The sequence below is a fragment of the Bacillus proteolyticus genome, assembly GCF_001884065.1.
Taxonomy (GTDB): domain Bacteria; phylum Bacillota; class Bacilli; order Bacillales; family Bacillaceae_G; genus Bacillus_A; species Bacillus_A proteolyticus.
This window is the reverse complement of sequence record NZ_MACH01000138.1, coordinates 1-115,343: the sequence shown is the minus strand read 5'-3', so window position 1 is coordinate 115,343 and position 115,343 is coordinate 1. Positions and strand designations below refer to the sequence as shown.

At 36.7% G+C, this 115,343-nt stretch carries 118 protein-coding genes, 2 pseudogenes and 4 other annotated features (1 of these 124 running past the window's edge); of the genes and pseudogenes, 99 read left to right on the top strand and 21 right to left on the bottom strand.

The window, feature by feature from the left end; genetic code table 11:
- The 11 genes from secDF to BAQ49_RS24835 form a co-directional block, all read left to right on the top strand.
- Positions 1-1,864, top strand: the 3' portion of a protein-coding gene (secDF, locus tag BAQ49_RS24885; protein WP_071747443.1) for a protein translocase subunit SecDF. Its footprint begins 401 nt before the window's first position; the window shows 1,864 of its 2,265 coding nt (coding positions 402-2,265); the start codon falls outside the window, past its left edge; its stop codon occupies positions 1,862-1,864.
- 306 nt (positions 1,865-2,170) lie between these two features.
- Positions 2,171-3,064, top strand: coding sequence for a cation diffusion facilitator family transporter (locus BAQ49_RS24880; protein ID WP_071747442.1), 894 nt, complete (start codon positions 2,171-2,173; stop codon positions 3,062-3,064).
- Positions 3,065-3,165: 101 nt separating this feature from the next.
- Positions 3,166-5,487 (top strand): single-stranded-DNA-specific exonuclease RecJ, encoded by a 2,322-nt coding sequence (gene recJ, locus BAQ49_RS24875; RefSeq protein WP_071747441.1) that lies wholly within the window; start codon positions 3,166-3,168, stop codon positions 5,485-5,487.
- Positions 5,488-5,552: 65 nt separating this feature from the next.
- On the top strand, positions 5,553-6,065 hold the full coding sequence (locus BAQ49_RS24870; RefSeq protein WP_000346217.1) for an adenine phosphoribosyltransferase: 513 nt from the start codon (positions 5,553-5,555) through the stop codon (positions 6,063-6,065).
- Positions 6,066-6,275: 210 nt separating this feature from the next.
- A complete protein-coding gene (relA, locus tag BAQ49_RS24865; protein ID WP_071747440.1) occupies positions 6,276-8,459 on the top strand; it encodes a GTP diphosphokinase in 2,184 nt (727 codons plus the stop codon).
- 17 nt (positions 8,460-8,476) lie between these two features.
- Positions 8,477-8,917, top strand: a complete 441-nt coding sequence (locus BAQ49_RS24860) for a D-tyrosyl-tRNA(Tyr) deacylase (protein WP_001266956.1) — start codon at positions 8,477-8,479, stop codon at positions 8,915-8,917.
- A 212-nt stretch (positions 8,918-9,129) separates the two neighbouring features.
- A complete protein-coding gene (locus tag BAQ49_RS24855) occupies positions 9,130-9,462 on the top strand; it encodes a YrdB family protein (RefSeq protein WP_071747439.1) in 333 nt (110 codons plus the stop codon).
- An 82-nt stretch (positions 9,463-9,544) separates the two neighbouring features.
- Positions 9,545-9,721, top strand: coding sequence for a hypothetical protein (locus tag BAQ49_RS33140; protein ID WP_048531368.1), 177 nt, complete (start codon positions 9,545-9,547; stop codon positions 9,719-9,721).
- A gap of 54 nt (positions 9,722-9,775) precedes the next feature.
- Positions 9,776-10,006, top strand: a binding site (T-box leader).
- Between the two features lie 69 nt (positions 10,007-10,075).
- On the top strand, positions 10,076-11,347 hold the full coding sequence (hisS, locus tag BAQ49_RS24845; RefSeq protein ID WP_071747438.1) for a histidine--tRNA ligase: 1,272 nt from the start codon (positions 10,076-10,078) through the stop codon (positions 11,345-11,347).
- A gap of 12 nt (positions 11,348-11,359) precedes the next feature.
- The gene (gene aspS, locus BAQ49_RS24840; RefSeq protein WP_071747437.1) at positions 11,360-13,135 is read left to right on the top strand and encodes an aspartate--tRNA ligase; all 1,776 of its coding nucleotides are present in this window, start codon (positions 11,360-11,362) and stop codon (positions 13,133-13,135) included.
- Between the two features lie 211 nt (positions 13,136-13,346).
- Positions 13,347-14,114, top strand: coding sequence for a tRNA threonylcarbamoyladenosine dehydratase (locus BAQ49_RS24835; protein WP_000903182.1), 768 nt, complete (start codon positions 13,347-13,349; stop codon positions 14,112-14,114).
- Between the two features lie 460 nt (positions 14,115-14,574).
- On the opposite strand, the gene BAQ49_RS24825 is transcribed toward BAQ49_RS24835, so the two are convergent.
- Together BAQ49_RS24825 and BAQ49_RS24820 are read right to left on the bottom strand one after the other, a co-directional pair.
- A complete protein-coding gene (locus BAQ49_RS24825) occupies positions 14,575-15,216 on the bottom strand; it encodes an RsfA family transcriptional regulator (protein WP_071747435.1) in 642 nt (213 codons plus the stop codon).
- A gap of 37 nt (positions 15,217-15,253) precedes the next feature.
- Positions 15,254-16,540, bottom strand: coding sequence for a replication-associated recombination protein A (locus BAQ49_RS24820; RefSeq protein ID WP_071747434.1), 1,287 nt, complete (start codon positions 16,538-16,540; stop codon positions 15,254-15,256).
- Between the two features lie 292 nt (positions 16,541-16,832).
- On the opposite strand from BAQ49_RS24820, the gene cymR reads away from it, so the two are divergent.
- The 7 genes from cymR to BAQ49_RS24785 all read left to right on the top strand — a co-directional run bounded on the left by cymR (position 16,833) and on the right by BAQ49_RS24785 (position 23,238).
- Positions 16,833-17,249, top strand: a complete 417-nt coding sequence (gene cymR / locus BAQ49_RS24815) for a cysteine metabolism transcriptional regulator CymR (protein WP_000704116.1) — start codon at positions 16,833-16,835, stop codon at positions 17,247-17,249.
- Between the two features lie 35 nt (positions 17,250-17,284).
- Positions 17,285-18,430, top strand: coding sequence for a cysteine desulfurase family protein (locus BAQ49_RS24810; protein ID WP_071747433.1), 1,146 nt, complete (start codon positions 17,285-17,287; stop codon positions 18,428-18,430).
- Between the two features lie 16 nt (positions 18,431-18,446).
- Complete coding sequence (gene mnmA, locus BAQ49_RS24805) at positions 18,447-19,562, top strand: tRNA 2-thiouridine(34) synthase MnmA (RefSeq protein ID WP_071747432.1); 1,116 nt, start codon at positions 18,447-18,449, stop codon at positions 19,560-19,562.
- Positions 19,563-19,671: 109 nt separating this feature from the next.
- Positions 19,672-20,331: a tetratricopeptide repeat protein gene (locus tag BAQ49_RS24800; RefSeq protein WP_071747431.1), complete on the top strand. Its 660-nt coding sequence runs from the start codon at positions 19,672-19,674 to the stop codon at positions 20,329-20,331.
- A gap of 107 nt (positions 20,332-20,438) precedes the next feature.
- The gene (gene recD2, locus BAQ49_RS24795) at positions 20,439-22,775 is read left to right on the top strand and encodes an SF1B family DNA helicase RecD2 (protein WP_071747430.1); all 2,337 of its coding nucleotides are present in this window, start codon (positions 20,439-20,441) and stop codon (positions 22,773-22,775) included.
- A gap of 127 nt (positions 22,776-22,902) precedes the next feature.
- Entirely contained in the window at positions 22,903-23,091 is a 189-nt protein-coding gene (locus BAQ49_RS24790; RefSeq protein WP_000469281.1) for a YrzR-like zinc ribbon domain, read from the top strand.
- Between the two features lie 18 nt (positions 23,092-23,109).
- A complete protein-coding gene (locus BAQ49_RS24785; protein WP_001053553.1) occupies positions 23,110-23,238 on the top strand; it encodes a YrzQ family protein in 129 nt (42 codons plus the stop codon).
- A gap of 35 nt (positions 23,239-23,273) precedes the next feature.
- Here the strand turns inward: BAQ49_RS24785 and BAQ49_RS24780 are convergent, their stop codons facing one another.
- Positions 23,274-23,486, bottom strand: a complete 213-nt coding sequence (locus BAQ49_RS24780; RefSeq protein ID WP_071747429.1) for a hypothetical protein — start codon at positions 23,484-23,486, stop codon at positions 23,274-23,276.
- Between the two features lie 176 nt (positions 23,487-23,662).
- Between BAQ49_RS24780 and BAQ49_RS24775 the strand changes: the two genes are divergently transcribed.
- Positions 23,663-24,730, top strand: a complete 1,068-nt coding sequence (locus tag BAQ49_RS24775) for an AI-2E family transporter (protein WP_071747428.1) — start codon at positions 23,663-23,665, stop codon at positions 24,728-24,730.
- Positions 24,731-24,772: 42 nt separating this feature from the next.
- Here the strand turns inward: BAQ49_RS24775 and BAQ49_RS24770 are convergent, their stop codons facing one another.
- A complete protein-coding gene (locus BAQ49_RS24770) occupies positions 24,773-25,117 on the bottom strand; it encodes a PH domain-containing protein (protein WP_071747427.1) in 345 nt (114 codons plus the stop codon).
- Between the two features lie 238 nt (positions 25,118-25,355).
- Positions 25,356-25,574 (top strand) — a binding site (T-box leader).
- A 40-nt stretch (positions 25,575-25,614) separates the two neighbouring features.
- Between BAQ49_RS24770 and alaS the strand changes: the two genes are divergently transcribed.
- The 12 genes from alaS (at position 25,615) to BAQ49_RS24710 (ending at position 37,715) form a co-directional block, all read left to right on the top strand.
- The gene (alaS, locus tag BAQ49_RS24765) at positions 25,615-28,257 is read left to right on the top strand and encodes an alanine--tRNA ligase (protein WP_071747426.1); all 2,643 of its coding nucleotides are present in this window, start codon (positions 25,615-25,617) and stop codon (positions 28,255-28,257) included.
- 78 nt (positions 28,258-28,335) lie between these two features.
- Positions 28,336-28,602, top strand: a complete 267-nt coding sequence (locus tag BAQ49_RS24760) for an IreB family regulatory phosphoprotein (protein ID WP_000348591.1) — start codon at positions 28,336-28,338, stop codon at positions 28,600-28,602.
- Positions 28,603-28,605: 3 nt separating this feature from the next.
- Positions 28,606-29,019: a Holliday junction resolvase RuvX gene (gene ruvX, locus BAQ49_RS24755; protein WP_071747425.1), complete on the top strand. Its 414-nt coding sequence runs from the start codon at positions 28,606-28,608 to the stop codon at positions 29,017-29,019.
- Positions 29,020-29,031: 12 nt separating this feature from the next.
- A complete protein-coding gene (locus BAQ49_RS24750) occupies positions 29,032-29,310 on the top strand; it encodes a DUF1292 domain-containing protein (protein WP_000392249.1) in 279 nt (92 codons plus the stop codon).
- A gap of 218 nt (positions 29,311-29,528) precedes the next feature.
- Positions 29,529-30,599, top strand: a complete 1,071-nt coding sequence (gene mltG, locus BAQ49_RS24745) for an endolytic transglycosylase MltG (protein ID WP_071747424.1) — start codon at positions 29,529-29,531, stop codon at positions 30,597-30,599.
- 215 nt (positions 30,600-30,814) lie between these two features.
- Positions 30,815-31,456 (top strand): O-methyltransferase, encoded by a 642-nt coding sequence (locus tag BAQ49_RS24740; protein ID WP_071747423.1) that lies wholly within the window; start codon positions 30,815-30,817, stop codon positions 31,454-31,456.
- A 7-nt stretch (positions 31,457-31,463) separates the two neighbouring features.
- The gene (locus BAQ49_RS24735; RefSeq protein WP_071747422.1) at positions 31,464-32,393 is read left to right on the top strand and encodes a peptidase U32 family protein; all 930 of its coding nucleotides are present in this window, start codon (positions 31,464-31,466) and stop codon (positions 32,391-32,393) included.
- Between the two features lie 18 nt (positions 32,394-32,411).
- Positions 32,412-33,692 carry a peptidase U32 family protein gene (locus BAQ49_RS24730; protein WP_071747421.1) on the top strand — a complete coding sequence of 427 codons (1,281 nt, stop codon included), beginning with the start codon at positions 32,412-32,414 and terminating at the stop codon, positions 33,690-33,692.
- A 17-nt stretch (positions 33,693-33,709) separates the two neighbouring features.
- Entirely contained in the window at positions 33,710-34,348 is a 639-nt protein-coding gene (gene udk / locus BAQ49_RS24725) for a uridine kinase (protein WP_071747420.1), read from the top strand.
- A 279-nt stretch (positions 34,349-34,627) separates the two neighbouring features.
- Positions 34,628-35,104, top strand: a complete 477-nt coding sequence (gene greA / locus BAQ49_RS24720) for a transcription elongation factor GreA (protein WP_000179964.1) — start codon at positions 34,628-34,630, stop codon at positions 35,102-35,104.
- 92 nt (positions 35,105-35,196) lie between these two features.
- Positions 35,197-36,951 carry a peptidoglycan D,D-transpeptidase FtsI family protein gene (locus BAQ49_RS24715; RefSeq protein ID WP_071747419.1) on the top strand — a complete coding sequence of 585 codons (1,755 nt, stop codon included), beginning with the start codon at positions 35,197-35,199 and terminating at the stop codon, positions 36,949-36,951.
- Between the two features lie 116 nt (positions 36,952-37,067).
- Positions 37,068-37,715: a YrrS family protein gene (locus BAQ49_RS24710; RefSeq protein ID WP_071747418.1), complete on the top strand. Its 648-nt coding sequence runs from the start codon at positions 37,068-37,070 to the stop codon at positions 37,713-37,715.
- Positions 37,716-37,749: 34 nt separating this feature from the next.
- On the opposite strand, the gene BAQ49_RS24705 is transcribed toward BAQ49_RS24710, so the two are convergent.
- Complete coding sequence (locus tag BAQ49_RS24705; RefSeq protein WP_000010984.1) at positions 37,750-37,965, bottom strand: YrzA family protein; 216 nt, start codon at positions 37,963-37,965, stop codon at positions 37,750-37,752.
- A gap of 136 nt (positions 37,966-38,101) precedes the next feature.
- On the opposite strand from BAQ49_RS24705, the gene BAQ49_RS24700 reads away from it, so the two are divergent.
- The 13 genes from BAQ49_RS24700 (at position 38,102) to BAQ49_RS24635 (ending at position 49,947) form a co-directional block, all read left to right on the top strand.
- Positions 38,102-38,740 (top strand): class I SAM-dependent DNA methyltransferase, encoded by a 639-nt coding sequence (locus BAQ49_RS24700; protein ID WP_071747417.1) that lies wholly within the window; start codon positions 38,102-38,104, stop codon positions 38,738-38,740.
- Between the two features lie 14 nt (positions 38,741-38,754).
- Positions 38,755-39,450, top strand: coding sequence for a 5'-methylthioadenosine/S-adenosylhomocysteine nucleosidase (gene mtnN / locus BAQ49_RS24695; protein WP_001217032.1), 696 nt, complete (start codon positions 38,755-38,757; stop codon positions 39,448-39,450).
- 82 nt (positions 39,451-39,532) lie between these two features.
- Positions 39,533-40,456: an O-acetylserine dependent cystathionine beta-synthase gene (locus BAQ49_RS24690; RefSeq protein ID WP_071747416.1), complete on the top strand. Its 924-nt coding sequence runs from the start codon at positions 39,533-39,535 to the stop codon at positions 40,454-40,456.
- Between the two features lie 3 nt (positions 40,457-40,459).
- A complete protein-coding gene (locus BAQ49_RS24685; RefSeq protein WP_001201926.1) occupies positions 40,460-41,593 on the top strand; it encodes a bifunctional cystathionine gamma-lyase/homocysteine desulfhydrase in 1,134 nt (377 codons plus the stop codon).
- 259 nt (positions 41,594-41,852) lie between these two features.
- Positions 41,853-44,456 (top strand): bifunctional acetaldehyde-CoA/alcohol dehydrogenase, encoded by a 2,604-nt coding sequence (adhE, locus tag BAQ49_RS24680; RefSeq protein ID WP_071747415.1) that lies wholly within the window; start codon positions 41,853-41,855, stop codon positions 44,454-44,456.
- A 126-nt stretch (positions 44,457-44,582) separates the two neighbouring features.
- Positions 44,583-44,819: a YrhC family protein gene (locus tag BAQ49_RS24675; RefSeq protein ID WP_071747414.1), complete on the top strand. Its 237-nt coding sequence runs from the start codon at positions 44,583-44,585 to the stop codon at positions 44,817-44,819.
- 148 nt (positions 44,820-44,967) lie between these two features.
- A complete protein-coding gene (locus tag BAQ49_RS24665; protein ID WP_071747413.1) occupies positions 44,968-45,915 on the top strand; it encodes a helical backbone metal receptor in 948 nt (315 codons plus the stop codon).
- Between the two features lie 5 nt (positions 45,916-45,920).
- Positions 45,921-46,949 (top strand): FecCD family ABC transporter permease, encoded by a 1,029-nt coding sequence (locus tag BAQ49_RS24660; protein WP_071747457.1) that lies wholly within the window; start codon positions 45,921-45,923, stop codon positions 46,947-46,949.
- Positions 46,936-47,754, top strand: a complete 819-nt coding sequence (locus tag BAQ49_RS24655; RefSeq protein WP_071747412.1) for an ABC transporter ATP-binding protein — start codon at positions 46,936-46,938, stop codon at positions 47,752-47,754. Before BAQ49_RS24660 ends, BAQ49_RS24655 begins: the two co-directional genes overlap by 14 nt.
- Complete coding sequence (locus BAQ49_RS24650; protein ID WP_071747411.1) at positions 47,721-48,116, top strand: ankyrin repeat domain-containing protein; 396 nt, start codon at positions 47,721-47,723, stop codon at positions 48,114-48,116. Before BAQ49_RS24655 ends, BAQ49_RS24650 begins: the two co-directional genes overlap by 34 nt.
- A gap of 304 nt (positions 48,117-48,420) precedes the next feature.
- On the top strand, positions 48,421-48,927 hold the full coding sequence (locus tag BAQ49_RS24645) for a GNAT family N-acetyltransferase (protein ID WP_000469117.1): 507 nt from the start codon (positions 48,421-48,423) through the stop codon (positions 48,925-48,927).
- 71 nt (positions 48,928-48,998) lie between these two features.
- Positions 48,999-49,457, top strand: coding sequence for a GNAT family N-acetyltransferase (locus tag BAQ49_RS24640; RefSeq protein WP_071747410.1), 459 nt, complete (start codon positions 48,999-49,001; stop codon positions 49,455-49,457).
- Between the two features lie 112 nt (positions 49,458-49,569).
- Positions 49,570-49,947, top strand: a complete 378-nt coding sequence (locus tag BAQ49_RS24635; protein ID WP_071747409.1) for a hotdog family protein — start codon at positions 49,570-49,572, stop codon at positions 49,945-49,947.
- A gap of 40 nt (positions 49,948-49,987) precedes the next feature.
- On the opposite strand, the gene BAQ49_RS24630 is transcribed toward BAQ49_RS24635, so the two are convergent.
- A complete protein-coding gene (locus BAQ49_RS24630) occupies positions 49,988-50,533 on the bottom strand; it encodes a helix-turn-helix domain-containing protein (RefSeq protein WP_071747408.1) in 546 nt (181 codons plus the stop codon).
- Between the two features lie 157 nt (positions 50,534-50,690).
- Here BAQ49_RS24630 and BAQ49_RS24625 point away from each other — a divergent pair, with 157 nt between their 5' ends.
- Both BAQ49_RS24625 and BAQ49_RS24620 read left to right on the top strand, forming a co-directional pair.
- Positions 50,691-51,095: a DoxX family protein gene (locus BAQ49_RS24625; protein WP_001071557.1), complete on the top strand. Its 405-nt coding sequence runs from the start codon at positions 50,691-50,693 to the stop codon at positions 51,093-51,095.
- Positions 51,096-51,115: 20 nt separating this feature from the next.
- On the top strand, positions 51,116-51,973 hold the full coding sequence (locus BAQ49_RS24620; protein WP_071747407.1) for a VOC family protein: 858 nt from the start codon (positions 51,116-51,118) through the stop codon (positions 51,971-51,973).
- A 14-nt stretch (positions 51,974-51,987) separates the two neighbouring features.
- Here the strand turns inward: BAQ49_RS24620 and BAQ49_RS24615 are convergent, their stop codons facing one another.
- From BAQ49_RS24615 to BAQ49_RS24600, 3 genes are all read right to left on the bottom strand, one after another.
- Complete coding sequence (locus BAQ49_RS24615; protein WP_071747406.1) at positions 51,988-52,302, bottom strand: 4a-hydroxytetrahydrobiopterin dehydratase; 315 nt, start codon at positions 52,300-52,302, stop codon at positions 51,988-51,990.
- The gene (locus BAQ49_RS24610; protein ID WP_071747405.1) at positions 52,283-54,037 is read right to left on the bottom strand and encodes an aromatic amino acid hydroxylase; all 1,755 of its coding nucleotides are present in this window, start codon (positions 54,035-54,037) and stop codon (positions 52,283-52,285) included. The genes BAQ49_RS24615 and BAQ49_RS24610 overlap by 20 nt, the downstream gene beginning before the upstream one ends.
- Before the next feature lie 161 nt (positions 54,038-54,198).
- Positions 54,199-54,426, bottom strand: a binding site (T-box leader).
- 51 nt (positions 54,427-54,477) lie between these two features.
- Positions 54,478-54,707: a binding site (T-box leader), on the bottom strand.
- Positions 54,708-54,776: 69 nt separating this feature from the next.
- Positions 54,777-57,524, bottom strand: coding sequence for a S8 family serine peptidase (locus BAQ49_RS24600; protein WP_071747403.1), 2,748 nt, complete (start codon positions 57,522-57,524; stop codon positions 54,777-54,779).
- Positions 57,525-57,754: 230 nt separating this feature from the next.
- On the opposite strand from BAQ49_RS24600, the gene BAQ49_RS24595 reads away from it, so the two are divergent.
- The gene (locus tag BAQ49_RS24595) at positions 57,755-58,993 is read left to right on the top strand and encodes a TolB family protein (RefSeq protein ID WP_071747402.1); all 1,239 of its coding nucleotides are present in this window, start codon (positions 57,755-57,757) and stop codon (positions 58,991-58,993) included.
- A 42-nt stretch (positions 58,994-59,035) separates the two neighbouring features.
- Here BAQ49_RS24595 and BAQ49_RS24590 read toward each other — a convergent pair whose 3' ends face one another.
- Entirely contained in the window at positions 59,036-59,158 is a 123-nt protein-coding gene (locus BAQ49_RS24590) for a DUF4023 domain-containing protein (protein ID WP_071747401.1), read from the bottom strand.
- Between the two features lie 72 nt (positions 59,159-59,230).
- A complete protein-coding gene (locus BAQ49_RS24585) occupies positions 59,231-59,569 on the bottom strand; it encodes a phosphoglycerate mutase (RefSeq protein ID WP_071747400.1) in 339 nt (112 codons plus the stop codon).
- 177 nt (positions 59,570-59,746) lie between these two features.
- On the opposite strand from BAQ49_RS24585, the gene BAQ49_RS24580 reads away from it, so the two are divergent.
- From BAQ49_RS24580 to BAQ49_RS24570, 3 genes and pseudogenes are all read left to right on the top strand, one after another.
- Positions 59,747-60,322: a phosphoglycerate mutase family protein gene (locus BAQ49_RS24580; RefSeq protein WP_071747399.1), complete on the top strand. Its 576-nt coding sequence runs from the start codon at positions 59,747-59,749 to the stop codon at positions 60,320-60,322.
- A 6-nt stretch (positions 60,323-60,328) separates the two neighbouring features.
- Positions 60,329-60,715, top strand: a pseudogene (locus BAQ49_RS24575) (hypothetical protein); the annotation flags it as partial.
- Between the two features lie 216 nt (positions 60,716-60,931).
- Positions 60,932-61,432, top strand: coding sequence for a DoxX family protein (locus BAQ49_RS24570; protein ID WP_000586624.1), 501 nt, complete (start codon positions 60,932-60,934; stop codon positions 61,430-61,432).
- Positions 61,433-61,468: 36 nt separating this feature from the next.
- Here the strand turns inward: BAQ49_RS24570 and BAQ49_RS24565 are convergent, their stop codons facing one another.
- Both BAQ49_RS24565 and BAQ49_RS24560 read right to left on the bottom strand, forming a co-directional pair.
- Complete coding sequence (locus BAQ49_RS24565; RefSeq protein ID WP_071747397.1) at positions 61,469-62,353, bottom strand: alpha/beta fold hydrolase; 885 nt, start codon at positions 62,351-62,353, stop codon at positions 61,469-61,471.
- Positions 62,354-62,368: 15 nt separating this feature from the next.
- Complete coding sequence (locus BAQ49_RS24560) at positions 62,369-63,208, bottom strand: GNAT family N-acetyltransferase (RefSeq protein WP_083596082.1); 840 nt, start codon at positions 63,206-63,208, stop codon at positions 62,369-62,371.
- 269 nt (positions 63,209-63,477) lie between these two features.
- Here BAQ49_RS24560 and BAQ49_RS24555 point away from each other — a divergent pair, with 269 nt between their 5' ends.
- Positions 63,478-64,863 (top strand): alkaline phosphatase, encoded by a 1,386-nt coding sequence (locus tag BAQ49_RS24555; RefSeq protein ID WP_071747396.1) that lies wholly within the window; start codon positions 63,478-63,480, stop codon positions 64,861-64,863.
- Between the two features lie 54 nt (positions 64,864-64,917).
- On the top strand, positions 64,918-65,382 hold the full coding sequence (locus BAQ49_RS24550; protein WP_071747395.1) for a hypothetical protein: 465 nt from the start codon (positions 64,918-64,920) through the stop codon (positions 65,380-65,382).
- A 26-nt stretch (positions 65,383-65,408) separates the two neighbouring features.
- Here BAQ49_RS24550 and BAQ49_RS24545 read toward each other — a convergent pair whose 3' ends face one another.
- The gene (locus tag BAQ49_RS24545; RefSeq protein ID WP_000456231.1) at positions 65,409-66,059 is read right to left on the bottom strand and encodes a GTP pyrophosphokinase; all 651 of its coding nucleotides are present in this window, start codon (positions 66,057-66,059) and stop codon (positions 65,409-65,411) included.
- Between the two features lie 307 nt (positions 66,060-66,366).
- Between BAQ49_RS24545 and BAQ49_RS24540 the strand changes: the two genes are divergently transcribed.
- Positions 66,367-67,863, top strand: coding sequence for a YcdB/YcdC domain-containing protein (locus tag BAQ49_RS24540; RefSeq protein ID WP_071747394.1), 1,497 nt, complete (start codon positions 66,367-66,369; stop codon positions 67,861-67,863).
- A gap of 88 nt (positions 67,864-67,951) precedes the next feature.
- On the opposite strand, the gene BAQ49_RS24535 is transcribed toward BAQ49_RS24540, so the two are convergent.
- Complete coding sequence (locus BAQ49_RS24535) at positions 67,952-68,494, bottom strand: hypothetical protein (protein ID WP_071747393.1); 543 nt, start codon at positions 68,492-68,494, stop codon at positions 67,952-67,954.
- Positions 68,495-68,678: 184 nt separating this feature from the next.
- Between BAQ49_RS24535 and sigK the strand changes: the two genes are divergently transcribed.
- On the top strand, positions 68,679-69,392 hold the full coding sequence (sigK, locus tag BAQ49_RS24530; RefSeq protein ID WP_000051382.1) for an RNA polymerase sporulation sigma factor SigK: 714 nt from the start codon (positions 68,679-68,681) through the stop codon (positions 69,390-69,392).
- Between the two features lie 290 nt (positions 69,393-69,682).
- Entirely contained in the window at positions 69,683-70,471 is a 789-nt protein-coding gene (locus BAQ49_RS24525; RefSeq protein ID WP_071747392.1) for a phosphatidylserine decarboxylase, read from the top strand.
- 152 nt (positions 70,472-70,623) lie between these two features.
- On the opposite strand, the gene sda is transcribed toward BAQ49_RS24525, so the two are convergent.
- Positions 70,624-70,779 (bottom strand): sporulation histidine kinase inhibitor Sda, encoded by a 156-nt coding sequence (gene sda / locus BAQ49_RS24520; protein ID WP_000850094.1) that lies wholly within the window; start codon positions 70,777-70,779, stop codon positions 70,624-70,626.
- Between the two features lie 246 nt (positions 70,780-71,025).
- Between sda and BAQ49_RS24515 the strand changes: the two genes are divergently transcribed.
- The 8 genes from BAQ49_RS24515 (at position 71,026) to BAQ49_RS24480 (ending at position 76,158) form a co-directional block, all read left to right on the top strand.
- Positions 71,026-71,538 (top strand): YqeG family HAD IIIA-type phosphatase, encoded by a 513-nt coding sequence (locus BAQ49_RS24515; RefSeq protein WP_000765303.1) that lies wholly within the window; start codon positions 71,026-71,028, stop codon positions 71,536-71,538.
- Between the two features lie 3 nt (positions 71,539-71,541).
- Positions 71,542-72,648 carry a ribosome biogenesis GTPase YqeH gene (gene yqeH, locus BAQ49_RS24510; protein ID WP_071747391.1) on the top strand — a complete coding sequence of 369 codons (1,107 nt, stop codon included), beginning with the start codon at positions 71,542-71,544 and terminating at the stop codon, positions 72,646-72,648.
- Between the two features lie 15 nt (positions 72,649-72,663).
- Positions 72,664-73,497, top strand: a complete 834-nt coding sequence (gene aroE, locus BAQ49_RS24505) for a shikimate dehydrogenase (RefSeq protein ID WP_071747390.1) — start codon at positions 72,664-72,666, stop codon at positions 73,495-73,497.
- A gap of 4 nt (positions 73,498-73,501) precedes the next feature.
- The gene (gene yhbY, locus BAQ49_RS24500) at positions 73,502-73,795 is read left to right on the top strand and encodes a ribosome assembly RNA-binding protein YhbY (protein ID WP_000955223.1); all 294 of its coding nucleotides are present in this window, start codon (positions 73,502-73,504) and stop codon (positions 73,793-73,795) included.
- A gap of 135 nt (positions 73,796-73,930) precedes the next feature.
- The gene (locus BAQ49_RS24495; RefSeq protein ID WP_071747389.1) at positions 73,931-74,500 is read left to right on the top strand and encodes a nicotinate-nucleotide adenylyltransferase; all 570 of its coding nucleotides are present in this window, start codon (positions 73,931-73,933) and stop codon (positions 74,498-74,500) included.
- Positions 74,490-75,059 (top strand): bis(5'-nucleosyl)-tetraphosphatase (symmetrical) YqeK, encoded by a 570-nt coding sequence (gene yqeK, locus BAQ49_RS24490; RefSeq protein WP_071747388.1) that lies wholly within the window; start codon positions 74,490-74,492, stop codon positions 75,057-75,059. The genes BAQ49_RS24495 and yqeK overlap by 11 nt, the downstream gene beginning before the upstream one ends.
- Positions 75,056-75,412, top strand: coding sequence for a ribosome silencing factor (gene rsfS / locus BAQ49_RS24485; RefSeq protein ID WP_000653209.1), 357 nt, complete (start codon positions 75,056-75,058; stop codon positions 75,410-75,412). The genes yqeK and rsfS overlap by 4 nt, the downstream gene beginning before the upstream one ends.
- On the top strand, positions 75,409-76,158 hold the full coding sequence (locus tag BAQ49_RS24480; RefSeq protein ID WP_071747387.1) for a class I SAM-dependent methyltransferase: 750 nt from the start codon (positions 75,409-75,411) through the stop codon (positions 76,156-76,158). The genes rsfS and BAQ49_RS24480 overlap by 4 nt, the downstream gene beginning before the upstream one ends.
- Positions 76,159-76,329: 171 nt before the next feature.
- On the opposite strand, the gene comER is transcribed toward BAQ49_RS24480, so the two are convergent.
- Entirely contained in the window at positions 76,330-77,157 is an 828-nt protein-coding gene (gene comER, locus BAQ49_RS24475; protein ID WP_071747386.1) for a late competence protein ComER, read from the bottom strand.
- Positions 77,158-77,234: 77 nt separating this feature from the next.
- Between comER and BAQ49_RS24470 the strand changes: the two genes are divergently transcribed.
- The 3 genes from BAQ49_RS24470 (at position 77,235) to BAQ49_RS24460 (ending at position 80,790) form a co-directional block, all read left to right on the top strand.
- Positions 77,235-77,834 (top strand): helix-hairpin-helix domain-containing protein, encoded by a 600-nt coding sequence (locus tag BAQ49_RS24470; protein ID WP_071747385.1) that lies wholly within the window; start codon positions 77,235-77,237, stop codon positions 77,832-77,834.
- Positions 77,835-77,896: 62 nt separating this feature from the next.
- Positions 77,897-78,454, top strand: coding sequence for a ComE operon protein 2 (locus BAQ49_RS24465; RefSeq protein ID WP_071747384.1), 558 nt, complete (start codon positions 77,897-77,899; stop codon positions 78,452-78,454).
- A 14-nt stretch (positions 78,455-78,468) separates the two neighbouring features.
- Positions 78,469-80,790 (top strand): DNA internalization-related competence protein ComEC/Rec2, encoded by a 2,322-nt coding sequence (locus BAQ49_RS24460; RefSeq protein ID WP_071747383.1) that lies wholly within the window; start codon positions 78,469-78,471, stop codon positions 80,788-80,790.
- A 29-nt stretch (positions 80,791-80,819) separates the two neighbouring features.
- Here BAQ49_RS24460 and BAQ49_RS24455 read toward each other — a convergent pair whose 3' ends face one another.
- On the bottom strand, positions 80,820-80,954 hold the full coding sequence (locus tag BAQ49_RS24455) for a YqzM family protein (RefSeq protein WP_001058627.1): 135 nt from the start codon (positions 80,952-80,954) through the stop codon (positions 80,820-80,822).
- A 346-nt stretch (positions 80,955-81,300) separates the two neighbouring features.
- Between BAQ49_RS24455 and holA the strand changes: the two genes are divergently transcribed.
- Positions 81,301-82,311 carry a DNA polymerase III subunit delta gene (gene holA, locus BAQ49_RS24450; RefSeq protein ID WP_071747382.1) on the top strand — a complete coding sequence of 337 codons (1,011 nt, stop codon included), beginning with the start codon at positions 81,301-81,303 and terminating at the stop codon, positions 82,309-82,311.
- Positions 82,312-82,394: 83 nt separating this feature from the next.
- Here holA and rpsT read toward each other — a convergent pair whose 3' ends face one another.
- Entirely contained in the window at positions 82,395-82,652 is a 258-nt protein-coding gene (gene rpsT / locus BAQ49_RS24445; protein WP_001274011.1) for a 30S ribosomal protein S20, read from the bottom strand.
- A 180-nt stretch (positions 82,653-82,832) separates the two neighbouring features.
- On the opposite strand from rpsT, the gene gpr reads away from it, so the two are divergent.
- The 32 genes and pseudogenes from gpr to BAQ49_RS24280 all read left to right on the top strand — a co-directional run bounded on the left by gpr (position 82,833) and on the right by BAQ49_RS24280 (position 113,931).
- Complete coding sequence (gene gpr, locus BAQ49_RS24440) at positions 82,833-83,936, top strand: GPR endopeptidase (protein ID WP_071747381.1); 1,104 nt, start codon at positions 82,833-82,835, stop codon at positions 83,934-83,936.
- On the top strand, positions 83,933-84,298 hold the full coding sequence (locus BAQ49_RS24435) for a DUF3679 domain-containing protein (RefSeq protein WP_083596081.1): 366 nt from the start codon (positions 83,933-83,935) through the stop codon (positions 84,296-84,298). The genes gpr and BAQ49_RS24435 overlap by 4 nt, the downstream gene beginning before the upstream one ends.
- 210 nt (positions 84,299-84,508) lie before the next feature.
- A complete protein-coding gene (lepA, locus tag BAQ49_RS24430) occupies positions 84,509-86,332 on the top strand; it encodes an elongation factor 4 (protein WP_071747380.1) in 1,824 nt (607 codons plus the stop codon).
- 134 nt (positions 86,333-86,466) lie between these two features.
- Positions 86,467-86,841, top strand: a complete 375-nt coding sequence (locus tag BAQ49_RS24425; protein WP_071747379.1) for a winged helix-turn-helix transcriptional regulator — start codon at positions 86,467-86,469, stop codon at positions 86,839-86,841.
- A gap of 51 nt (positions 86,842-86,892) precedes the next feature.
- On the top strand, positions 86,893-88,032 hold the full coding sequence (hemW, locus tag BAQ49_RS24420; protein WP_071747378.1) for a radical SAM family heme chaperone HemW: 1,140 nt from the start codon (positions 86,893-86,895) through the stop codon (positions 88,030-88,032).
- A gap of 133 nt (positions 88,033-88,165) precedes the next feature.
- Positions 88,166-89,182: a heat-inducible transcriptional repressor HrcA gene (hrcA, locus tag BAQ49_RS24415; RefSeq protein ID WP_071747377.1), complete on the top strand. Its 1,017-nt coding sequence runs from the start codon at positions 88,166-88,168 to the stop codon at positions 89,180-89,182.
- Between the two features lie 114 nt (positions 89,183-89,296).
- Positions 89,297-89,863: a nucleotide exchange factor GrpE gene (grpE, locus tag BAQ49_RS24410; protein WP_071747376.1), complete on the top strand. Its 567-nt coding sequence runs from the start codon at positions 89,297-89,299 to the stop codon at positions 89,861-89,863.
- Positions 89,864-89,889: 26 nt separating this feature from the next.
- On the top strand, positions 89,890-91,725 hold the full coding sequence (gene dnaK, locus BAQ49_RS24405) for a chaperone protein DnaK (protein WP_071747375.1): 1,836 nt from the start codon (positions 89,890-89,892) through the stop codon (positions 91,723-91,725).
- Positions 91,726-91,918: 193 nt separating this feature from the next.
- Entirely contained in the window at positions 91,919-93,022 is a 1,104-nt protein-coding gene (gene dnaJ, locus BAQ49_RS24400) for a molecular chaperone DnaJ (protein ID WP_071747374.1), read from the top strand.
- 28 nt (positions 93,023-93,050) lie between these two features.
- Complete coding sequence (prmA, locus tag BAQ49_RS24395; protein ID WP_071747373.1) at positions 93,051-93,989, top strand: 50S ribosomal protein L11 methyltransferase; 939 nt, start codon at positions 93,051-93,053, stop codon at positions 93,987-93,989.
- A gap of 146 nt (positions 93,990-94,135) precedes the next feature.
- Positions 94,136-94,885: a 16S rRNA (uracil(1498)-N(3))-methyltransferase gene (locus tag BAQ49_RS24390; protein ID WP_071747372.1), complete on the top strand. Its 750-nt coding sequence runs from the start codon at positions 94,136-94,138 to the stop codon at positions 94,883-94,885.
- 6 nt (positions 94,886-94,891) lie between these two features.
- A complete protein-coding gene (gene mtaB / locus BAQ49_RS24385) occupies positions 94,892-96,244 on the top strand; it encodes a tRNA (N(6)-L-threonylcarbamoyladenosine(37)-C(2))-methylthiotransferase MtaB (RefSeq protein WP_071747371.1) in 1,353 nt (450 codons plus the stop codon).
- Positions 96,245-96,640: 396 nt separating this feature from the next.
- Positions 96,641-96,814, top strand: a complete 174-nt coding sequence (gene rpsU, locus BAQ49_RS24375) for a 30S ribosomal protein S21 (protein ID WP_000048061.1) — start codon at positions 96,641-96,643, stop codon at positions 96,812-96,814.
- Between the two features lie 15 nt (positions 96,815-96,829).
- Positions 96,830-97,273 (top strand): GatB/YqeY domain-containing protein, encoded by a 444-nt coding sequence (locus BAQ49_RS24370; protein WP_000054578.1) that lies wholly within the window; start codon positions 96,830-96,832, stop codon positions 97,271-97,273.
- A gap of 107 nt (positions 97,274-97,380) precedes the next feature.
- Positions 97,381-97,674 carry a sporulation protein YqfC gene (yqfC, locus tag BAQ49_RS24365; protein ID WP_000732268.1) on the top strand — a complete coding sequence of 98 codons (294 nt, stop codon included), beginning with the start codon at positions 97,381-97,383 and terminating at the stop codon, positions 97,672-97,674.
- A 278-nt stretch (positions 97,675-97,952) separates the two neighbouring features.
- A complete protein-coding gene (gene yqfD / locus BAQ49_RS24360; RefSeq protein ID WP_071747369.1) occupies positions 97,953-99,152 on the top strand; it encodes a sporulation protein YqfD in 1,200 nt (399 codons plus the stop codon).
- A gap of 3 nt (positions 99,153-99,155) precedes the next feature.
- A complete protein-coding gene (locus tag BAQ49_RS24355) occupies positions 99,156-100,115 on the top strand; it encodes a PhoH family protein (RefSeq protein ID WP_071747368.1) in 960 nt (319 codons plus the stop codon).
- Positions 100,116-100,310: 195 nt separating this feature from the next.
- Positions 100,311-102,455, top strand: a complete 2,145-nt coding sequence (locus BAQ49_RS24350) for an HD family phosphohydrolase (protein WP_071747367.1) — start codon at positions 100,311-100,313, stop codon at positions 102,453-102,455.
- A complete protein-coding gene (gene ybeY / locus BAQ49_RS24345; protein WP_000054678.1) occupies positions 102,452-102,922 on the top strand; it encodes an rRNA maturation RNase YbeY in 471 nt (156 codons plus the stop codon). The genes BAQ49_RS24350 and ybeY overlap by 4 nt, the downstream gene beginning before the upstream one ends.
- Positions 102,919-103,272: a diacylglycerol kinase family protein gene (locus BAQ49_RS24340; RefSeq protein WP_071747366.1), complete on the top strand. Its 354-nt coding sequence runs from the start codon at positions 102,919-102,921 to the stop codon at positions 103,270-103,272. Before ybeY ends, BAQ49_RS24340 begins: the two co-directional genes overlap by 4 nt.
- Before the next feature lie 98 nt (positions 103,273-103,370).
- A complete protein-coding gene (locus tag BAQ49_RS24335; protein ID WP_071747365.1) occupies positions 103,371-103,769 on the top strand; it encodes a cytidine deaminase in 399 nt (132 codons plus the stop codon).
- Positions 103,762-104,667 carry a GTPase Era gene (gene era, locus BAQ49_RS24330; protein WP_071747364.1) on the top strand — a complete coding sequence of 302 codons (906 nt, stop codon included), beginning with the start codon at positions 103,762-103,764 and terminating at the stop codon, positions 104,665-104,667. Before BAQ49_RS24335 ends, era begins: the two co-directional genes overlap by 8 nt.
- A gap of 172 nt (positions 104,668-104,839) precedes the next feature.
- Complete coding sequence (locus BAQ49_RS24325; protein ID WP_000883924.1) at positions 104,840-104,983, top strand: YqzL family protein; 144 nt, start codon at positions 104,840-104,842, stop codon at positions 104,981-104,983.
- 33 nt (positions 104,984-105,016) lie between these two features.
- Positions 105,017-105,763 (top strand): DNA repair protein RecO, encoded by a 747-nt coding sequence (recO, locus tag BAQ49_RS24320; RefSeq protein WP_071747363.1) that lies wholly within the window; start codon positions 105,017-105,019, stop codon positions 105,761-105,763.
- A 107-nt stretch (positions 105,764-105,870) separates the two neighbouring features.
- A complete protein-coding gene (gene ccpN, locus BAQ49_RS24315) occupies positions 105,871-106,503 on the top strand; it encodes a transcriptional regulator CcpN (RefSeq protein ID WP_083596090.1) in 633 nt (210 codons plus the stop codon).
- Between the two features lie 29 nt (positions 106,504-106,532).
- Entirely contained in the window at positions 106,533-107,345 is an 813-nt protein-coding gene (locus BAQ49_RS24310; RefSeq protein WP_071747361.1) for a pyruvate, water dikinase regulatory protein, read from the top strand.
- 547 nt (positions 107,346-107,892) lie between these two features.
- Positions 107,893-108,099 (top strand): annotated as a pseudogene (locus tag BAQ49_RS33770) (DUF188 domain-containing protein); the annotation flags it as partial.
- A gap of 113 nt (positions 108,100-108,212) precedes the next feature.
- Positions 108,213-110,009, top strand: a complete 1,797-nt coding sequence (gene dnaG, locus BAQ49_RS24300; protein ID WP_071747360.1) for a DNA primase — start codon at positions 108,213-108,215, stop codon at positions 110,007-110,009.
- Between the two features lie 59 nt (positions 110,010-110,068).
- Entirely contained in the window at positions 110,069-111,196 is a 1,128-nt protein-coding gene (gene rpoD / locus BAQ49_RS24295; RefSeq protein ID WP_000764066.1) for an RNA polymerase sigma factor RpoD, read from the top strand.
- A gap of 385 nt (positions 111,197-111,581) precedes the next feature.
- Positions 111,582-111,938: a cytochrome c550 gene (cccA, locus tag BAQ49_RS24290; RefSeq protein WP_000828145.1), complete on the top strand. Its 357-nt coding sequence runs from the start codon at positions 111,582-111,584 to the stop codon at positions 111,936-111,938.
- 167 nt (positions 111,939-112,105) lie between these two features.
- On the top strand, positions 112,106-112,813 hold the full coding sequence (locus tag BAQ49_RS24285) for a tRNA (adenine(22)-N(1))-methyltransferase (protein WP_071747359.1): 708 nt from the start codon (positions 112,106-112,108) through the stop codon (positions 112,811-112,813).
- Entirely contained in the window at positions 112,810-113,931 is a 1,122-nt protein-coding gene (locus BAQ49_RS24280; protein WP_071747358.1) for a Nif3-like dinuclear metal center hexameric protein, read from the top strand. Before BAQ49_RS24285 ends, BAQ49_RS24280 begins: the two co-directional genes overlap by 4 nt.
- Before the next feature lie 40 nt (positions 113,932-113,971).
- Here BAQ49_RS24280 and BAQ49_RS24275 read toward each other — a convergent pair whose 3' ends face one another.
- On the bottom strand, positions 113,972-114,922 hold the full coding sequence (locus BAQ49_RS24275) for a 4-hydroxy-3-methylbut-2-enyl diphosphate reductase (RefSeq protein WP_071747357.1): 951 nt from the start codon (positions 114,920-114,922) through the stop codon (positions 113,972-113,974).
- Positions 114,923-115,011: 89 nt separating this feature from the next.
- On the bottom strand, positions 115,012-115,343 hold a 332-nt coding region (vrrA, locus tag BAQ49_RS24270), incomplete at its 5' end, for a VrrA/YqfQ family protein (protein WP_071747356.1).

The following is a 115,343-nucleotide window of genomic DNA, read 5'->3' as shown; positions in this document are numbered from 1 at the left end:
CGGAGCAAAGCAAACATTTGATGAGCAAGGCCGTGCAAGCGTAGGTCTTACACTAAAAAGCGCTGACAAATTCCGTGAAGTAACTGAAAAAATTTCAAAAATGCCACCACCAACGAATTTAATGGTAATTTGGCTTGATTTTGAAGAAGGAAAAGATTCGTATAAAGCAGAGTCTGCAAAACCGAATCCGAAGTTTTTATCAGCAGCAACAGTAAACCAAGTATTTAACCAAGCTGAAGTATCTATCGTAGGTGGAAACTTTACAGTGGAAAGCGCGAAAGAACTTTCATCTTTATTAAATGCAGGTGCACTTCCTGTTGATTTAAAAGAAATGTATTCAACATCTGTTGGAGCGAAATTTGGGCAACAAGCATTAGAGCAAACGATTTTCGCTAGTGCGATTGGTATTGCTATAATCTTCTTATTTATGCTTGTATTCTACCGTTTACCAGGACTTGTAGCGGTTATTATGTTAGGGTTATACATTTTCGTTACATTGCTTGTCTTTAACTGGATGCATGCGGTTCTTACGTTGCCAGGTATTGCAGCGTTAGTGCTCGGGGTAGGTATCGCAGTTGATGCGAATATTATTACGTATGAGAGACTGAAAGAAGAGCTGAAAATTGGTAAGTCGATGATGTCAGCATTTCGTGCTGGTAACCATCGTTCATTAGCGACAATTTTAGATGCGAACATTACAACACTTGCAGCAGCTGGTGTATTATTCGTTTATGGTAATAGCTCTGTAAAAGGATTCGCAACAAGTTTAATTGTTAGTATTTTAGTCGGTTTCATTACGAACGTATTCGGTACGCGTTTCTTACTAGGTTTACTTGTAAAGAGCCGTTACTTCGATAAAAAACCATCTTACTTTGGTGTTAAGGAAAAGGATATTATTCCATTAACAAAAGGTGTAGTACATCCACCGACAAGATTTGATCGTATTAATTTCGTAAATATCGGTCATAAATTCCTTATCTTCTCGATGGTAGTTGTAATTGCAGGTGCAATTATACTACCAATTTTCAAACTGAATCTTGGGATTGACTTTGCAAGTGGTACACGTATCGACTTGCAATCTAAACAAGCACTTACTGTGTCAGATGTTCATAAAGATTTGGAAGAATTGAAAATTGATGTGAAGGAAGAAGATATTGTACCGACTGGGGACGACAATAAAGGTTTCGCCGTTCGTACATTAGGAGTTTTATCAAAAGATGAAATTGCGAAAGCAAAAACATTCTTCCATGATAAATATGGTACAGAGCCAAACGTAAGTACAGTTTCACCAACAATCGGTAAAGAAATCGCACGAAATGCATTTATCGCAGTATTAATTGCTTCGGTAGTTATTATCTTATACGTAAGTATTCGATTCCGATTTACGTATGCATTATCTGCAGTACTTGCATTACTACATGACGCATTCGTTATGGTTGTTATGTTTAGTCTTTTCCAGATAGAAGTAGACTTAACGTTTATCGCTGCGGTATTAACGATTATCGGTTATTCTATTAATGACTCAATTGTTACCTTTGATAGAAACCGTGAATTATACAAACAGAAAAAACGAGTTCGCGATATAAAAGACCTAGAAGAAATCGTAAATGCAAGTATTCGTCAAACGCTTGGACGTTCGATTAACACCGTATTAACAGTGTTATTCCCGGTAATTGCGTTACTTATCTTCGGTAGCGAGTCACTACGTAACTTCTCGTTTGCTTTACTTGTTGGATTAATCGTAGGTACGTATTCTTCTGTTTTCGTTGCCTCTCAAATTTGGTTACTACTTGAAAACCGTCGTTTGAAAAAGGGGAAAAACAAGAAGAAGGTTGAGAAAGTAGAATCTGAACCGCAAGTATAAAAAAGGTGATGTCTCTTTATGAGGCATCTCTTTTTTCGTTTGTGGATACAATAAGGTAGCGACTTTTGAAAGAAGAAAGTGGAAGAAAGTGGTAAGGTTATCGCTGTTTTTGTTAAAATAAAGTGACACTTTAATAAGTGGGGGTTTTGTTCATCCCCACTTATTATTAGCCCTCACTAATCGGACTTTTACGGGCAGCACGACTCCCACCTAACTCCTCTTATTTGCCGGATTTTGAGGTGGGGGGCTTACTGCCCACAAATAGCGGGATAAAAAGATAGGTTAAGAAAAGAAGGGATTTTAATTATGGAAAAAGATGAACGTTTTAAACAGGCCGAGTTTGGTGCTATTGTCGGAATCGTTGGTAATATTATATTAGCGATTATAAAAGCGGTAATCGGTTATATTGGAAACAGTAAGGCGCTATTGGCGGATGCTGTGCATTCTGGGTCAGATGTAATTGGTTCGTTAGCTGTACTTTTTGGATTACGAGCAGCGAAGCAGCCGCCTGATGAAGATCATCCGTACGGTCATGGCAAAGCGGAATCGATTTCAGCGATTATTGTTGCGGTATTATTATTTATTGTTGGACTAGAGATAGCGATTTCGTCTATAAAAGCTTTTTCACAAGAACTAGAACCGCCGAAGGGAATTACAATTTTTGCTGTCATTTTTTCTATTGTCGTGAAAGAAGGAATGTTTCAATATAAATTCCGATTAGGGAAAAGGATAAATAGTGATGCAATTATTGCAAATGCATATGAGCACCGTTCGGATGTGTTTTCCTCAATTGCAGCTTTAATCGGCATTTGTGCAGCTATCATCGGTGGTAAATTAGGTTTAGATTGGCTTGTATATGCCGATCCGATTGCAGGATTATTTGTTTCAATTCTTGTTGCGAAAATGGCGTGGAGTATTGGGGCAGAAGCGATTCATGCAACGCTTGATCATGTTCTTCATGAGGAAGATGTTATTCCGCTTAGAGAAGCAGTACTTCAAATAGATGGTGTGAAAAAAATCGGTTCTTTATATGCGAGGGAGCATGGTCATTACGTTATTGTTGATATTAAAGTTTCTGTAGATCCATACATTACTGTAGAAGAAGGGCACCGCATTGGAAAGCATGTGAAAGAAACGCTTATGAAACAAGATAACGTACAAAATGTTTTTGTACATATAAATCCGTATTCACCAAATTAAATAGCATTAATATTTTAGTATATGGATATTGCATCGTAGCTTGCATCATATTGTCACCCCTTAATCTGTCTTGTATAATGGATAGGTTAAGGGGTGATTTCGTGTTACAACCGAAGACGCGTTGGAAAGAAAAAGAATATAGTGAAGAGCGAGTGAGTGAATTAGCAAGTAAATTGCAATTATCACCTCTTGTTGTTTCGTTATTCCTCGGTAGAGGATTAGATACAGAAGATAAGATTTTAGATTTTTTAAATACAGAAAATCAAGAATTTCACGATCCATTTTTATTAGAAGGAATGGATAGAACGGTAGAACGTGTAAATAAGGCGATTCAAAATGGAGAGCAAATATTAATATTTGGTGATTACGATGCGGACGGAGTAAGTAGTACGACTGTCTTATATCTTGCGCTTCAAGAATTAGGTGCAGAGGTAGAATTTTATATTCCAAACCGTTTTACAGAAGGGTATGGACCAAACGAAGAAGCGTTTCGTTGGGCGCATAGCGCTGGGTTCTCGCTAATTATTACCGTAGATACTGGTATTGCAGCGGTACATGAAGCGAAGGTAGCGAAGGACCTTGGAATAGATCTTATTATTACAGATCACCATGAGCCACCGCCAGAATTACCAGAAGCACTTGCAATTATTCATCCGAAATTAGAAGGCGGTGTTTATCCGTTTCACTATTTAGCGGGTGTTGGTGTTGCGTTTAAAGTTGCACATGCACTTTTAGGGCGCGTTCCAGAACATTTATTGGAAATCGCAGTAATCGGTACAGTAGCTGATTTAGTATCGCTACATGGTGAAAACAGGTTGTTAGTACAGCGCGGGCTTAAACATATGCGTATGACAAGAAATATTGGTTTGAAAGCTTTATTTAAAGTTGCTAACGTTTCGCAAAGTGAAATTACAGAAGAAAGTATTGGCTTCTCAATTGCACCGCGTATTAATGCGGTGGGACGTTTAGAAGATGCAACACCTGCTGTTCATTTATTATTATCAGACGATCCAGAAGAAGCGAAAGAGCTTGCTGAAGAAATTGATGAGCTGAACAAACTTCGAAAAGATATTGTAAAGCAAATTACAGAAGAAGCTATCGCCGAAGTTGAAAATAATTTTCCGCCTGAAGAAAATAAAGTGTTAGTACTAGCGAAAGAAGGTTGGAATCCAGGTGTAATTGGGATTGTTGCTTCTAAATTGGTTGAACGTTTTTATCGTCCAACGATTGTATTGTGCATTGATCCTATAAAAGAAACGGCAAAGGGTTCAGCGCGTAGTATTGCAGGGTTTGATTTATTTGCTAACTTGTCTGATTGTAGAGAGTTATTGCCACACTTCGGAGGACACCCGATGGCAGCCGGAATGACGCTACATATGAATGATGTAGATGAATTAAGACGTAGGTTAAATGGGCAAGCTGATGTGATTTTAACTGAGGAAGATTTTATTCCAATTACAGCAGTTGATGCTTTTTGTAAGGTGGAGGATGTAACTCTTGCTGCAATTGAGGATATGCAAAAGTTAGCGCCATTTGGTGTTGGAAATCCGAAACCACGTATTGCGGTGAAAGATGCTGAATTAGAAAGTATTCGTGCAATCGGATCAGATGGTTCACATTTGAAAATGGCACTTCGTGACGGACAGGCAACACTGGATACAATTGGATTCGGATTTGGTGCGTATGCAAAAGAAATTTCTCCAGTTGCGAAAGTTTCTGTAATAGGAGAGGCATCCATTAATGAATGGAATAATTTTAAGAAGCCACAATTAATGGTACAAGATATTGCTGTAGAGGCATGGCAATTATTTGATTGGCGTAGTATGCGTAATGTGGAAGCGAATTTAGCAGAACTTCCGAAAGAAAAAATAACAATGGTGTATTTTTCTGAAGAGGTATTGAATAAGTTTTCTTTAGAAGACTATAAAGAACATCTTGTGCATGCATCAGAGGTAACTCATTTAGATGATCAATACATCGTTTTGCTCGATTTGCCAAAAGGAACAGATGAATTGCATGATTTATTTAAAGTAGGATTCCCATCTAGAATCTACACGTTATTTTATCAAGAGAACAATCATCTATTTAGTACAGTCCCAACGAGGGAACATTTTAAATGGTATTATTCTTTCTTAAATCAAAAATCACCATTTTCTTTAAGACAATATGGGGAACAACTATGTCGCCATAAAGGTTGGTCAAAAGATACAGTAAATTTCATGACACAGGTGTTTTTTGAGCTAGAATTTGTTACAATAAAAGACGGTGTCATTTTTATGGCCGAACAAAAACAAAAGCGTGATTTAATTGAATCGAACACATATCGTGAGAAAATGAGCCACTTACAATTAGAAAAAGAATTGGTTTATAGCACATATCAGCAACTATATACATGGTTTGAAACGATTCGTAATCATAAATAAGTAGAACAGTTAGGGTAAAGGATTTGTATCTACAAACCTTTTATATCTGAGGAGGATTCAGAAATATGGATTTCAAGCAACATATCGCAATTGTACCGGATTATCCGAAAGAAGGTATTGTGTTTAAAGACATTACACCTTTAATGAACGACGGTAAAGCATACAAAGCAGCAACAGATGCAATCGTTGAGTATGCAAAAGAAAGAGATATCGATGTTGTAGTAGGACCAGAAGCTCGTGGTTTTATTATCGGTTGCCCAGTTTCTTATGCATTAGAAGTAGGATTTGCGCCAGTTCGTAAATTAGGAAAATTACCACGTGAAGTAATTACAGTTGACTACGGCAAAGAATATGGTACAGATGTTTTAACAATCCATAAAGATGCAATTAAACCAGGTCAACGTGTATTAATTACTGATGATCTATTAGCTACAGGTGGAACAATTGAAGCAACAATTAAGCTAGTTGAAGAACTTGGCGGAGTTGTAGCAGGGATTGCATTCTTAGTAGAGCTTACTTACTTAGATGGTCGTAAAATGTTAGATGGTTACGATGTATTAGTATTAGAAAAATACTAATCACTATATAGGTAAAACTACGGTGATAAAAAGTACCCGTGAATCTCTTGGAGAGGAGCGGGTACTTTTGTATAATTGAACAAAAAAATAAGGTGAAATGTCAGTAAAATCTTTTCCTTTTCACAATTCACAATCATTGGGTTATAATGATAGAATATAATTTATTCTATTTAATAAATACAAAGTCAATTTTCAATAAAAGGTGATTCGATGGCAAATGAGCAAGTACTAACAGCTGAACAGGTACTCGAGAAAGCAAGTCAATATTTAGCGGATGAAGATATTGAGCTAGTGGCACGTGCTTATGAATATGCACGCGATGCACATAGCGAGCAATATAGAAAATCGGGTGAACCATATATTATTCACCCAATTCAAGTTGCAGGTATTTTAGTTGATTTACACATGGATCCAGCTACAGTATCGGCAGGTTTCTTGCATGATGTAGTGGAAGATACAGAGATTACATTAGAAGATATTGAACGAGAATTTAATAAAGAAATCGCTATGCTTGTCGATGGTGTTACAAAGCTCGGAAAGATTAAATATAAATCTCATGAGCAGCAACAAGCAGAAAACCATCGCAAAATGTTTATCGCAATGGCTCAAGATATTCGAGTTATTTTAATTAAACTAGCTGATCGTCTTCATAACATGCGTACATTGAAACATTTGCCTCAAGAGAAGCAGCGTCGCATTGCGAATGAAACGTTAGAAATCTTTGCACCTTTAGCACATAGACTCGGAATTAGTACTATTAAATGGGAGTTAGAGGATACGTCACTTCGCTATTTAAATCCGCAACAATATTATCGTATTGTAAATTTAATGAAGCGTAAACGTGCAGAGCGTGAAGAATATTTAGATGAAGTAATGACTGGCATTCGCGAGAAATTAAAAGAGGTTTCAATTCAACCTGAGATTTCTGGAAGACCAAAACATATTTACAGTATTTATCGTAAAATGGCATTGCAAAATAAACAATTCAATGAAATTTACGATTTACTAGCTGTACGTGTCGTTGTGAATAGTATTAAAGATTGCTATGCGGTGCTTGGAATTATTCATACATGCTGGAAACCAATGCCAGGTCGTTTTAAAGATTATATTGCAATGCCGAAAGCAAATTTATATCAATCTCTTCATACGACTGTAATTGGACCAAAAGGTGATCCGCTAGAAGTACAAATTCGTACGAAAGAAATGCATGAGATTGCAGAATTCGGAATCGCGGCACACTGGGCGTATAAAGAAGGAAAAACAGCAGAAACAACAGGTACATTAGAGAAGAAACTAACTTGGTTCCGTCAAATATTAGAATGGCAAAATGAAGCTTCTAATGCAGAAGAATTTATGGAGTCATTAAAAATTGATTTATTCTCTGACATGGTATTCGTCTTTACACCAAAAGGCGATGTAATGGAATTACCACTTGGCTCTGTTCCAATTGATTTTTCGTATCGTGTCCATTCGGAAATTGGAAACAAGACAATTGGTGCAAAAGTAAATGGAAAAATGGTAACCCTTGATTATAAATTAAAAACGGGTGACATCATTGAAATTTTAACATCGAAACATTCGTATGGCCCAAGCCAAGATTGGGTGAAACTTGCTCAAACATCTCATGCGAAAAATAAAATACGTCAATTCTTTAAGAAACAGCGTAGAGACGAAAATATTGAAAAAGGCCGTGAACTTGTTGAAAAAGAAGTACGTGGTCTAGAGTATGAGATGAAAGAAGTGTTAGCTCCTGACAATTTAAAACGTGTTGCTGAGAAGTTTAACTTTGCAAATGAAGAAGATATGTTTGCAGCAGTTGGATATAACGGAATTACAGCGGCGCAAATTGTTACGCGACTAACGGACAAGTTCCGTAAACAACGTGAAGAAGAAGACATCGTTGAAGTTAAAGAAGTTCGTAAACCGATGAAAATTCGAAAATGGGATTCTGGTGTAAAGGTAAGCGGTGCTGATAATTTACTAATTCGTTTATCAAAATGCTGTAACCCAGTTCCGGGTGATGATATCGTTGGGTATATTACGAAAGGCCGAGGTGTATCGATTCATCGTCGTGATTGTGTCAATGTGCATACAGAAGAAGCTGTAGAGCGTTTACTAGAAGTAGAGTGGGAAGGTAGCCCTGAAAAAGAAATTGAATACAATGTTGATATTGAAATTTCAGGCTATGATCGCCGTGGTTTATTGAATGAAGTATTGCAAGCTGTTACAGAAACGAAAACGTATATCTCAGCTGTTTCTGGTAGAAGTGATCGTAATAAGATGGCAACGATTAACATGTCGATTTCTATTCGAAACTTACAGCACTTGAAAAAAGTAGTAGAGCGCATTAAACGTGTTCCAGAAATTTATGCAGTACGACGCATGATGCATTAATAGGGAGTGTAGAAAAGATGAGAGTTGTTTTACAACGATCAAAGGAAGCGTCTGTCACAGTAGATGGTGAGATTGTAGGACAAATTCCATTCGGCTTAACATTACTAGTGGGCATTACGCATGAAGATACAGAAAAAGATGCAACTTATATTGCAGAAAAAATTGCAAACCTACGCATTTTTGAAGATGAGAGCGGAAAGATGAACCACTCTGTACTTGATGTAGAAGGACAAGTTCTATCTATTTCGCAATTTACATTATACGGAGATTGCCGTAAAGGAAGACGTCCAAACTTTATGGATGCTGCGAAACCTGACTATGCAGAGCGTTTATATGATTTCTTTAACGAAGAGGTTCGTAAACAAGGATTACATGTAGAAACAGGGAAGTTCGGAGCAATGATGGACGTTTCTTTAATCAATGATGGTCCGGTGACCTTAATTGTGGAAAGTAAATAGCATTGTTAAAAAAGAGAGGGTTATATGACCCTCTCTTTTTTATACATTATTGTATGTTTTGTTCATTTATCCTGCTATTTGTGGGCTGCCCGTAAAGGTCCGATTGGTGAAGGCTAATAATCAGTGGGAGATGGACAAAACCCCCATTGATTAAAATTTCACTTTAACATAGGATGATTGTGAAGGGGAATAAAAGAAAAAGAAGGTGTAGCATGCTTCAAGAATTCAATATAGCTTTGCGTTTTATGCTAGAGTTATGTGTTCTTGGGATTGTTGGGTACTGGGGGTTTCGAATAGGAGAAATACCTGTTGTGAAAATTATACTGGCTATTATTCTTCCGATTGTTGTTGCGGTCATATGGGGGTTATTTGGAGCTCCACACGCAGAGTGGGAAGTGCGTGGTATATTGCATGTATTGTTAGAAATTAGCGTTTTTGGAGTAGGGGTTGCAGCGTTATATCATTTAAAGCACCCTTTACTTGCGAGTGGATTGGCTACTGTTATTATTGTTAATCGCATTCTTATGTTTATTTGGAATCAATAGCTGTTTCGGCTATGTATAACTATCTCATCAATATGGAACAATAACAAGTAAAACATCCATATTGAATGTGAGGGATATACGTATGCGTATGAATGAAAAAGGGCATTCTGTTACAAATGGTGCAAATCAACTGTTTAACGTGAGTTTTCATGATTTTATTTCAAAAGAACAAAACAATACATCCATGGAGCTTGCTTCTGAGTTCGGAATTTCTCTTCAAGATGTAAAGCGTCTAAAGAAGCAGATTGAACGTTCTTAGAGCACTTGACAATCCTACTCAACAAACGTATAGTAATTTTATATTTACATATGAATATAACCGTTGATAGAGAAGAGTAAATGAGACACACATGGAAAGAGAAGAAATGTCCTAGGCTGAAAACATTTCTACATGATGACTGATTGAATGACACTCTGTAGGTTTCAACTTGAAAGGCTTATACGCTTAGTAGAGATGAACGCACATTTAAGCGTTATTAAAAAAGTGGAAGCATACGTGCTTCAATTAGGGTGGCACCACGGGTATAATACTCTCGTCCCTACTGTTTAAACAGTAGAGGCGGGAGTTTTTTTATTTTTATTAAGATTAAAACAATTTGAGGAGGAACTGAATATGTCTATTCAAATCCCACGCGGAACGCAAGATATTCTTCCAGGTAGTGTAGAGTTATGGCAATATATCGAAGGGCAAGCACGCGAAATTTGCCGTCGTTACAATTATAAAGAAATTCGCACACCAATTTTTGAACACACTGAGCTATTTTTACGCGGTGTTGGTGATACGACAGATATCGTACAAAAAGAAATGTACTCATTCCAAGATCGTGGAGAGCGCAGTTTAACATTACGTCCAGAAGGTACTGCACCTGTTGTACGTTCTTACGTTGAAAATAAAATGTTCGGTGATGCAACACAACCAACGAAATTATACTATATCGGTCAAATGTTCCGTTACGAAAGACCACAAGCAGGTCGCTATCGTCAATTCGTACAATTCGGTATTGAAGCAATTGGTAGTAATGACCCTGCAATTGATGCAGAAGTAATTGCACTTGCTGTAGAGTTTTACCGCGGCATGGGCTTAAAAAATATTAAAGTTGTATTAAACAGCTTAGGTGATGCAGCAAGCCGTCAAGCGCACCGCGATGCGTTAATTGCTCATTTTGAGCCACGTATCGGTGAGTTCTGTTCTGACTGTCAATCTCGCTTAGAAAAGAACCCTCTTCGTATTTTAGACTGTAAGAAGGACCGTAACCATGAATTAATGGGAACAGCACCATCTATTACAGAATACTTAAACGAAGATTCAGCAGTATACTACGACAAAGTTCAAGAACTATTAACGATGATGGATGTTCCATTTGAAAAAGATCCGAACTTAGTACGTGGTTTAGACTACTATCAACACACTGTTTTTGAAATTATGAGTGAGGCAGAAGGTTTCGGTGCTATCACTACATTAAGCGGTGGTGGTCGTTATAACGGACTTGTACAAGAAATCGGTGGACCAGAAATGCCAGGTATCGGTTTTGCGATGAGTATTGAACGTTTAATTATGGCGCTGAAAGCTGAAAACATTGAATTACCAATTGAACATAGTATTGATTGTTACGTTGTAGCACTTGGTGAAAAAGCGAAAGACCACGCTGCGAAAGTTGCGTTTGATCTTCGTAAAGCTGGATTGTCAGTTGAAAAAGATTATTTAGATCGCAAAATGAAAGCACAATTTAAATCAGCGGATCGTTTAAATGCGAAATACGTAGCTGTATTAGGGGAAGATGAGCTAGATAAAGGCATCATTAACTTGAAAGATATGGCGACAGGCGGACAAGAAGAAGTAGCGTTAGATGTATTCGCTTCATACGTAGCAGAGAAATTAATATAGGGGGAACTTACAGTGGCTGAAAGAACACATGCATGTGGAAAAGTAACGGTAGAAGCTGTTGGACAAACAGTTCAATTAAAAGGTTGGGTACAAAAACGTCGTGACTTAGGTGGATTAATCTTTATCGACTTACGTGACCGTACAGGTATCGTACAAGTTGTATTTAACCCAGAAACATCAAAAGAAGCGCTAGAAGTAGCAGAAACAATTCGTAGCGAATACGTATTACACGTAGAAGGTACAGTTGTTGAACGTGGCGAAGGTGCAATTAATGACAATATGGCAACTGGTCGTATTGAAGTACAAGCAACGAAAGTAAACGTATTAAATGCAGCGAAAACAACGCCAATTATTATTTCTGATGACACGGATGCATCAGAAGATGTGCGTTTAAAATATCGTTACTTAGACTTACGTCGTCCTGTAATGTTCAACACATTTAAAATGCGTCACGACGTAACAAAAACAATTCGTAACTTCTTAGATACAGAAGAATTCTTAGAAGTTGAAACACCAATTTTAACGAAGAGCACACCAGAAGGAGCTCGTGACTATTTAGTACCAAGTCGTGTGCATGATGGTGAATTCTATGCATTACCGCAGTCTCCGCAGTTATTTAAACAGCTTCTTATGGTCGGCGGATTTGAGCGTTACTATCAAGTAGCACGTTGTTTCCGTGACGAAGATTTACGTGCGGATCGTCAACCAGAATTTACACAAATCGATATCGAGGCATCATTCTTAACACAAGATGAAATTTTAGAAATGATGGAGCGTATGATGACGAAAGTCATGAAAGATGCGAAAGGTGTAGAAGTTAGTGCACCATTCCCTCGTATGAAATATGCTGATGCAATGGCTCGCTATGGTTCTGATAAGCCAGATACACGCTTTGAAATGGAACTAACAGACCTATCTGAATTTGCAGCAGGTTGTGGTTTCAAAGTATTTACAAGTGCTGTAGAAAACGGCGGACAAGTAAAAGCAATTAATGCAAAAGGTGCTGCGAGCAAATACTCTCGTAAAGACATCGATGCATTAACTGAATTTGTAAAAGTATATGGTGCAAAAGGTCTAGCTTGGCTGAAAGTTGAAGAAGACGGCCTAAAAGGACCGATTGCAAAGTTCTTCGGTGAAGAAGATGCAAACGTGTTAATGAGTACATTAGAAGCTAATGCTGGCGACTTATTACTATTCGTAGCAGATAAGAAGAGCGTTGTGGCAGATAGCTTAGGTGCACTTCGTTTACGCTTAGGTAAAGAGCTTGAGTTAATTGACGAAAGTAAATTTAACTTCCTATGGGTAACGGATTGGCCACTTCTTGAGTACGATGAAGATGCAGATCGTTACTTCGCAGCTCACCACCCATTCACAATGCCATTCCGTGAAGATGTTGAGCTATTAGAAACAGCACCAGAAAAAGCACGCGCACAAGCATATGACCTTGTATTAAACGGTTATGAACTTGGTGGTGGATCACTTCGTATTTACGAGCGTGACGTACAAGAAAAAATGTTCAAAGCACTTGGATTCTCACAAGAAGAAGCACAAGAGCAATTCGGATTCTTATTAGAAGCATTCGAATACGGTACACCACCACACGGCGGAATTGCATTAGGTTTAGACCGTCTTGTTATGTTACTTGCAGGTCGTACGAACCTTCGTGATACAATTGCATTCCCGAAAACAGCAAGCGCAAGCTGCTTATTAACAGAAGCTCCAAGCCCAGTTGCAGAAGCACAGCTTGAAGAACTGAACTTGAAGTTGAACGTGAAAGAAGAGAAGTAAGAGAAGTAAAAATAGGGTCTAGATGGTTATACTAATACCATCTAGACTTTTTTAATGGATGATTGAGAGAAGAAGTGAAAGCACAGTTTACACTATGTTTTCCTTCTTGAAATATGTATTTTTAGGAATTCTATAACTTTTTCTATACAAATAGTCGGAAAAACGCTAGAATACATGGTAGACCATTTTTGTAATAGGAGTGTAGAGCTGAATGTTACATCAATTTTCACGTAATGAATTAGCCTTTGGAAAAGAAGGCCTTGAAATATTAAAAAATAGTACAGTCGGTATTTTAGGAATTGGCGGCGTAGGGTCATTTTCGGCAGAAGCGTTAGCACGTTCTGGCGTAGGACGTCTTGTATTAGTTGATAAAGATGTTGTAGATATTACAAACGTAAACCGTCAAATTCACGCTTTAGTATCTACTGTAGGGCGTTCAAAAGTAGAATTAATGAAAGAGCGTATTGCAGACATCAATCCAGAGTGTGAAGTAATTGGATTAGAGATGTTTTATACAGATGAAACATATGAAGAGTTCTTCAAACACGGCTTGGATTTCGTAGTGGATGCATCTGATACGATTACGTTTAAAATTCATTTAATTAAACAATGTTTACGTCGTAAAATTAAAATTATCTCATGTATGGGTGCTGCAAATAAAATGGACCCAACTCGTTTCCGTATTGCGGACATCTCTAAAACACATACAGACCCAATTGCGAAAGTAATTCGTACGAAGCTTCGTAAAGAGGGTATTAAAAAAGGTGTAAAAGTTGTCTTTTCTGACGAAAATCCAATCGTAATTCGTGAAGAAGTACGTAAAGAAATCGTACCAGACGAAAATGCAAAAATTCGTAAAGCGAAATTACCACCTTCTTCAAATGCGTTCGTACCATCTGTGGCAGGCTTAATTATGGCAAGTCACGTTGTACGTGAGCGTATTAAAAACGTAGAAGTGAAGCGTGTAGGGCAAGAATAAAAGGAAAGCATATATTCATTTCGGATATATGCTTTTTTATGTTTTAAAGAATTGTTGATATTTGCAATACTAATAATTCAAATGTAAGTAATCCTAATAAATAATAATCGTATTTGTCTGATTTGTAGGCGGAGGTCTTTTTTAAACTATGAATTGTAAAAAGACCTAACGCTAGGACTAGAACACCGAGTGTTATTTTGAATACTATTAATGAAATAGCAACCATCTCCCTTCAAGTGTATATATAGACAATAACATTTAAGTGAAAAATATCCAATTTTTTACTTAAATGTTATTGTCAATCTTTGTCGTTAAATCGATATTCCTTGTCGAATCGTTGATATATTTTAAGTTGTGATAGATATATTCGAAAAACCGTTAATATAATTTCATTTACTGTTGAATTGTGAATCAAAAAAAACAGGGATGTCACTTAGTCAAAAAGTGACATCCCTGTTTTTTAATTCTCTGCGGAATATATAATATCTAAGTTTCCGTTTTGATCAGTCTTGAAGATTGGAGCAATCTGTTCCTCGTGCTCTTCAACTGAAACAAGTTTTCGAGCACGGTCCATAATTCTAACAAGCATTGCGTAATCTTCTTCGATTGCTTGTTGTTTTTTTGTGAGTACCGCTAATTTTGCTTCAAGTTCATTATTCGTTTTTTGTAGGGAAGTGAGCTGATCTTGTAATACACCATTTTCAGTTTGCAACTTTGCGATTGAAGGGTTACTATGTTCCATGTTTTGCAAAAATGAGATGACATTTTGCATTGTAAGTTCCTGTTTACTTGGCGTAATATCTTCTGAAAACTCAGCGTCGATTACGAGCTGCCGAGTTTGTGTAAACTGCTCTTTTTCTATTTTAGCTTCAGAACGTTTTAATTCTTTACGTTGTTTTTTTGCAATCTGCACCGCATCTTCGTAATTCGGTCTGACTTCAGCGTTCCATCTAAATCCACAAGCTGCAGAAGTACGGTTTAATGTATCGCCAACTTCATCGAACGCTTTTATTTGTGTACTTCCGCTGCGAATATGTCGTAAAACAGTTTCTGCTAAAAGGAGATCGTCTTCTCTTGTCCATGCATCTTGACGTGTTTTCATAAGCGAAGCCTCCGTAATGGTGACGTTTTCGTTTATGTTACCCTTTATTTTTCGTTTTATTCGAACTTTGTAATCTTTCATAAACAGTAGAAAGTGCTTGTTCAAATTTCCCTGTCGTTTTCGGTTTATAATATTGCTTGTTTTTTATTTTATCAGGCAAGTATTGTTGTTGTACCCAGCCATTTGGATGGTCGTGTGGATATAAGTATCCAATGCCTCTTCCGAGTGATTCGGCACCTTTATAGTGACTATCTTTTAAATGACTTGGAATATCACCTGTTTGACCGTTACGTAAATCGTGTAATGCGGCATCAAGTGCTTTATAAGCTGAATTTGATTTTGGTGATAGGCAAAGCTCGATAACCGCATTTGCAAGTGGTATACGTGCCTCTGGGAATCCAACTCGTTCAGCCGATTCAATTGCGGCTAGTGTACGCGGTCCAGCTTGTGGGCTAGCAAGTCCAATATCTTCATAAGCCATAATAAGAAGGCGTCTACCAATACTTTGTAAATCACCTGCTTCAATAAGGCGTGCTAAATAATGGAGCGCTGCATTTACATCACTTCCGCGCACTGATTTTTGAAATGCTGATAATACGTCATAATGAGCATCTCCGCCTTTGTCGTGAACGAAGCTTTTTTTTTGTAGGCATTCTTCTGCAATCTCGAGTGTGATTTCAGCCGCTCGATCGTCTGTAGTGAAGCTAGATAATACAGCAAGTTCAAGTGCGTTATAAGCGGAACGCATATCACCACCAGAGGCGTTTGCAAAGTGGTGCATTGCTTCATCTGTTACCGTTACAGTATATTCCCCAAGTCCTTTTTCTTTATCTTCTAAAGCTCTTTTTAACCCAATTAAAATATCATCTTCTGTTAGTGCGTGTAATTCGAAAATTTGACACCTGCTTCGAATAGCGGAGTTTATCGCATGAAACGGATTGCTTGTCGTTGCACCAATTAAAGTAAGAAGTCCACTTTCTAAATGAGGTAATAAAAAGTCTTGCTTTGCTTTATCTAGACGGTGAACTTCATCTAAAATTAAAACGAGGTGTCGATGCATCTTCGCTTCTTGTACGACAACTTCCATATCTTTTTTATTGTGAGTAACAGCGTTTAATAGGCGAAACGGGGTTCCGGTACTTCCTGCAATTGCACTAGCAATCGATGTTTTTCCTGTGCCTGGAGGACCGTATAAAATCATAGATTGAAAATGATTCGCTTGGACCATTCGCCATAAAATCTTTCCTTCACCAACTAAATGTTGTTGTCCGATAATTTCTTGAATATTTGTAGGGCGCATTCGATGTGCGAGTGGTTGTTTCATTTTGACCTTCTCCCTTAATGTATAATCTCACTCTATCGTATCATTTTTTTTTAATGAAATTTGAAATAAGATGTTGCTTTGTGGGAAAAATGAATATGAATATTTTCATTTTTCTTTCAATTATAATAATTCCCGAGTTTTTCAATGTGATTTTATGTTATCATTTTGATACACAAGTTGAAATTTCTTATAATACTATATTATGCTATAATTTCATAGGATTTTAAATTGTGTTCTTTTATAAATAAGATATAACCAATAGAAGTGAAAATTTGAAATGAGGTGCAAATAGATGAAGATTTCAACGAAAGGCCGCTACGGCTTAACAATTATGATCGACCTTGCAAAAAAGTTTGGTGAAGGTCCAATTTCATTAAAATCAATCGCGCAGGCACATGACTTATCTGAACATTACTTAGAGCAATTAATTTCACCACTTCGTAACGCTCGTCTTGTAAAGAGTACGCGCGGTGCATATGGTGGATATGTATTATCTGATCAGCCAGCCAATATTACCGCTGGAGATGTAATCCGTGTATTAGAGGGGCCAATTAGTGTTGTAGAAATGATCGAAGAAGAAGAACCAGCACAACGCCAATTATGGATGCGTGTTCGTGACGCGGTGCAAGAAGTATTAGATAGTACAACTTTAGAAGATTTAGTACGTTATGAGGAAGAAAATCACGGGGGCTATATGTTTTACATTTAATTCCTTGTGAAACGATTTGGAAAGAAGGAGATTTAATGGAACGCATTTACTTAGATCATGCTGCGACATCTCCGACTCACCCAGAAGTGGTCGAAAAGATGATTCCATATATGACAGAAACATTCGGAAACCCGTCTAGCATTCACTTTTATGGTCGTCAAACGCGCCATGCGGTAGATGAGGCGAGACGCGCGTGTGCACGTAGCATTCACGCAAATCCGAATGAAATTATATTTACGAGCGGTGGTACAGAAGCTGATAATTTAGCGCTTATAGGTGTAGCACGCGCGAATCGTCATAAAGGAAACCACATTATAACGACGCAAATGGAACACCATGCGATTTTGCATACGTGTGAATTGTTAGAGCGTGAAGGGTTTGTAGTAACATATGTACCTGTTGATGAAACAGGGCGTGTTCAAGTTTCTGATATACAAAAGGCGTTAACGGAAGAGACAATTCTCGTATCTGTTATGTTTGGGAATAATGAAGTAGGGACAATGCAACCAATCGCGGAAATAGGAAAGCTGCTGAAGGAGCATCAAGCTTATTTCCATACAGATGCGGTACAAGCTTACGGTTTAGTAGAAATTGATGTGAAAGAGTTTGGTATTGATTTATTATCCATTTCAGCTCACAAAATTAATGGGCCAAAAGGTGTAGGGTTCCTATACGCAGGTGCAAATGTGAAATTTGAACCGTTATTAATAGGTGGAGAGCAAGAAAGAAAACGCCGTGCTGGTACGGAAAATGTACCTAGTATTGCTGGGCTTCAGCATGCAATTCTTATAGCTGAAAAAACTCGTGAGCAAAAAAATGCCCAATATGAAGAGTTTAAAGATATAATGGTATCTGTCTTCAAAAATGAAGACATTACTTTCGAGGTAAACGGAAACTTGGAATATCGCTTACCACACGTGTTGAATATAAGTTTTACAGGAATGAACATTGAACCGTTCCTTGTGAACTTAGACTTAGCTGGCATTGCAGTATCAAGTGGTTCTGCTTGTACAGCGGGTTCGATTGATCCATCACATGTATTAGTGGCGATGTTCGGAAAAGATTCCGATCAAATACGTTCATCCGTACGCTTTAGTTTCGGACTTGGAAATACGAAAGAGCAAATTGAAAAAGCGGCGTACGAAACAGTGAAAATCGTGAAGCGATTAACACAAAATTAGCATGGGAGGTGACATGATGAACAAACTACCTCACGAAACACGCGTTGTCATCGGGATGTCCGGTGGCGTCGATTCATCTGTAGCAGCTCTTTTATTAAAAGAGCAAGGTTACGATGTAATCGGAATTTTTATGAAAAACTGGGATGATACAGATGAGAATGGTGTCTGCACAGCAACTGAAGATTACAATGATGTAATTGAAGTGTGTAACCAAATCGGTATTCCGTATTATGCAGTAAACTTTGAAAAACAATACTGGGATAAAGTATTTACGTACTTTTTAGATGAGTACCGAGCTGGTCGTACACCAAATCCAGATGTAATGTGTAACAAAGAAATTAAATTCAAAGCCTTTTTAGAGCATGCAATTGCGCTTGGTGCTGATTATGTAGCGACAGGCCATTATGCACGTGTTGCTTATATGGACGGCGAATATAAAATGCTTCGCGGCGTTGATGACAATAAAGACCAAACGTACTTCTTAAATCAATTAAGCCAAGAGCAATTATCAAAAACAATGTTCCCATTAGGTGAATTAAAGAAACCGCAAATTCGTGAAATGGCGACAGCAGCTGGTTTAGCGACAGCCGCGAAGAAAGATAGTACGGGTATTTGCTTCATCGGTGAGCGTAACTTTAAAGATTTCTTAAGTAACTATTTACCAGCACAACCAGGTGTAATGCAAACATTATCTGGTGAAGTGAAAGGAAAACATGACGGTTTAATGTACTATACAATTGGACAACGTCATGGCCTTGGTATTGGTGGTAACGGTGATCCTTGGTTCGCTGTTGGGAAAAACTTAAAAGACAACATTTTATATGTTGATCAAGGATTCCATAACGAACTTTTATATGGTGATGAAGTTATTGCTACGAATGTAGGATGGGTAAGTAACAAGGCAAAAGAAACAGAATTTACATGCACAGCGAAATTCCGTTATCGTCAAGCAGACAATAAAGTAACGGTTCAGATCGTTGATGAAAATACAGTGCGTATTCTTTGTGATGAGCCAATTCGTGCGATTACACCAGGACAAGCAGTTGTTTTCTATGATGGAGATGAGTGCTTAGGCGGTGCTACAATCGATGAAGTATACCGTAGTGGTAAGAAATTAGATTATTTAGGATAAACGAGAAGCCTCTGCCGATTAGCGGTTAGAGGTTTCTTTTACATAAAGCGAATTTTCGTTCGCTTGGAAAATACATTCTTTGTTATAATTTGTTGTAGAGGTGAAGGACATGTCAAACAAACTTGAAACAGGTATTCAATATATGCAAGAAGGAAACTGGGAAGAAGCAGCTAAAAATTTTACGGAAGCAATCGAAGAAAATCCGAAAGATTCGCTAGGATACATTAACTTTGCGAATTTATTAGATGTATTAGGTGATAGTGAGCGAGCAATTTTATTTTACAAACGTGCATTAGAATTAGATGATAAATCTGCGGCTGCCTATTATGGCTTAGGAAATGTATATTACGGCCAAGAGCAATTTGCAGAGGCAAAGGCTGTATTTGAACAAGCAATGCAAGCTGGATTACAATCAGCTGATGTAACGTTTATGTTAGGTATCACACACGTGCAACTTGGAAATGATCGTCTTGCACTGCCATTTTTACAAAGAGCAACTGAATTAGATGAAAGTGATGTAGAAGCTGTTTTCCAATGCGGACTTTGCTTCGCACGACTAGAACATATTCAAGAGGCAAAACCTTATTTTGAAAAGGTATTAGAAATGGATGAAGAGCATGCAGATGCGTATTATAATTTAGGTGTTGCGTACGTATTTGAAGAAAATAATGAGAAAGCTCTTGCTTTATTTAAGAAAGCAACTGAAATTCAGCCAGATCACTTTTTAGCTGGTAATGGCGTTCGTTTATTAGAGCAAGAAGCTGAATAAAGTGAAATTATAGTTTAATGCGCAGTTACCCCTCATCTAAAGAGTATGAAAGAGGTGGGGGATGTACTGCTCATTAAAGTGAAAAGAACTCGGAAAGGAGAGGAAAGATGGGAAATCAACATGCAATGGATTTGTTTGAGGAAGAGAAAAAATTTATAAAAGCGCAAGTTCTTCATACCATTTTCCACAACGAAGAAAACCTCTATTCCGTTGTTAGTATGAAAATCATTGAAACAAATGAAACATACGACGAAAAAAAAGTGATGATAAATGGTCATTTTCCCCGTATGCATGAAGATGAAGTGTTTACATTAACAGGTCATTTTAAAGATCATCCAAAGTATGGGAAACAATATTTAGTTGAAACGTTTAAGAAAGAATTGCCGCAAACAAAAGCAGGTATGGTGCAATATTTAGCGAGTGATTTATTTAAAGGAATCGGAAAGCGTACAGCCGAAAAAATTGTGGACCATCTCGGGGAACATGCTATTTCTAAAATTATGGATGACCCTGAGGCGTTAAATGGTGTTGTTAATAAACAAAAAGCGCAAGAAATATATGAGACGATTGTTGAGCATCAAGGATTAGAGAAAGTAATGAGCTTTTTAAATGGTTACGGTTTTGGAACGAAACTTTCCATTAAGATTTACCAGCAATATAAAGAAATGACATTAGAAGTGATTCGTAAAAATCCATATCAACTTATTGAAGAAGTGGACGGGATTGGTTTTGGACGAGCAGATGATATAGGACGTGCGCTAGGGATATCGGGTAATCACGATGACCGTGTACGTGCGGGATGTTTTTACACATTAGAGAATGTTTCACTGCAACTCGGTCATGTTTATATGGGAAAAGATCAACTTGTAAGAGAAACGATGTCACTTTTAAATAATCAAGAAGGAAGAGTGACGGAAGAAGACATTATAGGTTGCGTTGAAATGATGCAAAGTGAAGGGAAAGTCATCATAGAAGAAGAACGAGTGTATTTAGCATCGTTGTTCTACTCTGAAAAAGGTGTTGTAAAGTCTATTCGTAGGCTTATGAATCAAGAAGAAACACCTTCATTCCCTGAAGCTGAAGTGTTAAAGACGTTAGGTGAAATTGAAGAGCAGCTGAATGTCCAATATGCACCATTTCAGCAAGAAGCAATTCAAACGGCACTTCATAAACCGATGATGTTATTAACAGGTGGACCAGGAACAGGGAAAACAACTGTTATTAAAGGAATTGTAGAAATGTATGCATCGCTGCATGGACTATCGTTAAATCCGAATGAATATAGTGATGATAATCCATTTCCGATATTATTAACGGCTCCAACAGGAAGAGCTGCGAAGCGAATGAGTGAATCAACAGGACTTCCGGCTTGCACAATTCATCGTTTGCTTGGCTGGACGCCAGAAGGTTCTTTCCAGCGCAATGAAACCGATCCGGTTCAAGGGAAGTTACTCATTATTGATGAGTTTTCGATGGTTGATATTTGGCTTGCAAATCAACTATTTAAGTCACTGCCAACGAACATCCAAGTAATCGTTGTAGGTGATGAAGACCAATTACCATCAGTAGGACCTGGACAAGTGTTGAAAGATTTATTAAATGCAGGTGCCATCCCAACGGTAAAACTCACAGAAATTTATCGTCAGGCAGAAGGTTCGTCTGTTATTCAGCTTGCCCATGCGATAAAAGACGGGACGCTTCCGCCAGATTTAGCGCAAAATAAAAAAGATCGTTCATTTATTAGCTGTGCAGGGGCTCAAATTGTTGAGGTTGTGAAAAAGGTTTGTGAAAATGCTAAGACAAAAGGCTTTAGTGCCAGAGATGTACAAGTATTGGCACCTATGTACCGCGGACCAGCAGGTATTAATGTACTGAATGAAGCGTTGCAACAAGTATTTAATCCGAAAAGGGAAAAGAGTAAAGAAATTGCTTACGGTGATGTTGTATACCGAAGAGGCGATAAAGTACTGCAACTTGTCAATCAGCCAGAAAGCCAAGTGTTTAATGGTGATATTGGAGAAATTGTTTCGGTGTTTTATGCGAAAGAAAATGTCGAGCAACAGGACATGATTATCGTTTCATTTGATGGAATTGAAGTAACGTATACAAAGCCGGATTTAAATCAAATTACTCATGCATATTGCTGCTCGATTCATAAATCACAAGGTAGTGAATTTCCAATAGTTATTATGCCGATTGTAAAGAGCTATTACCGTATGTTACGTCGTAATTTAATTTACACGGGCATTACAAGGAGTAAGAAATTCCTTATTATTTGTGGGGAGGAAGCGGCTTTTCAATCCGGTGTAAATCGCCTTGATGATGCAATGCGTCAAACGACTTTAGCTGGTCGCTTGCAAGAATCACAAGGAGAGGTGCAGATGGTAACGGTTAATGGCGAGGAAATGGACGTGGAAAACATTTCACCGTATGATTTCATGTAACAAGGTGAAATTATATAGTGAAACTTTCAAACGTATAACGTTGAAAGGCTCCAGCAATGTATAAATGAATGCGGTTTGGACATAATGGCGAATAGAATCTGGGAGACTGTAAGGAGATGAAAGCCATATGTTTATTTGTCCAAATTGCAAAGGGAAAGACATCGGAAAAATAGGTGTCAACCAATTTTATTGCTGGAATTGTTATATCGAATTATCGGTTTCAAAGGGGAAAATCCATACGCATCAAGTAGAGGAAGATGGTTCATTAAGCTCTCTTGATGATTTATTTGATGAGAACGAAAGAACGATCGGATAACGAAAAGGGGGATTTACTTTGAATCTACGCAATTCATTAATCGCATTAGGTGTTGGAGCTGCAGCATATCAATATGCTCGCAAGCAAGATGTATTTTCAAAACGCAATATGAAAAAAGCACGTAAGATGATTAAATCTTATTTATAAACGTAAAAAACTCCCTTCATGATAAGGGAGTTTTTTTATGCACTCGTATGCAAATATAAAAGTCCAATTTCAGAGAAGAGATAAGATAGGCCGTAGCACCCAACGCCAAGCATTCCATAATGCCATAATTGCTTCGCCCGTTCTTTTCGCGAGGAACGAATAAAGAAACCTTTCCAAATACCAAACCCAATACAAATCCATTCAAGAATCATAAAAAGTGCTGATAATACGAGCATCAACAAAATCATAATGAGACCTCCTGATTATATTGTTTCATGTTGCATTCTCAGGGGTGGTTGTCCTTATTATGTTAAATATATGTCCGTCTTTAAAAAACAGTATGGTCTGTATAAAAAGATTTTAAAACTTTTGCACATAACCTAACCTATTTATTTTCAAAATAAAGGTGGAGGAGGTTTTTCGTGTGAAGAATCTTAAAATCATTTGGATATATCGTTTAGGATTATTGTTACTCATTTTTCTTTGTTTGCTTGTCTTTTTAAAAATTAAGCCATTATGGGCACCGATTATTTTTGTATTTAAAGTGGCAATTACACCATTTCTTATCGCGTGTTTCATTGCGTACTTATTGCATCCTTTAATTGAAAAAATACATAAAGAAGGAATGCCTCGCACGCTTGCCATTTTGCTCATTTACGTACTTTTCTTCGGCGGAATTGGTTATGGGATTTATAAAGGAACGCCCGTTGTTATTAAGCAGTTGCAAGAAATTAATGAACAATTTCCACAGTTTACAAAAATGTATGATTCTTGGATGGATGGGGTCACAGAACAAACGGCGAATTTCCCGTCGTTTATTCATGAAAAGGTGAAACAAATTTTTGGTGGTGTAGAAACGAAGATTCAAGCACTTTTAAATAAAGTGATGAGTACAGCTCGTGGTGTACTCGATTCGTTACTCATTATTTTCTTAATCCCGTTCATTGTATTTTACATATTAAAAGATTACGGTGAGTTTTATCATATCTTTTGGAAACTAGTCCCGAGTAAATGGCGTAGTACGGGTCAAATGCTTGCGAAAGAAATTGATAAGTCACTCGGAAGTTATATTCGAGGACAGTTATTTGTTTGTTTAGTATTAGGGGGAGTATCTGTTCTTTCTTTTTGGTTTATCGGTATGAAATATCCATTATTACTCGGCATTATTATTGGGGTAACGGATATAATCCCGTACTTTGGTCCTATTTTAGGGGCGATTCCGACGTTGATGATTGCAGCAACGGTATCAACGAGTTTACTCATTAAGGCAGGGATTACAATTGCTATTTTGCAATTTTTGGAAAGTAACATTTTATCACCTTACATCGTCGGTAAGTCACTCCGTATGCACCCTGTTATTATTATGCTTGCATTACTAGTTGGAGGAGAGATAGCAGGGATTGTGGGGTTGCTAGTATCGGTTCCAATTTTAGCAGTTATTCGTACAGTAATTGTTCACGTGAGACCCCTTTGGAAAAGAGAAGATGTTTAAAATGAAGCCCTCTATTTAAAAAATAGAGGGCTAATTATATATTTATTTAGAAATCTGCTTGTGTATCTTTTGAATGAGGGAGCTCACATCATTTGTTTGAATATGTTTTATTCTTTTCCATTCCGTATCATACATAAATACAATTTGATTGCTGAAAAGACGCTTCTGTTCTTTTAGATTAGAAATGTTTGCGAAAGAGTACTCTTCAAATATTGGGTTCTGACTTACATCTGGTCCATAAAAGAATAGCCTTTTGTTCGTTAAAATCAATAGGCCTGGCCTTGCGACGGAACGATAAATAAATATGTCTAATGAACATGCTGCGTAAAAAAGGATTTTTTCGTCGGTAGCTAACATTGCTTTAGCTTGATTCAATAAAGTTGTCATTGTAATCGCTCCTTTATTGTTAATAATTTAATTATAACAAATAATGTAATATCTAGAAATTTGTATAGGGGTATTTTTTATGAAGAGATTCCTATTTAGTAGTAAATGCATAATATATCGAAAGGCTGTTAAAAATGAATAGTAGAATAATTATGGTTAATAAGCAATTGACACAATATAAATGATTATCTACATTGACAAACTTAAGAGAATTCTATTATATTTAGTCATATAATACATTAAATCAATGACGGAACAAGTACGTTACTGTCCATTTGTAGAGAGAAGCTTCCACTGGCTGAAAGAAGCTTTAAATGAAGGGTAACAGAAAGCTAATCCTGAGAGCAGCTAATCACTGCCGTCTTGCCACGTTACGGCACCATGAGGTGATGAATTGATTGTTATAATAGTCAATTCATAATTAGGGTGGTATCGCGAGTTAACTCTCGTCCCTTTTATAGGGACGGGAGTTTTTTATATTTAAGGAGGAAAATACAATGAAACAACTAACAGGCGCACAAATTCGTCAAATGTTTTTAGACTTTTTCCAAGAAAAAGGACATGCAGTAGAACCTAGTGCATCACTAGTTCCACATGAAGATCCATCTCTTCTATGGATTAACAGTGGTGTAGCAACATTAAAAAAATATTTTGATGGACGCGTAATCCCGCAAAATCCACGTATTACAAATGCTCAAAAATCAATTCGTACAAACGATATTGAAAACGTAGGGAAAACAGCTCGTCACCATACATTCTTTGAAATGTTGGGGAACTTCTCAATCGGTGATTACTTCAAAGAAGAAGCAATTACTTGGGCTTGGGAATTCTTAACGAGCGACAAATGGATCGGATTCGATAAAGAATTACTATCAGTTACAATCCATCCAGAAGATGAAGAAGCATTCACAATTTGGAATGAGAAAATGGGTGTTCCAAAAGAGCGCATCATCCGCTTAGAAGAAAACTTCTGGGATATCGGTGAAGGACCAAGTGGACCGAATACAGAGATTTTCTATGATCGCGGGGAAGCTTACGGTAATGACTTTAGTGACCCAGAATTATATCCAGGCGGAGAAAATGAGCGTTACTTAGAAGTATGGAACCTTGTATTCTCTCAATTTAACCATAATCCAGACGGTTCATATACGCCACTTCCTAAGAAAAACATCGATACAGGGATGGGTCTAGAGCGTATGACATCTATCGTTCAAGATGTGCCTACGAACTTTGATACAGACCTATTTATGCCAATGATTGGTGCAACAGAATCAATTTCTGGTGAGAAGTATCGTAATGGCGACTTAGAAAAAGATATGGCGTTTAAAGTAATTGCTGACCATATTCGTACAGTAACATTCGCTGTTGGTGACGGTGCTCTTCCATCTAACGAAGGCCGTGGTTATGTATTACGTCGTTTATTACGCCGCGCTGTTCGTTATTCTAAGAAATTAAACATCAACCGTCCATTCATGTTTGAATTAGTACCGGTTGTTGGAGAAGTAATGAAAGACTTCTATCCAGAAGTACTTGAAAAGCAAGATTTCATTGCAAAAGTTGTGAAAAATGAAGAAGAGCGTTTCCATGAAACACTTCATGATGGTGAATCAATTTTAGCTGAAGTCATTGCAAAAGCGAAAGAAGAAAAAACAACTGTTATTTCTGGCGTAGATGCGTTCCGTCTATACGACACATACGGTTTCCCAATTGAATTAACAGAAGAATATGCAGAAGAAGCTGGTATGACAGTTGATCATAAAGGTTTTGAAGCTGAAATGGAAAAACAACGTGAGCGTGCACGTGCTGCTCGTCAAGATGTTGATTCTATGCAAGTTCAAGGCGGTGTACTTGGTGAAGTTAAAGTAGCAAGCGAATTCGTTGGCTACGGTACAGTTGCAACAGAAAGTAACGTTGTAGCACTTGTGAAAAATGGTGAGTATACAGATAGCTTGCAAGCTGGTGAAGAAGGACAGTTAATGCTTGATGTAACGCCATTCTACGCTGAGAGCGGTGGACAAATTGCTGACCGTGGTTATCTTCTTGCTGACGGTGTGAAAGTTCTTGTAAAAGACGTACAAAAAGCACCAAACGGTCAAAACTTACACAAAGTAGTTGTAGAAGAAGGTACGTTAACGAAAGATGCGGCTGTGAAAGCTGTTATTGATACGAAGAATCGTAGTAGCGTTGTGAAAAACCATACAGCAACTCACTTACTGCACCAAGCATTAAAAGACGTACTTGGAATGCATGTTAACCAAGCTGGTTCTCTTGTAACTTCTGAACGTTTACGCTTTGACTTCTCTCACTTCGGCCAAGTACAAGCTGATGAATTAGAAAAAATTGAGCGTATCGTAAACGAAAAAATTTGGGAAAGTATTGATGTTGAGATTTCTCAAAAAGCAATTGAAGAAGCGAAAGAAATGGGTGCAATGGCATTATTCGGTGAAAAATACGGAGATGTGGTACGTGTTGTACAAGTTGGCGGTTATAGCTTAGAGCTTTGCGGTGGTTGTCACGTTGATAACACAGCTTCTATCGGTATTTTCAAAATCGTTGCTGAGTCTGGTATCGGTGCAGGAACTCGTCGTATTGAGGCGGTAACTGGTAAGTCTGCATACGAATTAATGAACGATCAAGTAGGTTTATTAAAAGAAGCGGCAGGAAAAATGAAAACAAATTCGAAAGATATTTTAACAAGAGTTGATGGTTTATTTGCTGAAGTAAAACAACTTCAAAAAGAAAACGAATCTCTTGCTGCGAAATTAAGCAATATCGAAGCTGGAAACTTAACTGATTCAGTAATGACAGTTGATGGCGTGAACGTATTAGCGGCGAAAGTAAATGTTGCAGATATGAACAACTTACGTACAATGATGGATGATCTAAAAAATAAATTAGAGTCTGCAGTTGTTGTATTAGCGTCTGTAAATGATGACAAAGTAAACATTTTAGCTGGCGTAACGAAAGATTTAATTAGCCAAGGCTACCATGCAGGTAAGCTTGTGAAAGAAGTGGCTTCTCGTTGTGGTGGTGGCGGTGGTGGCCGTCCTGATATGGCTCAAGCAGGCGGTAAAAACCCAGCTCAAGTTGAGGAAGCTTTAGCGTTTGTACAAGAGTACGTTAAATCTGTTTCAAAATAAAGAGATAGTAGTGTACAATGGTAGGGAGAGGAGAAGTTCTTCTCCCTATACTTACTACTTACAAGTGAGGTGCTTGAAATGGACGGTTTTGATAAAACAATGAAGTTTAGCATTCAAGATGAAAAACAGAGTGTCCATGTAAATGATGTACTTTTAACTGTGTATGATGCACTTCAAGAAAAAGGCTATAATCCGATTAACCAAATCGTCGGTTATTTATTAAGTGGAGACCCAGCATACATACCTCGCCATAAAGATGCACGAAGCATCGTTCGCAAGCTTGAACGTGATGAGATAATTGAAGAGCTTGTGAAGTCTTACTTGAAACATCATCGTGAGGAGTAGTTTATGCGGATATTAGGTTTAGATGTAGGTACAAAAACAGTCGGAGTTGCAATGAGCGACGAAATGGGCTGGACAGCACAAGGGCTGGAAACAATCAGGATTAACGAAGAACGAGGCCACTTTGGTTTTGACCGTATTTCTGAGTTAGTAAAACAGTATGGTGTGGACAAAATAGTAGTAGGTTTACCTAAAAATATGAATGGTACAATTGGTCCGCGTGGTGAAGCGTGCCAGCAATTTGCAGAAAACCTACGAGAGCTGTTACAATTAGACGTTGTAATGTGGGACGAGCGTTTGTCGACGATGGCAGCGGAACGTCTGCTCATTTCAGCTGATGTAAGCCGTAAGAAGCGAAAGCAAGTAATCGATAAGATGGCTGCAGTCGTAATCTTACAAGGATTTTTAGATAGTAAATAAGAGGTGACCAAAATGGAAGAAAATCAAATTACAATTGTAGACGAAAAAGGTAACGAACATTTATGTGAGATTGTTTTCACTTTTGATGCTGAAAAATTTGGCAAAAAATCATACGTAGTCTTCTCTCCAATCGGTGAAGTAGACGAAGATGGAGACCAAATTTATGATGCAATGGCTTATGAGCAAAATGAAGAAGAGGGCGGAACTTTACTTCCAATCGAATCTGAAGAAGAGTGGGAAATGGTACAAGAAATGTTCAACACTCTTGCTGATGAGCAAGAAGCAGAATAATAAGTATTGAGAAGATGGACGATATATAGTCCATCTTTTTTTATATGTAAAATGAAAGATTTTTTGTCGAAACTGTGTAATCCTTTGTAGTATAATGAGACGGATTGTAGAAAAATAAAATATCTGTAAAAAAATGATAGGTAAGTTTATTGTGATTTTTCATTGTGTTGTATAGAAAGATGTACATATGGCCTACAATTGAATAAGGAGGAAGAGTTTTGATAGAGAATCAAGTGAAAAAGAAGCGTAGACGCATTTTTTTATTTTCGATTATTGCACTGCTTTTAGTTTGTGGTTCAGTCTATGCATATATTTCATCGGCTTTAGGACCGGTTGATAGCGAGAATAAAAAAGAAATTGAAGTAGAGATTCCAAAAGGATCATCTACAAGTAAAATTGGTGAAATTTTAGAAGAAAAAGGTGCTGTGAAAAGCGGTACAGTTTTTAGCTTTTATACGAAGGTTAAGTCAAAAAGCTTACAAGCAGGTACATATTTATTAAATCCTTCGATGAGTACAAATGACATCATTGAACAAATGTCATCTGGTAATGTACATCGTCCAGCGCTATATAAAGTGACGATTAAAGAAGGGGCGCAAGTAACTGAAATTGCAGAAGTGATTGCGGCAGAATTAAAGTGGAATAAAGATGATGTTGTACGTCAATTAAACGATAAAGCATTTGTTCAAAAAATGCAGCAAAAGTATCCGAAGTTATTGACTGATAAAATTTTTGATAGCAATATTAAATATCCATTAGAAGGCTATCTATATCCAGCGACGTATTCTTTCTATAAAAAAGATACGACGTTAGAAGAAATCGTAATTCCAATGCTTGAGAAAACGAATGCCATTATTGTTCAAAACGAGGCAAAAATGAAAGCGAAAAACTGGGATGTTCATCAGCTTTTAACATTGTCTTCACTTATTGAAGAAGAGGCAACGGGCTTTACAGATCGTCAAAAGATCGCTAGTGTTTTCTATAATCGTTTAGCAAAAGGTATGCCACTTCAAACAGATCCGACAGTGTTATACGCGCTTGGAAAGCATAAACAACGCGTATTATATGAGGATTTAAAAGTAAACTCACCGTACAATACGTATGTTGTGAAAGGATTGCCAGTTGGGCCGATCGCAAATTCTGGTAAACATTCAGTGGAAGCTGCGTTAGAACCTGCGCAAACAGATTATTATTATTTCTTAGCTGCACCAAGTGGTGAAGTGTACTATGCGAAAACATTAGAAGAGCATAATGCATTAAAGCAAAAATACATTACGAAAAAACAGTGAAATGGGGAGGGATAGCGAAAAAGGTCGCACATCCCTCTTTTTTGTGGTAAAATATATCGGGTTAAAAACTGGCAGAAGAATCGTTTTTAATATCAAAACGGGACGTACAAGCTAAGGGTGAAGCTGGCTTGTATTTTTATTGCATTCTATGTGTGAAAAGACAAAGATTGACGCGTCATAGAGGCACTTCTCCATGTAAATAAGGAGGACCAATTATGGAGGATGCAGTTAACGAGTACCTATTATCATTTATTGATCCAAAAGATAAATTAATTCTTGAAATGGAAGAGTATGCAACAGAAAACCATGTGCCGATTATGGATCGACTTGGAATGGAATTTATGCTGCAATTTTTACGTTTAATTGGACCGAAAAGCATTTTAGAACTTGGAACAGCAATCGGTTATTCTAGTATTCGTATGATGGAAGCTATTCCGAATTCGCGTATTGTGACAGTAGAGCGCAATCGTGAACGATATGAAAAGGCACTTGAATATATAGAACGTTCCCCAGTAACAAATCGCGTTTCTGTTATTTATGGTGATGCTTTAGAAACGGGTGAACAAGTGAAAGAACATGGAACATTTGACGTTATTTTTATTGATGCAGCAAAAGGACAGTATCGTCGCTTTTTTGACTTATATGAACCGTTATTAAATCCTGGTGGCGTAATTATTTCAGATAATGTTATGTACCATGGTCTTGTAACGACAAAAGAGAAAATTGAAAACAGACGTACGCGTGGTTTAATCCGTCGTATTAAGACGTACAATGAGTGGCTTATGAACCATGAAGGATATGATACAACGATTTTCCCGATTGGTGATGGAGTAGCTGTTAGTAAAAAGAGAGGGTGACCAAGGTATGAAGAAACCTGAATTGTTAGTAACGCCAAGAGCGGTGGCGGATATCGAACCTCTTGCGAAAGCAGGAGCAGATGCGGTAATGATCGGTGAGCAAAAGTTTGGTTTACGTTTAGCAGGGGAGTTTTCACGTGAAGATGTAAAACAAGCTGCGAAGATTGCACATGAAAATGGTGTGAAAGTATACGTAGCCATGAATGCTATGTTCCACAACGATAAAGTAGAAGAATTAACAGAATACGTTTCATTTTTAAACGAAGTGAATGTAGATGCAATTGTTTTTGGAGATCCAGCGGTATTAATGGCTGTTCGTGAAGTAGCGCCAAATATGCAGTTGCACTGGAATACAGAAACGACAGCAACAAACTGGTTCACTTGTAATTACTGGGGACAAAGAGGGGCGAAGCGTGCTGTATTAGCTCGTGAGCTTAGCTTAGATGAAATTGTTGATTTAAAAGAAAATGCTGAAGTGGAACTAGAAGTACAAATTCACGGTATGACTTGTATGTTCCAATCGAAGCGTTCATTAGTAGGAAACTACTTTGAGTATCAAGGACGTAATCTTGACATTGAAAAGAAAAAATATGAAGAGAATATGTTCTTATATGACCCAGAGCGTAACAATAAATATCCAATTTATGAAGATGAAAATGGTACTCACATTATGAGTCCGAACGATATTTGTTTCATCGATGAATTAGAGGAACTAATCGAAGCTGAAGTTGACAGCTTAAAAATCGACGGTGTACTAAAAAGCTCTGAATACATTATTGAAGTAACGAAGAAATATCGTAAAGCAATTGATTTATGTGTAGAAGATCGTGATGCGTATTATGATGTGAAAGATGATTTATATAAAGAGATAGAAGAAATGCAACCAGTAAATCGTCCGTTAGATACAGGATTCTTCTTTAAAGAGACGGTTTACTAAACGAGGAGGGTGTAGGAAATGACTGTACAAGAAATTTCACGAGTGATCGATGGCAAACGCGTTATTGTGAAGAAACCTGAACTGTTAATCCCTGCGGGTAACTTAGAAAAATTAAAAGTAGCTATCCATTATGGGGCAGATGCTGTATATTTAGGTGGACAAGAATTTGGTCTTCGTTCGAATGCAGGTAACTTTACGCTGGAAGACATGGCAGAAGGCGTTGAATTTGCAAAGAAATATGGAGCGAAAATATATGTAACAACAAATATTTTTGCACATAATGAAAATATGGACGGGCTAGAGGAATATTTAAGAGGGATTGAAAAAGCTGGCGTAACGGGAATTATCGTTGCTGATCCGCTTATTATTGAGACATGTAAACGTGTAGCACCTTCTGTTGAGGTGCATTTAAGTACACAACAATCGCTATCCAACTGGAAAGCAGCACAGTATTGGAAAGAAGAAGGTTTACATCGTCTTGTATTAGCTCGTGAGGCAAGCTATGAAGAGATGAAAGAAATTAAAGACAAAGTGGATATTGAAATTGAAGCATTCGTCCATGGTGCAATGTGTATCGCATATTCAGGAAGATGTACATTAAGTAACCATATGACAGCGCGTGACTCTAATCGTGGTGGTTGTTGTCAATCTTGTCGCTGGGACTATGATTTAGTTCAAACGGTATCACAACATAAAGATGCAAAAGAGCTTCCTTTATTCCAAGAAGAAGATGCTCACTTTGCGATGAGTCCAAAAGATTTAAATTTAATTTTATCAATTCCGAAAATGATTGAAATTGGAATTGATAGCTTAAAAGTTGAAGGACGTATGAAATCTATCCATTACGTAGCGACTGTAGCAACTGTATATCGTAAAGTAATTGATGCGTATTGTGCGGATCCGGATAACTTTGAGTTTAAACAAGAGTGGTTAGATGAGCTTGATAAATGTGCAAATCGTGACACAGCTCCTGCATTCTTTGAAGGGGTTCCAGGACATCAAGAGCAAATGTTTGGAAATCATAGTAAGAAAACAACGTATGATTTTGCTGGTTTAGTGTTAGATTATAATGAAGAAACGGGCATCGTAACGCTTGAGCAACGTAATCACTTCAAACCAGGACATGAAGTGGAGTTCTTTGGACCAGAAATAGAAAACTTTACGCAGACGGTGGAGAAAATTTGGGATGAGGATGGAAACGAATTAGATGCAGCGAGACATCCGTTGCAAATCGTGAAATTCAAAGTGGATCAACCAGTGTATGTGAATAATATGATGCGCAAAAACATACTTCAATAAGAAAGAGTGGTAGTCGAATGGGGACGAATAAGCCTGTTGTAATTGGAATCGCTGGTGGTTCAGGATCAGGAAAAACAAGTGTAACGAAAGCGATTTTTGACCATTTTAAAGGTCATTCCATTTTAATCTTGGAGCAAGATTATTATTACAAAGATCAAAGCCATTTACCAATGGAAGAGCGTTTAAAAACAAATTATGATCATCCGCTTGCGTTTGATAATGATCTGTTAATTGAACATTTGAAGCAGTTGCTTGCATATGAGCAAATTGATAAGCCTGTATATGACTATACATTGCATACGCGTTCAGAAGAAATTATTCCAGTTGAGCCGAAAGATGTAATCATTTTAGAAGGAATTCTTATTTTAGAAGACCCACGTCTTTGTGAGTTAATGGACATTAAGCTATTCGTTGATACAGATGCGGATCTTCGTATCCTGCGCCGCATGCAGCGTGATATTAAAGAGCGCGGTCGTACGATGGATTCAGTTATTGATCAATATGTAACTGTTGTACGTCCAATGCACAATCAATTTATTGAGCCTTCTAAGAAATTTGCGGATATTATTATCCCTGAAGGTGGACAAAACCATGTTGCAATTGATATTATGGTGACAAAAATTGCAACAATTCTTGAACAAAAAGTAAATTTGTAATAGCATAGTAAAAGATATACGATAGGAAGGGATTTTTTCCCTTCCTATCGAATACAATGAAACATGCAACCTCATCTATATATAGGTGAGGGCATATTTATATCAACTTTCCATACATATCTTCTTTATATAAAGAAGAATTGGGAATACGGGGTTGTATGTGACAACTCCGCTAGTACAGGCGTGCTAGAAACCTCCGCTATACATATAAGTGGGGGAGTTTTCATATGGAACTCCTCTTTTTTTTCGGGGGATTGGTATATAAAAGGAGTGGAAAATATGGCAACAGAAAAAACATACCCAATGACGCAAGAGGGTAAGCAAAAATTAGAGAACGAACTTGAGGATTTAAAAACGGTAAAACGTAAAGAGGTTGTAGAGCGCATTAAGATTGCACGTAGCTTCGGAGATCTTTCTGAGAACTCTGAGTACGATGCAGCGAAAGATGAGCAAGCGTTCGTAGAAGGACGTATTACACAATTAGAAAACATGATTCGTAACGCAGTTATCATCACAGATAACGGTGAAGAATCTACAGTTGTTACATTAGGTAAAACAGTAACATTTAAAGAGTTACCAGGTGGAGATGAAGAATCTTACACAATCGTAGGTAGCGCAGAAGCAGATCCATTTGAAGGAAGAATTTCTAATGATTCTCCAATTGCAAAAAGCTTATTAGGTAAGCAAATTGGTGAGAAGGTAGCAATTCAAACACCGGGCGGAGAAATGCAAGTAGAGATTATCTCTGTAAAATAACGTAAAAATCACTCGTGTAAAAACGGGTGATTTTTTTATTTGTATAAAAGATGAAACACCTCGTCTAAACTACATGAGACGAGGTGTTTTTTATGAAAATAAAACGGAGAATTACAGTTGTTTTAATTTGTTTTATGAGTGTAATGTTTTTACTACTTTGTCGCTTAATCCAAATACAGATTTTAGATACGGAATCATTTACTGACCAAAATATCAATTTAATTGAAAAAAGTGTTACGCAACGAACGCAATCACTTACAGTAGATAATGGAAGAGGGCACTTTACAGATCGAAATGGTAAGGAAATCGGTGAAGAGAAATATCCAGTTCTAATTATTTTTCCATTTTTACAAATAAAAAATGACATGTTAGAGAAAATTTCGCATATCATTGGTTTGTCGAGACAAGAGATAAGACTGCAAATGAAAAGTAAGAATAAAGCATTTATATTACAAAGGGGGAATATCCCATTTCAATTAACGGTTGAGCAGATGGAGAAGGTAAATCAGTTAGATACTTTAGGTATTTTAGCAGTAGAAGTTCGATTGAAGCAAACGGGAGAGGCAAATCATTTAATTGGTGATGTGGGAGAGAATGAACAGGAATTTCAAAAACGCTATGGAGAAATGAAAAAACTTTCGGAACAAACGCCAATTGGTATTTCCGGATTGCAACAATCATTTGATGAATTTTTACTTACTGATGGAGAGGCAAAAGTACTATATCAAGTGGATCGGCAAGGAGAGCCGATTTTCGGGAAACAGGCAAAATACACTTCACCAGGAAATCCATTTTATCCAGTTACTATTCAAACAACGCTACATAAAACGTTGCAACGGCAAGCTGAAAAGATTATAAATGAAAACGGAATAAAAAAAGGTGGGTTAGTATTACTAGACATAAAAAATAGTGAAGTTTTAGCAATGGTAAGTAAGCCATCTTTACAGATGAATGATAGGAGCGCATACAAAGCAACACTTGAAAATCAAATGTTAACTCCTCATTTTCCTGGATCTGTTTTTAAAACAGTAGTTGCAGCGGCGGTAATTGATCAAAATTTGGTGCGATTTAACCGTGTATTTAACTGTAATACGGATTTATACGGTGAAAATCTTCCACAAGTTATGATGGGGTCATTAAACTTTAAGGAAAGCTTTGCTAGAAGCTGTAATCGGACGTTTGCCCTATTAGGTAATGAACTAATACAAAAGGATAGAGAAGTGTTAGAGACGTATATAGAGGCCCTAGGGGCAAGTAAGACGGTTGGTTGGAAAGGTTCAGTATTTCATACACCAGAATTTGAACAATTGCCAGAAGAAAAGAATGCTGTTATTTGGAGAAGTGAAGAAAATAAAGTTAGTAGAAAAGCCATTGCTCAAACGATGATTGGACAAAAAGATGTACGCGTGTCGCCTCTAGCTATAGCGAATATGATGGCGACAATTGCTAGAGATGGAGAGAAGTTGGAAGTGAAAGCTGTAAAAAAAATAGTATATAAAAATGGAACTGACTTTTTTACATTTGAAAATCATAAATTAACTGGGAAACAGCTTTCTTATGAAACGGTGAAAAAACTACAAGAGTTATTAAGAGGTGTTGTAACGACGGAGAAAGGAACGGGAACAGTGTTCCGTTCGTTACCACTAAACGTTGCCGGAAAATCTGGAACGGCACAAACAGGAAAAGGAGAAAAGGTGAATCGCTGGTTTGCAGGTTATTTTCCATATGAAAACCCAAGGTATGCTTTAGTTGTAGTTGATATAGAAACAGATAGTAACAAAAATGTAGTTACACCCGTTTTTACAGAAATGGTAGAAGTAATTCATAGATTAGAAAATGAAAAGTAATCTTGCAATTATTTATGAAATGTTTTCATTTCGTGAAAATATTATTGTAAATGTTCAACCTTTATAGATTTAATGTTACAATAGCAAGTATGAAAAACTGCATGGAGGTTTGAAGAATGGCAGGAGGATCTAGATTTCAACAGAAACAACAAAAACGTCGTCAAAACGGTGTTTTAAATATTGCAATTGCTATTGTATTAATAGCAGTAGCTATTGTAGCATATCAATTGTTTGTTCCTGACACAAAAGAGCAAGCGGCTTCTAGTGATAAAAAAGTAGCTCAGCAAACAACAAAAGAGAATAAAGCTGAGAAAGCTAAAGGCAAAGAAGAGACGAAGAAGAACGAGCAAGAGAAGGCAGAGGCTAAGAAGAAGGAAGAAGAGAAGCAAAAGGCTGAAGAAGAACAGAAAAAAGCTGAAGAAGAAGCGAAAGCTAACGAGAAAGTACCAGCTGAAAAAACACAGCCAAAGGCAACTGACGCTTATACGAAATCTTCTTGGAAGCCAGTAGGTACAGAGCAAGGTGCAACACCTGCGATGACGTTTAAAAAAGGTACAGCAGATTGGAATGAGATGAATCAAGCAATTTCAGCTGCAATTGACGTTCCAGTAGAGCAATTAGTTATTCATAGAATCGGAAATAACGGTAAGAATAAAGCTTACGGTAACGTACAAGATAAACAATCAGGTAAAAAGTATTATGTGAATATTGATTGGGTAGACAATGAAGGCTGGAAACCAGTACTTGTTCAAACTCTAAACTAAAAAAGAGAAGCTCTTATGAGCTTCTCTTTTTTAGTTAGCGTAATTTTTTTAATTTAAAATGAACAACCGCGCTATAATATGGTCTTTTGCTTTCCGGATCCATAACCATTTGATGCGAGATGTGATGAACTTCAAGCATAAGTGCTTTATTATTATCGATTTGTTCACTAATTTTTCGTTCTAAAGAAGCTAAGTCTCCCGCTTCAAAAAACTCTACTTTATCTTCTAACATTTCAAAGGTAAATGACACGAAGACGACCCCTCTCCTATGTAATCACCTATAGTGTAACAAAGAAAAGAAGGAAATACCATGTGCATTTCAATTGACATTTTTGGAAAGAGGGCATATTATACTGATAAAACCGATAAGAAAAAGGGGAATTTTTATGGGAACAGAATTTAATGGTTTATTTGATGAATGGGCTCATACGTACGACTCATTTGTACAAGGCGAAGATATACAATATAAAGAAGTTTTCGCCCATTATGAGGACATTTTAGAGGATGTAGTTAACAAGTCATTTGGCAACGTATTAGAATTTGGTGTTGGTACTGGCAATTTAACAAATAAATTATTACTTGCTGGTCGCACAGTTTACGGTATAGAACCGTCACGCGAAATGCGTACTATTGCAAAAGAGAAATTACCAAAAGAATTTTCAATTACAGAGGGTGATTTTCTTTCATTTGAAGTCCCAAATTCAATCGATACTATTGTGAGCACTTACGCATTTCATCATTTAATAGATGAAGAAAAAGACGTAGCAATTGCGAAGTATAGTCAATTGCTAAACAAAGGTGGTAAAATAGTGTTTGCTGATACGATATTTGCAGATCAAGATGCATATGATAAAACTGTCGAAGTAGCAAAAGAAAGAGGTTTTCATCAGCTAGCAAACGATTTGCAAACAGAATACTATACACGTATTCCTATCATGCAATCTATTTTTGAAAACAATGGCTTCCATGTAACGTTCACGAGATTAAATCATTTCGTTTGGGTAATGGAGGCAACTAAGCGATAGAAAGAGGGATTAGATTGAGAATTGCTGTAATTGGAGCAATGGAAGAAGAAGTACGTATTTTACGTGACAAACTAGAACAAGCAGAAACAGAAACTGTTGCAGGTTGTGAATTTACGAAAGGGCTATTAGCAGGACATGAAGTAATCTTGTTAAAGTCTGGTATTGGTAAAGTAAACGCAGCGATGTCAACGACGATTTTATTAGAAAGATATAAGCCTGAAAAAGTAATTAATACTGGTTCAGCTGGTGGATTCCATCACTCTTTAAATGTTGGAGATGTGGTTATTTCAACAGAAGTTCGTCACCATGACGTAGATGTAACAGCATTTAACTATGAATATGGTCAAGTGCCAGGAATGCCGCCTGGATTTAAAGCTGATGACGCATTAGTTGCATTAGCTGAGAAATGTATGCAGGCAGAAGAAAATATTCAAGTTGTAAAAGGTATGATTGCAACAGGCGATTCATTTATGAGTGATCCGAACCGCGTTGCGGCAATTCGTGATAAATTTGAAGATCTTTATGCAGTAGAAATGGAAGCAGCAGCTGTTGCACAAGTATGCCACCAATATGAAGTTCCGTTTGTTATTATTCGTGCACTTTCTGATATTGCTGGTAAAGAATCAAATGTTTCATTTGATCAATTTTTAGATCAAGCAGCTCTTCATTCTACAAACTTTATCGTAAAAGTACTAGAAGAGTTAAAGTAATGTAACAAAAAGGCAACTGTCTCATATAAAGAAAATACATACAGTTGCCTTTTCTTTATTGGCAAATAAGGGGGAGAACACGATGAATGTATATCGTGGCGTTCATGAATTGATTGGTCATACACCAATTGTAGAAATTACTCGTTTTTCACTTCCAGAAGGAGTCCGTTTATTTGCAAAGCTTGAATTTTACAACCCAGGCGGAAGCGTTAAGGATCGTTTAGGAAGAGAATTAATCGAAGATGCGTTAGAAAAAGGGCTTGTTACCCAGGGCGGAACAATTATTGAACCGACGGCTGGAAATACTGGCATTGGACTGGCACTTGCAGCGTTAGAACATGATTTACGCGTTATTGTTTGTGTACCAGAGAAATTTAGTATTGAGAAACAAGAATTAATGAAAGCGCTAGGTGCAACGGTCGTGCATACACCGACTGAGCAAGGAATGACCGGCGCAATTGCAAAAGCAAAAGAGTTAGTAAATGAAATACCGAATTCATACTCTCCAAGTCAGTTTGCGAATGAAGCAAATCCGCGTGCTTATTTCAAAACATTAGGTCCTGAACTTTGGGATGCATTGAATGGAGAGATTAACATATTTGTTGCAGGGGCAGGGACTGGCGGTACGTTTATGGGAACTGCATCTTATTTGAAAGAGAAAAATATTGATATTAAAGCGGTTATTGTAGAACCAGAAGGCTCTATTTTAAATGGCGGTAAAGCTGGTTCACATGAAACAGAAGGTATTGGTCTTGAATTCATTCCACCATTTTTAAAAACATCTTATTTTGATGAAATTCATACGATTTCTGATCGACATGCATTTTTACGAGTGAAAGAATTAGCGCAAAAAGAAGGACTTCTCGTTGGAAGCTCTTCAGGAGCAGCATTTCATGCGAGCTTACTTGAGGCAGAGAAAGCAACACCAGGTACAAATATTGTAACGATTTTTCCTGATAGTAGTGAGCGCTATTTAAGCAAAGACATATACAAAGGATGGGAATAAAAAATGAGAGCAAAGACAAAGTTAATTCATGGTATTCGCATAGGAGAACCTTCAACTGGATCTGTAAACGTACCGATCTATCAAACAAGTACGTACAAACAAGAAGCAGTTGGTAAGCATCAAGGATATGAATATTCACGTACAGGCAACCCGACACGTGCAGCTTTAGAAGAAATGATTGCTGTATTAGAAAATGGTCATGCTGGATTTGCATTTGGCTCAGGAATGGCTGCTATTACAGCGACAATTATGTTGTTCTCAAAAGGTGATCATGTCATTTTAACAGATGATGTTTATGGCGGAACGTACCGTGTTATTACGAAAGTATTAAACCGCTTCGGTATTGAGCATACATTTGTAGATACAACAAACCTAGAGGAAGTTGTAGAAGCAATTCGCCCAAATACGAAAGCAATTTATGTAGAAACACCAACAAATCCATTACTAAAAATTACTGATATTAAGAAAATATCTACTCTTGCTAAAGAAAACGATTTATTAACAATTATTGATAACACATTCATGACGCCATATTGGCAGTCGCCAATCTCTTTAGGAGCAGACATTGTACTTCATAGTGCAACGAAATATTTAGGAGGTCATAGTGACGTAGTTGCAGGCCTAGTCGTTGTAAATAGCCCACAACTAGCAGAAGACCTTCATTTCGTGCAAAACTCAACAGGAGGTATTCTTGGACCACAAGATAGCTTCCTACTACTTCGCGGTCTAAAAACGTTAGGAATTCGTATGGAAGAGCATGAAATAAATTCACGCGCAATTGCTGAGTTTTTAAATAACCATCCAAAAGTAAATAAAGTATATTATCCAGGTCTTGAATCACATCAAAATCACGAATTAGCAACAGAACAGGCGAATGGATTTGGTGCAATCATCTCATTTGATGTAGATAGTGAGGAAACGTTAAATAGAGTACTTGAGAAGTTACAGTACTTCACACTTGCTGAAAGTTTAGGAGCAGTAGAAAGTTTAATTTCTATCCCGTCTCAAATGACACATGCATCAATCCCAGCAGATCGCCGTAAAGAATTAGGAATTACAGATACATTAATTCGAATCTCTGTTGGTATTGAAGATGGAGAAGATTTAATTGAAGATTTGGCACAAGCGTTAGCATAGTAAAAATGCACTGCTAATATAGAGCAGTGCATTTTATTATATTAATTTGTGAAATATTTCACAAATTAGACATACACAAATGAAATGATTTCATGTATATTGAATTCATGAAATGTTATTCACGAACAAACTTGTGAAATGTTTCACAAACAATGGGATTCATGTAGGACGGTAACTCTATTTTTTTTCGCTAATCGGGACTTATTATGACCTATAGGGACTTATAAAGACCGTGATAACAGAATAGGAGGAAATTTACATGGTAGTCAAAGAGAAAGTTGTAAATGAAATGCAAGAGGTAAAAGAGATGATTGATACGTTAGTGAAGAGCGGTCAACAAGCTTTACAAGCATTAGAAAGTTTTACACAAGAGCAAATTGACAACATTGTTCATAAAATGGCGCTTGCGGGTGTCGATCAACATATGCCGCTTGCGAAGTTGGCTGTTGAAGAAACGGGCCGTGGTGTATATGAAGATAAATGCATTAAAAATATTTTTGCCACTGAATATATTTGGCATAGTATAAAGAAAGATAAAACGGTAGGAATTATTCATGAAGATCCTCATGAAGAAGTAATAGAAATTGCAGAACCTGTCGGTGTAGTAGCTGGGGTAACGCCAGTAACTAACCCAACGTCGACAACAATGTTTAAAGCGTTAATCGCGATAAAAACGAGAAATCCAATTATTTTCGCATTTCATCCTTCTGCACAAAACTGTTCCATTGCAGCGGCGAAAACAGTATATGATGCAGCAGTGAAGGCCGGTGCACCAAAGCACTGTATTCAATGGATTGAAAGACCTTCTGTGGAGGCAACGAAACAATTAATGAACCATGAAGGTGTTGCACTCGTTCTAGCGACTGGAGGAGCTGGTATGGTGAAATCAGCTTATTCTACTGGCAAACCCGCGCTAGGTGTAGGCCCTGGTAATGTACCATGTTATATAGAGAAGTCGGCACATGTAAAACGCGCTGTTAATGATTTAATTTTATCGAAAACATTTGATAACGGTATGATTTGTGCATCGGAACAAGCTATCATTGTAGACAAGGAAATCTATGATGATGTTAAAACAGAAATGATTGCAAATAATTGTTACTTTGTAACAGAAGAAGAGAGAAAAAAATTAGAAAAGCTTGTTATTAATGAAAATACATGTGCAGTAAATAGTGATATTGTTGGGAAATCTACGCAGTATATTGCTGAATTAGTAGGAATTACTGTACCTGAACATACAAAAATGCTTGTAGCTGAAATTAAAGGTATCGGGGCATCATATCCACTATCTCGTGAGAAGCTAAGCCCAGTGTTAGCTTGTGTAAAGGCAAATTCATTAGAAGAAGGATTTACATATTGCGAAGAAATGTTAGACCTTGGTGGCCTAGGGCATTCAGCGGTTATCCATTCTACAAATAAAGAAGTACAAAAACAATTTGGGTTACGTATGAAAGCCTGCCGTCTCATTGTAAATGCACCTTCATCACAAGGTGGAATTGGTGATATATATAATGGATTTATTCCATCACTTACGCTTGGTTGTGGCTCCTACGGGAAAAACTCAGTTTCTCAAAATGTAACAGCTACTCATTTATTAAATATAAAAAGGTTGGCAAATAGAAAAAAGAATATGCAGTGGTTCAAATTACCACCCAAAATTTATTTTGAAAAACATGCGACAGCATATTTAGCAAACATGCCTAACATTTCCCGCGCATTTATTGTGACGGATCCAGGGATGGTTGAGCACGGTTATGTAGATACAGTTACGCACTATTTACGTAAGCATGCAAATGATGTGAAAGTTGAAGTTTTCTTTGAAGTTGAGCCAGATCCATCAGATGAAACTGTATTTAAAGGTGCGGACATGATGAAAAGCTTTAAGCCTGATGTAATTATCGCACTTGGTGGCGGTTCAGCTATGGATGCGGCAAAAGGGATGTGGCTCTTCTATGAGCACCCAGAAACAACATTCTATGGCATTAAACAGAAATTTTTAGATATAAGAAAACGTACATGTAAATATCCGGAATTAGGAAATAAAGCGCAGTTTGTTGCCATTCCAACAACATCAGGAACAGGGTCAGAAGTGACACCATTTGCAGTTATTACAGATAAGAAAAATAATATAAAGTATCCACTCGCGGATTATGAATTAACGCCAGATGTAGCAATTGTTGATCCGCAATTTGTAATGACAGTACCACCACATGTAACAGCAGACACTGGTATGGACGTATTAACGCATGCAATCGAGGCGTATGTGTCTGTTTTGGCAAATGACTATACAGATGGATTAGCATTAAAAGCAATTGATCTCGTATTTAAATATTTACCGAGAGCATATAAAGATGGAAATGATGAAGAAGCACGAGAAAAAATGCATAATGCTTCCGCAATCGCAGGGATGGCATTTGCAAATGCTTTCCTAGGTATTAATCACAGTTTAGCGCATAAAATTGGACCAGAATTCCATATTCCGCACGGGCGTGCGAATGCAATTCTTATGCCGCATGTAGTCCGCTATAATGCTATTAAGCCAAGAAAACACGCATTGTTCCCAAAATATGAGCACTTTGTGGCTGATGAACGCTATGCACATATTGCGAGAATGCTCGGGATTCCAGCAAGTTCAGCGGCGGAAGGTGTGGAATCACTCGTCCAAGCAATTATTGAGCTTGGAAAAAGTTTAAATATAAATATGAGTATTGCAGGACAAGGAGTTGCTAAAGACCAATTTGAAGGGGTTGTTGGATTATTAGCAGAAAGAGCTTTTGAAGATCAATGTACAACAGCTAATCCAAAATTACCGCTCATTTCAGAGCTGAAAGAAATCTATATGGAAGCATATAAAGGCGTATAATAGATAAAAAAGAGCCGCGAGTAAGCGGCTCTTTTTTACTTTGGAAAACATCTCCCAGATTGGTTCTATTTACTTGTCTTTAAGCTTGATAGAATGTGATAAAGTGAGGATGGGAGTGATAAGCAGATGAAAGAATTACAAGAAAAAATAGCAGATTATACCCGGTTTGCACAAGTACTTTTAGCTATAAGTACATTTTTAATGATCGGTTTATTAATTCCAAGTGGAATAAAAAGTATGGTACAGTCTTTTGCTATGATGGGAAGTATTATTGTATTTTTAGTTCTTGCTTTTTTCTTCTTTAAGCGTGTTAGAACGATGCGTGACCAATTAGAGGAGAGCGAATATGAAGAAAATTGTTAAATAGGGCGCTACGAAAAGAAGAAATCTTTTTGTAGCGTTTTTTTGTTTTTTGTAGAAAATGTATGCGTTTCATGTTGACAATGATAATCCTTATCAATTAAAGTAGAATAGTAGTCAATGATTATCATTATCAATTAGAGGTGGAAGAATGAAAAAATCTATTACGCTGTTCACAGCAATCTTATCTATTTTTTTCTTGTTAATAGGTTGCAGTGCAAGGGAAAACGAAAAAGCATCTGCAACAAAAACAGAAAAAGGAACAGACAAAATCGAAATTACCGATCTCTCAAACAGAAAGGTAACATTCAATAAAGTTCCTGAAAGTTTTGCTACGTTGAGTATGGGAGACATGGATATTATTCATGCTTTAGGTGGAAAAATAGTAGGTCGTCCTGATACAAAATTAACTCTCCCAGAGGAATTAAAGAAAGCGCAAGTAATCGGGAATGCACATCAACCGAATTTTGAGCAAATTGCTAGTTTAAAACCGGATGTACTTGTTGCTAACAATGGATTCCAAAAGAACATTCCAACGGTTGAAGGACAAGGAACAAAAGTAATCATTTCTTCAGCCAATTCTGTAAAAGATATTCAAAAGAGTATTGAAATGTATGGAACAGTGATGAAGAAAGAAGATAAAGCAAAAGAATTTAATCAAAAAATTAATGATCAAATGAAGAAATATGAGAAAAAGAGTGACGTTAAAGCATTACTAGTGTATGGAGCACCAGGCACTTATTTAGCAGCGTTACCAACATCTCTGTCAGGTGATATTTTAGAAAAAACGGGCGGTAAAAATATTGCAGCTGGTTTTCCAGAAATGAAAGAATATCCGCAATATGCACAGCTAAGTGTAGAACGCATTATTGAGGCGAACCCAGATGTAATTTATTTAATTACACATGGAGATCCAAATAGTGTGAAAAAAGCATTTGAAGGCGAAATGATGAAAAATGAAGCGTGGAAAAATTTAGATGCAGTCAAACAAAATCGTGTTGTTATTTTGCCACCAAATTTATTTGGATCAAATCCTGGAACAAAAGTAACAGAAGCAATGGACTTTATGTATAAAAGTATACAAGATGTAAGGAAATGATGAGTATGGAGAGTAGTGAAGCAGTAAGAGAAAAGGAACATCCCTTTGCGAAAAAAAGATGGGTAACAGCAGTTATTTTAGTTGTATTAACGATTCTAGGTCTTTTTTATGGTCTTTTCGCAGGAAGTTTATCCTTTTCTTTAGGAGACATTCTAACAGGGATACAAGATGAAGATTCGACAGTTCATCGAATTGTATGGGATCTTCGTATACCGAGAGTGCTTGTGGGGTTTATAGTAGGAACGTGTTTAGCTACATCTGGAGCATTACTGCAAGGGGTTATGAGAAACCCTCTTGCAGACCCTGGTATTATCGGGGTTTCATCCGGAGCAGGTCTTGTAGCAATTGTAATTATGATTCTATTCCCTCAGCATATGGCTTTTTTACCGCTAGGAGCATTTTTAGGTGCTTTCATAACAGCGATGGTTATTTACGCTTTATCATGGCAAAAAGGGGCACCGCCTTCAAGAATCGTCTTAGTAGGTGTATCAATCAATGCATTAATTGGTGCAGCAACGTCAGCATTAATGTTACTACATAGTGATAAAGTACAATCTGTATTACCGTGGTTAGCTGGTGGTATTGGTGGTGTAAGTTGGGCGCATTTAAACATGATTATTTATTATGCAATATTCGCTATTATATTGGCTTTCTTTGGCATTAAGCATATTCGAGTATTAATGCTAGGAGATGAAATGGCGAAATTATTAGGGCATAACGTGGAGAGAAGTCGGTTTTATTTAATAGTAGTAAGTACATTATTAGCTGGAATTGCGGTTAGTGTTTCTGGACTTATTGGATTTGTCGGTCTTGTTGTACCACATATGTTACGTTTATTAGTTGGAAATGACTATAAATATTTACTGCCATTATCCTGCCTTGGCGGAGGGATATTACTTGTTTTCGCGGATGCGATAGCTCGAAGTTGGTTCGATCCAATCGAATTGCCTGTTGGTATTTTATTGTCCTTCTTGGGCGGTCCGTTCTTCTTATATTTAATTCATAGAGGAGGAAAACAACGTGATTTCCGTTAACAAAGTGTTTTACGCACATTCTGAAAGATTTCAAATGCAAAATATGAATGTACATATTAAAGCTGGAGAAATCGTTAGTTTAATCGGTCCGAATGGGTCGGGGAAGTCTACTTTGCTTCGTTTAATAGCAAGGCTACTTAAACAAAGCGAAGGAGATATCATTTTAGATGGGGAAAATATTCATACGATGAAGAGTGTGGATGTAGCGAAGCAATTAGCGATGTTACCACAAATGCATGATCATCAATTAGATTTAACAGTGAAAGAGTTAATACAGTTCGGAAGAGGTCCTCATAAATCATGGAGTAGTCGCTTGAATAAAGAAGATGAAGAAATTGTTGATTGGGCATTGTCTGTTACAAATCTTGAAGGGTATGAATATCGTCTTTTACAGTCTTTGTCAGGAGGAGAAAGACAACGTGCTTGGATTGCGATGACGCTAGCACAACGTACAAATGTCTTATTATTAGATGAACCAACAACCTTTTTGGATATCGTTCACCAGTTGGAAGTAATGGAACTTGTGAAACGATTAAAAGAGGAGTTTGGTATGACAATTATAATGGTTTTACATGACATTAACCAAGCGGCTCAATATAGTGATCGTTTACTCGTATTAAAGCAAGGCAAGATTCAGTATGACGGTGTACCAGAAGAAGTATTATGTCAACAAATGTTTCAACATGTATTTGGCATAGAAGTAGATATTTTTCAAGGAAGCGACAAGCCATTTTTTACACCGAAACGAATTTCTAAAAAAGGAGCAGAGCGATGCAAACAGAAGAATGTATTACCACTGAATTAGTAAGAGAATTTGTTATGGCAGCTCATGGAGATCTAGAAAGGGTACAGGAGCTTTTGTTCGAATCACCAAGCTTACTTCATGCTTCTTATAATTGGGGCGGTTCAGATTGGGAAAGTGCTTTAGGAGCAGCAGCACATGTGGGGCGTAAAGATATTGCTCTTTATTTACTAGAAAAGGGTGCTCGGATGGATGTTTTTGCAGCAGCTATGCTTGGAGAGTTAGAAGTTGTACAAGCTATTTTAGTAGCACAACCAGAAGCATTACGTGCATCTGGCCCACATAGTATTTCCCTTCTTCAACATGCTCGAATGGGTGGAGAAAAAGCAGAGCGTGTATTTAAGTACTTAACGGTGCTCTCTTAATCACCGTAAAAGTTCTTATGTGCGGTAAACTTTTCATTTTAATATAATTGGAAAGTTTACCGCCCGTTAGAACGGGATAAGTATCTAGTATATTTGAAAATCCTACACCCCCCCTCAATTGTAGTTTTCTTTTTGCTAGTTATGATATGGATGCAGTAGACACTCTTTTGTCTACTGCTTTTTTTTGATATAATACACCTTTATAAGACTGAATTTTCTTTCTTTTGCGAATTAGTAAACATTTATATAGTTTGAAATATATTGATATGTAATAAGGTTCAAAATGATGGGAGTGAGTTAAAAAGTGTTCCATACAGATCGCTTACAATTTCGTAAATACACAAGGGATGATTTATCGTTTTATGCGTCTTTATGGGGGAATGAGAAGGTAATGCGCTATATTGGAAATGGGACGTTAAAAACATATATGCAATGCAAAAAAAGTTTGGAGGAATGGGTGCTTCCGAATTATAAAAATGGTCTAGGTTTATTTGTAATGATTGAAAAAGAGACGGGAATACGAATTGGTCATGCAGGGCTTGTCAAACAGAAGGTAGATGGAAAAGAGGAAATTGAGATTGGCTATTGGCTACTTCCTAAGTACTGGGGGAAAGGGTATGCGAAAGAGGCTGCGGCGGCATTTCGAGACTATGGTTTTCAAGCATTACAAATGAATAAATTAATTTCACTTATTAATCCGAACCACCCAGCTTCAATATTTGTAGCTAGAAAAACAGGACTTAGCTATGAAAAAACAACTGCATTTCATGGGATTGATGTCTTAGTTTATTCTATTAAGAGAGTTGGATGAAAAAGTTCACTTTTTTAAAGGTGAAATATACTTTTTGAAGAATGGTATATAAAAATAAAAGGAGGGATTACATGTATATTTATCATAATGGACTAATTATTCGTGAAGGAACGAATGGAGTGCCAGCATATGCAGTTAAAACATTATTTGAAGATGCTGGTTGGAGTAATGATAATATCCCTTCTTGGCAAATTGAAAAATTTTCGATAGCATTTGAAAATTCAACATGGGCTTTCACAATTTGGGATGAAGAAGAGATGGTCGCGATGGTTAGAGTAATTTCTGATCAAATCATGGTTGCTAACATAGTAAATTTAGTTGTGAAGTGTGAGTATAGAGGGAAAGGATTAGGTAAGAAACTGGTAGCTCTTTGTTTGCAAAAGCTTCCTCATGGTGATTGGTTTGCACATACAGCCGCTAACAATTTTGATTTTTATAGAAGTTGTGGTTTTGAAGTAAGAGAGTTATCAAGAAATGGGACATGTGCGTACTACGGGTATCAAGTAGCAAAAAAGGATGGGCACCGATAAACTTATAAGGTAGTGAAGAAAAAGGATTGCTATTTTAATTAATATAAACTGAATTGAGACTCATTTTATGATAAAATGAAAGAAAATTCAGTTTATTGAATGGGGGATAAAAATGAATGTAAAAGTTGGGGATGTATTTAAATATGAAAGAAGATTTACCGAGGAAGAAGTTTTCGAATTTGCCAATATTACAGGTGATAAAGGTAGGCATCATATGGAATATGATGAGAATGGAAGGTTAATGGTTCATGGTTTATTGACGGCTAGTATTGGGACGAAAGTAGGCGAAGAGTTACATTACATAGCAAGGGAATTAGTAAGCGAATTTATTAGGCCAGTTTTTACAGGGGATACGATTACTTGTGAATTAACTTTAACAAATATTGAACAAATGGAAGGGTATAAAAAAGTTTCAATTGAGTCAGTATATCGTAATCAACATGAAAAGACCGTACTAGTTGGGACAAGTTATGGAATTATAAGGGGATAAAAAAGAAGCCTGTTACGAAACAGGCTTCTTTTTTTATCAATTAGTAAACGCGTTTTCGATTTTCCGCATGACTAGAGATAAGTAATAACGCGGACTCTTCACCTATATTACGAACAATATGAGGAACGCATGCATTCCAGGAGAAAGAATCGCCTTCTTCTACAATTGCAATGTCTTCACCATGTTGAACTTCTAGTTTTCCGCGTAATACAAGATGACACTCTTCACCTTCATGAGCATTTGGTGAGTTTTCTTTTGGAAACCCAGCAGGAATTTCTACGAGATTTAGGCGAAGGCCACCTTGCTCCGCGACATGCTCAATTCTTTGTTCATCTTTTCCATAAACACTGTATTTACGTTTTTCTTTTTTTACAATTTTTAAACGATCCTTTTGTTCTAACAATAAATAGGGAAGGGGAATATTTAAAAAATTAGAGATCGTTTCTAAAGTTGAGATAGATGGTGATGTTTTATTGTTTTCAACTTGACTCATAAAGCCTTTAGAAAGACCTGTTCCTTCACAGATTTGGGCGATCGTAATACCTCTACGTTGACGAATTTCACGAATTGCAGAACCGATATTCATAAAATCATGCTCCTTTTTTGTAAACAACTATTTGTATCATAGCAAAAAAAATATATTTTTTCTCATGAAAAATGAATTGACGAATAAAAATAATTAGTGTATGTTTTGTAATGTGAATAAAAGTTTTGTATAAGAAAACTATAAAGGAGAGAAAGAAATGAATCAACATATTGGTAACTTAATTATTCGTATCGTGTTAGGGGTAACGTTCTTTATGCACGGTTTAACAAAATTCCAATCAGGAATTGACAATATTGCAGGGTGGTTTACAAGCATTGGTTTACCAGGAGGACTTGCATACGGTGTAGCAACAGTTGAATTAGTTGGAGGTCTATTGTTAATTCTAGGTTTAGGTGTAAGATATATTGGCTTATTATTTGCACTTGTTATGGTTGGAGCGATTGTGAAAGTAAAATGGTCAGCAGGCCTGTTAGGAGACGGGAAAAATCCTGGGTTTGAGTTAGAACTTGCATTATTAGCGATGGGTGCATACTTATTTGTTGCGAAGGCTGATGGTTTTGTAGATAATTTCTTAAAAGAGAAAATGTCAAAGAAGAACTAAATGAAATGGGGGCTAACAAGATGAGTTTTCAACTTCATCCCGACACAACACTTGATGTTGTTCATTTATACGTATCAAATATAAAGAAATCACTAGAGTTTTATACTGAAGTATTGCGTATGAAGGTACTGGAAGAAAAAAGTACAATAGTTACGTTTGGTAATGAGGAAAATGAGCCACTTCTCATCATAGAAGAAAAGGAAGACGCTCTTCCGAAGCAAAGAGGTCGAACTGGTTTATATCACTACGCAATTTTATTACCAAACAGACAAGACTTAGCAAATATTCTTCGTCATTTTGTTGAGAGAGTACACCCATTACATGGTGGGGCTGACCATTACTTTAGTGAAGCTCTTTATTTAGCTGATCCAGATGGAAACGGGATTGAAATTTATCATGATCGCCAAAAAGAAGTTTGGCATGATGAAAATGGAGAGCTACCATTTGTTAGTAACCCGTTAGATGGCGAAGGATTATTACAGCAAGGCAGTACATGGAATGGATTCCCAGCTGGTACTGTGATGGGACATATTCATTTACATGTAGCTGACTTAGAAGAAGCGAAACGTTTCTATGTGGATGGTCTTGGTTTTGAAGTAACAATCCCAGCTCGTAATGGTGCGCTATTCGTATCGGCAGGTGGCTATCATCACCATATCGGTTTAAATACGTGGCAAGGTGAAGGAATACCACCGCAAATGCCAAATTCCGTTGGGTTGAAATATTTCACAATTGTACTAGCAGAGGAAAAACAAAAAGAGCAAGTATGTGAAAGCTTAAAAAATATTGGCAAGATTGCTACGTACAAAGATGGAATATTACAGGTCGAGGATCCATTTGGACATTGTATTCATTTCAAAATTAAAGGAGAAGCCTAAGAAGGCTTCTCTTTTTACTTTCTTATAATTGCTTTTTCATTTTGTAAAAATAGTTCATCAAATTGCTTCGCAAGCTCAAAATCTAGTTTCGTTAAACCTTTTGCATTCCAAGATGACAAAGTAATAATGACTGCTTTATACTGGATAAGGATAAATGGATGGTGATTATGTTCTTCTGATAGTTTGGCGGCTTCAGAGACAAATTCGACTCCTTTTAAGTAGTCGGAAAACATATATTTTCGTTCAATCCATTTTTCATCTTTTATCATCCATTTATCTACCTTCAATAATTCCTCTTGAACTTCTTCCTCAGTTAATCGTAGCATCATTTTTCACATCCTTTACAGAAAGTAGTGCAAGACCATTGTTAATAAGACGTGTTACAGCTTCGTCAGTTGTGAAAGTAGAAAGTTGTTGTAATAATGCTGATGATGTTTCATACCCTTTGTTATGCTCTAAAAGCAATTCTAATATTTCAAGGCGGAGCAGCCATTCTTTCGCATAAAATTTACTTAATACTTCTTGAATTGCTACTAATTGCTCGATATGCGCGTCGTGTAAAATACCTTCATTTCGAATATCGCGAACTGTTTGATACATACGTTCAAGTTCATTCAGTACAAGTGGAGCAGGAATTTCTTGAACTTCTTCATTCATTGGGAAAAATGCTGCAGCATCTGCGGCACCTGGGAATACGGAAGTAATTGTTGAACCAACAGCCATATCAAATGCGCCCCATGAAGCATCAAATAGTAAACGATCTTTATAAGTAACTGTACAATCTATAAACGAGATAAGGGCAATTTTATTATCATTCTTTACAATGTTAGTTACTGTTCCTTTTACATGAATGTCACTTGCAAAAGTAAAATCTGCACCGTTTCCAATTGTAATACCTAAAGATTGTAACTGTTCTTCTTTGCAATTTTCTAATGCAATGTCTCCATCTAGTAATCCGACCGGTGTCCCGAATCCATCACTATGTACAGATGTAGAATGATTTGCCAACTGTTTATTATGCATTGCTAATGCAGTTGGAGAGCTTGTTCTCATGTAAATGACTTCACCAGCATCATTTTTAATTGTCTCTGTAAATGTACCTGTAATTTGTAATCCGCTACTTAGCTCAGTTGTAGCATGATTTTCGGAGCGGATTGCTTTTTCTAATCCTTCTGTGCCACCTGTTTTAAACGCCATCGTTGTAGAGAACTGCTCAAGTGCCTCAGTCAACTCTTCAAATGATTCACAAACAAATAGCTGTGGCTGCATTTTTGTTACGTCATAAGTTGTCCCAGTGCAAGCTTCGATGGAAAAAGGAACTTTTTCCACAGCATCTGTTAAACAATGCTTACTTTCACCGACAGAGGAAAGGAGACCAGCACCGTATATTTTCGGATCATTTATATTACCAATTAAGCCGTATTCCACTGTCCACCAAAAAAGACGTGAAATTTGCTCAGCTTCTGATAAGCCAGAAACGAGTTTTTGTTTTTCGATTACAGCATTTTCAGCAGCTGTAACTTCATCAGGAGTAGAAGTAGGGCTCTCTTTTACAATCGTTAATGTACGAACAGCTTCAAATGCATCATGCTCTTCTTTTGTAGAGAAAGCTTTCGCACCAATTTGTCCAAAGCGTTTCACATATTTTGCATATGTACGATCAAGCAAAATTGGAGCGTGGCCTGCAGCTTCATGAACGATGTCAGGAGCCGGTGTATACTCAATATTTTCTACTTTACGAATATCTGTTGCAATTGGTAATAATCCATGACCTTGAAAATCAAAGAATGCTACGCCGGGAATGAGTCCGTCAATCGTTACGGCTCCCCAGCCGCTTGGTGCTAAACAATCATTCATTTCTTCTACTTTTGGAATCGCATCTATATTAATACCAGATGATTGTAGTCCATTCACATAGGCTGGATGAGCAACATCTTTTAAGAAATTATGGTTTTGTCTCATAATGTAACGCCAAACAGCGTGATTCACCGGCGTGTATTGATCATAATGTTGTGTGGATACGAATGGTTTTAAATGCGATGGGATTTCTGTTTTCTTTGTCATTTAGACATCCTCCTTGTTTTCTATAAAATTGAATATGGGTTTCGTATAGCTTATACCACCCCCTTTCAAATTGTAAGCGCTTATAAAATTTTATCATAAGATTCGGAATTATTTAACATTTGTTTCTTTGAGAAATAGAAAAAGCCCCTATCGGAACATCCGATAGGGGCGAAAGAATCGCGGTACCACCCTATTTGTAAGTGAAAATACACTTACATCTCAATTCATGATAACGGAAAAACTCCGTCTTTTCCTTCATGCATAAAAGCACTACGAAAAAGAAGCTCCAGAATTGTAATTCGTACTTATATATGTGCTAATTTCCACCGACCATTAGCTCTCTGCAACAGGGATATAATATACTACTGCGATTCTTTCAATGCGTATATATGAAGTTGTATAAAAGGGAAGGACGCAAAAAAGCCCCTATCGGAAAATCCGATAGGGACGATAAAAATCGCGGTACCACCCTAATTGTAAACAGAAAAATTGTTTACCACTCACTTTAAGATAACGGAAAACTCCGTCTTTCTCTTCATGCATTATGTGCACTACGGGAAAGAAGCTCCAGAATTGTAATTCACGCTTGTATGTGTACTGATTCGCACCAACCATCAGTTCTCTGAGACAGGGATATAAGTCGCTACTAGTATTCCTTCAAAGCTGATATATAATTTGTTCAACTAAACTATGTTTCGTATTATAAAACTATGTTTAAAAGCTTGTCAACAAAAAAATATTACTTTATTTCCAAATCAACGTTTAAATTGGTTGTATTTCCTGCTGCATCAGTTGCTACGATGTGAATTGTGTTTTTTCCTTCTTGTAATTGGCTACGATCGAAATAAATGCCGTAATTTTTCTCCCAAGAATTTAGGAATGCACTTTCCCATACACCATTTCCGTTAATTTCATATTGCATTCTCACTGGAATACCAGGTGCTATCCAACCAGATTCTGTCATCCAATCTAGTAGGATATCATCCACTTTTCCTGTAATTACAAGGTTTTCTTGGTCAACTTCGTATGTTAACTTAGGTGCAGTTCGGTCGATAAACACAGCTCCTGCTTGCTTTGTTTCTCCGCCAGAGTTAGAAGCAACAGCTTCGATTTGGTATAAGCCATCAGATAGAGGGGATCCATCAGTTTTTGTACCATTCCATTTGAAAGATTTATAACCAGGTGTTTCGTTTTTACCTTGATACACCATACCTTGATATGTCACACGGTCTTTCGTAATTAAATTAGCATGAAACGCTATATCCTCAACTGGCGTAACTAAATAGTAATTGATTAGGTTATCATCTAGTATTTTGTCATTATTTGGACTGAAAGTAGAATTAACGATTTCAAGGCCGTCAATACGCTTGTATTCTTTTGGATCGATGCTAAATGTAAATGGAATACGCATTTCTTCAGTCTTTCCTTGTTCTTTTACATATAGATTTCCTGTATATACGCCTTGTGGTAAGGAGCTATCAACAGTAATAGTAAAAGGCTTTTCGATGTTACTATTAGGTTTCATACTAATCGAAGAAGGGAAAGAAGTCTGGATTTTTGTTTTTGTATCTAGTAATTCAATACGAGTTGAAAAGTTTTTCTTTTTATTAGAAAGATTTTGTAACGTAATATTTTGTGTTAGTTTCACTTTGCCGCTATTAGGTTTAATAAGACCGAAACTTACGTTATTCGGTTTCACTAATGCATCTGTTTGGACTGCTTTTGGAATGTTAATTAAACCAGATCCTTGTGCCATAACAGGATATGTATTTTCATTGACATCCTTTAATGTTTTTGCAGTATTGGCAAGAGCAGATTTCAATTGTTCTGTCGTCCAATCCGGATGCATTTGACGCAGTAAGGCAACGGCTCCCGCTACTTGTGGCGCAGCCATACTTGTTCCGTTGTGAGATTCATAGCCGCCTCTTGGTACAGTACTAGTAATTTGTACTCCAGGTGCAACAATATCAGGCTTTATAAGCCAACTTCCTTGTGATGGCCCTCTTGAACTAAATTGACCAATTAGCTCCGTCTGGCTTGGTTGCCCAATTTTTATATTTTTTTTACGCTTTGTAATTAAATTCTTCAACTCTTCACCATTCGTATTTGATAGCTGCATAACTGGAAGAGCTAAATCTTCGCGTACGAAATATTCTGGCATAATATTAATTTCTTTTTCGTTAGAAATTAATAGCACGCCGAGAGCGCCAGCTTGTTTCGCTTGTTCTGCTTTTACTAATGTGCTCGAAGTTCCTTGTAAAACAAGGGCGAACTTACCTTTTACATCTTGTTTAGCATAATCACTTGAATTACCGTAGCCAACATATACAAGCTGAGCATCGTTGCCTACTTGGAAATTAGCTTTTGATAACGGTAATCCTTGATAAGATTTATTGGAACCAGCTACTTGGAATGTTGGAAATGGAATAGAAACAGTGGATGCTCCAACAGAGATGACACTACTTGCGTTACCAGGAGCATCAACAGACCAAGGTTTTGGTCCATCATTTCCATTTGAGACGACCGCAGTAACACCAAGTTTTGCTGCACGCTCTAGCGTCATTGTTACAGGTTGATCAGGTACATTCAAATCTTGACCGAGAGATAGATTTAAAACATCGGCACCATCTTGAATAGCGCGCTCAATACCTTGAAGAATATCTTCGGTCGTACCAGTACCACCATCATTCATGACACGGTAAGCTAATATAGAAGCATTAGGAGCAATTCCCTTTATTTTTCCGTTACCAGCAATAATTCCAGCAACATGGGTACCGTGGACGTTTCCATCCATCGGATCATTATCTTCATCGACTGTATCATAGCCACCAATATAATTTGCTTGTAAATCAGGATGGGTATAGTCTACACCTGAATCGATAATAGCTACTTTCATACCTTTTCCATCAAGCGGTTTGCCAGATGGATCTTTTAAATTCCATGCTTCAGGTGCACCAATTGTCGGTCCGCCGATATTTGGTGCTTCTTCGTTAGTAGCGCTTTTTGATGTTTCATGTAACTTATATGTTAAGTTCGGATAAATTGCCTTTACTTCAGGTAAAGAAGCTAAAGCAGCAATTTGATCTCCTGGGATAGAAATAGAGAATCCAGAAAATAACGTACTATATGTTTCTTTTATCGTTGCCTTCGGTGCTTTTTCTTTAATTTTTTTTGTTGTATCCTCTTGTGCCTTTTTTAGTTGTGCATGGTATGATTGCACATTGCTATTTTTTAGATCCGGAGCATGCTGAATATTACTTTGTGAAGCGAGTGGAGCATGTTGCAATTCTACAATGACTGAAATTTCTTTTGATGTTTTTGTTTCAACATTTTGCGCGATTTTGTTTTCGCCCCATTGTTCAATATTCGCTTTTAACTGTGGACTAAATTGCTTCTCTTTTTGTAGTGACTCAGCATGGGCGCTTAAAGCTCCAAAACTCGAAAAGACGAGCGCCATACTTAATAGTGTGGATGTAGTTTTTTTCATTGAAACTCCCTCTAATAAAAAGTGCCAATATTTAGAAAAGTTATCTTACATTTTTATTGTTAAATATAAAAACGAATGTTGGCTAAACTATATTTTCGACATAATTCATACCAATCCTCTTTGAATTGAAAATTTCTTGGGAAATTTTTTGGGATTATGTCGAATGGATAAAATTTGCATATAGTAAGCCGAATATGAGGAATGCTAAAGATGGAAAATGGGGGTGCTATATGAAAAGGTTTATAGTAAGTGTAATCATGATTTTGTTCCTTTTTTTCTGTTCCAGTTCGATTAAAGACGCAGAAAGCAATGAAGTGAAAGTTGCCTTTATTCGTAATCATAATCTATGGATTAAAGTCGGTGAGAAAGAAAAACAAATTACAAAAGGAGAGTACATAACAGGGCCGAAATGGTCACATAATGGAGAATGGCTTGCATATGCAAAAGGAAAGAAGCGAAATCATTTTGAACTGTATCGGCTGAAAGATGGAAAGAAAGTTACACCATCTCAATCAGAAGCATCGAATTATCAATGGTCACCAACAGAGAATATAATTGCATTTATATTTACAGGTACATTAAATACATTTGATGCAGAAAAAAAGATTGCCGATTTTGAAAATGTAGCCAATGGTGTAGGGGATTATGCTTGGTACCCAGACGGACAGAGATTTTTGGTTTCCTCTGAAGCGTACTTGCTTCCAACAGGGTGGACAGGTGCTCAGTTATATGAAATACAAAAGGATGCAAATATGAATCCTCATAAGATGAAACATTTATATGCACTACCGAATGAGCATGATGACTTTTTAGCATTAGTTGGAAGTGGATTTAAGTGGTCGCCAGATCAAAAGTGGATTTCGTTTTTGGCAGTACCAACAGCTTCTTTATCAGCGGATAGTAATACACTTTGCTTAATTCGATCAGACGGCAGTCGTTTTAAAACAGTAGATCCAATGTTATTAAACACACAATGGTTCAAATGGGCGCCATCCAAAAATATATTAGCCTATATTGAAGGAAGTGGGAGAGTTGCATTAGAGAATAAACATTTAAAAGTAAAAGAACTACCGGCATTACAGCAGAACACATTTACTCCAAAAGGATATGTTGATTGGGATTTCACATGGAAGAATGATAATGTAATTATCATTTCAAGGGTAAAGGAAGCAGATTTATCTGTACCTCTAGAAAAAAGACCACTACCATCTTTATATGAGGTAAATAGTATAAACGATGAACAACATCAAATTACAAAGCCACCTAATAGCCAAGGTGATTATAATCCTATTTTTATTAAGAAGAGTAACCAATTAATGTGGCTCCGTTCGAATCGTAAGAAAGCTGATGTATGGCTTGCTCATAGCGATGGGAAATATGAAAAGAAGTGGATTGAAAATATAGATGTGCCAGAGTGGTATTATGAGAAATGGAATTGGGAAGATGTCCTTTCGGTTAAAGACGAGTAAAAAACCTGCCTAAAATATAATTTTTAGGCAGGTTTTTTAATGTTATTTATGTGTTTTATTTGGCTTTTTTTTCGAAGGGTTTCCGTTCCCTTGGCGCTTTCTATTTTGTTCATCTTTTGCTTGTTTTTCATGTAATGTATCCAAAAAGTCATTTGAGTTACTCATTTTTATATCGCTCCTTTTTTTATTACGTCCTAGTTACTATAACCATTTAGGAGGATAATCATGATATAAAAGTTAAGCGCTTAGTTTTCTTTGGTAGTATAAGTAAAATAGTCCATACGTAATGAATAACATAAGTAAAATTTGTAACTCTACATTTTCTTTAAAAATAGTTGCGACAGGATCTGGTAAATAAGGTGATGTATCGCTCGTTTCTAAACCTAACCATTTGTTTAAGAGGTTCATGATACAAAATATGAAAACACCGGACCAGCTTGCGATAATTGCTTTTTGCTTAATTTTCGTTTTACGTTCATCATCTGTAATCCAAGGATTAGCAGTTTTATCACTAATAAAAAAGCCATTTATGTATCCCCATATGATTATTCCGAGAAAGATGATAATCCATTTCATATTTATATTCCTCCCCTTATTGTAAAAAGTGTTTTACATATATATGTGTAAAATTATAATATTTTCCAAATATTGATGTCAAACACTTTTTACATTCTGCTTTTTAAAATAGCAGGAGTAAAGAAAAAAATAGGGAAGAAATATGTGAGACCATTTTCTAGTGAGAGGAAGAGGAGAATGAAACTTGTCTTTGTTCGGCATGGTGAAGGTGAGCATACGAAAAATTTATCATTAAGTTTACAAGCGGTGAATCCGTCATTGACGGGTGTGGGAAAGAAGCAGGCAAAATTGCTTCAGCGCGATGTACCATTACAAGAAAAGGATATATTAATCGTTAGTCCTACACTTCGAACTTTACAAACTGCGACAATATGGAGTGAGGAAGTTGCTTGTCAAAAAATTGTTCATCCATATGTATCCCCGCGTATTTTTCCTTATCGGGAATCCGCCAAAACATTGCCATGCGATCAATTGTTAGATCGAAAGATAATGAAAAATTTTTTTCCACATTTTTCATTAGAAGAAAGTACAAATGAATTGTTATGGAATGAGGGAGTCAATATCATCTTGGAGAAGGAGTTTCCGCAAATAGTAGATGAATTTCTGCACTGGTGCTATCAGTTAAAAGCAGAAAAAATTTGTATCGTTTCACATGATGGAACAATTACAGCGTATAGGCAATATTTACAGAAAGTCGCTTTAACTAGAGCTGATTTTTTGAAAGAAACGGGTATGTATGAAATTGACTTATAGGGTAGGGAATTTGTAATGGAAGACTTAGGGGGAAATGTATACGACTTAAACGAGCAGAGGGTATACTTTGGCGTAGCAGAAATTAAGTAATATGCAAAATTGCATATTACACATATTGTAAATGATTGGTATAAGTTTGGAGAGTTGAAGCTAGTAGAATCGATTTTACAGAATGATGCCAAATCGTATGTTAGCTCGATAGATTATGTAGGTGGAAATGTAGTACTTATGTTTACAATACGCTTATTTTACAGGCTTATTTCCCATGACAAAACGTTAGGAGAAGCTGTTCGAGAAGCGAGATTAATCGATGAGAAGACATGTACATTTCGAGTATATAAACAATATGAAACGCATTTGTTCTATATTCGAATGAATACATTTCACATTTAACTCACATTTTTTTTACATTTTCTTCAATGAAAATGATTATCACTTGTGGTATGATATGTTCAAGTTTTTGCGGGTAATAAAAGTTACTATATATATGTTAGTATTTAATGTTTTTTATGCATGTCACAAATTATTCATAATTAACATTTCAAAAGTAAGTAACTAATGTTATTATATTATCTGTAACTGACTTAATTACAACTTTAGGAGGAAGATATGATTATTCAATTTTTAAGAGAAAACAAAGCAGTTTCTTTTGTATTAGCGATAGTTCGAGTGTATCTTGGTTACACATGGGTAATGGCTGGAATCGGTAAACTACAAGGAAAAGGATTCGATGCAACTGGTTATTTACAAGGTGCAATTGAAAAATCTAAAGGAGCACAACCAGCTGTTCAATCTTGGTGGGCATCATTCTTACAAGATTTTGCAATTCCAAACGTTGATTTATTTAATACACTTGTGACGTGGGGAGAAATTTTAGTAGGAATTGGTTTAATTGTAGGCTGTTTAACAAAAACAGCGGTCTTTTTCGGTCTTTTAATGAACTTTTCCTATATGTTTAGTGGGTCAATTGGTGTGAACCCTGAGATGGTTATTTTATCGATGTTCGTTCTTGTTTCTGGTATGAATGCTGGGAAAATTGGAGTTGATGGCTTCATTATTCCAAAAGTACTAGGATCAAAAACTCAAAAACGCCAAAAGCAAGCTGCTTAATATATGAAAACGGGTATCTCAACATGAGATACCCGTTTATTTTTCAGCACTTATAGGATTTTTCTTGAAGAAATCTTTTACATATCCTACAAATTCTTGTGGCTCTTGACGAAATGGTGCGTGATAACCTTTTTCGATAATATGGAAAGTACTATTTTTTAAGAATTGATGATAAGTTTCTCCTTCTTTCCAAGAAACGCTACTATCATTTCTTCCCCATATAATTAAAGTTGGTTGTTTGATTTCATTTGCATTGATTTGAAGACGTCTAGGCCATAATTTCATTTTATTATAATGTTCTTCATCATTACGCTTGAATTTAACTTTGCCCTCATCATAATCTGCAATAGAAGAAACGGCACTTAAATCAGTCGACAACTTTGGTTTTGGTGAACCTTGTTTATTAACGAGCGTATGAGGGCCGCCTGTAGCATCAGTTAAAATAAGGTGGGTAACCGCTTCAGGGTATAAATATGTTAAATTAAGAGAAATTTCTCCCCCCATCGAATGTCCCAGTATTGCGAATGAGTCATATCCTAGTTTTTTCATTAGCTTATAATACAAATTTGCATGAGTTGGGAAAGAATAATAAAAATCCATCGGCTTAGAGGAACGTCCGAATCCTAAGGCGTCAACAGAAATAATCGTATGATCTTTTGCTAAATCTGAGTAAATCTTTTGAAAACCATCGGATGATCCTCCAAATCCATGGATCATAAGTAAAGGTGGTTTTTTATCACCAATCTTTTTAAAGTAAATCGTTTGACCATCTATCTCTACCATTTTTTCCTCAGTAGCTAGTTTCGCTGTAAGTGTATTTTTAACTTGTTTTACTTGTTCTACTGGCTTTTCTGCTGCACTACATCCTACTAATAGTGTAAGAGTAAGACAACCTACCATAAAATAGCTAAATCGCTTCAATTAGGTGTCCCCTTTCTAACATAACGCTGCATCTATCATAGCAAATAGCATATTACGATTTCCAGGAAGTTGATCCCCATTTTTTATCATAAGAGGTGAAAGAAGTGTTTCATGGAAATTTGCCGTTTGAAGAAATTGGCGGAATATGAATTGTGAATGTGGGACATCAATGCGTATCGTCCCATTCCACGAGTTACAAATTATTTCTAATAACTGAATAGCGTCCTTCTCTTTTTTTGAAATAAGAGGGGTAATACAAAGTAAATCTCCTTTTTGTATGCATAAAGCAAAGGCATCTATTTGATTATCCCGTTCTATTTTAAATGAGTAAATTGCTCTTGATAGTAGTGATAAATAAAGCTTAGAACGATGTGCACCAGTCGCAGTTTGATCAAGAGAAATTAGAGATTGAACATCCGTTTGCTGAATTTGTTTTATAGGGACAAAATTTGTATTTTTGTAAGTAGCTTGTTTTTCGAAACGATGAATTGTTGTTATTGATTGAAATCCATAAGATTCATATAAGGGTTCGCCAGCTTTTGTTGCAATGAGCGTAATAGGGAGCGATGGATGAGTTACTTTTAAGCTATTGTTTAACAAAATACGGCCAATTCCTTTTCTTTGAAAATCAGGATGCACGATTAACATACCGATAGAAGAAAATCCAGGGGCAAATGAAAAGACCCCGCCCGCTGCAATAAGTTTATTCTCATGTACATAGCCAAAAACTGTACCAATGGAAAGGTACATATGGAATTGCTCTTTCATAAAACTCGCATGCTGTAACCACCCAACTGATTCGCAAAGAGAGAGTAAGGCTGGAATGAAAGATTCGTCTAGTTTTACTGTTTTCATAAAGTTCACCATATTTCTATTTAAATTTGAAAAAATAAGAATAATATTACGAAATGTAAAATAATAGGTTCGTATTAAAAGGAATCCAACATGTTTATATTTTTCTTTGTAAAGGGAAGTATCGTTAATACGAAAAGACAAACTTATACAAATTATAACTGGAATTTACATAAGTTAACAAAAAATTTACATTTAACTCATTTTCTCTTAACAGTCTTCTATTAAATTTGATAGTGGGAAATGAATAACCTAATTAGGGGGACAAGACAGTGAAAAAGTTTGTGAAAAAAGCATGGCCATTTGCAGTTGTGGCGTCGTTAGCAGTTACTTCGGTAGCGACATGGAATTTTACGCGTTCTAGTGAGGTTAATGCGGATGAGAATGGAAACAATGCAAAGATTAAAAATGTCATCGTATTAATTGGGGATGGTATGGGACCTTCATATATGACAGCACATCGCTATATGAAAGATAATCCAAAAACATTTGAGATGGAATCTACAGAATTTGATAAGCATCTTGTAGGAACACAAAAAACATATCCAGAAGATGAACATGAAAATATTACAGACTCTGCATCGGCAGCTACTGCGATGTCAGCAGGTATAAAAACATATAACGCAGCTATTGCAGTAGATAATGATAAAGCTGAAGTGAAGACAGTATTGGAGCAAGCGAAAGAAAAAGGGAAGTCAACGGGATTAGTTGCGACTTCTGAAATTACACATGCAACACCAGCTGCATTCGGTGCACATGATATTAGCCGTAAAAATATGGATGCAATTGCAAATGATTACTTTGATGAAAAAATTAAAGGTAAGCATAAAATAGATGTTATGCTTGGCGGTGGAGTAAATAACTTTGTTAGAAAAGACCGCAATCTTACAGAAGAGTTTAAGAAGTCTGGTTATAGTTATGTAACAGATCGTAATCAACTATTAAATGATAAAAGCGATCAAGTTCTTGGCTTATTTGCACCAGGTGGTTTAGATAAAATGATTGATCGTAATGATAAAACACCTTCATTAGAAGAGATGACAAATGCAGCAATTGAGCGCTTGAACAAAAATAAAAATGGTTTCTTCTTAATGGTCGAAGGTAGTCAAATTGATTGGGCTGGACATGATAATGATATTGTCGGTGCAATGAGTGAAATGGAAGACTTCGAAAAAGCGTTTAAAGCAGCAATTGAGTTTGCGAAAAAAGATAAGAATACCTTAGTTGTTGCAACTGCAGACCATGCTACTGGAGGATTATCTTTAGGTGCGAATGGTGAGTATAACTTTAAAGTAGATCCGATTAAAGCTGCGAAACGTACGCCAGACTTTATGGCAAATGAGATTGCAAAAGGTGCAAATGTAGAAGAAACATTGAAAAAGTATATTGATTTACAGTTAACACCAGAAGAAATTAAAGCTGTAAATGATATCGCTCCATCAAAAGATGTAACAAAGATTGATAATGCAATTGAAGATATCTTCAATAAGCGTTCGGTTACTGGCTGGACAACGGGTGGACATACAGGTGAAGATGTAAACGTATATGCATTCGGACCAGGTAAATACTTATTCTCTGGGGTTCAAGAGAATACAAACATAGCGAAACGTGTCTTTGACATCGTTGGCGGCGGCGATCCGAATAAAGGAAGACGCTAATTATAAATGAAAGTGAGGCGAAATGCCTCACTTTTCTTTTTAGGAGATGGAAAGATGAGGATTTTTTTAGGGAAAGTAAGATTCCTTTTAGTATTTGTATTATTGCTAGTTGGATGTCAATCTCAAGAGAATAATATAGAACAAAAATCTGCTAAAAAAACTGAGGAAAAGGTACATATAACGAAAGAAGAAGAGAAATCCATTCAAGATGTTATTGAGGCATTTGTACGGACGACGAATGAAAAAAATCTTGCTGAACATATGGAGTTATTTTCAAAGAAGATGCCTAGTGCTGAAGACTTAAAAACACAAAAGGAAGCAGCGTTTCAAAAGGGAAATAAGAAAATTGAATTAGGGCATATGAATATGAAAGCTCTTAAAGAGGGACTTGTTATCGTTGAAACAGAGGAAAAAGAAGTAGACGGGGGAGTTACTTTGCAGAAGAAAGTACAGTATGCACTTGGAAAAGAAGAGGAAGGCTGGAAAATTGAAGAGGTTCGTACGATAGAAAAGAAATAAAAAAGGTTCTCGTAGAGAGAACCTTTTTAAAGTGGTAATAAAATTTGATTTGAACATGCTTCAATATCATCAATATCTTGACGGATGGTCGCCATTTTATTATCGAGATCTTCAGCTTTCATAGCCGCATCATGTAGTTCATCTCTCAAATAATCAGGTATGTTTCCTTCATATTTGTAGTAAAGTTTATGTTCTAAACTTGCCCAAAAGTCCATGGCAAGTGTACGTAATTGAATTTCTGCAAAGACATCTTTCGTACCAGAATTTAGTGACAATGGATATTTTATTATCATGTGTAAACTTTTATAGCCATTTCCTTTTGGATTAGCAATATAATCTTTTACTTCTACAATTTCCATGTCTCCACGATTTTCAATAACCTCTTTTAAATGGTAAATATCTTCTACAAAGCAACATGTAATACGGATGCCAATAATATCTTGTAATTGTGTTTGAGCATTTTCAACTGTTGGTGATAAGTTTTTACGCTCAAGCTTTCTAATGATACTTTCGGGTTGTTTAAGTCTTGTTTTTATATGTTCAAACGGGTTGTAGTCTTCTAAAAATTGAGCTTCCCGGTTCATAATTTCAAATTTAGTTTTTAACTCTTCTAAAGCGAATGTATAAGGTAATACAAAAGCTTTCCAGTAGTTAACTGTTGATTGGTTATATTCCATTTATATACACACCTTTTCTTATTTACAAGTGAAGTTGTTATTATACTAAACACCAAATCATGTAGGCGCAAGCAGCAAATGATGAAATCATAAAGCGATATTTAGTTTTCATATTTTCAACTCCTTTCAAATGAAATTTTATATATTAATAAACGCAGTTGTTAGTAAGTTCACTATGTACAATTCCAATAGTAATAGATTCATGTGAAATTCGTATGAACTAATTGTTTCAGTTTTTTGTCTTTTTTTTAATGAGTTTTGGTTTTGTTTGTTATAATTACCTTAAATTGTAATTAAAGGAGAAGGTATAGTGAATCAAAAAGATAAAGAAAGAAAAGAGCAAGTGGCTCATATTATTAACATTCCAGATGATTATAGGCTTGTTGTAGATGATCAAGAAGGTGTGGGTGACCCATATCATCTATTATGGTGGGAGCATAAAGAGGATGAGGAGAGAACGGTACAAATTACGTTGAATAGACATACTGGTAGTTTAATTGAATTTAGGATAGAGGATGACAATTCTTTTTCGAGCGGTAAGGAAGCGATAGAGGAGAATAAAGCAAGAGAAATTGCAAATGTATTTATAAAGAAATATGTGAAAGAAAGATTAGAAAGTTATACATATGTGAAGGTCAAGGACGACAGGCGTGGCTGGAAAGAAATAAATTATATGCAAGAAGTGAATGGGTATCCATTGCCGAATACGGGGTGTGTTGTGCGTGTTCATCCTTCAGGTAATGTTGTGAATTTCCATTATAATGGACAAAAAGCGATAGAGAAAAAACCGTTATGGCCAAGTGAAATTGTTGAGGAGAATATCGTTTTAGAAAATTTGAAAGCTAGACAAGATATGAGACTTGTATTTGTAGATTTAACATACTCCTCATGTAAATATGAAAATGGGGAAGAAGTAAAAGGGTACCATCTTGTATATGAACCAGAGCCTAGTCATGCGTTTATTGATGCAAGTACAGGTAAAGATTTATATGGGCCAGGCCATTATAAATTACCTTCTACAGTACTTATTGATAAACCGCTAAAGAGTAGTCCAAAAAAAGATGTGCTTGATTTATTTGATTGGGACAAGGAGAAATTTGTAAAATCAGATGGAAAAGTAGATGAGGATGAAGTCCGGATAAAATTTGTATTAAAAGAAGAATTACAAAAAGAAATAGAAGAGAAGGATCCATATTCAATGGATGAGTTCTATAAAAAACACGTTCCAATGCTGAAGCATGATGAATTTGTTGTAATTACTCTAGATAAAGAAACAAATCAATTGCTTTCTTTTTTTATGTGGAAGGATGAGAAAAAAAGAAGAACAATCTTATCAAGAGAGCAATGTTTAAGCAAAGCACTTCAATTTTTAGAGCATACTATCCCAGATGCGACAAAGTATATTCAGCTTTGGGATGATTATGAAGAGGAAGAGGGGATAGAGAGGTTTTCCTTTTCAATGTATGTAAATGACATTCATGTAGAGCAGAAATATATTATGATCAACATCAATGCAGAAAATGGTGCAGTGATGCACTACTCTGGAGAGTCTAGCAAATTTATAAAAGAATTACTTACATATGAAACAACACCAAAAGTAACAAAAGAAAACGCGTTACAAATATATATAGATGCCATCCGAGTCAAATTAAAATGGCATATAGATGTTGATGCAGAGGAAACGAAATACGAACTACTGTATAAACAAACGACGGATGAAAATCATAAAGCCCCCTTCGACTGTATTCGAGAAATTCGTTATATTGATGCGCATACTGGGGAGAAAATTTGGAGTGAATATTAGTAAAAGCCAATCGATATGTTTCGATTGGCTTTACTATGTTCATAGAATAATGTATCCCGCATAAAGTGGCAGTAAAAGTTCCACTTTATTAATTGCCGTTAAGTGGTTGAAGAATACCATCTTGAGCTTTCGACCACTCATATAAATTCCCATCTGATCCTACTGCGAAATTTACAGCACGTTGATGTTCACCGTCACCACGTGTGTATAAAACGTCATATAGCTTAATACCATTTACTGTGCCGATTAGTTGGTCTTCCCCAGAGCCGTAATGAATTTCAGCTGATCGAGCTCCCATTCTTTTCTCGAGAACTCTCACAGCATCTTCACTTGTGAATTTAATAGTATCAGTTTGTTTAGTTGGTTGTTTAGCTGGTTGTTGATCTTTCTGTGTGTTTTTAGATTCTGTTTCAGTTTTTGTATTGTTTTTAGCTGTTTCGTTATTTTCGGTTTTTTTGTTGTTTTCAGTAGTTGTGTTGTTCTCAGTTTTTGTGCTGTCTGTTGATGCTGCAGTATCTTGTTTAGTAGTTTCAGTTTTTGTGGGCGAAGTTTGTTGTCCGCAAGCTGACAGTAAGAAAAAAGATAGTGTGAGTACTACAAGGTTTCTTATTTGTGAAGTAAAGTATCGCATGAAAACAACTCTTTCAAAATTTTGGAACTTAAAATATTGTAATACATTGGAAAAAATATTCAAGGTATGAAAGACTTATTTCGTTCAAAAAGCTAAGGATTCCATATTTATGTCGTACAGACACAAACAACCCTACGCCCACATACACATAATAAAGACCACTATTTTGGCGGAGGTGAAAGGTTTGAGTCTATTCGCCGCAATTGGATATATGGTTCGAGAGGTGTTTGTCTTTGTTTCTTATGTGAAGAATAATGCGTTCCCGCAGCCGTTATCATCAGATGATGAGAGAAAGTACTTAGAGTTAATGGAGCAAGGTGATGCTCAAGCGAGAAATCTTTTAATTGAACATAATTTACGGCTTGTAGCTCATATCGTTAAGAAATTTGAAAACACCGGTGAAGATGCAGAAGATTTAATTTCAATTGGTACAATTGGGCTCATTAAAGCGATCGAGAGTTATTCTGCAGGGAAAGGAACTAAGCTTGCGACGTATGCAGCACGCTGTATCGAAAATGAAATTTTGATGCATTTACGTGTGCTAAAGAAGACGAAAAAAGATGTTTCACTTCATGATCCAATCGGGCAAGATAAAGAGGGGAATGAAATATCGCTTATTGATATATTAAAATCAGAGTCTGAAGATGTAATTGATATGATTCAGCTTAGTATGGAGTTAGAAAAGATTAAAGAGTATATAGATATTTTAGACGAACGAGAAAAGGAAGTTATCGTGAAGCGTTTTGGACTTGGGCTTGATAAGGAAAAAACGCAGCGGGAGATTGCTAAGGCACTTGGTATTTCCAGAAGCTACGTATCAAGAATTGAAAAGCGCGCTTTAATGAAAATGTTCCATGAATTTGTAAGGGCAGAGAAAGAGAAGAAAGCGAAAGAATAGAGTATAGGAAAGGCAACCGTATTTCAAAAGCGGCTGCCTTTTCTTCTGTAAAAAGGAAAGAAAACGAGCTACTCTAAGAAGAAATACATGTTCACTGTTGAAAATGGCGGGTTCTATCTGTAATATTAGAAGGTGCTAAACAATTTAAGAATAAAAATTATACTTAGTTTTCTTCATGTATAAAGAGACGGCTCCATGCTATATGTGGGAATAAGAACCAATTCTACATATGATATAGAGAGAAAAGAAGGAGAAACTAAAGTTATAGACTGGTTAGGAGGTTTCGTAATTTGCGACGTACATTATATCGACTTATGATCGAACTTACAAATGGTCGTTTTACTTCTTATATATTACGTAAATTTGCACAATCGCGTTTGAGCTCTATCATTATTCCATCGTATGCGAAAGTTTTTCAAATTAATCAAGATGAGATGGAAAAGGGTTTGAAGGAATATCAAACATTGCATGATTTATTTACGCGTAGGCTAAAAGAAGGAAAGCGTAGTATTGATGCAGATGCATCGAGTATCGTTAGTCCTGTTGATGGTGTTTTTGCTGATCAAGGTCCTATTGAGGATACAAAAACATTCGATATAAAAGGAAAGCGTTATTCAATTGTGGATATGCTAGGTAATGAAGAGCGTGCAAAGCGATATGCAGGCGGTACATACATGGTAATTTATTTGAGTCCAAGTCATTATCATCGTATTCATAGTCCGCTCTCTGGATCTGTCACTGAAAGATTTGTACTTGGCAGAAAATCATATCCGGTAAATGCAGCGGGTATGGAGTATGGAAAAGAACCATTGTCAAAAAATTATCGCTCTGTTACAGAAGTAAATAGTGAAGGTGAACATATGGCGCTTGTAAAAGTAGGTGCTATGTTTGTTAATAGTATTGAGCTCCTTCATGAAAGAAGTACTGTTCAAAAAGGTGAAGAGATGGCATACTTTACATTTGGTTCAACAGTTGTTTTATTATTTGAAAAAGATATGATTGAAGCAGTGCAGGAATTGACAAGTGGACAAGAGCTGCGTCTGGGTGAAAAAATTGCAACACGATTATCTCATAAGTAAAGAAAAGATTTTATAATATACTTATGAAGCTCTAATTAAGAAATATGGACAAAGATGCTTAATGAAGAAATCCCCTAGATGGGAGTACTTGTTTATTCGAGAGCCATCGCAGGATGGCTCTTTTTACAGGTCAACCAGCAATCTATATGTACTCAAGAAGATTTGACGAGCTTGTCCTCTAACGAGCGTCGAATAATTTCTTGTTTTATAAGTAAAATGAAGTCGGGATTTAATTTTAGTTCTTTTGCTTTATAATAAGACTCAGTGAGTAACTCAGTAGATAACTGTTCCATATGTTTTGTTTTCAAGGTGAGTCACCTCCTAATAATATAAGGATTGATTCGTTGTTGCATTTAATGTACCAAAAAAATATGACAGTCACAAACAAGAGGTTATCCACATACCTCAGTGGATAAAATGTGTATAGATTGTTAGTAAATTCTAAATCAACTGAAAAATTAATGTGGAAAGTGTGTACAAGTTTATCCACAGGTTATCTATCGAAAAATGTTGTCGAAAAATTTTATGAAAAATCCTCAAAGAGGTGAAAGAAATTGAAGTTATTTTTACCAAATGAATATGTGAAAAATGTATATCATGTTCAACCAGAAGATTTGAAAAAGCGTGGAATTAAAGGAGTTATCACTGATTTAGATAACACTTTGATTGAATGGGATCGTCCAAACGCAACACCACAGCTTGAAGAGTGGTTTTTGAAAATGAAAGAAAATGATATTCAAGTAACGGTCGTTTCAAATAATAACGAGCAACGCGTTAAAGACTTCGCTGACCCATTAGGTATTCCGTTTATTCATAGCGCGCGTAAACCGTTTGTTCGTGCCTTTAAGCGCGCAATAAACGAAATGCACCTGCAACCAGATGAAGTTGTAGTAATTGGAGATCAGTTACTAACGGATGTGCTCGGTGGGAATCGTGTGGGACTTCATACAATTTTAGTTGTACCAGTAGCGCAAACAGACGGATTGGTAACACGCTTTAATCGAAAAATTGAACGAAGAATTATGAGAAACATGAAGAAAAAAGGCTTAATTAATTGGGAGGAATAAAGTTTGACTGAAACAATTAAATGTATTGGTTGCGGTGTAGAAATTCAAACAGAAAATAAAAATGAAGTAGGATACGCTCCTGCATCATCTTTAGAAAAGGAACAAGTAATTTGCCAACGCTGTTTTCGATTGAAACATTATAACGAAATTCAAGATGTATCTTTAACAGATGATGATTTCCTTCGTATTTTGAACGGAATTGGACAATCAGACGCATTAGTGGTTAAAATCGTAGATATTTTCGATTTCAATGGTAGCTGGTTACCAGGCTTACATCGTTTTGTAGGGAATAATAAAGTGTTACTTGTTGGGAATAAGGCTGACTTAATTCCAAAGTCAGTTAAGCATGATAAAGTAAAACATTGGATGCGCTATAGTGCAAAGCAACTTGGTTTAAAACCAGAAGATGTCTTTTTAATCAGTGCAGCTAAAGGGCAAGGAATCACTGAACTTGCGGATGCAATTGAGTATTACCGCGAAGGTAAAGATGTTTATGTTGTTGGATGTACGAATGTTGGTAAATCAACATTTATTAATCGTATGATTAAAGAGTTTAGTGATGAGACTGAGAATGTAATTACAACATCACATTTCCCAGGAACAACACTTGATTTAATTGATATTCCATTAGACGAAGAATCTTCTTTATTTGATACGCCAGGGATTATTAACCATCATCAAATGGCACATTATGTTGGGAAACAAAGCTTAAAGCTTATTACACCGACTACAGAAGTTAAGCCAATGGTATTCCAATTAAATGAAGAACAAACATTATTCTTTGGTGGATTAGCACGATTTGATTATGTAAGTGGGGGCCGCCGTGCATTCACTTGTCATTTCTCAAACCGTTTAACAATCCATCGTACAAAGCTTGAAAAGGCTGATGAATTGTACGAAAGACACGCTGGAGAATTATTGAATCCACCGACACCAGAAGAATTAGAAAATATGCCTGAGTTTGTGAAATATGAATTTAATATTCGTGAGCCAAAAACAGACGTTGTATTCTCTGGATTAGGATGGGTTACTGTGAATGAATCAGGAGCAAAAGTTGTTGCTCATGTACCAAAAGGAGTAAGTGTTTCATTGCGTAAATCTTTAATTTAATATGGAGAGGGATTTATGAAACAATTATATGGTGTAATCGGAAATCCAATTGGACATTCATTATCACCCATTATGCATAACGATGCATTTGAACACTTGAATATGGATGCCCATTATCATGCGTTTCTTGTAGAAGAAGAAGCGCTAGGGGAAGCAGTAAAAGGTTTGAAAGCATTAGGTATTTCCGGATTTAATGTCACGACTCCGCATAAAGTTGCGATTATGGAGTACTTGGATGAGATTGCCCCGCTTGCAAGGCAAATCGGTGCGGTAAATACAGTAGTTCATCGAGATGGAAAATTGATTGGGTATAATACGGATGGAATTGGTTTTGTTCGTGCCTTACAGTCAATTAGTAAAGAGCCGCTTCAAGAGAAACGTATTTTATTGCTCGGTGCAGGCGGTGCTAGTCGAGCTATATATTTCTCACTTGCAGATGTAGGTGTGACAGCAATTGATATTGCTAATCGTACGAGAGATAAGGCGGAGAATCTTGTCGCTGGATGTTTGGAAAATGTTAATTCACATGCTCTATCGCTAGAACACGCAGCAAAAGCTCAAGGGGAATATGATATTATCATTCAAACAACAACGATAGGTATGCATCCGCATGTTGAGCATACGCCGCTCGAAATTCGTTCATTGAAAAAAGGGGCGATTGTTTCTGATATTATTTATAATCCATTTGAAACAAAAATTTTAGGCGATGCGAAAGAACAAGGTGCAATAATTCAAAATGGAATCGATATGTTCGTTTATCAAGGTGCACTTGCATTTGAAATGTGGACAGGTTGTGTGCCGAATATTGATAGAATGAAACAATTAGTAATGAGAGAGCTTGGAGGCTAATTATATGTTAACAGGAAAACAAAAAAGATTTTTACGTGCAAAGGCACATCATTTAACACCGATTTTTCAAGTTGGAAAAGGTGGCGTAAATGAAAATATGGTGAAACAAATTGGAGAAGCATTAGAAGTTCGTGAACTATTTAAAGTGAGTGTACTACAAAACTGTGAATTTGATCGTCGTGAAGTTGCAGAAGAACTTGCACAAGGTGCGCGAGCTGAAATCGTTCAAGTAATCGGAAGCACAATTGTTTTATACAAAGAATCTAGAGAAAATAAGCAAATTAAGCTTCCACGATAAAAGGTATACGTGAGTTATTTCGTAATAGGCGCTTGATATGTAGAAAGTGAAACCAATTGAACTTTTATTAACGGTAGACTCTCTTCGAATATTTATGAGGAGAGTTGCTGTATGTAAAAGGAAGGAGCGTTTCTTTTGAGAAAAATTGGTATTATTGGTGGCACGTTTGATCCGCCTCATAATGGGCATTTGTTAATTGCAAATGAAGTGTATCATGCTTTAGGGTTGGAAGAGGTATGGTTTTTACCGAATCAAATTCCACCGCACAAGCAAGGACGTAACATTACGAGTGTGAAAAGTCGATTAAACATGTTGCAAATAGCGACTGAGGAAGAAGCATACTTTTCAATTTGTTTAGAAGAGCTAGACAGAGAAGGCCCATCTTATACGTACGATACTATGGTACAATTAACGGAGAAGTATCCGGATGTGCAGTTTCACTTTATTATTGGCGGAGACATGGTTGAGTATTTGCCGAAGTGGTATAACATTGAAAAGTTACTTAAACTTGTGACTTTCGTTGGAGTTGCAAGACCAGGTTATACATTACATACGCCTTATGATATCGTAAAAGTGGAAATTCCGGAGTTTGCAGTTTCTTCTTCTTTGTTACGTGAGAGATATATGACGAAGAAAACGTGCAAATATTTACTCCCCGAAAAAGTACAGGTATATATCGAGAGGGATGGGTTGTATGAATCGTGAGGAAGCACTTAGCATTGTCAAACAACAAATGCATGAAAAACGTTATATACACACGGTTGGTGTAATGGAAACAGCGATTGAACTTGCTCGGTCATATGGTGTAGATGAGAAGAAGGCAGAGACGGCTGCTATATTTCACGATTATGCAAAATGTAGAGCGATTCCAGAAATGGAAGAGATTATTAAGAGAGAAGCTTTGCCGAAGGATTTGTTGCACTATAACAAAGAGTTATGGCATGCACCTGTTGGGGCATACTTAGTAGAAAAAGAAGTAGGTATTACTGATCCTGAAATTCTACAAGCCATTACATATCATACAAGTGGTCATGAAAAAATGACAATGTTAGATAAAGTTATTTATGTAGCGGATTACATTGAACCAGGACGTAAGTTTCCTGGTGTGGAAGAAGCGAGGGAACTCGCATATAAAGATATAAATCAAGCTTTACTGTTTGCTTTAAAGCGAACAATTCAATTTTTAATGGAAAAAGATCAAACGATTTATCCATTAACATTCCAAACATACAATGCAGTTATCAAGGAGGAAATTAATAAATGAAAGATAAAGAGTTATTAGTATTAGCGGCAAAAGCAGCTGATGATAAGAGAGCAGAAGATATGGTTGTACTAAATATGCAAGGTATTTCACCGATTGCAGACTATTTTATTATTTGTCACGGAAATTCAGACAAGCAAGTGCAAGCAATTGCACGTGAAATTAAAGCGAAGGCACATGAGTTCGAAATTAACGTACAACGTATGGAAGGCTTTGATGAAGCGCGTTGGGTTTTAGTAGATCTTGGTGATGTGGTTGCTCATGTATTCCATAAAGACGAGCGTAATCACTATAATTTAGAGCGTCTATGGGGCGATGTGCCGCGTGAAGATATTGCAGATGAGCTAGATCAATGAAATACGAACAATTTGCTTTGCTGTATGACGAACTGATGAATGATGTCCCTTATGATAAATGGGTGGAATTCACAGAGGAAAGTTTGCAACAGGCATCTATGAAAGAGGCAAAAATTCTTGACGTAGCATGTGGAACGGGTAACGTAACACTTCCGCTTGTGCGAAAAGGTTATGATTTAATTGGTGTAGATCTATCTGAAGAAATGTTAACTGTTGCACAGCAGAAATTGGGGGGAGAAGGTTACTTTATTCCTTTTTACCAACAGGACATGAGAGAGCTTGATGTTCCTGGTGAATTTGATTGTGTGACAATCTTTTGTGACTCATTAAATTATGTATTGCAAGAAGATGGAGTACAAGAAACATTTAGAAGAGTTTTCCACCATTTACGTCAAGATGGCTTGTTTTTATTCGATGTACACTCTTTATATAAAATACATCATGTATTTCAAAATGAAACGTACACAGTGAATGGCGAAGAAATATCACTTATTTGGAACTGCTTCCCTGGAGAAGAATCAGATAGTGTGGAACATGATTTAACATTCTTTGTTCAAGATCCAGAAGAAGATGTGTATCATCGTTTTGACGAATGTCACGTGCAACGTGCATATCAGGTTGAAGAGCTAACGAAATGGCTTGAAGAAGCTGGTTTTACAGTACTTCGCGTGACTGGTGACTTTGAGCGACTTGAAGTTACAGAACAAACAGAGCGTATTTTCTTCATGGCGAAGAAAAATAGATAAAACAAAAGCAACCGCTAAGGTTGCTTTTGTTTTATAGAAAAGATGTAGTTTTAGTTCTAGAAAAATAAAGAGATGATATGTGTAAAGTGTAAAAATGCTAGTTTTAGTGAAAATGTAGCATGAAAAAGATAAGTATTAATTAAAGGATTTGGAATTACGATGGAGTAGTTATTATGTGTGTTTATTGAATTGCTGCTCAACGCATTTTAAATCTTCATCAAATTTCTCATGTGTCCGTTCGATTAATTTATGAAACATATCCCCAACATGTTCTTCTAAAACACGAATACCTTCTCCTGTAACGCCGCCTTTGACACATACCTTTTCTTGTAAAGTAGGTAATGTGAAAATTTCTTTTTCAAGTAACTTCCCCATTCCAATGACCATTTCACTTACTAAAGTAGTGGCTTCTTCATGTGTAATGTTTGTTTTATCTACAGCAGCGTTAATAAAACATTGTAATAAATAACTAAAAAAAGCAGGGCCACAGCTTGCTATATCAGATGAAACGCGCGTTATATCTTCTTCTATAACAAGGGGAGTAGAAATGTTTTTGAATAGATGAAGTAGTTTTTGTTTCCATTCTTCAGAGCAGTTATTTCCAAATGTAAATAGTGATGCGCCAGATAAAGCACGGTTTGTAATACTTGGAATGATTCGTGCGATATGGCAAGGTATAAGCGTTTCTAATTGTGATGGAGATATTGGGCTTGTAATAGAAACTAAGCACTTTTCATCTGAAAAATGTTCAGCGTATTTTTGTAGGATAGGGTATATATCTATCGGTTTTACGCAAATGAAAATAAGCTGGGAGTGTTCGATTACCTCTTGGATTGTTTTGGCTATATGAACAGAAGGGTATTTTTCCTTTATATGATATGCTTTGGCAGGCGTCCGATTAATAATAGTAAGGCACGAAGGTTTGACAGCACGGGTTTCTAAAAATGCATCGATTAGTATATTCCCCATGTTCCCTGTCCCTATAATTCCTATGTTCAATGTTTCATCCCTCCTTCGTAACGGCTTTCTCCTAAACAATATGAATGATGTTATGAATTTATGATTAGAGGTGTAAAATGATGTGGGATTTTCCAAAGAAATGGTTGGGATTAGTGGTTATTATTGGAACTGTAATTTTTCTTCTTTTCTGGAAAACGAACCAGCATGCAGAGCAAACAATTATGACAACAGATGTCAAAATGAAAGAGGTGGAGAAAAAAGGGAAGCCGAAAGAGTTGGGCACAAAGGAGCAGAAAAAAACCATTGTAATTGATGTAAAAGGAGCTGTGTTTAAAGAGGGTGTGTATGAAATGAAGGAAGGGGAGCGGGTGAAGGATGCGGTTGAAAAAGCAGGTGGTTTTTTACCGGATGCAGAGGTAAAGAAAGTGAATTTGGCACAAGTTGTACAAGATCAAATGCTTCTTTATATTCCGAGCAAAAATGAACCAGTGCAAGAGGGAGCTGCTTCTTCAAAAAAAGAGGGGAAAGTACAAATAAATACAGCTTCTAAAGAACAACTTGAAAAAATAACAGGTATTGGTTCCCGGAAAGCGGAAAGTATTTTGAAATATCGAGAAGAACACGGACCGTTTCAGAAAATAGAAGATTTATTGGAGATTGACGGGATTGGAACGAAGTCACTTGAGAAAATAAAAGATCAAATAATTATTCCGTAAAAGATTGACGAAGTTTTTCTTTTTTCGCTACACTACAAGTAGACAAAAAAGTAGGTGAAGATATGGAACGAATTTCATGGGATCAATATTTTATGACGCAAAGCCATTTATTATCTTTGCGTAGTACATGCACAAGGCTTGCGGTAGGAGCGACAATCGTTCGTGATAAACGAATTATTGCTGGCGGATATAACGGTTCAATTAAAGGTGGTGTGCATTGTATAGACGATGGTTGCTATGTCATTGATAATCATTGTGTTCGTACAATTCATGCTGAAATGAATGCTTTATTGCAATGTGCGAAGTTTGGTGTGAAAACAGAGGAATCGGAAATATATGTTACGCATTTCCCTTGTTTGCAATGTTGCAAAGCGATTATTCAAAGTGGTATTACAGCAGTTTATTATGCACAGGATTATAAAAACCATCCGTATGCCATAGAGTTGTTTGAACAAGCAAATGTGACAGTGAAACACGTTCCGCTAGAATATGATATTGCCTCGCTAGAGGAGCAAGAGCGTCATTTGCAGTTAAAAGAACTATTCTCATCTTTCGAAAAAGATAGTTTGTCAATGGAAGAATTACAGCATGTATTCACTAAAGTAAAAATGATGCTATAAGGAGTGGATATGAGTTGCAGGGACAATGGGGCTATGTTGCAATCTCGTTTATAATGGGGATTGCAATTGCCTTTTCCTCGTCGTATTTGTTGACTGCTTGTTGTTTCGTTGGTTATGTTTTATTTTATTTGTATCGTACTTCTCATATAACCTTCACCATTTGTATGTTAGCGTGTTTTAGTGGCGCTATGTATACCGCATATGTTCAAAGTCAAAATAAGCCTCTAGGAGAGTCCTACGAAGTTACACGAGGTGTTATACAAAATACACCTTTTATTAATGGGAATCGCCTTTCTTTTCAAATTAAAGATCAAAATGAGAATATAGTGCAGTTGAACTATAAAATTCAATCTGTATCAGAAAAGGAGCAATTGCGCCAATTATTTGCAGGAATAGCATGTACATTTAAAGGGGAGAAGCAAGAACCGCAAACTGCCAGAAATTTTCATGCTTTTGATTATCGTGATTATTTATACCAGCAAAAAATACATTTTATATTCAATGTGATAGATATTTCTGAATGTCATAAAACATCGTTGTCTCTCGTGCAGTGGATTTTCTTTTTTAGGCAACAAGTAATCTCGAAAGTTACAGAAATATTTCCGGAACAGTCAGGTGCTTTTATGAACGCATTATTATTTGGAGATCGACAACAAATGTCGTTTGAAGTAGAAGAACAATATCAACAATTTGGTCTTATACATCTGTTGGCAATTTCAGGTTCGCATATCGTACTGCTGATAGTTATAATGTATTTTGTTTTACTAAGAAGTGGTGTAACGAAGGAGAGAGCAACAGTATGTCTTATAGTTTGTATTCCTCTGTATATGATTATAGCAGGTGCATCACCGTCTGTCGTAAGGGCTTCTATAACAGGAGTATTGTTACTAGTAGCTTTCATATGTTCTGTTCGCTTATCTAGCTTAGATGCATTAAGTATAACGGCTATATGTATGCTTATATACGATCCGTATCTTATTTTCAATATTGGATTCCAGTTTTCATTTGTAGGTAGCTTTGCCTTACTGTTATCTGCCCCGATATTACTAGCGCGTAGTAACGGAGCAATCCGAAATGCGATTTATATTTCTGTTGTTTCACAGCTCGTTAGCACCCCGATTTTGCTATATCATTTTGGTTATTTTTCTCCTTATAGTATTTTCCTCAATCTTTTGTATGTTCCGTTTCTATCTATTCTTGTATTACCCTGTAGCATTGTTATCCTTCTATGTACGCCAATCATTCCATTTCTTGCGAAAGGAATTGCATATGTATTATCGATATGTTTAACCGTTTCTAATAATTTTTTAAGCTACTGTGAAAATTTCCCGTTTATCCGCCTTACTTTCGGCCAAACACCCTTAATTCTTGTGATTATATATTGTTTTAGCATTATTAGCATATTGGTGTTTTGGGAAAAGAGAATATCCCAAAGGATTTTTTTCATGGTTGTAGGCGTATTTCTTTTTATTTGTACGTGTCATTATGTATCACCATATTTTCGCGAAAGTGGGAGTGTTACATTTCTTGATGTTGGACAGGGAGATGCGATATTAATTCGTCTCCCGTACGATAAAGGGGTTTATCTTATTGATACAGGTGGAGCGCTTCATATCAAGAAGGAGGCGTGGCAAGAAAAAAAGCATGAATTTTCTGTTGGACATGATATTCTTATTCCTTTTTTACAAAAGGAAGGTATTAAAACAATTGATAAATTAATTGTAACGCATGGAGATGCGGATCATATAGGTGCTGCACAGGATTTATTATCATCTATTACTATAAAAGAAGTTGTATTTGGGAGAAAAGACCAAGATGCTGTATTAGAAAAAGCGTTAAAGAAACAAGCGTTAGCAAAGAGAGTGAAGGTAAGTGTAGTAGGAGAGGGTGAGAGCTGGAGAGTAAATGAAGCAGAATTTTTTGTGTTAGCTCCAAAAGGAAAAGAAAAAGGAGAAAATGATTCTTCGGTTGTAATATGGGCGAAATTAGGAGGGTTAACATGGTTATTCACGGGTGACCTAGAAGAAGAAGGTGAACGGCTTGTAGTATCAACATATCCGGAGTTGCGGGCTGACATTTTGAAGGTTGCGCATCATGGGAGTAAAACGTCATCTACCGAACCTTTTTTGAGCCTTGTGCAGCCGAGTGTAGCGATTATTTCAGCTGGAGAGCGCAATAGGTATGGGCACCCGCATAAGGAAGTTATAGAGGGTTTTAAGAAGGATGGTATTGAAATATGGCGCACAGATAAGCAAGGTGCCATTTCTTATGTTTTTAAAGGGGAAAAAGGAACCTTTCGCAGTAAAATCACATATGATGAAACACATAATAGATAAAAAAGAAGACTGCCATTAAGCGGCAGCCTTTAAGAACCGATAAATTTAATAACAGTTGCAATGATGAAAAGTGTTGCGAAAAAACCAAATGAGACGATAAATCCTACCCCTGAATCAATAGCGTCATTGCGTTTACTTTGAACGTTTTGTTCAAAATTATTCATTTAGAATCCCTCCCCAACATTCCACTTTAGTATAAAATATTGTCAGAAAAAAATCTACAATTTATAAATGGAGAAAAAAAGAGCATATATACTCTTTTTTGTTAGCTAAGTAACAAGAGTTTTTTGTTTCCAAGCATGTTAACAGTTGGCACTTATACTTGGATTACTATTGTAAATAATAAAGGGAAGGTGATTACCGCACACCAATAAGAAATCCGGGGCTTATTGCGTGGCGTTTTATATAAATAAAGGGACGGGTTATAAAGCCTGTTCCTTTGTACTTGTAAAACAAAAGCCAGGGCATTAGTATAAATATATATTGCCAAGTTAGGGAGTAGGAAAAAGTATGAGTGATATACATAAGAAAATTAAAAAGAAACAGTTTGCTCCGTTGTATTTACTGTATGGAACGGAAGCGTATTTTATAAATGAAACGATAAAACTGATTACAACGGAAGCGCTCGAAGAGGAAGATCGAGAGTTTAATGTTGTGACATATGATTTGGAAGAAGCGTATTTAGAAGACGTGGTTGAGGATGCACGTACCCTTCCATTCTTTGGAGATCGTAAAGTTATATTAATAAAATCACCATTATTTTTAACGTCACAAAAAGAAAAATTAGAACAAAATATAAAAATTTTAGAAGAATATATCGGAGAACCTTCTCCTTTTTCTATTCTTGTTTTCGTTGCGCCTTATGAAAAATTAGATGAACGAAAAAAAATTACGAAACTATTAAAGAAAACAGCGGATGTAGTAGAAGCGAATGCGATGCAAGTGCAAGATGTCCAGAAGTGGGTTGTTTCTCGTGCGGAAGAGGCGCATGTATATATTGATAACACGGCTGTTAGTTTGTTATTAGAGCTTGTGGGAAGTAATGTCACAATGTTAGCGAAGGAAATGGACAAGCTAACGTTATATGTCGGTATGGGCGGGGAAATTACATCGAAACTTGTGGCGGAACTTGTACCAAAATCCGTTGAGCAAAATGTGTTTGCTTTGACAGAAAAAGTAGTAAAAAAAGATATCGCAGGTGCGATGCAAATTTTGGATGGATTATTCACACAACAGGAAGAACCAATTAAGTTACTCGCATTGTTAGTAAGTCAATTCCGTTTGCTGAACCAAGTAAAGGAGTTACAACAGCGCGGTTATGGACAAAATCAAATTGCTTCCCATATTGGTGTACATCCGTATCGTGTAAAGTTGGCGATGAATCAAACGAAATTTTTCTCTTTTGAAGAATTAAAAAGAGTTATTTTAGAATTAGCGGAAGCTGATTACAGTATGAAGACTGGAAAAATGGATAAGAAACTTGTGCTCGAGTTTTTCTTAATGCGGTTAAATCATCTGTAATGATACAAAAAAGTTCATGTACTTGTTACATGAACTTTTTTGTATATAAAAAAACGATCCGAATGGATCGTTTTTTAAACGCCTTACGCGTTTACTTGTTTCGCTAAGCGAGATTTTTGACGAGCTGCAGCGTTTTGGTGGATAAGACCTTTACGAGCTGCTTTGTCAAGTTTTTTAGAAGCAGTTTTGAAAGCTTCTTTAGCATTTTCAAGATCGTTATTAGTAACTAAAGCTTCTACAGTTTTAACAGCAGAACGCATGTCAGACTTGATAGAAGCGTTATGTGCACGACGCTCTTCGCTAAGTTTAGCGCGTTTGATAGCAGATTTGATGTTTGCCATACTTTTCACCTCCCTGGTGCAATCGAATGACTCGATTCTTACATAGAACAAGTGATATTCTATCAAACGGTGAAGAGAATTGCAATAGTATATCAATGAAATTTCACGTAAAGGAAAGAATGACCTTATATAACTTTGGGAAATCTAACGATATTTACTATGAATTACGGAGGAGATACGATGAAAGAACCATTAGATTTAAGTAAATATAATGTTAGAACTGACCTTGCTGTAGAGGCGCACCAAATGCTGCAAGAGCGCCAAGAAGAACAAAAAGGGATACAAGGAGTTATTGTAAAAGAGAGGGAAGAAGAGGGAGTTACGATTACAAAAGTAACTATTGATGAAATTGCATCTGAATCGATGGGGAAAAAACCTGGAAATTATTTAACTCTTGAAGTGCAAGGTATACGTCAACAAGATACAGAACTTCAACAAAAAGTAGAGCGTATTTTTGCGAAGGAATTTTCTTATTTCCTAGAGGATGTTGGAGTTTCAAAAGAAGCAAGTTGTTTAATTGTTGGTCTTGGGAATTGGAATGTAACGCCAGATGCGCTCGGACCGATAGTTGTAGAAAACGTACTGGTAACGAGACATTTATTTCAATTACAGCCTGAAAGTGTAGAAGAAGGGTTTAGACCTGTTAGTGCAATCCGTCCAGGAGTAATGGGAATTACAGGAATTGAAACGAGCGATGTGATTTATGGAATCATTGAGAAAACAAAGCCAGACTTTGTAATTGCAATTGATGCATTAGCTGCCCGTTCTATTGAACGAGTAAATAGCACGATACAAATTTCTGATACAGGGATTCATCCTGGATCAGGTGTTGGGAATAAACGTAAGGAACTAAGTAAAGAAACATTAGGAATTCCTGTTATTGCGATTGGTGTTCCAACTGTAGTAGACGCAGTTTCTATTACGAGTGATACAATCGATTTTATTTTGAAGCACTTTGGAAGAGAGATGAAAGAGGGACATAAGCCGTCACGATCTTTATTACCAGCGGGATTTTCATTTGGAGAAAAGAAAAAGTTAACAGAAGAAGATATGCCGGATGAAAAGAGCCGAAATATGTTTTTAGGTGCTGTCGGTACGTTGGAGGATGAAGAGAAGCGGAAATTAATTTATGAAGTGTTATCTCCTCTTGGTCATAATTTAATGGTGACCCCAAAAGAAGTAGATGCTTTTATAGAGGATATGGCAAATGTAATAGCAAGTGGTTTAAATGCAGCGCTGCATCATCAAATTGATCAGGATAATACAGGGGCATATACACATTGATGGGAAGAGATGACAATAGTTGGAATCGATTTGCGCTCTTGTGTATGTGTGGTACAGTCGTATGCTTACTTATGATGATAGCTGGAGTAGGGCTCGCTAATCATGGCTTGAAAAGCATGAAGGGCTATCGTCAGCTGTCATATGAACAAATTGCTCATATGACAGGAACAGAAGGTGCAGGAGCTGAATCGGAAATTTTGAGCGAGGCATTTTCAGCTGCTGAAAAACAAAAACAGTTAGAAAACTTAAGGAGTTTCAATGTCGTAGAAGGTATTGGTATGGCGATAGCAAGTGTTGCTTATGAAATAATAAAGTTTGGAACGGATATAGTTGTTGGGAAAGTCAAAGAGATTTTTAGCTAAGAGTAGCGGGAAGCACGGTTGTCTTATCGTTTTGTACGACAGCCTTTTTTTTATTTGAAAAAGGTTTGTCTCTTATGGTTTGTTCGCATAAGATATAGATAGAATGATTTGTCTTGTAAGCAGCACGAGTTTTCATTGAATCTTTGCTGCTCTATTGATATAATCAGTGCTAGTGTATATTGGCGAGACTATTAGGAGTTGAGAACATAGATGAATAAAGAAGAAAGAGCAAAAAGACAGTCCAAAATTCGTAACTTCTCCATCATTGCTCACATTGACCACGGGAAATCAACGTTGGCAGACCGTATTTTGGAGAAAACAAACGCGTTAACACAGCGCGAAATGAAGGCGCAATTACTTGACTCTATGGAGTTAGAGCGTGAGCGCGGTATTACAATTAAATTAAATGCAGTACAATTAACGTATAAAGCGAAAGACGGTGAAGAGTATATTCTTCACTTGATCGATACACCAGGACATGTCGACTTTACGTACGAAGTATCTCGTAGTTTAGCGGCTTGTGAAGGTGCAATTCTTGTTGTGGATGCAGCGCAAGGGATTGAGGCACAAACATTAGCGAATGTATATTTAGCTCTTGATAATAATTTAGAAATTTTACCAGTTATTAATAAAATCGACTTACCAAGTGCGGACCCAGAACGCGTACGTCAAGAGGTAGAAGATGTAATTGGTTTAGATGCATCGGAAGCTGTACTTGCTTCGGCGAAAGCTGGCATTGGTATTGAGGACATTTTAGAACAAATAGTTGAAAAAGTACCAGCTCCAACAGGTGATTCAGAAGAGCCGTTACAATGTATGATTTTTGACTCTTTATATGATCCGTATCGTGGTGTAATTGCATATATCCGTGTTGTAAATGGAACGGTAAAAGTTGGCGATAAAGTACGTATGATGGCAACTGGAAAAGAATTTGAAGTAACAGAAGTAGGTGTGTTTACACCGAAAACAACGCAACGTGACGAGTTAACAGTAGGTGATGTAGGTTTCTTAGCAGCGTCTATTAAAAATGTTGGTGATACACGCGTTGGTGATACGATTACACATGCGAAACGTCCAGCTGCAGAGGCGTTAGCAGGATATCGTAAGTTAAACCCAATGGTATTCTGTGGTTTATATCCGATTGATTCTGCTCGTTATAACGACTTACGTGATGCATTAGAAAAACTAGAATTGAATGATTCTGCTCTTGAATTTGAGCCTGAAACATCTCAAGCGCTAGGGTTTGGTTTCCGTTGTGGTTTCTTAGGACTTCTTCACATGGAAATTATTCAAGAACGTATTGAACGTGAATTTAAGATTGACTTAATTACAACAGCGCCAAGCGTTATTTATAAAGTTTATTTAACAAACGGTGAAGATGTTATTGTTGATAATCCATCTAATATGCCAGATCCACAGTCTATCGATCGTGTAGAAGAGCCGTTTGTGAAAGCAGCAATTATGGTTCCGAATGACTATGTTGGAGCTGTAATGGAAATTTGCCAAGGTAAACGTGGAACGTTTATTGATATGCAATATTTAGATGAAACACGTGTTACATTGACATATGACATCCCGTTATCAGAAATCGTATATGATTTCTTCGATCAATTGAAATCAAATACGAAAGGATATGCATCATTTGACTACGAGTTAATTGGTTATAAACCATCTAAACTTGTGAAAATGGATATTCTTTTAAATAATGAACAAGTGGATGCTTTATCATTTATTGTGCACCGTGATTCAGCGTATGACCGTGGTAAAGTAATCGTAGAGAAATTAAAAGAATTGATTCCAAGACAACAGTTCGAAGTGCCAATTCAGGCTACTATCGGAAACAAGGTTGTAGCGCGTTCTACAATTAAGGCGATGCGTAAAAACGTACTTGCAAAATGTTACGGTGGTGACATTTCTCGTAAGCGTAAACTTCTTGATAAGCAAAAAGAAGGTAAAAAACGTATGAAGTCTGTTGGTTCTGTAGAAGTACCACAAGAGGCATTCATGGCTGTACTGAAAATGGATGACAACTAATAATTAAAATAAAAAAGGAGTCGTTTATGCGGCTTCTTTTTTTCTGTATAATTACTTTTTAGACATCTTAGCCTCTCTCATTTACAATGATGAGAGAGCTTTTTAGTGATTGATCTAGAGTTAGGAGACTATTAATGTCCGAAAATATTCGTAAAGATATTCAAGATAAAATAGAAAAAGGGAATTTTAATTGTGAAAAGGAACTGACGCTTTCTATTATTAGTGGGAAGTGGAAAGTTGTGATATTGTGGCACTTAGGTGTGGAAGGTCCGCATCGTTTTAGTGAATTGCAACGACTGTTCCCGAGTATTTCTCATAAAGTGTTGTCGAATCAATTAAAAGAATTAACAGAGGACGGGATTGTTAATCGAACAGTATATCCGGAAATTCCTCCTCGTGTTGAGTATTATATGACGGAGCTAGGCATGTCGCTTTTACCGATCGTTGAAATGATGTATGATTGGGGAAAAATACGAATGGAACAAATCCGTAATACGTTAGAGAAGTAGAGAATCCTCCGGAGTGCGGAGGTTTTCTTTTTAGAAAGGTAGGAGTTATATTTGGTACAAGCTGCATATATTCATATCCCATTTTGTCAGCATATTTGTCACTATTGTGATTTTAATAAAGTGTTTATTGAACGCCAACCGGTAGATCAATATTTAGAGTATTTAGAGAAAGAAATAATAAACACGGTTCAAAAAGTACCGTTTGATAGTATGAAAACGATTTTTGTTGGTGGAGGAACGCCGACAGCATTAAATATGGAACAGACAAAAAAACTACTCGATATCATTAACCGCCGTTTGCGTCCGTTTGCGCCGAATTGTGAATTAACGTTTGAAGCGAATCCAGGCGACTTACCGAAAGAGAAGTTAAACTTATTGTTAGAAGGTGGAGTAAACCGGATTAGTTTTGGTGTACAAACGTTTCGTGATGAATTGCTTGAGAAGATTGGGCGTAAGCATACGAGGGAAGATGCATTTTTAGCAATTAGAGAAGCGCAGGAAGTGGGCTTTAAAAATATAAATATAGATATTATCTATGCTTTGCCGGGACAGACGATAGAAGATGTAAAAGAAACATTAGATATTGCCTTCACGCTTGGGGTACAACATTTCTCAGCATATTCATTAATTGTGGAACCGAAGACTGTATTTTATAACTTAATGAATAAAGGGAAGTTGAGACTTCCGGGTGAAGACCATGAAGCGAAAATGTATGAAATGGTAATGGATGAAATGGAGAAACATGGTTATAGCCAGTATGAAATTAGCAACTTCTCAAAAGGTGATAATGAAAGTAGACATAACCTCACATACTGGAATAATGAAGAGTATTATGGATTTGGAGCTGGCGCGCATAGTTATGTAAATGGGGAACGTATTCAAAATGTAGGGCCGCTCAAGCAATATTTCACGAAAATTGATGAAACAGGCTTTCCTTATTTAGATGTTCATGAAGTGACTGAGAAAGAAAAAATGGAAGAAGAGTTGTTTTTAGGACTTCGAAAAACAAAAGGTGTTTCCAAGGTAGAGTTCCAAAAGAAATTCAATATGGAGATGGATCAAGTTTTCGCGAAGCAGTTACAAAGCAATCAAGAACAAGGATTGCTTGAAGAGAGAGAGGGATATGTGCGTTTAACGCGAAAAGGAAAATTATTGGGGAATGAAGTGTTCCAGTCATTTTTGATTGACTAATTAAATGTTCCATAAACGTGAAAAAGTTTCATTATTTCGTGACGTTTCCGTTGACAATTGAATGTCAATTTTGGTAAGTTATTAATAGATTTAGCACTCGAAGACAAAGAGTGCTAACAGAGGTGATGATGAGATGCTTACGGAACGTCAGCTCTTAATTTTACAAACAATTATTGATGACTTTATTGGATCAGCACAGCCCGTTGGGTCTAGAACTTTGGCTAAAAAAGAGGAAATTACATTTAGTTCAGCTACTATTCGAAATGAAATGGCGGACTTAGAAGAATTAGGTTTTATTGAAAAAACGCACAGTTCTTCTGGACGTGTTCCTTCTGAGAAAGGATACCGATTTTATGTAGACCATCTTTTAGCCCCGCAAAACTTACCGAACGCTGAGATTGTACAAATTAAAGATTTGTTTGCTGAAAGAATTTTTGAAGCAGAAAAAGTTGCACAGCAATCTGCTCAAATTTTATCAGAGCTTACGAACTATACGGCCATTGTTCTTGGGCCTAAGTTAAGCACAAATAAACTTAAAAACGTACAAATTGTACCGCTTGATCGTCAAACAGCAGTCGCTATTATTGTAACGGATACAGGGCATGTACAAAGTAAAACGATTACCGTTCCGGAATCTGTTGATTTATCAGATTTAGAAAAAATGGTTAATATTTTAAATGAAAAGCTATCGGGTGTACCTATGTCGGAACTTCATAATAAGATCTTTAAAGAGATTGTTACGGTCTTGCGTGGGTATGTTCATAATTACGATAGTGCAATAAAAATGTTAGATGGTACATTTCAAGTTCCTTTATCGGAAAAGATATACTTTGGAGGAAAAGCAAATATGCTTTCGCAACCAGAGTTCCATGACATTCAAAAAGTAAGGTCCTTGCTGACGATGATTGATAACGAAGCTGAGTTTTATGATATTTTGCGTCATAAACAAGTTGGTATTCAAGTGAAAATTGGTAGGGAAAATTCTTCAATAGCTATGGAAGATTGTAGTTTAATTTCTGCAACATATTCGATTGGAGAAGAGCAACTAGGAACAATTGCGATTTTAGGTCCGACGAGAATGCAATACTCTCGTGTAATTAGTTTGTTGCAGTTATTTACAAGACAATTTACAGACGGACTTAAAAAGTAAATGAGAGTAATACATTCGCTCAAGTGATGAGATTCTCATTGCTGTGTGTAATATATAATGCTTAGGTAATCATGCTATACATGATACCTAATACCTTTTAAGGAGGTGAAAATTGTGGAAGAGCGTAACGAACAAGTGGTAGAAGAAGTGAAAGAAGCGCAAGTTGAAGAAGCTGTCACGCCAGAAAACAGTGAAAAAGCTGTAGAAGAAAAAAGTGAGGCTGCTCTTTTACAAGAAAAAGTAGATGAGTTACAAGCGAAACTAACGGAAACGGAAGGTCGCACATTACGTCTACAAGCTGATTTTGAAAATCATAAGCGCCGTGTCCAAATGGATAAACAGGCTGCTGAAAAATATAGAGCACAAAGTTTAGTTTCAGATATTTTGCCAGCTCTTGATAATTTTGAAAGAGCGATGCAAGTGGAAACAACTGATGAGCAAACGAAATCCTTGTTACAAGGTATGGAAATGGTGCATCGTCAATTGCTAGAAGCGTTGACTAAAGAAGGTGTTGAAGTGATTGAATCTGTTGGTAAACAGTTTGATCCTAATGAGCACCAAGCTATTATGCAAGTGGAAGACAGTGAATTTGAATCAAACGCGGTTGTGGAGGAATTCCAAAAAGGTTATAAACTAAAAGACCGTGTGATTCGCCCATCAATGGTAAAAGTAAATCAATAATTTACATAAAAATAGGAGGAATCGCCATGAGTAAAATTATCGGTATTGACTTAGGTACAACAAACTCTTGTGTAGCTGTTATGGAAGGTGGAGAACCAAAGGTTATCCCAAATCCAGAAGGAAACCGTACAACACCTTCTGTTGTAGCTTTCAAAAATGAAGAGCGTCAAGTTGGGGAAGTTGCAAAGCGTCAAGCAATTACAAACCCAAATACAATCATGTCTGTTAAACGTCACATGGGTACAGACTACAAAGTAGAAGTTGAAGGTAAAGATTATACACCTCAAGAAATTTCTGCAATCATTTTACAAAACCTAAAAGCTTCTGCTGAAGCATACTTAGGTGAAACAGTAACGAAAGCTGTTATTACAGTACCTGCATACTTCAACGATGCAGAGCGCCAAGCAACGAAAGATGCTGGTCGTATCGCTGGTTTAGAAGTTGAGCGTATTATTAACGAACCAACAGCAGCAGCACTTGCTTACGGTCTAGAAAAACAAGATGAAGAGCAAAAAATCTTAGTATATGATTTAGGTGGCGGTACATTTGACGTATCTATCCTTGAGTTAGCAGACGGAACATTCGAAGTTATTTCAACTGCTGGTGACAACCGTCTTGGTGGGGATGACTTTGACCAAGTTGTTATTGATCACTTAGTAGCTGAGTTCAAAAAAGAAAATAACATTGATTTAAGCCAAGATAAAATGGCACTTCAACGTTTGAAAGATGCAGCTGAAAAAGCGAAAAAAGATCTTTCTGGCGTAACACAAACACAAATTTCATTACCATTCATTAGTGCTGGAGCTGCTGGTCCATTACACTTAGAATTAACATTAACAAGAGCGAAATTCGAAGAGCTTTCAGCAGGTCTTGTTGAAAGAACGTTAGAGCCAACTCGTCGTGCATTAAAAGACGCTGGTTTTGCTCCAAGCGAATTAGATAAAGTTATCCTTGTTGGTGGATCTACTCGTATCCCAGCTGTACAAGAAGCTATTAAACGTGAAACTGGTAAAGAACCGTATAAAGGTGTAAACCCTGATGAAGTTGTAGCATTAGGTGCTGCAGTTCAAGGTGGCGTACTTACTGGTGATGTAGAAGGCGTACTATTATTAGACGTAACTCCACTTTCTTTAGGTATTGAAACTATGGGTGGCGTGTTCACGAAATTAATCGAGCGTAACACTACAATTCCAACAAGTAAGTCACAAGTATTCTCAACAGCTGCTGATAACCAACCAGCAGTAGACATTCACGTATTACAAGGTGAGCGTCCAATGTCAGCTGACAACAAAACATTAGGTCGTTTCCAATTAACAGACCTTCCACCAGCACCACGTGGTATTCCACAAATCGAAGTAACATTCGATATTGATGCGAACGGTATCGTTAACGTACGTGCAAAAGACTTAGGAACAAGCAAAGAGCAAGCTATTACAATCCAATCTTCTTCAGGTCTTTCTGATGAAGAAGTAGATCGTATGGTACAAGAAGCAGAAGCAAATGCTGACGCTGACCAAAAACGTAAGGAAGAAGTTGAACTTCGTAACGAAGCTGACCAACTTGTATTCCAAACGGATAAAGTTGTAAAAGATTTAGAAGGTAAAGTGGATGCGGCTGAAGTTGCAAAAGCAACAGAAGCGAAAGAAGCATTACAAGCTGCGATTGAGAAGAACGAGCTTGAGGAAATCCGTGCGAAAAAAGACGCTTTACAAGAAATCGTACAACAATTAACTGTTAAATTATACGAGCAAGCTCAAGCTGCTGCAGGGCAAGCGGAAGGTGCACAAGGAGCACAAGATGCTGGCGCGAAGAAAGACAATGTAGTAGACGCTGAGTTTGAAGAAGTAAAAGAAGATAAGTAATATAAATAAGTAAGATGACAAAAAGTCAAAGTCAAGCGTGCCTTGGCTTTGGCTTTTTTCATGAATGAGAAGAAATGTGTGAGGATCTTAAGTTTTTTATTTTGCATACTGTAAGTGAGGAAACTTTGTTGCAAAGCACTTTCTTTCGGTGTTAAAATTACGTTTATGTGAAAGATTCGGGGGTTGCAAATTTATGAGTAAACGAGATTATTATGAAGTCCTTGGCCTTAGCAAAGGTGCTTCTAAAGATGAAATAAAAAAAGCGTATCGTCGTTTGGCTAAAAAATACCATCCAGACGTAAGTAAAGAAGAAAATGCAATTGAAAAGTTTAAAGAAGTACAAGAAGCATACGAAGTATTAAGCGATGATCAAAAGCGTGCGCAGTACGATCAATTTGGTCATGCTGGTGCAAATCAAGGGTTTGGCGGCGCAGGAGACTTCGGTGGTGGCTTCGGCTTTGAAGATATCTTTAGTTCATTCTTTGGCGGCGGTGGCAGACGTCGTGATCCGAATGCTCCGCGCCAAGGTGCTGACTTACAATACCAAGTTACTTTAGAGTTTGAAGAAGCTATTTTTGGTAAAGAGTTAAATGTTGAGATTCCAGTAGAAGATCCATGTGATACTTGTAAAGGTAGCGGAGCAAAACCAGGAACTTCAAAAGAAACATGTAAACATTGTTCAGGATCAGGGCAAGTAAGTGTAGAACAAAATACACCATTTGGTCGTATTGTTAACCGTCAAGCTTGTGGTCATTGTTCAGGAACTGGTCAAATGATTAAAGAGAAATGTACGACATGTCACGGTTCTGGTAAAGTTCGTAAACGTAAAAAGATTAATGTTAAAATTCCAGCGGGTATCGATAATGGTCAACAAATTCGTGTATCTGGAAAAGGTGAAGCAGGCGTAAATGGTGGACCGGCAGGAGATTTATATGTTGTTGTTCATGTAAGAAACCATGAATTCTTTGAGCGCGAAGGAGATCACATTATTTGCGAAATGCCATTAACATTTGCGCAAATGGCACTTGGTGCGGAAGTAGAAGTTCCTACTGTTCATGGCAAAGTGAAGCTAAAAATTCCAGCAGGAACACAAACAGGAACAGAATTCCGCTTAAAAGGAAAAGGTGCTCCGAACGTACGTGGATATGGTCAAGGAGATCAATACGTAGTCGTTCGTGTTGTTGTGCCGACGAAATTAACTTCACACCAAAAAGATTTATTGCGTGAATTTGCAGGGCAAGAAGAGCAAGATGATAGTTTGTTTGGAAAGCTTAAACGTGCTTTCAAAGGGGAATAATGGAAATAAAAAATGGAGTTGGTAAATTGTGAAATGGTCAGAAATTAGTATTCATACAACAGAAGAAGCAGTAGAAGCTGTCTCTCATATTTTACATGAAGCTGGTGCTAGTGGAGTTGCGATTGAGGACCCAGCGGAATTGACGAAAGAGCGCGAGCAACAATATGGTGAAATTTATGCATTGAATCCAGATGAATACCCGGCAGAGGGTGTATTAATTAAAGCGTATTTCCCGCAAACGGATTCTTTACAGGAAACAATTGCAGGTGTAAAATCATCTATTGATGTGCTTCCATCTTATGACATCGAAATCGGTACTGGAAATATTACCATTAACGAAGTCGATGAAGAAGATTGGGCTACTGCTTGGAAAAAATATTACCATCCAGTACAAATTTCTGATACATTCACAATCGTACCGACGTGGGAAGAATATACACCATCTTCTCCGGATGAAAAAATCATTGAATTAGATCCGGGTATGGCATTTGGGACAGGAACTCACCCAACAACAACGATGTGTATTCGTGTATTAGAAAAAACAGTTCAGCAAGGTGATACTGTTATTGATGTAGGAACAGGTTCTGGTGTACTTAGTATTGCAGCGGCAAAATTAGGTGCGTCTTCAGTTCAAGCATATGATTTAGATCCAGTTGCAGTTGAAAGTGCAGAAATGAATGTACGTTTAAATAAAACTGATAACATCGTCAATGTTGGACAAAATAGCCTTTTAGAAGGTATCGAAGGTCCTGTTGATTTAATTGTAGCTAATTTATTAGCAGAAATTATTCTTTTATTCCCTGAAGATGCAGCAAGAGTTGTGAAGTCAGGCGGATTATTTATTACATCGGGCATTATTGCCGCGAAAGAAAAAGTGATTTCTGAGGCGTTAGAAACAGCTGGATTTACAATTGAAGAAGTGTTACGAATTGAAGACTGGGTAGCAATTATTGCACGAAATGCGTAATATAGATTTTAGTCTATAATGAAAAAGGGGAGTCTCTCACTATAAGGTGAGGGGCTTGCCGTTTGTTATATGAAAAAATGATAACGTTTCGTTCTTTTCGTAAGTGTTGACTTACGAAAGGAACGAAACTCTACTAAGGTGATTATATGCAACGTTATTTTGTAGAAGAGAAATATGTAAATGAGACAAATATTCGCATTGTAGGTGACGATGTACATCATATCGTGAGAGTGATGCGTATGTCAGCTGGTGATCACATTTATTGCTGTATAAACGGAAAAACAGCAGTGTGTTCAATTGATGAAATTACCAGTGAATTTGTTAATACAGCTATTGTAGAATGGGTAGAGGCGTCAAGTGAACTTCCTGTTTTTGTGACGATTGCAAGTGGACTGCCAAAAGGAGACAAGCTAGAGTTGATTTTTCAAAAAGGAACTGAGCTTGGGGCAGCCGCATTTTTACCATTCCAAGCATCCCGCTCGATTGTAAAATGGGATGCAAAAAAAGCTGATAAAAAAGTTGAGCGTTTGAAAAAAATTGTGAAAGAAGCTGCGGAACAATCGCATAGAAGCGAAATTCCAGAAGTGCATACTCCGGCATCGTTTAAGCAATTGCTTTCAATGAGTAATGAATATGATGTATGTCTTGTTGCGTATGAAGAGGAAGCAAAAAAAGGTGAGAAATCTAATTTTGCAAAAGCTTTAGCGACAATGACACCAGGTCAAAAGCTATTAATTGTTTTTGGCCCAGAAGGCGGTTTAGCAGAGGAAGAGATTGCTGCGCTTTGTGAACATAAATTTGTACCATGTAGTTTAGGACCAAGAATTTTAAGAACAGAAACGGCTCCGCTTTATGCGTTAAGTGCCGCTTCTTATCATTTTGAATTGATGGGGTGATAATCAATGGCAACTGTTGCGTTCCACACGTTAGGTTGTAAAGTAAACCACTATGAAACAGAAGCGATTTGGCAATTGTTTAAACAAGGTGGTTATGAAAGAACTGAATATGAAAAGAAATCTGATGTATATGTTATTAACACATGTACAGTAACGAATACAGGAGATAAAAAAAGCCGTCAAGTCATTAGACGTGCTGTGCGTCAAAATCCGGATGCGGTTATTTGTGTAACTGGATGTTATGCGCAAACATCTCCAGCTGAAATTATGGCGATCCCCGGTGTAGATATTGTTGTTGGTACACAGGATCGTGAAAAGATGTTAGGATACATCGAAGAATTCCGTAAAGAGCGTCAACCAATTAATGCTGTCCGAAACATTATGAAAACGCGTGTATACGAAGAACTTGATGTACCTTATTTCACGGATCGTACACGTGCATCTTTAAAAATACAAGAGGGTTGCAATAACTTCTGTACATTCTGTATTATTCCTTGGGCACGTGGTTTAATGCGTTCTCGTGATGGGAAAGAAGTTATTAAACAAGCACAGCAATTAGTAGATGCAGGCTATAAAGAAATCGTATTAACAGGTATTCATACAGGTGGATACGGTGAAGATATTAAAGATTATAACTTAGCCGGATTACTTCGTGATATGGAAGCGGAAGTAGGCGGATTAAAACGTCTTCGTATTTCTTCTATTGAAGCGAGTCAAATTTCAGATGAAGTAATTGAAGTGTTAGATAAATCTGAAGTAGTTGTACGCCACTTGCATATTCCATTGCAGTCAGGATCTAATACTGTACTAAAACGTATGCGCCGTAAGTATACGATGGAATTTTTCCAAGAGCGTTTAGATCGTTTGAAAGAAGCGTTACCAGGTCTTGCGATTACATCAGACGTAATTGTTGGATTCCCAGGTGAAACAGAAGAAGAATTTATGGAAACATACAATTTCATTAAAGAGAATCGTTTCTCTGAATTACACGTGTTCCCTTATTCAAAACGTACAGGTACACCAGCGGCGCGTATGGAAGATCAAGTTCCTGAAGATGTGAAGAATGATCGTGTTCATCGTCTAATTGAGTTGTCTAACCAATTGGCGAAAGAGTATGCTTCTGCGTTCGAAGGTGAAGTGCTTGAAATTATTCCGGAAGAGCAATTTAAAGAGGGTGACCGTGAAGGGTTATATGTAGGTTATACAGATAACTACTTAAAAATTGTATTTGAAGGATCTGAAGAATTAATCGGTAAGTTAGTAAAAGTGAAAATTACAAAAGCTGGCTATCCATATAACGAAGCGCAGTTTGTTCGTGTTCTTGAAGATGATATAAAAAAAGAGTCAGCAAGCGCATAATAAAGTGAAACTATAATTAGTGGGAGTTTTACTGCCCACAAATAGCGGGATAAAAAGCATGCAACCGGAAATGGTTTGCATGCTTTTTTCTTTCGTGGAGAATTTAAGTATTGAAATGGATGTAATGGAGTGCCCGTTAAATAAGTGGTTATTTAGCAAATTTTGTATGGGAAAGTTTTCGTGATAAAAATATATTTGTTTTGAGGTGGGAGCGATAACGGCTGTTTACATAGATTTTTGGAAAAGGAAGAGCATCTATTCTTCTTTTATTCTGCCAAATAGTTGACCTGAAGTGATAAAATGTATTATAATCGTAAAAGACATGCTGAAGAAGTGTTTCTTTTTGCATGCTGAAGTTAGTATGTAAGTGTGATGTTTCGGAGGGAGGGAAAGAGAATGTCAAAAACAGTCGTTCGTAAAAACGAGTCTTTGGAGGATGCACTTCGCCGTTTTAAAAGATCGGTTTCTAAAACTGGTACACTTGCTGAAGCAAGAAAGCGCGAGTTTTATGAAAAGCCAAGTGTAAAACGTAAGAAGAAATCTGAAGCGGCAAGAAAGCGTAAGTTCTAAGAGAGGGTGTAAGTGATGAGTCTTCTCGGTCGTTTAAACGATGATATGAAACAAGCGATGAAGAATAAACAAAAAGAAAAATTAACCGTTATTCGTATGGTTAAGGCTGCTTTACAAAATGAAGGTATTAAACTGCAACATACTCTTACTGAAGAAGAGGAATTAACAGTTTTAGCTCGTGAAGTAAAACAGTATAAGGACTCCCTCCTTGAATTTAAAAAAGCTGGTCGTGAAGACCTTGTTGATAAACTGCAAAGTGAAATTCAGATTTTAAGCGCATATTTGCCGGAGCAATTAACAGAAGAAGAACTAGCTGATATAATTAAGCAAGTTATTTCTGAAGTTGGTGCTACATCTAAAGCAGATATGGGTAAGGTGATGACTGCTGTTATGCCGAAAGTAAAAGGTAAAACAGACGGATCACTTGTGAATAAGCTGGTTATCCAGCTATTAGCATAAAAAAGCGTCTCATTTCGTATGAGACGTTTTTTTATGCTTTTTTCAGTTTGGACGTGATATTACAAGCTCTTTTTTCATACATATGGGATGAGAGGGGGTCTTTTGAGATGAAAAAATTAGAACAAATGAAGAATTGGTTAACGAAGCAAATAGACCTGCCAGTGGATGTGCTAATGGATCTACCTCGGATTACGCTTGTTGGGCAAGTGCATATCTATATAGAAAATCATCGAGGCTTATTAGTATTTTCAGATAAAGAAGTAAGGTTGTTATTAAAACAAGGTCAACTATTAATTAAGGGGCAATCCTTTGTTATTAAAACAATCCTCCCGGAAGAACTTTTGCTTGAAGGGATTATCGAACAAGTGATGTTTTTAGAAAATGAAAAGAAAGAGGAGTGAGGGAAACTTCCGTTTGTGAAGTTTTTCTTCTTTATTTTAGTGATCTGACCTTAATATTCACTTTATCCCTCATTCACTGCCCGTAAAAGCTCGATGGGTGTGCGTTAATAATCAGTGGGTATGGACAAAACCTCCACCTATTAAACTTTCATCTTATGCATATGCCCGATTAGTGAGGAGAAAAACCTCACCGATTAAAGTTTCGATTAGTACGAGCTATTTGATGCTTAAAGTGAAAAGTGTTGTATCTACTTTTAGAAAGGTAGTGAAGGTAGTCGATGAAAAATAAATGGTTTATAAAATGGCTTGGGTATGTAAAAGTGCGAATTGAAGGTAGAGGAGCAGAACGCTTCGTTAACGAATGTGTACGTAGGAAATTATTAGTTTGGGATGTAAAGAAAATAGCGGATGAAACGTTAGTTTTTTGCATGTTATTACGAGATGTGAAAAAGATAAAACCAATTTATAGAAAGAATGAATGTAAATTATATTTTATTGGACGTTACGGTTTTCCATTTTGGAATAAGCGTTTAATTAGGAATAGTGGATTTTTAATTGGGTTTTTAATATTTTTTTTCGGAATGATTGCATTATCAAATATGGTTTGGAAAATTGAAATTACAGGAGCGAAACCTGAAACGGAATATATATTGATGAAAGAATTGGACAAAATGGGTATTAAAAAGGGGAAATTACAGTTTCAAATGCCTAGTGTAGAAGATGTTCAGCGGCATTTAACGGACAATATTAATGCAATTACTTGGGCAGGATTGGAAATAAGAGGAACAACATATCATTTTAAAATTGTTGAAAAAAACGAGCCGAAAAAAGAAAAGGAACAAAGGCCGCAAAATTTAGTTGCGAAAAAAGAAGCAACTATTACGAAAACGTTTGTGGAGGTAGGAAAACCGGTCGTTATGAAAAATGACCATGTAGAAAAGGGACAGCTTCTCGTATCAGGGATGTATGGTAATGAGGAGAATCCGACAGTTGTTTCGGCTAAAGGTATTGTATACGGGGAAACTTGGTACAAATCTGAGGTTGATGTTCCGTTAAAGACACAATTTCAAGTGTATACTGGTAATTCTTATAATGAATATTTTCTGAAATTTGGTAGTGTTAAAATAAAAATATGGGGATTTCAACATGATAAGTATAAGCACTCTCGTACTGAAAGTGTAAAACATGATGTGAAATTATTTGGCTTCACATTACCGATTGCATACAAAAAAGATATTGTACGAGAAGAAGAAGAAGCAAACCGAGAATATACTGAAAAACAAGCGATGAAAGTAGCAAAAGAGATGGCTGAAAAAGAACTAAAGAAAAAATTGGATGAACATGCTATGATTGTAAGTGATAAGATTTTGAGTAAAGAGATTGAGGCGGATCACTTAAAGGTCACGTTACATTACACAGTGATTGAAAATATTGCAGAGCCGCAACCAATATCTGAATCCGATATTCAAGGAGACTGAGTGATGGCAGAACAATTAGTAGAAATGAACCAAAAATTGGAAAGTCCTAACGAGGCAATCGCTCTATTTGGGGTAAATGATGCTCATTTAAAAGTAATTGAACGAGAACTTAGTGTATCGATTATAACTAGAGGAGAGTTTGTTCGTGTATCTGGGGCAGATGAAGCTGTAGTGCTCGTAGAAAAAATCTTACAACAGCTACTTGTTGTTATCCGTAAAGGTGTATCAATTTCGGAAAGAGATGTTACGTATGCAATTCAGCTTGGGAAACAAGGGAAAATTGCTCAATTCGAAGAGTTATATGAAGAGGAAATTTTTAAAACAGCAAAAGGTAAATCCATTCGTGTGAAAACGATGGGACAAAGAAGATATATTCATGCAATGAAAAAGAATGATGTTGTATTTGGGATAGGACCTGCTGGGACAGGGAAGACATACTTAGCTGTAGTAATGGCTGTGAGAGCTTTAAAGCAAGGGTATGTAAAGAAAATTATTTTAACAAGACCTGCTGTAGAGGCTGGAGAGAGTTTAGGCTTTTTACCAGGTGATTTGAAAGAAAAAGTAGATCCGTATTTACGCCCATTGTATGATGCGTTGCACGATATTCTTGGGCAAGAATATACACAGCGTATGATGGAACGTGGTGTAATTGAAATTGCACCTCTTGCTTATATGAGAGGACGTACTCTTGATGATTCATTTGTTATATTAGATGAAGCACAGAATACAACTGGTGCTCAAATAAAAATGTTTTTAACACGATTAGGTTTTAGCTCTAAAATGGTTATTACGGGGGATCCCTCACAGGTAGATTTGCCGAAAGGGGTAAAATCAGGTCTTTCTATTGCTGCTAATATTTTATCTGGTGTATCAGGTCTTTCGTTCATAACACTGGAACAAACAGACGTTGTGAGACACCCATTAGTGCAACGTATTATTGAGGCATATGATAAAATGGAATGATCCTATTTGTCAGGATCATTTCTTTTTGTATGATAAAGTTGGCGAATGGCATATTTTTTACTATCATTAAAGACGAGGGAAATGAACTATAGGTGATAGTGGATAAAAATGTTGTCCAAAAGTATCGTTGCCTAGAGGAAATGAAAGCTATAAATAGTTTCACTTTATTTCTGGAGAGGAGAAGGTATTGAAATCATGTCAAGATCTCAAGAAATTTTTAAGTGGTTTCGTAATATACAACATTCGAAAAAACTAAGTTGGGTTTCTTACGTATTATTAGGAGCAGTACTGTTTTTTGCACTTATGAATAATGTAAAGCCAGAGCAATTAGATGTTGAAACATACTCTATTGCTAAAAAAACAATCCACTCTCCTATTAAAATTGAAGATAAAGTTACAACGGAAAAAAAGAAAAAAGAAGCCGCTACCAAAGTTGAAGATCAGTATACATATAGAAGTGAGCTTAAACAAAATAAAGTGGATATTGTTAATGATGTTTTTGCTAAGGTAGATGAAGTGGTGCAAGAGATTAAAGCTGTTGGACCAGATGAGCAAAAAAAGATTACCGATGCTGATAAAGTGGACAAGTTGAAAAAGAAACTACCTGTCGATTTAACAAAAGATTTATCGGATTCAAACTTACTAAACTTGATTAACGCGGATTCAAGCCAATTGGTATTAGCAAAAGATGCAGCAGTCACAGCCGTTAATAGTATAATGGCTATGCATATTAAAATGGACGAATTGAAGGACGCTAAAGAGCGGTATGTAAGTGAGATGAATAATGTTAATGTCGATAGTGGTTTAAGAGAAGCTATTAAGGCACTAGGGAAATATGCAATTTCAGCAAATTATTTTTATGATCCGACTTTAACAAAAGAGAAGAGAAAAGCAGAGGAAGATTTAGTGCCGCCTGTTTATATCCTTCAAGGGCAAGTTCTTGTGAGAGAAGGAGAAACGATTTCAAGTGATATGTATAATCAGTTGAAATTAGTTGGGTTGCTAGAGAAAGGTAATAGCTTCCAACCTTATGTTGGTTTGGCGGTGCTCATTTGTGTGTTGCTATACTTTATGCATAAGCAGTTTGAAGTATTTTTACAGCGAAAAAGAGAAGATAGGCCGTATGTTTTAGCATACATCACAATTCTGTCTATCACGATTGTTTTAATGAAAATCATTAGTTTATTCCAAAAGCTTGAATATGCAGGAATCGCGTATGTTGTTCCAGTTGCCATGGGAACAATACTTGTAAAATTAATGATTGGTGATCGATTTGTATTTTTAACGAGTATGATCTTTTCTGTATGCGGAAGTATTATGTTTAATGAAGGTGTAACGAGTACACTGAATTATAGTGTGGGGATTTATGTTTTATTAAGTTCATTATCAGTTAGTATTTTCTTGAGAGAAAAAAATCGTCGTACGATGATTTTACAAGCTGGTATACTTGTTTCTGTATTAAATGTAGTCGTATTAGCGGCTTTGCTATTATTACGTAACGGGAATTTTTCACCTCTTGAAATTGGGGTGCAATTATTAATGGCTGCTGTTTCGGGTATTATCTCTTCTGTTCTAGCTATGGGGATTTTACCGTATTTAGAAAGTGGCCTTGGGATTGTATCGAGTATGAAATTGATGGAACTTTCAAGTCCGAATCACCCACTTTTGCGCAAAATTTTATTGGAAGCACCTGGTACATATCACCATAGTGTAATGGTAGCTAATCTCTCAGAAGCTGCTTGTGAAGCAGTTGGAGCAAATGGAGTGTTAGCGCGTGTAGGGGCGTATTATCATGATGTAGGGAAAACGGTACAGCCACAGTTTTTTATTGAAAACCAAATGGGTATTGAAAACCCGCACGATAGATTAGACCCTGTAACGAGCAAAGATATTATAATTGCTCATGTAACCGATGGGGTAAGAATGTTAGAAGAACACCATATACCTCAAGAAATTATCGATATTGCTGGACAGCATCATGGTACAACGTTACTTAAATATTTTTACTATAAGGCGATTAAAGAAGATAAAGAGAAATATACGGAGGGAATGTTCCGCTATCCAGGATCAAAAGCAACTTCTAAAGAGTCGGCAATCGTTGGTATTGCTGATAGTGTAGAAGCGGCGGTACGTTCGATGAACCATCCAACACCAGATCAGATTAATAATTTAGTGCAAAGTATTATTAGAGATCGTTTGCAAGATGGTCAATTTAGCGAATGTGATTTGACATTTAAGGAACTACAAATCGTTGGAAAAACGTTATGTGAAACGTTAAATGGTATTTTCCATTCCCGTATTACATATCCGGAACTGCCGGAAGAAAAGGAGAAAGAATGAGTTTATTAATTGATTTTATTGATGAAACAGAAGAAGTGAAAGACGAATATATAAGTTTGATTAGAGGTTTAGTAGAGAAAGCGGCCCAAATGGAGAACATAGAAGAAGGCGCAGAATTATCGGTTACATTTGTAGATAATGAACGTATTCGTGAAATAAACCGTGATTACCGAGATAAGGATCAGCCTACGGATGTTATTTCTTTTGCTATGGAAGAAATGGGAGAAGGAGAAATGGAAATTATCGGTGCGGAGATGCCACGTATGTTAGGGGATCTTATTATTTCTATTCCAAGAGCGAAAGAGCAAGCTGAGGAATATGGACACTCTTTTGATCGTGAACTTGGATTTTTAGCGTTACATGGCTTTTTACATTTGCTTGGTTATGATCACATGACAGAAGAAGATGAAAAAGAAATGTTTGGAAGACAAAAAGAAATTTTAGAGGCCTTTGGATTAGGGCGATGAAAAAAGGAAAACTTATAAATAGTTTTGGATATGCTATAGCTGGTATATGCTTTTGTCTTCGTCATGAACGAAATATGAAAATTCATTATTTAGCCGCAGTCATTGTCATATGCTGCGGCTTTTATTTCCATATTACAAAAATAGAATGGATTGTATTACTTATTGTGATTGGAATTGTAATGAGTTTGGAGATGGTGAATACGGCTATTGAAAAAACAGTAGATTTAGCAACCACCGATATTCATCCGTTTGCGAAAAACGCAAAGGATGTTGCAGCGGGATCGGTTTTATTATTTACGATTATAGCTGTTGCAATTGGTGCTATTATCTTCTTACCGTATATGGTATAGTTGCATTCCAAAGCTTTTATTAAGCTTTGGGAGCGCCGTGAGGGCCTTTAATAGAAGAATGTATCTATTCACAGCTGTGAACAGGAAGGATGCGGGATATGAATAGTAAACAATTAATTCAAGAAGCAATCGAAGCGCGTAAACAAGCGTACGTACCATATTCAAAATTTCAAGTAGGTGCAGCATTATTAACGCACGATGGGAAAGTATATCGTGGCTGTAATGTTGAGAATGCATCATATGGCTTATGTAACTGTGCAGAAAGAACTGCTTTATTTAAGGCAGTTTCTGAAGGAGATAAAGAGTTTGTAGCTATTGCGGTTGTAGCAGATACAAAACGTCCAGTACCTCCTTGTGGAGCATGTCGACAAGTTATGGTAGAATTATGTAAACAGGATACGAAAGTATACCTATCAAATATACATGGTGACGTTCAAGAGACGACAGTCGGAGAATTGTTACCAGGAGCATTTTTAGCGGAGGATTTACATGAATAGAAAAGGTTATAAATCAGGTTTTGTCTCTATTATTGGCAGACCGAATGTTGGGAAATCTACATTTTTAAATCGTATTATCGGCCAAAAAATTGCTATTATGAGTGATAAGCCACAAACGACTCGTAATAAAATTCAAGGCGTATATACAGAAAATGATTCACAAGTAATTTTCATTGATACACCAGGAATACATAAGCCTAAACATAAGCTAGGTGATTTCATGGTGAAGATGGCTCAAACGACATTGAAAGAAGTTGATATTGTTCTATTTATGGTCAATGCAACTGAAGGATTTGGTCGTGGTGAGGAATTCATTATTGAAAAATTACAAGAAACGAAACAACCGGTATTTTTGGTAATTAATAAAATTGACCAAGTTCATCCAGAGCAATTGCTGGAGTTGATTGATCAATATCGTAAATTATATGAGTTCGCGGAGATTGTGCCAATTTCTGCATTGGACGGTAATAACGTTGAAGCGTTAATCGGAGCAATTAAAAAGTATTTACCAGAAGGACCGCAATATTACCCGGATAATCAAGTAACGGATCATCCAGAGCGATTTATTATTTCAGAGCTTATTCGTGAAAAAGTATTACATTTAACGCGTGAAGAAGTGCCACACTCTGTAGCGGTTGTTATTGATGCAATTCAGAAGCGTGAGGGCGGTGCAGTTTATATAAACGCAACGATTGTTGTTGAACGTGCATCACAAAAAGGAATTATTATAGGTAAGCAAGGGAAGATGTTAAAAGAAGTCGGGAAACGAGCTCGTTTTGATATTGAAGCACTTCTTGGTTCTAAAGTATTTTTAGAGGTATGGGTAAAAGTACAAAAAGATTGGCGCAATAAGATGTCTCAGCTTCGTGATCTTGGTTTCCGCGAAGACGAGTACTAAAATAAAGTAAGGCTGTAATCAGTGGATGTTTGCTCATCCGCTGATTATTGGTTTTTATAAGCTTTAATAAATTAGGAAAAATTTTTCTCACATGAAAATGGACAAAATGGGTCAATTTAATAACAAAGGAAATTGGTTTATAGGCTACGCTTATTGAGAAAGGTGGATTCTTATGCTAGATTTTACCTGGAAGTTTTTCTCCAAAACAGGAAGCATTGAAACGTATTTGCTTTTAAAAGAAATGGAAAAAGACGTAAACGATGAGATGGATCAACATGAAGAGGAGCTAGCGCATCTAGACTCTCCAATTTCTTGACCCGTTTTGTTCAAACCTTGGATGGTGACGAACATGTTTCAAAAAGTTGAGGGCATCGTTATCCGTACGACAGATTACGGAGAAACGAATAAGATTGTTACAATATTCTCAAGAGAATTTGGTAAGATAAGTGCAATGGCAAGAGGGGCGAAAAAACCGAAAAGTCGGTTAGCATCTGTTTCGCAACTTATGACACATGGGCATTTTCTTATCCAAGTGGGATCTGGGCTTGGAACTTTGCAACAAGGCGAGATTATTTCAACTATGAAAGAAATTCGCGAGGATATATTTTTAACTGCTTATGCATCATTTGTTGTTGAGTTAACTGATAAAGCAACAGAAGATAAAAAACATAATCCGTACTTATTTGAAATGTTATATCAAACGTTGCGTTATATGTGTGAGGGTGTTGATCCAGAAGTGTTATCATTAATTTATCAAACGAAAATGCTTCCGGTATTAGGGATGCGCCCGTATTTTGATACATGTGCGATTTGTCATCAAGAAACAGATTTTGTCGCCTTCTCTGTCAGGGAAGGCGGTTTTCTGTGCTCACGTCATGCGGAGCAAGATCCGTATCGTATACCGGTGGGAGAAGCTGTACATAAATTGTTACGTCTTTTCTTCCATTTCGATTTACATAGGCTCGGCAATGTATCAGTGAAGGATGGCACAAAAAAACAAATGCGTTTAGTATTGAATACATATTATGATGAATATTGCGGAATTTATTTGAAATCAAGACGTTTCCTAGAACAACTTGATAAGTTTCAAATATAATTTGGGGCCGTATACGGTCCTTTTTACATACTTTCTTTTTCGAATAGCATATTTAGTATATAATATTTAAGAGATAGTATAACTTTTTTCGTTGTGCATTAAAGGTGGTGATTATCATAGAGCTGAATAAACGGCAAGAACATATCATTCAGATTGTAAAAGATCACGGTCCTATTACAGGGGAGTCAATTGCTGCGCAATTGGGTTTAACACGTGCAACGCTAAGACCAGACTTAGCAATTTTAACGATGGCTGGTTATTTAGAAGCGCGTCCACGCGTAGGTTATTTTTATACGGGTAAAACTGGGGGACAGCTATTATCTGAAGCTGTTAAAAAAATTAAAGTGCAAGATTATCAATCTAGACCTGCTGTAATTGATAAAAATGTATCAGTATACGATGCAATCTGTACTATGTTTCTAGAGGATGTTGGTACATTGTTTGTTGTAGATCAAGCTACTTTATTGGTGGGCGTTGTATCTCGTAAAGATTTATTACGAGCTAGCTTAGGGAAGCAGGATTTAACCTCTCTTCCGGTTAATATTATCATGACAAGGATGCCAAACATTGCGATGTGTCGCAGGGAGGATTCTTTATATGATATTGCGATGGAATTAATAGAAAGACAGATTGATGCAATGCCAGTTGTAAAGGACACGAAACAAGGTCTAGAAGTGATTGGGCGAATTACAAAAACAAATATTACACGTGCGTTTGTAAATTTAGTAAATAACGAATAAGTGTAATTTGTTTAAAGTGAGGTAATGTAATGGATAATAAAATCGTATATGTCGTATCTGACTCTGTAGGAGAAACGGCTGATTTGGTTGTTAGAGCGGCAATGGGACAGTTCCCGTTCGCTCCTGATATTAGACGTGTACCTTATGTAGAAGATACAGGGACATTAAAAGAAGTGATCTCGATTGCCAAGAGCAATCAGGCGCTTATTTGTTTTACGTTAGTAAAGCCTGATATGCGTCAATATTTATTGACAGAGGCGGCAAAAGAAGGAGTAGAGGCATACGATATTATCGGACCTCTTATCGATCAAATTGAAGAAATTACAGGGCAAGTACCAAGGTATGAGCCAGGTGTCGTTCGAAGATTAGATGAAGAGTACTTTAAAAAGATTGAAGCGATTGAATTTGCGGTTAAGTATGATGATGGTAGAGATGCACGTGGTATTTTGAAAGCCGATATCGTATTGATTGGAATTTCACGTACATCAAAAACACCACTTTCACAATATTTAGCGCATAACAAACGCTTGAAGGTTGCCAATGTACCGCTTGTACCAGAAGTAGATCCGCCTGAGGAATTATATAAAGTGGCAAAAGAGAAATGTTTCGGTTTGAAAATTACACCGGATAAGTTAAATCATATTCGAAAAGAACGATTAAAATCACTTGGATTAAGTGACGGAGCAACATATGCGAATATTAATCGTATTAAAGAAGAAATCGTTCATTTTGAGAATGTAGTGAGTAAAATAAATTGTCAAGTGATCGATGTATCAAATAAGGCGATTGAAGAAACAGCTAATATTATTGTGAATGCAGTGCAAAACCAAAAAATGTTTTAGCACATTTACCACAGGTGAATGTGCTTTTTTCGCTCATGAGAAGTAGGACAATAACTGTCGATTTAGTAATAGAATACAGTGTAATGGTTATACTTATATTCTTCTGTTTTTTTATTATGTTGAAGGAACGATTTCGTTATCTTTAAATGTAAAATGAAAATTAAAGGGATATGTAGCGTAGTTGAAGAAAATATATTATAATAAAAAATTGTGATAAAAACCTATATTTTACGTTTAGACTTTAATTTTTCAGAATAAACTAGGGATAGGATTTGCGAAAAAGACATGTATTTACGTTAAATCGACAAAATCTAAACAAGAAAACGCACATTATGGAAGGATTCGCAGAAGGGATGTAGAATACAGAAATATGCAAAACATCAGTGAGATATTAGTTGATGCAGATGCATGTCCCGTGAAGGATGAAATTGTGCGCGTTAGAACAAGAATTTATGTCGAAATTTTGTTTGTCGTATCGTAGGCTCATCGTTTAAGAAAACAGCAAGATAATTGGGTCTATGTAGATTTTAAGCAAGATGAAGTCAGTTTTTATATTTATCAACATGCAAAAGCTACAGATTTCGTGATCACATACGATATGTGGCTTGCTAGTCTTCTTTTGAAAAAAGGAGTACATGTATTGTCTCCACGAAGTACATTTGTAAAAGATGAGCAAATGGATACAATTTTATATAGTAGGTATGTATTTGTGAAGTTACGCAGGCAAGGTGCTTATACAAAAGGACCAAAATAGTTTACACAACGTGATCGACAGCACTTTCTAATAAATTTAGAAAAAATATTGTCGAATTATAAAGGAATCTTGTAATTAATATCGAATACAAAATACGACACGGAGATGGAGTTATGGGGAACAGAATTCCCGAAGAAGTTGTTGAACAGATTCGGACGTCATCCGATATTGTAGAAGTGATAGGTGAGTATGTTCAACTTAGAAAGCAGGGGCGTAACTATTTCGGCCTTTGTCCATTTCATGGTGAGAATTCCCCTTCATTCTCTGTTTCATCTGATAAGCAAATTTTTCATTGCTTCGGATGTGGAGAAGGTGGAAATGTATTTTCTTTTCTTATGAAAATGGAAGGACTTGCTTTCACCGAGGCTGTTCAAAAGCTAGGTGAAAGCAATGGAATTGCAGTTGCAGAATATACATCAGGGCAAGGGCAACAAGAAAACATATCTGATGACACTGTCATCATGCAACAGGCTCATGAACTTTTGAAGAAGTATTATCACCATTTATTAGTAAATACAGAAGAAGGAAATGAAGCACTTTCTTATTTATTAAAACGTGGTATTACAAAGGAAATGATTGAGAAGTTTGAAATTGGTTATGCATCACCAGCTTGGGATGCAGCGACAAAAATTTTGCAAAAAAGAGGTTTTTCGCTATCTAGTATGGAACAAGCCGGCCTTCTTATAAGAAGCGAGAAGGATGGTAGTCATTATGACCGCTTCCGTGGAAGGGTTATGTTTCCAATTTATACTTTACAAGGTAAGGTGATAGCGTTTAGTGGAAGGGCGCTAGGAGATGATACTCCAAAATATTTAAATAGCCCTGAAACACCAATTTTTCATAAAAGTAAGTTGTTGTATAACTTCCACCAAGCAAGGCCGTTTATTAGAAAACGTGGGCAGGTTGTCCTTTTTGAAGGATATGCCGATGTACTAGCCGCGGTAAAAAGTGGTGTGGAAGAAGCGGTTGCGACAATGGGAACAGCTTTAACTGAAGAACAAGCGAAACTTCTGCGACGTAACGTTGAAACTGTTGTTCTTTGCTATGATGGTGATAAAGCAGGGCGAGAAGCGACGATGAAAGCAGGGCAGTTGTTATTGCAAGTTGGTTGCCAAGTGAAAGTCACACCCTTGCCAGATAAGCTTGATCCTGATGAATATGTGCAACAATATGGGACAACGGCTTTTGAAAATCTTGTGAAATCAAGTATAAGTTTTGTTGGTTTCAAAATAAATTATTTGCGTTTAGGGAAAAATTTGCAAGATGAGTCTGGCAAAGAAGAATATGTAAAAAGTGTTTTAAAAGAGTTATCATTGCTACAGGATGCGATGCAGGCTGAATCATATTTAAAGTCATTATCGCAAGAATTTTCGTATTCAATGGAAACACTTTTGAATCAATTGCACCAATATCGCAAAGAACAAAAGGTACAGCAAAAACAAATAAAGCAGGTTTCTAAGCCATCTCAAATTGTTCAAACGAAACCGAAGTTAACAGGTTTTGAAAGGGCAGAAAGAGAAATTATTTACCATATGTTGCAAAGTGCAGAAGTGGCCGTTCGTATGGAACCCCATATAGAAGATTTTCATACAGAAGAACATAAAGGGATTTTATATGAACTATACGCATATTATGAAAAGGGAAATGAACCTTCAGTCGGAACATTTTTAAGTTGGCTCTCTGATGAAAAGTTGAAAAATATTATCACTGATATTTCGACGGATGAATTTATTAATCCAGAATACACAGAAGAAGTGTTGCAAGGTCATTTGGAGACGCTCAAACGTCATCAAGAAAAACTTGAAAAGATGGAAATCATCTTTAAAGTAAAACAAATGGAAAAAACAGATCCTGTAGAGGCTGCTAAATATTATGTGGCATATTTACAAAATCAAAAAGCAAGAAAATAGCTTTTTTGATAAAATTTTAGTATAATGAATGTTTGTATCTCGCGTAAGGAGGGGAACAGATGGCTGACAAACCAGCTCGTTCTAAACAAATTGAAACTGAAATGACCCTTGAGCAAGTGAAAGAACAACTCACTGAGCTCGGAAAAAAACGTGGCGTTCTTACATATGAAGAGATTGCAGAACGCATGAATGGATTTGAAATTGAATCCGATCAAATGGATGAATACTATGAATATTTAGGTGAACAAGGGATTGACTTAGTTGGTGACAATGACAACGAAGAAGGTCCTAATAATCGCCAAATTACAAAAACGGAAGAAGAATTTGACCTTAATGATTTAAGTGTGCCGCCAGGTGTGAAAATCAATGACCCTGTTCGTATGTACTTAAAAGAAATTGGTCGTGTAGACTTACTATCTGCTGAAGAAGAAATTCGACTTGCGACACGTATTGAAGAAGGCGATGAAGAAGCAAAACGCCGTCTTGCGGAAGCAAACTTACGTCTTGTAGTAAGTATTGCAAAGCGCTACGTGGGCCGTGGTATGCTTTTTTTAGACTTAATCCAAGAAGGAAATATGGGTCTAATTAAGGCAGTTGAAAAGTTCGACTACCGTAAAGGTTTTAAATTTAGTACGTATGCAACTTGGTGGATTCGCCAAGCTATTACACGTGCGATTGCAGACCAAGCGCGAACAATTCGTATTCCAGTTCATATGGTTGAAACAATTAATAAGTTAATCCGTGTACAACGTCAATTACTACAAGATTTAGGACGTGAACCATCTCCTGAAGAGATTGGTGAAGAAATGGATCTTGCTCCAGAAAAAGTACGCGAAATTTTAAAAATTGCACAGGAGCCAGTTTCTCTTGAAACACCAATTGGTGAAGAAGATGACTCCCATTTAGGTGACTTTATTGAAGACCAAGAAGCAACATCGCCTGCGGACCATGCAGCGTATGAGTTGCTAAAAGAACAATTAGAAGATGTGTTAGATACACTAACAGATCGTGAAGAAAATGTTCTGCGTCTTCGTTTTGGTTTAGATGATGGACGAACTCGTACGCTTGAAGAAGTTGGGAAAGTATTCGGCGTAACGAGAGAACGTATTCGTCAAATTGAAGCGAAAGCACTTCGCAAATTAAGACATCCAAGCCGTAGTAAGCGTCTTAAGGATTTCTTAGAATAGGCTACCTTTAAGTTTACTTCACTTTTGTGAAGTAAACTTTTTTATTTTGTTAATTTTTGTTAAAATTTAGCTATCGGCAACGATTACAATTTCTTGTAATTTATTTTACAGAATTGTCTTTTGATTTGCAAATGCTCATTTTTCGATTTTTCGATTTATTTTGTTTATTATATACAAAATAATATGTAGAAAAGTAAAAAATATGATGAGAAACGTTAGTAATTATCGAAATAATATGCGATATAATAGTGAAAATCAATAAACTGAATTTATGGAATATTTTTAACAAATGGTAGTTTGCTCTTTTCTGATAGAACGTTTTCAAGTACAATAAAAATGACTGAATCATCTAACTATTTAGGGGTATAGAGGGGGGAGAAGAGATATGAAACGTAATCCGTTGATTCCGTTCGCTCTTATTGCAGCATTAGGTATTATCGTTATGTTTGTATTTTCATTTCAGGGGCTAAATAAATCTAAAGAGTTAGCTGATGCAAAAAATGGTGGGAAACCAGCGCAAACAGCATCAAAGCCAGAGGATATTGTAAAGCAAAGCTGTACGAGCTGTCACGGTGATCAGTTACAAGGGGCAGTGGGACCTAATTTACAAAAAATTGGTGGGAAACTTTCGAAAGATGAAATTAAAGAAATTCTTTCAAAAGGAAAAGGGAATATGCCACCGAATATAGTTCCAGCTGACCAAGCGGCTAAAGTAGCTGATTGGCTATCGAAGAAAAAATAAAGTTCCATAAAACAAGCCTTTTGCTTTTGTGCAAAAGGCTTGTTTTTCTATACTTTCTAAAATACGATGAGTAATAGAGAATGGAATTGTTGTTATGGGCTTGCAACAACTACTATAAATTCATTATCATGGAGACAGACTGACAAGAGAAGGAGTAATGGAAATACATGAATGAAGTAAAGCTTTCAAAACGATTAGAAGAAGTTGTGCGCGAGATTCCAGTAGGATCTACAGTAGCTGATATTGGATCGGATCATGCGTATTTACCGTGTTATACAATTATAAATAATATTGCTACAAAAGCAGTTGCAGGAGAAGTTGTGGATGGGCCGTTTCGTTCTGCGCAAGCAACTGTAGCTGAAAGTGGCTTACAAGATAAAGTAGACGTTCGTAAAGGGAATGGATTAGAAGTAATTACACCAGGGGAAGTAGATGTAATTACAGTTGCTGGTATGGGTGGAGCACTAATTCGTGACATTTTAGAAAGTGGTAAAGAAAAATTAGAAGGTGTAACACGTTTAATTTTACAGCCGAACATTGCAGCACATCACATTCGTGAATGGTTTATTGAAAATGGCTGGGAGCTTATCCGTGAAAAAATCGTAAAAGAAGACGGGAAAATTTACGAAATTTTAGTTGGGGAACGAGGAAATATTGCAGCACCTTACTCAGATAATAAACAAGCTGAATTATTTATGGGTCCATTTTTAATAAAAGAAAAAGGTGAGGCTTTTGTTGAAAAGTGGGAAGGAGAATTGAAAAACTTCCAAAATATCTTAAAACAATTAGAACGTGCAGCAGATTCTGAAGAGACAAAAGCGAAACGTATAGAAGTAGAAGCGAAAATGAAAATGATAGGGGAGATTTTATCATGAGTAAAATTCCAAATGGCCATGAGGTTATTTCTTTATTTGAAAGTATGTATCCGAAGCATTTAGCGATGGAAGGTGATAAAATCGGCCTGCAGATTGGGGCACTTAATAAACCTGTGCGGCACGTACTAATCGCGTTAGATGTAACGGAGGGAGTTGTGGACGAGGCGATCCAATTAGGGGCGAATGTCATTATAGCGCACCATCCTTTAATCTTTAGTCCATTAAAAGCGATTCATACAGATAAGGCGTACGGAAGAATTATTGAAACGTGTATTAAAAATGATATTGCGATTTATGCAGCACATACAAATGTAGATATTGCTAAGGGCGGGGTAAATGATTTACTTGCCGATGCGTTAGGGTTACAAAATACAGAAGTATTAGCTCCGACATACGCAGAAGAAATGAAAAAAATTGTTGTATTTGTGCCAGTAACTCACGCAGAAGAAGTACGTAAAGCGCTAGGAGATGCAGGTGCTGGTCATATCGGCAATTATAGCCACTGTACGTTCAATAGTGAGGGGACAGGCACGTTTGTGCCTCAAGAGGGAACAAAGCCTTATATCGGGGAAACTGGACAGTTAGAACGTGTGGAAGAGGTACGTATCGAAACGATTATTCCAGCTTCATTACAAAGAAAAATTATTAAAGCGATGTTGGTATCCCATCCATACGAAGAAGTGGCGTATGATGTATATCCGCTTGATAATAAAGGTGAAACTTTAGGTCTTGGTAAAATAGGATATTTAGAAGAAGAAATGACACTTGGTCAATTTGCAGAACATGTGAAACAATCTTTACATGTAAAGGGTGCAAGAGTTGTCGGCAAGTTAGATGACAAGGTGCGTAAAGTCGCTGTACTTGGTGGAGATGGCAATAAATATATAAATCAAGCGAAATTTAAAGGGGCAGATGTATATGTAACAGGTGACATGTATTATCATGTTGCTCATGACGCGATGATGCTCGGTTTAAATATAGTTGATCCAGGACATAACGTTGAAAAAGTAATGAAGCAAGGTGTGCAAAAGCAATTGCAAGAACAAGTAGATGCGAAAAAACTCAATGTACACATTCATGCTTCTCAGTTACATACAGACCCATTTACATTTGTATAAGAAAAATAAAAACCGTTGCTCATATAGGCAACGGTTTTTATTATTGTTCTTTTTTTACCTTTACACGAGGTAATATCTTTTGAAGTGGTACTTTTCGAATTCTCTCCCATGTAGCTGGGTTCATTGGGTCATATTGATCTAAGAAAGCGATAACTTCTTTTGTAATTGGTGTTGGAGTAGAAGCGCCTGCTGTAACAGCTACGTTTTCTACACCTTGTAGCCACTCTAATTGAATTTCACTTACATCCGCAACACGATAAGCTTTCGTACCAGCAATTTCTTGTGATACTTGCGCTAAGCGATTCGAATTGTTACTTTTTGGATCACCAACAACGATTGTTAAATCTGCAACATCCGCTTGTTTAGCTACAGCTTCTTGGCGAACTTGAGTTGCTAAACAAATTTCTTTATGGAATTCTGCCGTTGGGAATTTCTTTTGGATGTCTTCCATTAAATGTTGAACATCCCATTGGCTCATCGTTGTTTGATTCGTAACTAAAATTTTATCCGTTGGGATTTCTAATGTTTCTAAATCAGCGGCTCTTTCGATAAGATGAACGATGTCAGGTGCAATACCAACCGCACCTTCTGGTTCAGGATGATTTTTTTTACCGATATAAATGACATGGTAACCTTCAGCTTTCTTTGCTTCAATAAGGTCATGCGTTTTTGTAACATCTGGACAAGTGGCATCGATTGTCGTTAAACCTTTTTCTTTTGCACGCTGTTTAACTTCAGGAGAAACACCGTGAGCAGTAAAGATAACAGTACCAGAATCAATTTGATCTAAAATATCTAAGCGACTTGGTCCGTCTAATGTAATGATGCCATCTTCTTCAAAAGCGTCTGTAACATGTTTATTGTGAACAATCATACCTAAAATATAAATAGGTCTCGGTAATGATTTATCTAATGCAGCGTTACGTGCAATTACCATTGCGTCGACAACACCGTAGCAATAACCACGAGGGGAAATTTTAACAATTTTCATATGAGTAATCCTCTCCTTCTAAACAAGGGATACTTTTGTGCATAGTCTTTTACATTATAAAGGAGGAGGGGATAGAAAACAAAGGATTGTTACACATATAGTTTTGGTTTTGTTGCTGATTGTTGAACGGGCTCTTTCGGAACCTCTTTTTCTATTGCCGGTTCCAGCACTATTTTTTTTCGTTTTCGTTTCCTTTTTGGAGGCGGAGGAGGTGGAGTTGCTACCTCAACCTGTTCTGTTGCATCTTCAGTTTGATTTTCTTCCGTACTTTTTCCGGAGGTGAGGATTTTAACAATGCTTGGTAGACTACGCATAATGGGACCGTACTGTTCGACAACAGGACCGACAGATTGCACGACTTGAGATACTTTTTCGATATTATTTATCATATTAGTTGGATTCGCAATTAAATTTGAAAAAA

Excerpts from the sequence above, each read along its gene's own strand:
- BAQ49_RS24880 (WP_071747442.1), top strand. The coding sequence starts at position 2,171 with ATGGAAAAAGATGAACGTTTTAAACAGGCCGAGTTTGGTGCTATTGTC.
- BAQ49_RS24870 (WP_000346217.1), top strand. The coding sequence starts at position 5,553 with ATGGATTTCAAGCAACATATCGCAATTGTACCGGATTATCCGAAAGAA.
- relA (WP_071747440.1), top strand. The coding sequence starts at position 6,276 with ATGGCAAATGAGCAAGTACTAACAGCTGAACAGGTACTCGAGAAAGCA.
- BAQ49_RS24860 (WP_001266956.1), top strand. The coding sequence starts at position 8,477 with ATGAGAGTTGTTTTACAACGATCAAAGGAAGCGTCTGTCACAGTAGAT.
- BAQ49_RS24855 (WP_071747439.1), top strand. The coding sequence starts at position 9,130 with ATGCTTCAAGAATTCAATATAGCTTTGCGTTTTATGCTAGAGTTATGT.
- BAQ49_RS33140 (WP_048531368.1), top strand. The coding sequence starts at position 9,545 with ATGCGTATGAATGAAAAAGGGCATTCTGTTACAAATGGTGCAAATCAA.
- hisS (WP_071747438.1), top strand. The coding sequence starts at position 10,076 with ATGTCTATTCAAATCCCACGCGGAACGCAAGATATTCTTCCAGGTAGT.
- BAQ49_RS24835 (WP_000903182.1), top strand. The coding sequence starts at position 13,347 with ATGTTACATCAATTTTCACGTAATGAATTAGCCTTTGGAAAAGAAGGC.
- BAQ49_RS24825 (WP_071747435.1), bottom strand. The coding sequence starts at position 15,216 with ATGAAAACACGTCAAGATGCATGGACAAGAGAAGACGATCTCCTTTTA.
- BAQ49_RS24820 (WP_071747434.1), bottom strand. The coding sequence starts at position 16,540 with ATGAAACAACCACTCGCACATCGAATGCGCCCTACAAATATTCAAGAA.
- cymR (WP_000704116.1), top strand. The coding sequence starts at position 16,833 with ATGAAGATTTCAACGAAAGGCCGCTACGGCTTAACAATTATGATCGAC.
- BAQ49_RS24810 (WP_071747433.1), top strand. The coding sequence starts at position 17,285 with ATGGAACGCATTTACTTAGATCATGCTGCGACATCTCCGACTCACCCA.
- mnmA (WP_071747432.1), top strand. The coding sequence starts at position 18,447 with ATGAACAAACTACCTCACGAAACACGCGTTGTCATCGGGATGTCCGGT.
- BAQ49_RS24800 (WP_071747431.1), top strand. The coding sequence starts at position 19,672 with ATGTCAAACAAACTTGAAACAGGTATTCAATATATGCAAGAAGGAAAC.
- recD2 (WP_071747430.1), top strand. The coding sequence starts at position 20,439 with ATGGGAAATCAACATGCAATGGATTTGTTTGAGGAAGAGAAAAAATTT.
- BAQ49_RS24790 (WP_000469281.1), top strand. The coding sequence starts at position 22,903 with ATGTTTATTTGTCCAAATTGCAAAGGGAAAGACATCGGAAAAATAGGT.
- BAQ49_RS24780 (WP_071747429.1), bottom strand. The coding sequence starts at position 23,486 with ATGATTTTGTTGATGCTCGTATTATCAGCACTTTTTATGATTCTTGAA.
- BAQ49_RS24770 (WP_071747427.1), bottom strand. The coding sequence starts at position 25,117 with ATGACAACTTTATTGAATCAAGCTAAAGCAATGTTAGCTACCGACGAA.
- alaS (WP_071747426.1), top strand. The coding sequence starts at position 25,615 with ATGAAACAACTAACAGGCGCACAAATTCGTCAAATGTTTTTAGACTTT.
- BAQ49_RS24760 (WP_000348591.1), top strand. The coding sequence starts at position 28,336 with ATGGACGGTTTTGATAAAACAATGAAGTTTAGCATTCAAGATGAAAAA.
- ruvX (WP_071747425.1), top strand. The coding sequence starts at position 28,606 with ATGCGGATATTAGGTTTAGATGTAGGTACAAAAACAGTCGGAGTTGCA.
- BAQ49_RS24750 (WP_000392249.1), top strand. The coding sequence starts at position 29,032 with ATGGAAGAAAATCAAATTACAATTGTAGACGAAAAAGGTAACGAACAT.
- BAQ49_RS24740 (WP_071747423.1), top strand. The coding sequence starts at position 30,815 with ATGGAGGATGCAGTTAACGAGTACCTATTATCATTTATTGATCCAAAA.
- BAQ49_RS24735 (WP_071747422.1), top strand. The coding sequence starts at position 31,464 with ATGAAGAAACCTGAATTGTTAGTAACGCCAAGAGCGGTGGCGGATATC.
- BAQ49_RS24730 (WP_071747421.1), top strand. The coding sequence starts at position 32,412 with ATGACTGTACAAGAAATTTCACGAGTGATCGATGGCAAACGCGTTATT.
- udk (WP_071747420.1), top strand. The coding sequence starts at position 33,710 with ATGGGGACGAATAAGCCTGTTGTAATTGGAATCGCTGGTGGTTCAGGA.
- greA (WP_000179964.1), top strand. The coding sequence starts at position 34,628 with ATGGCAACAGAAAAAACATACCCAATGACGCAAGAGGGTAAGCAAAAA.
- BAQ49_RS24715 (WP_071747419.1), top strand. The coding sequence starts at position 35,197 with ATGAAAATAAAACGGAGAATTACAGTTGTTTTAATTTGTTTTATGAGT.
- BAQ49_RS24710 (WP_071747418.1), top strand. The coding sequence starts at position 37,068 with ATGGCAGGAGGATCTAGATTTCAACAGAAACAACAAAAACGTCGTCAA.
- BAQ49_RS24700 (WP_071747417.1), top strand. The coding sequence starts at position 38,102 with ATGGGAACAGAATTTAATGGTTTATTTGATGAATGGGCTCATACGTAC.
- BAQ49_RS24690 (WP_071747416.1), top strand. The coding sequence starts at position 39,533 with ATGAATGTATATCGTGGCGTTCATGAATTGATTGGTCATACACCAATT.
- BAQ49_RS24685 (WP_001201926.1), top strand. The coding sequence starts at position 40,460 with ATGAGAGCAAAGACAAAGTTAATTCATGGTATTCGCATAGGAGAACCT.
- adhE (WP_071747415.1), top strand. The coding sequence starts at position 41,853 with ATGGTAGTCAAAGAGAAAGTTGTAAATGAAATGCAAGAGGTAAAAGAG.
- BAQ49_RS24675 (WP_071747414.1), top strand. The coding sequence starts at position 44,583 with ATGAAAGAATTACAAGAAAAAATAGCAGATTATACCCGGTTTGCACAA.
- BAQ49_RS24665 (WP_071747413.1), top strand. The coding sequence starts at position 44,968 with ATGAAAAAATCTATTACGCTGTTCACAGCAATCTTATCTATTTTTTTC.
- BAQ49_RS24660 (WP_071747457.1), top strand. The coding sequence starts at position 45,921 with ATGGAGAGTAGTGAAGCAGTAAGAGAAAAGGAACATCCCTTTGCGAAA.
- BAQ49_RS24650 (WP_071747411.1), top strand. The coding sequence starts at position 47,721 with ATGCAAACAGAAGAATGTATTACCACTGAATTAGTAAGAGAATTTGTT.
- BAQ49_RS24640 (WP_071747410.1), top strand. The coding sequence starts at position 48,999 with ATGTATATTTATCATAATGGACTAATTATTCGTGAAGGAACGAATGGA.
- BAQ49_RS24635 (WP_071747409.1), top strand. The coding sequence starts at position 49,570 with ATGAATGTAAAAGTTGGGGATGTATTTAAATATGAAAGAAGATTTACC.
- BAQ49_RS24630 (WP_071747408.1), bottom strand. The coding sequence starts at position 50,533 with ATGAATATCGGTTCTGCAATTCGTGAAATTCGTCAACGTAGAGGTATT.
- BAQ49_RS24625 (WP_001071557.1), top strand. The coding sequence starts at position 50,691 with ATGAATCAACATATTGGTAACTTAATTATTCGTATCGTGTTAGGGGTA.
- BAQ49_RS24620 (WP_071747407.1), top strand. The coding sequence starts at position 51,116 with ATGAGTTTTCAACTTCATCCCGACACAACACTTGATGTTGTTCATTTA.
- BAQ49_RS24615 (WP_071747406.1), bottom strand. The coding sequence starts at position 52,302 with ATGATGCTACGATTAACTGAGGAAGAAGTTCAAGAGGAATTATTGAAG.
- BAQ49_RS24610 (WP_071747405.1), bottom strand. The coding sequence starts at position 54,037 with ATGACAAAGAAAACAGAAATCCCATCGCATTTAAAACCATTCGTATCC.
- BAQ49_RS24600 (WP_071747403.1), bottom strand. The coding sequence starts at position 57,524 with ATGAAAAAAACTACATCCACACTATTAAGTATGGCGCTCGTCTTTTCG.
- BAQ49_RS24595 (WP_071747402.1), top strand. The coding sequence starts at position 57,755 with ATGAAAAGGTTTATAGTAAGTGTAATCATGATTTTGTTCCTTTTTTTC.
- BAQ49_RS24590 (WP_071747401.1), bottom strand. The coding sequence starts at position 59,158 with ATGAGTAACTCAAATGACTTTTTGGATACATTACATGAAAAACAAGCA.
- BAQ49_RS24585 (WP_071747400.1), bottom strand. The coding sequence starts at position 59,569 with ATGAAATGGATTATCATCTTTCTCGGAATAATCATATGGGGATACATA.
- BAQ49_RS24580 (WP_071747399.1), top strand. The coding sequence starts at position 59,747 with ATGAAACTTGTCTTTGTTCGGCATGGTGAAGGTGAGCATACGAAAAAT.
- BAQ49_RS24570 (WP_000586624.1), top strand. The coding sequence starts at position 60,932 with ATGATTATTCAATTTTTAAGAGAAAACAAAGCAGTTTCTTTTGTATTA.
- BAQ49_RS24560 (WP_083596082.1), bottom strand. The coding sequence starts at position 63,208 with ATGAAAACAGTAAAACTAGACGAATCTTTCATTCCAGCCTTACTCTCT.
- BAQ49_RS24550 (WP_071747395.1), top strand. The coding sequence starts at position 64,918 with ATGAGGATTTTTTTAGGGAAAGTAAGATTCCTTTTAGTATTTGTATTA.
- BAQ49_RS24545 (WP_000456231.1), bottom strand. The coding sequence starts at position 66,059 with ATGGAATATAACCAATCAACAGTTAACTACTGGAAAGCTTTTGTATTA.
- BAQ49_RS24535 (WP_071747393.1), bottom strand. The coding sequence starts at position 68,494 with ATGCGATACTTTACTTCACAAATAAGAAACCTTGTAGTACTCACACTA.
- aroE (WP_071747390.1), top strand. The coding sequence starts at position 72,664 with ATGAAACAATTATATGGTGTAATCGGAAATCCAATTGGACATTCATTA.
- yhbY (WP_000955223.1), top strand. The coding sequence starts at position 73,502 with ATGTTAACAGGAAAACAAAAAAGATTTTTACGTGCAAAGGCACATCAT.
- yqeK (WP_071747388.1), top strand. The coding sequence starts at position 74,490 with ATGAATCGTGAGGAAGCACTTAGCATTGTCAAACAACAAATGCATGAA.
- rsfS (WP_000653209.1), top strand. The coding sequence starts at position 75,056 with ATGAAAGATAAAGAGTTATTAGTATTAGCGGCAAAAGCAGCTGATGAT.
- BAQ49_RS24480 (WP_071747387.1), top strand. The coding sequence starts at position 75,409 with ATGAAATACGAACAATTTGCTTTGCTGTATGACGAACTGATGAATGAT.
- BAQ49_RS24470 (WP_071747385.1), top strand. The coding sequence starts at position 77,235 with ATGATGTGGGATTTTCCAAAGAAATGGTTGGGATTAGTGGTTATTATT.
- BAQ49_RS24465 (WP_071747384.1), top strand. The coding sequence starts at position 77,897 with ATGGAACGAATTTCATGGGATCAATATTTTATGACGCAAAGCCATTTA.
- BAQ49_RS24455 (WP_001058627.1), bottom strand. The coding sequence starts at position 80,954 with ATGAATAATTTTGAACAAAACGTTCAAAGTAAACGCAATGACGCTATT.
- holA (WP_071747382.1), top strand. The coding sequence starts at position 81,301 with ATGAGTGATATACATAAGAAAATTAAAAAGAAACAGTTTGCTCCGTTG.
- rpsT (WP_001274011.1), bottom strand. The coding sequence starts at position 82,652 with ATGGCAAACATCAAATCTGCTATCAAACGCGCTAAACTTAGCGAAGAG.
- gpr (WP_071747381.1), top strand. The coding sequence starts at position 82,833 with ATGAAAGAACCATTAGATTTAAGTAAATATAATGTTAGAACTGACCTT.
- lepA (WP_071747380.1), top strand. The coding sequence starts at position 84,509 with ATGAATAAAGAAGAAAGAGCAAAAAGACAGTCCAAAATTCGTAACTTC.
- BAQ49_RS24425 (WP_071747379.1), top strand. The coding sequence starts at position 86,467 with ATGTCCGAAAATATTCGTAAAGATATTCAAGATAAAATAGAAAAAGGG.
- hrcA (WP_071747377.1), top strand. The coding sequence starts at position 88,166 with ATGCTTACGGAACGTCAGCTCTTAATTTTACAAACAATTATTGATGAC.
- dnaK (WP_071747375.1), top strand. The coding sequence starts at position 89,890 with ATGAGTAAAATTATCGGTATTGACTTAGGTACAACAAACTCTTGTGTA.
- dnaJ (WP_071747374.1), top strand. The coding sequence starts at position 91,919 with ATGAGTAAACGAGATTATTATGAAGTCCTTGGCCTTAGCAAAGGTGCT.
- BAQ49_RS24390 (WP_071747372.1), top strand. The coding sequence starts at position 94,136 with ATGCAACGTTATTTTGTAGAAGAGAAATATGTAAATGAGACAAATATT.
- mtaB (WP_071747371.1), top strand. The coding sequence starts at position 94,892 with ATGGCAACTGTTGCGTTCCACACGTTAGGTTGTAAAGTAAACCACTAT.
- rpsU (WP_000048061.1), top strand. The coding sequence starts at position 96,641 with ATGTCAAAAACAGTCGTTCGTAAAAACGAGTCTTTGGAGGATGCACTT.
- BAQ49_RS24370 (WP_000054578.1), top strand. The coding sequence starts at position 96,830 with ATGAGTCTTCTCGGTCGTTTAAACGATGATATGAAACAAGCGATGAAG.
- yqfC (WP_000732268.1), top strand. The coding sequence starts at position 97,381 with ATGAAAAAATTAGAACAAATGAAGAATTGGTTAACGAAGCAAATAGAC.
- yqfD (WP_071747369.1), top strand. The coding sequence starts at position 97,953 with ATGAAAAATAAATGGTTTATAAAATGGCTTGGGTATGTAAAAGTGCGA.
- BAQ49_RS24355 (WP_071747368.1), top strand. The coding sequence starts at position 99,156 with ATGGCAGAACAATTAGTAGAAATGAACCAAAAATTGGAAAGTCCTAAC.
- BAQ49_RS24350 (WP_071747367.1), top strand. The coding sequence starts at position 100,311 with ATGTCAAGATCTCAAGAAATTTTTAAGTGGTTTCGTAATATACAACAT.
- ybeY (WP_000054678.1), top strand. The coding sequence starts at position 102,452 with ATGAGTTTATTAATTGATTTTATTGATGAAACAGAAGAAGTGAAAGAC.
- BAQ49_RS24340 (WP_071747366.1), top strand. The coding sequence starts at position 102,919 with ATGAAAAAAGGAAAACTTATAAATAGTTTTGGATATGCTATAGCTGGT.
- BAQ49_RS24335 (WP_071747365.1), top strand. The coding sequence starts at position 103,371 with ATGAATAGTAAACAATTAATTCAAGAAGCAATCGAAGCGCGTAAACAA.
- era (WP_071747364.1), top strand. The coding sequence starts at position 103,762 with ATGAATAGAAAAGGTTATAAATCAGGTTTTGTCTCTATTATTGGCAGA.
- BAQ49_RS24325 (WP_000883924.1), top strand. The coding sequence starts at position 104,840 with ATGCTAGATTTTACCTGGAAGTTTTTCTCCAAAACAGGAAGCATTGAA.
- recO (WP_071747363.1), top strand. The coding sequence starts at position 105,017 with ATGTTTCAAAAAGTTGAGGGCATCGTTATCCGTACGACAGATTACGGA.
- BAQ49_RS24310 (WP_071747361.1), top strand. The coding sequence starts at position 106,533 with ATGGATAATAAAATCGTATATGTCGTATCTGACTCTGTAGGAGAAACG.
- dnaG (WP_071747360.1), top strand. The coding sequence starts at position 108,213 with ATGGGGAACAGAATTCCCGAAGAAGTTGTTGAACAGATTCGGACGTCA.
- rpoD (WP_000764066.1), top strand. The coding sequence starts at position 110,069 with ATGGCTGACAAACCAGCTCGTTCTAAACAAATTGAAACTGAAATGACC.
- cccA (WP_000828145.1), top strand. The coding sequence starts at position 111,582 with ATGAAACGTAATCCGTTGATTCCGTTCGCTCTTATTGCAGCATTAGGT.
- BAQ49_RS24285 (WP_071747359.1), top strand. The coding sequence starts at position 112,106 with ATGAATGAAGTAAAGCTTTCAAAACGATTAGAAGAAGTTGTGCGCGAG.
- BAQ49_RS24280 (WP_071747358.1), top strand. The coding sequence starts at position 112,810 with ATGAGTAAAATTCCAAATGGCCATGAGGTTATTTCTTTATTTGAAAGT.
- BAQ49_RS24275 (WP_071747357.1), bottom strand. The coding sequence starts at position 114,922 with ATGAAAATTGTTAAAATTTCCCCTCGTGGTTATTGCTACGGTGTTGTC.